This window comes from Streptomyces sp. NPDC096046 (assembly GCF_040303285.1).
Lineage (GTDB): Bacteria > Actinomycetota > Actinomycetes > Streptomycetales > Streptomycetaceae > Streptomyces.
On record NZ_JBEOSZ010000022.1, the window covers coordinates 38,729 to 135,999 of the forward strand.

Consider the following 97,271-nt stretch of genomic DNA (forward strand, 5'->3'; position numbering starts at 1 on the left):
GGGACGGGCACGGTGCCGTGGCTGCCGCACGGGTTCTGAATCCCTGGTGGTCTCAGGGGCGTTGGCAGGCCGGGCACCAGAAGAGGTTGCGGGCGGCGAGATCGGCGGTGCGGATCTCGCCGCCACAGATGTGGCAGGGCAGGTCGGCCCTGCGGTAGACGTACACCTCGCCGCCGTGGTCGTCCACGCGGGGCGGGCGGCCCATCGCCTCCGGAGTGTGCTCCGGGCGGACGGTGTCGATGCGGTTGTTGCGGACGCCTTCGCGCATGAGGTCGACGAGGTCGGTCCACATCGCGTGCCACTCGGCGGGGGTGATGTCCTTGCCGGGACGGTAGGGGTCGACGCGGTGCCGGAAGAGGACCTCCGCGCGGTAGACGTTTCCGACGCCGGCGATGACCTTCTGGTCCATGAGGAGGGCGGCGATCGTCGTACGGCTGCGGGAGATGCGGCGGAACGCGCTGTCCGGGTCGGCGTCGTCGCGGAGGGGGTCGGGGCCCAGCCGGTCGTGTATCGCCTGCTTCTCCGGGGGTGTGATGAGGGCGCACGTGGTGGGGCCCCGGAGGTCCACGTAGGCGGTGTCGTTCGCCAGGCGGAGGCGGACGGTGTCGGTGGGCGGCGGCGCGGGGGCCGGGCCGAAGGTGACCTTGCCGAAGAGACCGAGGTGGATGTGGATCCAGCTCGTGTCGCGGAAGCCGAGGAAGAGGTGTTTGCCGTGGGCTTCCGTGTGGGTGAGTTCCGTGCCGGTGAGGAGGGCGGTGGCGGCCGTGAACTTGCCCTGGGGGCTGGTTGCCCGGGGTTTCGTGCCGAGGAAGGCGGCGCCGTAGTCCTGCGCCAGGCGGTGGATCGTGTGGCCTTCCGGCACGGTTCTCCTTGCGGTCGTCGCCCTTGCCCCAGCCGTTCGGTGAACCCTGTCGGGCGGTTGGGCGGTTGGGCAGGCGGCGAGCCGCCCGCGGTGCGCAGGCCCCTCCCCCTCGGGGGTTCGCCTCCGCGTCCCGCGGGGTTGCGTCTGAGCCGCCCCGGCACTCGGGCTGCGACCGCGCTCGGGCAGCCCCACGCCGGATCGGGCAGCCGCTCCACGGGGCTGCCCGAGTCCGTCCGTCAGCGCACTGGCCCAGGGGACCTACTGCTGCGGGTGGTGCGGGGGGATCGGGGGCAGGTCGCCGGTCGTCTCGTAGGCCGACAGCATGTCGATGCGGCGGATATGACGTTCGTCACTGGAGAACGGGGTGCCGAGGAAGATCTCCACGAACTTCGTCGCCTCGTCCTGCGCGTGCATGCGCGCGCCCACCGCGACGACGTTCGCGTTGTTGTGCTGGCGGCCCAGGGCCGCCGTCTCCTCGCTCCAGGCGAGGGCCGCGCGGACGCCCTTGACCTTGTTCGCGGCGATCTGCTCACCGTTGCCCGAGCCGCCGATGACGACGCCGAGGGCGTCGGGGTCCGCGGCCGTGCGCTCCGCCGCCCGGAGGCAGAAGGGCGGGTAGTCGTCCTGGGCGTCGTAGATGTGCGGGCCGCAGTCGACGGGGTCGTGGCCCGCCTCCTTCAGCCACTCGACGAGGTGGTTCTTGAGTTCGTAGCCCGCATGGTCCGAGCCGAGGTACACGCGCATGGGACGAGTGTGACACGGGCGCTTCGGGGAAAGCGCGCGGGGTGGCGCTCCGGAAAACCGGCGGCCATGGTGAATCACGTTACTGAAACTCAGGACAACCTCAGGTAAAAATCTGGTATTCGAGGTTCTCATCATCCTTTGCCTTCGATTCACTGGACCAGTTCGTACATCGCTCGCACGAGCACCCCGTACACCGTGATGCCGCGAAACACCCCGTTCGTGCGGCTCGTGCGTTTCGTACGGAAGTACAGCTCCCCGGCGCAAAGGAAATCCGTTCCATGACCTCGCAGCCGACTCTGAACAAGACCGGAAACGACCCCGGAGGGCCTGGAGAACCCGGAGCCGAGGGCTCCGGGCTGCAGGCCGGGCTCAAGAACCGGCATCTTTCGATGATCGCCATCGGCGGTGTGATCGGCGCCGGACTCTTCGTGGGGTCCAGCTCCGGTATCGCCACCGCCGGGCCCGGCATCCTGCTGTCGTACGCCCTCGTCGGCACGCTCGTGGTGCTGGTGATGCGGATGCTCGGTGAGATGTCGGCCGCCAACCCGACCTCGGGTTCCTTCTCCGCGCACGCCGACCGGGCGCTCGGTCCGTGGGCCGGGTTCTCCATCGGCTGGCTGTACTGGTTCTTCTGGGTGGTCGTGCTCGCCGTGGAGGCGACCGCCGGTGCGGTGATCCTGGAAAGCTGGATACCGGCCGTGCCGCAGTGGGGCTGGGCCCTGATCGTGATGCTGGTGCTGACCGCCACCAACCTGGTCTCCGTCGGCTCCTACGGCGAGTTCGAGTTCTGGTTCGCCGGCATCAAGGTCGTCGCCATCGCCGCGTTCATCGTCATCGGCGGACTGGCCGTCTTCGGGCTGCTGCCCGGTGTGGACAGCGAGCAGGCCGGGCTGGGCAACCTCACCGGGCACGGCGGCTTCCTGCCCCACGGGGCCGGCGCCATCCTCACGGGTGTGCTGCTCGTCGTCTTCTCCTTCATGGGCAGTGAGATCGCCACCCTGGCCGCCGGTGAGTCCGAGAACCCTCGGCAGGCCGTCACCAAGGCCACCAACAGCATCATCTGGCGTGTAGCGGTGTTCTACCTCGGCTCGATCGCCGTGGTCGTGTGCCTGCTGCCGTGGGACAGCAAGTCCATCACCGAGGACGGCTCCTACGTGGCCGCGCTCGACTCCCTGGGGATCGCGCACGCCGGTCAGATCATGAACTTCATCGTGCTGACCTCGGTGCTGTCCTGCCTCAACTCCGGCCTCTACACGGCCTCCCGCATGGCCTTCTCCCTCGGCCGGCGCGGTGACGCGCCGAAGGCCTTCGCCCGCACGACCTCCAACGGCGTGCCGCGCACGGCGATCCTCGCGTCCGTCGCCTTCGGCTTCGTCGCGGTCTTCTTCAACTACAAGTTCCCGGACTCCGTCTTCCTGTTCCTGGTGAACTCCAGCGGCGCGGTCGCCCTGTTCGTGTGGCTGGTGATCTGCTTCTCCCAGCTGCGCATGCGGAAGATCATCAAAGCCGAGGCGCCCGAGAAGCTCGTCGTGAAGATGTGGCTGTACCCGTATCTGACGTGGGCGACCGCCGCGCTGATCGTGTTCGTCCTGGGCTACATGCTCACCGACACCGAGCACGACGGGCGCCGGACCATCCTGCTGTCGCTGCTCGTCGCGGCGGTGGTGCTGGTCATCGCCGTCGTCCGGCAGAAGGCCGGTGGCGGCCGGTCCGCCGCCGACGCCCCGCAGGTGCGGGACGCGGAGCGGAGCGAGGTCTCGGCCGGCTGATCCTCCGGCCGCCCACCGTTCGTCGTGAACGGGGCCCGTGGTGTGTGCTGCCGGGCGGCGGCACACACCACGGGCCCTCTTCCGTGTGCCTACAACACCGTGAAACTGTCCTTGACCTTCTCGTAGGTGTCGCGCGCCTCCTGCTCGATCCCCTCCTCGTACCAGGTGTTGACCTGGTACGACGTGCCGGTCACGTTGAAGCCGAGCAGACGGGCGTGCCAGTGGACGCCCTCCAGCGTGAACGTGTACTCCCAGACCACCGCCGGGTGGCCTCGGAACGTCGTCTCCTCCAGACGGATCTTGCGGTAGTCCTGGCCCTGGTGGGCGTTGCGCTCCGAGGTCTGCCAGGTCTCCAGCAGGTCACCCCGGGCCAGGGAGGACTTGCCCACGAGTTCCTGGGAGCCGTCCGGGGAGGTGTAGTGCACCTCCGCCCCCGTCTTCACGTCCCGCCGCCAGCCCGCGGGTGTCGCCCAGGCGAAACCGCCGGCCTCCCGGTGCGTGCCGGGCGGCAGGGTCCGCGGCCTGGTGGTGCCCTCGACGGTGGGCGAGGCGGTGGTGCCGCCGGTGGTGGCCGGTGCGGAGGCCGAGGAGCCCGCGCGGGGTGTGTCGTCATCGCCGGGTGAGTTGGGCGATGTCGCCGGCAGGATGCCCACGACGGTGCCGGCGGTGGCGAGGCTCACCGCCGCGGCGGTGAGCACAACGCGGCGACGGCCCGCGCCGGGGCGGGGTGTGGCCGGGACGGCCGGTCCGGGGAGTTCACCCGGCGGCATCGGCACGGGCGCCGGGTGGGGGCGGTGCTCGGTCTCCGCCTGTGCCCGGGTGAGGGAGACGCGGCCCGGGCGGTGGGTGGGACCGGGTCGGCTCTCGGAGTGGGCCGCCGCCGTCCGGGCCCTCGCGGATTCAGTGGGGGTGGTGGGTGCGGTGGGTGCGCAGTGGGGGTGCGGGTACGGGCCGGGGGCGGGGCGGCTGGGGTCCCCGGGGGTCGTGGGGCGGGGAGCGGGGAGGCGGCCGGGGGTGGGTGACTCCCGTGGGGATGCGGGGAGAGGTTGCGACCGCGGTGCCGGGCCCGGCTGTTGTCCCCCGAGGGTGGTGTGCGGACCGGGGGCGGGCTCCGGCTCCGGTATCGAGTCCCGCGGCCCCACCGCCACCGTGGGTGTCGCTGCCGGATACGCCACCGGTTCCAGCGCCGTCTCCAGCATTTCCAGGTCCGGGCGAACCGACGGTTCCTTGGCCAGCAGGGCGGTCAGGATGTCCAGCAACGGGCCTGCGTCGGTGGGGAGTTCGGGCTCCTCGTACAGGACCGCGTGCAGGGTCTCGAGCGTCGTGTCGCGGGAGAACGGGGAGCGGCCGCCCAGGGCCGCACAGAGGGTCGCGCCGAGGGACCAGATGTCGGACGGCGGGCCCTGTGGGCGGCCCGAGATGCGCTCGGGGGCCATGTAGTCGGGCGAGCCGACCAGCATGCCGACCATCGTGAGCGCCTTGGTGTCCTGGATCGCGGCGATGCCGAAGTCCGTGAGGACGACCCGCCGTCCGTGGCCGGAACCGTTGCCGTTGCCGCGTGTGGATCCGGCCGACCCGTCCGCGTGTTCCACGAGCACGTTGCCGGGCTTGATGTCACGGTGCAGTACGCCCCGTTCATGCACCTGCCGTAGTGCCGCGACCAGACCGAGGCCGATGCGGGCCGTCTCGCCGGGGCTCAGGGGGCCCGTTTCCGCGAGGATCCGTTCGAGGGAGCGGCCCGCCACCAACTCCATGACGATCCAGAGGCGTTCGCCCTCGTCCACCACGTCGTAGACGCGTACGACGTTGGGGTGGTCGATGCGGGCCGTGGCCCGGGCCTCGCGCAGGGTGCGTTCGCGGCGGGTCCTGCTGTCCTCCGCGTCGAGACCGTCGATCCGCATTTCCTTGACGGCGACCTGCCGGTCGAGTATTTCGTCGGCGGCTCGCCACACCCGCCCCATTCCCCCCTGGCCGATACTTTCGACCAACCGATAGCGTCCCGTCACCAATATCCCTGGAACACCGCCGCTGTTCGCATTTTCCGGCAATCCGCTGCACCCCCTCCACGACGCCGCGACCGACTCCAGTGAAACACAACGGTCACACTTCGCGCCGCACCAGGATAGTGCGGCGAAATCTTGTGGTACCTCTTTCATTGCTGCGAATTCGGGTGCAGCCCAGGGGGACGCAAGGGGGGACCGAACATGAGTTCTCGTCATACGACGGCGATCGCGGGATCGCTGGTCATGGCATCTTTCTCGGCGGTGATGATCCTTTCCGGCCCGGCCGGCGCGAAGGACGACGGACCGCCGAGCGGAAAAGGGGGAAAGGTGGTCGACGAGGCACCGGCCGGCGTGAGGCTCACCACGCTGCTGCCCGGGAGGATCTCGGTCGACAACGGGTCGGAAAAGACGGCGATTACCGCCACGGTGAAGAACGAGGGGAGCAAGGACAGCGGGAAGATCAGACTGCTGGTCGTCGGATTCGACGGACTGGTCGTCAAGGGCGTCGAGGGGTGTTCGGCGATACCGGAGAACGGACTTCCGGAGGGCTCGAACAGCGGATTCGCATGCCCGATCGACAATCTCGCGGCCGGTGAGTCGAAGTCGTACGCCGTGGATGCGACGTTCGACCTCGGCAAGACCGGGAAGATCTGTCTGCCCGTGCAGACGAGCGACGGGAAGAAGACCTTCTGGCAGCAGGGCCCGGTGCCGTTCGGCACGAGCAACCCGTCGCCCGACGCACCGGCCACGCCGCTGCTGCTCGGCACCGACAACGGACCGGCGGGCCCGGGCCGCAAGGAGCTGCCGAAGACGGGTCCGGCCCGTGATCTGCTGCCGCTGGGCGCGGCCGGTGCCTCGTTGCTCACGGCGGGCGTGGCCGGAATGTGGTGGTCGCAGCGGCGGCGGCCGGGGGTACAGGAGGGCTGATTCGGCCCCGGTCGGCCCGGTTGACGCCAAGAGGCCCGCCGGGGGGCGTCATGCCCCCGGCGGGCCTCGGCGCAACGCCTGCGGGTTCAGCGCTTGTTCGCGAACTTCCAGGCCGTCGGGAGCGCACCCATCGCCAGCGCCGCCTTCAGCGCGTCGCCGATCAGGAACGGCGTGAGGCCGGCCGCGATGGCGGCGGTGGCGGACATGCCGGTGGCGAGGGCCAGGTAGGGCACGCCGATGGCGTAGATGATCGCCTCGCCCACCAGCATCGCGCCCGCCATGCGCAGCATCGAGCGGTCGGCACCGCGACGGGCCAGGGCGCCGACGACGGTGGCGGCGAGGATCATGCCGAGGATGTAGCCGAAGGAGGGGGCGACTCCGGAGGAGGCACCGGCGAACCACGGCACACCGGCGATGCCCGCGAGGGCGTACAGCGCCAGCGCGAGGAAGCCGCGGCCGGCGCCGAGGGAGGTGCCGACGAGCAGCGCGGCGAAGGTCTGGCCGGTCACCGGCACCGGGGAGCCCGGGACGGGCACGGAGATCTGGGCGGCGAGGCCGGTGAGCGCGGCGCCGCCGAGCACGAGGGCCGCGTCCCGGACACGGGTGGGGGCACCGCCCCGCTCGAGCGCCCCCGAGAGCTTGGGGGAGGGGAGCAGGTCGGCGAGGACCTGCCCGGCGCGGGCGGGGGTGGCGGCAGCGGTGCTCATGGGGACTCCGCGGAGTGAGGGCCGGTGGGACACGGTGACGCTATCCCAGCGCCCTCGCCCCGATCACCGTCAGCGCTCGACAAAGGCGTGGACCGGCGGTTGGTCGACTTCGAACAAAGGGTGCGGGATACACCGAGGACGGGGTGACGCCGGTCACGGTGATGGGATGGTGTGTGCCACGCGGGCCGGGCCGAGGGGCGTCTGTAGGTTTCCACCAAAGCGCCGCCTCCGCCGTCCGGTCACCGACCGGGCACGCAGAGCGACGCGAGTGTCCGGATGGTGGGATGCCTCTCCGCCGGCGCGGGGAGGCATCCGAGACTGGCGGCGTTTTTGCCTCTGTACGCCCCTCACCCACAGGACGAGCCGCACCCATGCCCAGCAGCACCACCACGGAGACGCCGACCGGCGCGGACGGCGCCTCCCTCTCCCCCGGCCTGAAACAGCGCCATCTGTCGATGATCGCCCTCGGCGGGGTGATCGGAGCCGGTCTGTTCGTCGGCTCCGGCGCCGGTATCGCCGCGGCCGGTCCGTCGATCGTGGTCGCCTACGCCCTCTCCGGTGTCCTCGTGATGCTGGTGATGCGGATGCTCGGCGAGATGTCGGCCGCGTATCCGTCGTCGGGGTCGTTCTCGGCGCACGCGGAGCGGGCGATCGGCCCCTGGGCCGGGTTCACCGCCGGCTGGTCCTTCTGGGTGCTGCTGTGCACGGCCGTCGGCCTGGAGGGCATCGGCGCCGCGAAGATCGTCAGCGGCTGGCTGCCGGGCACTCCGGAGTGGGCGTGGGTGGCGCTGTTCATGGTCGTCTTCTGCGGCACGAACCTCGCGGCCGTGAAGAACTTCGGCGAGTTCGAGTTCTGGTTCGCCGCGCTGAAGGTCGGCGCGATCACCCTGTTCCTGGTGCTGGGCGTCCTGGCGATCGCCGGTGTCCTGCCCGGCACGGACTCGCCCGGCGCGAGCCACCTCACCGACTTCCTGCCCAACGGCGGGGAGGGCCTGGTGATCGGCCTGCTCGCGTCGGTCTTCGCCTACGGGGGCCTGGAGACGGTCACCATCGCGGCGGCCGAGTCGGAGAACCCCGTCAAGGGCGTGGCGAGCGCGGTCCGTACGGCGATGTGGCGCATCGCGCTGTTCTACATCGGTTCGATGGCCGTCATCGTCACCCTGGTGCCGTGGGACTCCGAGGCGGTCGTGGAGAGGGGCCCGTACGTCGCCGCCCTCGACGAGCTGGGCATCCCCGGCGCCGGCCAGCTGATGAACGTGGTCGTCCTGGTCGCCCTGCTGTCCGCGATGAACGCCAACATCTACGGCGCCTCCCGCATCGCCTACTCGCTGGTGGAGCGCGGCCAGGGCCCGAAGGGGCTGGGCCGGGTCTCGGACGGCGTGCCGCGGATCGCCGTGCTGGCGTCCTCCGTCTTCGGCTTCCTGTGCGTGCTGCTGAGCTACTGGCGGCCGGACGACGTCTTCCCCTGGCTGCTGAACATGATCGGCGCGGTCATCCTGGCCGTCTGGATCTTCATCGCCGTGTCACAGCTGCGGCTGCGCCGCCGCCTGGAGCGCGAGGCACCCGAGAAGCTGGCCGTGCGCATGTGGGCGTTTCCGTGGCTGACCTGGGCCGCCCTGGCCGGCATGGCGGCGATCTTCGTCCTGATGGCCCGTGAGCCGGACACACGGGTGCAGCTGTACTCGACGGGCGCGATGATCCTGGTCCTGGCGGCCATCGGATACACCTGGCAGAGGGCTCGCGCCCAGCGGTAGGAAACCGCCACCCCAGGCCCCCGCGACACGCGGGGGCCTTTTGTGTTCCCGGAGCATCCACCGGCCCCCTCCTGCTGCTAGCGTGTAGTTGCAAGTCAGTTGCAATAAAGGTCCGGAGGGGATCCCGCGCATGCCCGTCTACACGCTGCCTGAACTGCCCTACGACTACTCCGCGCTCGCCCCCGTGATCAGCCCCGAGATCATCGAGCTGCACCACGACAAGCACCACGCCGCCTATGTGAAGGGCGCCAACGACACGCTGGAGCAGCTGGCCGAGGCGCGGGACAAGGAGTCGTGGGGGTCGGTCAACGGGCTGGAGAAGAACCTGGCGTTCCATCTGTCCGGGCACATCCTGCACAGCATCTACTGGCAGAACATGACCGGTCCGAAGGACGGCGGTGGTGAGCCGCTGGCGCAGGACGGGGTGGGTGAGCTCGCCGACGCGATCACCGAGTCGTTCGGTTCCTTCGCCAAGTTCAAGGCGCAGTTGTCCAAGGCCTCCGCGACCACGCAGGGTTCCGGCTGGGGCGTGCTCGCCTACGAGCCGCTGAGCGGGCGGCTGATCGTGGAGCAGGTCTACGACCACCAGGGCAACGTCGGCCAGGGCGCCACCCCGATCCTCGTCTTCGACGCCTGGGAGCACGCCTTCTACCTGCAGTACCGCAACCAGAAGGTGGACTTCATCGAGGCGATGTGGCAGGTCGTCAACTGGCAGGACGTGGCACGGCGTTACGAAGCGGCCAGGTCCCGCGCGGATGTGCTGCTGCTGGCGCCCTGACGGCGGCCCGTCGCCGAGTCGTCCTGCCTCGTGATCGTCTTCTCACCCTTCACGCACGGCAGGCGGAATGAGGGAGACCCCCGCGAGGACGTGACTCGCGGGGGTTTCCCGTGCGCCGGGACCTCTGGTCGATCCGCGTCATGCACCCAGGGTGCTACGGCACCTCCCCCTCGCACGGCACATTGAGTGAGAGGAGTGCGGCGCGACCGTCGGGGTTCATGCGCAGTTCGCTGATCGCCGCGTTCCGCAACCGCGGGAGCACCCTGCGGTACTCGCTCAGCGGGATGGACAGCAGGGTGCACAGCACCAGCCGCAGCAGGGTGTTGTGGGCGACGACCATGACGCGTTCGCCCGGGTGGGCGGCGGCGACGTCCCGCAGGGCGCGCACTCCGCGGGCCGCGGCGGCCAGGGGGTCCTCGGCGCCGGGGAAGGAGTGCTCCACCGGGTCGGCCCGGTAGGCCGCGGCCCACTCCGGGTCCTCGGCCTCGAACTCGGCGAGCGTACGGCCTTCGAGCACACCGAAGTCGCATTCCCGCAGGTGGGGTTCGCTCTGTGCGGTGAGGCCGAGGGCGCGGCAGGCGGGTTCGGCGGTGGCGACGGCCCGGGACAGCGGGGACGTCCAGATCGCGTCGACGCGGTGGGCGGCGGCCCACCGGCCCAGGGCCTCGGCCTGGGCGCGGCCGGTGTCGGTGAGGTCGATGTCGCTGATGCCGGCGTAGCGGTTCTCGGCGTGCCAGACGGTCTGTCCGTGACGGACCAGCAGGAGGGTCGTACTCATGATGCGGAAGTATCCCGGCTCAGGCGACGGTGCGCGTGCGCGGCGACCGGGGCGGGCAGCCAGCCGCGCTCCCGCAGGGCGTCGACGAGACGCGCGTAGGGCTCGGCGAAGGCGGCCGTGCGGTCGGGGCGGGGTTCCAGGACGGTCCGGACCCGGACCATGCGCTCGGCGACGTCCGCGAGCGCATCGGAGCCCGACGCCCCGTACGCGGCCAGGGCCGCCATGCCCAGGGCCGGTTCCGTCTGCTCGGGGACGCGGGCCGGGCGGCCCAGGATGTCGGCGCGCAGCTGGTTCCAGTACGGGCTGCGGGCGCCGCCGCCCGTGAAGGTGTGCGGGCCGTCGAGGGGGGCGCCGAGGTGGTGGAGGTAGTCCAGGCACAGGCGTTCGACGAAGCCGACGCCCTGGAGCAACGCGGCCCACAGGTCGGCCCCGCCCGCCGGGTCACCGAGGACGAACGCGGTCGCCTCCGGCGCACGGAACGGGAACCGCTCCCCCGGTGACACCAGGGGGTAGGCAAGCGCGCCCGACGGTTCGAACGCCATGGCGGGCCCGTCCATCTCGGCCGGGTCGGCCTCGGGGAAGTGCGCCGCGAGCGCCCCGGCGCCGACGCTCGACGCCCCGCCGGGCAGCCAGGTGCCGTCCGGGGCGCGGTGGTTGTAGACCACGTCGGTGGGGTCGCGGACCGGGTCGCGGGCGGCGCCCTTCAGCACGAGCGTGGTGCCGAGCACGGAGTTCCAGGAACCGGGCCGCAGCGCGCCCGACGCGATCTGGGACGCGCAGCCGTCCGTCATCCCAGCGAACACCGGGGTGCCGGCGGGGATGCCGGTGGCGTCGGCGGCGGCCGGGCAGACCTCACCGAGGAGCGTGCCCGGGCGGACCACGCCGGGGAACACGCTGTCGGGTACGCCCAGTTCGGCCAGGACGGCCTCCGGCCAGCGGTCGCGCTCCAGGTCGTAGCCCGTCTTCAGGGCATGACTGGAATCGGCCGGGGGCGACTCGCCCGTGAGCCGGGAGACGATCAGGTCGGGCTGGTGCGTCAGGCGCAGCGAGGTGCCGCCGTACCGGGCCAGCAGCCACAGCGCCTTCGGCAGCGCCCAGGTGTCCTGGACCGCGAGCCCCGCCCGCCGGGCCCGCGCCCCCTCGCCCGTCGCCCGCCCGTCGTCGTACATCAGGGCGGGGCTCACGGGACGGCCCGAGTGGTCCGTCAGCAGGACCGTGCCGGACGTGCCGCACACCGCGAGGCCGCCGACCGGCGGGCGCGGGGGCGCGGTGGCGAGGGCCGCTCGGGACGCCGTGCACAGCGCCGCCCACCACCGCAGCGGGTCCTGCTCGTGCCGGACGCCGTCGCGCCGCCCGGTCAGCGGGGCGGAGCCGCTGCCGAGGACCGTGCCGTCGGCGGTGACGAGCAGCGCGCGGACGCTCTGTGTGCCCAGGTCGACGCCCAGCCAGCCCGCGCCCTCGTCCACCATCCGGAACCTCCCACACCGTCGCAGCCGGATCTGTGAACTTCTCACTGTGCCCCGATATTTTCCCGTGCGCGAGGGATTGACGCCCAACTTCGGCCGTTCCACCCTCTGTTGACGAGTCGACTCGACGTGTTGCCCCAGCTCCACGCGGAGGTATGGATGGACACGCACGTGCACGACCGCCGGCGCTTCCTCGCCCTCGCCGCCGCAGCGGCGGCGGCCCCGCTGCTCACGGCCTGCGGCGCCGGTTTCGGCGGGAACGACGACAAGAGCGACGGGTCCGCGGCGGACGACGTCACCGGTTCCTTCGACTGGAAGCGGGAGCAGGGCACCACCGTCAAGGCCCTGCTCAACAAGCACCCCTACACGGACGCCCTCATCGCCGACCTGAAGTCGTTCACGGCGAAGACCGGCATCGAGGTCGAGTACGACGTCTTCCCCGAGGACAACTACTTCGACAAGCTCACCGTGGACCTGTCCAGCGGGCGTGCCTCCTACGACGTCTTCATGCTCGGCGCGTACATGGTGTGGCAGTACGGACCGCCGGGCTGGCTGGAGGACCTCGGTCCCTGGATGCGCAACTCCTCGGCCACCGGCGCCGAATGGGACCAGGCGGACTTCTTCCCGAACCTGCTCCAGGCCGACCAGTGGTCGCTGAAGGCGGGCGCGCCGCTGGGCCGGGGCGGGCAGTACGCCCTGCCGTGGGGCTGGGAGACCAACGTCGTCGCCTACAACACCGAGGTGTTCGGGAAGCTGGGGCTGAAGCCGGCCGAGACCTTCGACGAACTGGCCGAACTCGCCGGCACCATCAAGCGGAAGGCGCCGGGCGCCGGTTTCGACGGGATGTACGGAATCGCCGTACGCGGGTCCAGGAGCTGGGCGACCATCCACCCGGGCTTCATGACCATGTACGCCCGCAACGGGCTGAAGGACTTCACGGTCGACGGCGGGAAGCTCACACCCGCGATGAACAGCCCCGAGGCGGTGGCCTTCACCGAGGACTGGGCGCGGATGGTGAAGCGGGGCGGGCCGCCGTCCTGGACCTCGTACACCTGGTACCAGTGCTCCAGCGACCTCGGAGCGAAGAAGGCCGGGATGCTCTTCGACGCCGACACGGCCGCCTACTTCCAGGCGGTGAAGGGCGCGAGCCCCGCCTCCGGGAAGATCGCCTTCCACCCCGGGCCGAAGGGACCGGACGGCTCGCTCGCCACCAACATGTGGGTCTGGTCGCTCGGCATGAACGCCAAGAGCGGGAAGAAGAGCGCGGGTTGGCTGTTCCTGCAGTGGGCGACGGGCAAGGAGCATCTGCGCAGGAGCGCGCTCACCCACCACCACATCGACCCGGTGCGCCGATCGGTCGCCGACGACGCCGCGTACAAGGACAAGATGCGGCACCTGCCGGGCTTCCTGGAGACCTTCGAGACGGTCGTCGACCAGACGAAGATCCAGTTCACCCCGCAGGCCCAGTTCTTCGACGCGACGACCAGCTGGGCCGCGGCCCTCCAGGAGATCTACGGCGGACAGGGCGCGAAGTCCGTACTGGACGGGCTGGCGGACGACCTCGCCGGCAAGGTGGGCTAGCCGTGCGGCTCGCGCTGCGCCCGTACCTCCTGATCGTCCCGGCCCTGCTGCTCACCTGCGGGATCCTCTATCCCTTCGGGCTCGGGCTGTACTACACGCTGTTCGACTTCTCGGCGAGCAGACCGCGGCCGGACATGGTGGGGTTCGAGAACTACCGAACCGTCTTCACGCAGGAGGCGTTCTGGAACTCCGCGTGGGTGACGGTGCTGTACGCCGTCGGGGCGGCGCTCGCGGAGACCGTGCTCGGGGTGGCCGTCGCCCTGCTGCTGCACCGCTCGACCCTGGTGGGCCGGGTGCTGGAGAAGATCCTCATCCTGCCGTTGATGATCGCCCCGGTGATCGCGGCGATCATCTGGAAGCTGATGCTCCAGCCGTCCGTCGGGGTCGTGAACCACCTGCTGCGGCCCTTCGGGCTGGGCGGGGTGCAGTGGACCGACACCCCTACGGGTGCCCTCCTGTCGTCGATCGCCGTGGACGTGTGGGTCTACACCCCGTTCGTGGCGATCCTCGCCCTCGCCGGTCTGCGGTCGCTGCCCACCTCCCCGTTCGAGGCGGCGGCCGTGGACGGCGCGGGGTGGTGGTACACCTTCCGGCGGCTGACCCTGCCGATGCTGTGGCCGTACGTGCTGGTCGCGGTGATCTTCCGGTTCATGGACTCGCTGAAGGTGTTCGACATCATCTACGCCCTGACCGAGGGCGGGCCGGGCGATTCGACGGTCGTCCTGCAGATCCGGGCGTACCTGGAGGCCATCCGCTTCCAGCGCTACTCCTTCGGGATCTCCTACACGATCGTGCTGTGGGCCGTGGTGTACCTGGCCGCGATGGCGCTGGTGAAGCACCTGGGGAAGATCCAGCGGAAGGCCGCGGAGGTCACCACATGAGGAAACGCGCCCTGGGGTGGCTCGGCGACGCCGCCCTCGTCCTCTACTTCGTCTTCGCGCTGTTCCCGGTCGCCTGGATGGTGATCCTGTCGCTGAAACCGGCTGACCAGCTCTTCTCCACCTACTTCTCCTTCTCCCCGACCCTCGACGGCTACCGGACGGTCCTCGGCGACAGCGGGGGCATCCCGTTCGTGCGGTTCTTCGTCAACAGCCTGGTGGTGTCGGTGGGGGCGGTGGTGCTGTCGCTGGTGGTGGGGCTGCCGGCCGCGTACGCCTCGGCGCGGTGGCGGTTCAAGGGGTCGGAGAACCTGATGTTCACCCTGCTGTCGTTCCGCTTCGCGCCCGAACTCACCGTGATCATCCCGCTGTTCGTGCTGTACCAGAAGCTCGGTCTGTTCGACACGTACGTCGGCATGGTGTGGGTGCTGCAACTGGTGACGCTGCCGCTGATCGTGTGGATCATGCGGTCGTACTTCGCCGACCTCACCCCCGAGTTGGAGCAGGCCGCCCTGCTGGACGGCTACACCCGCAAGCAGGCGTTCTTCAAGGTGGCGCTGCCGCTGGTCAAGCCGGGCGTCGCGGCCGTGTCGCTGCTGGCGTTCATCTTCGCCTGGAACAACTTCGTCTTCCCGCTGATCCTCACCTCCAACGAGGCCCAGACGGTGACCGTGGGCGCGCTGTCCTTCCTCGGCGGTGACCGGCCCAAGTACAACCTGACGGCCGCCGCCGCGCTCGTCTCCGTCGTGCCGCCGCTGCTGCTGGCGCTGACGATCCAGCGGTACCTGGTGCGGGGCCTGTCGTTCGGGGCGGTGAAGTCTTGACTGCTCTCCCTCGCAAATTAAGGAAGATTCCTGGCTCAGGCCGCCTCCTGGAGCAGCGCTCCAGGAGGTCTTACGCCCTCGGCACCAGCCGGGTTCAGACCAGCCCGGATGAGCATCACACGAGCGGAGTTCTTGTCTCTTGGAGAGACCGCTCCGCACGCCGTGCAGGTGTAGGTACGTTCCGACAGCGGAAGTGCGTGCTTGGTTCTCGCTCCGCACGACGCGCAGTCCATGGTGGTGTGCGCGGGGTGCACGAGACGGACGTCGCGCCCGTGCTTGCGGCCCATCTCGATCAGAGCCTGCTTCGTGGCGCCGATGGCACCGTCCGCCGCCTTGCGCGCCATGGTGGTCCTGGCGAGGAACTTCGGCCGGAAGTCCTCCACGGCGATGGCATCGTGATCGCGCACGACTTTCTTCGCCCATTTTCGCGCGGTGTCCTGTCGCTGCCGGGCGATTTTCTGGTACGCCTTCACCCGCAGCTTTTTCGCCTCGCGATAGCCCTTGGAAGCAGCCTGCCCCTTCTTCGGCTTGCGGCGGGCCATCATCCGGTCGTACCGGGTCAGCCTTTCCCTGCTCTTCTTCCCGTGCTCGGCGTGTGGGAGGTCATGAGCGTCGGACGTGGTGGTCGCGGTCTCCCTCACACCCCAGTCGACACCAAGCACCGCACCGGTCTCCGGCAGCTGCTCAACTACGGCGGGGACGACGAACGAGGCGTACCAGTGGCCGACGTTGTCCCGGTACACCCGCACACTGGACGGCTCGGCGGGCAGCTCCCGCGACCACACCACCGTCAGGACAATGTTCCCGGCCAAGTGCAGACGGCCGTCCTTCAGCCGGAAACCGCGCCGCGTGTAGTTCAGCGTCGGGTCTGCCTCGCGCTTCTTCTTGTACCTGGGCATCCCTGCCCGCTGCCTCATCGGCAGCCGGTCCTTGAAGTCCTTGAGCGCCTTGGCACGGGCCTTGCCAAAGTCGCGGATGAGCTGCTGCTGGGGCACGCTGGAGCCCTCGGCCAACCAGGGCGTGACAGCGCGGGCCTCGGTCAGCATTTTGTCCATCATCGCGGGGCCGCACTTCTCCCCGTCCTGGTGGGCCTTCTTGGACCGGGCAATGCACTCATTCCAGATCCACCGACACCGGTCCCACTCCGCCAACAGTGCAGTGCGGGCAGAGGACAACACACGGAGCCGGTAGGTATACCGGGCGTGCCCCGCCTCGTTGACTCCGCTGAGTGCCGTCATGGCACCAAGCTAGGACCCGGGATTCGCTCTTCTCTGCGAATGCCAGAACACCCACACGAACGAGTGAAGTCCCGCCCGCACGGCATCCTCCGGGAGGCCCGGTGAACTCCAACAAGACGGCCATCGCACTACGAGGAGTGCACAAGACGTACGGCACGGTCACCGCGCTTGACGGGCTCGACCTGGACATCTACGAGGGCGAGTTCTTCTGCCTGCTCGGCCCGTCGGGCGCGGGCAAGACCACGACCTTGAAAACCGTCGCCGGGCTCGAACAGCCCGACTCCGGCACGGTCGTGCTCGACGGCGAGGACATGCGGGGCGTCGAGCCCTACGACCGGGGTGTGGCGATGTGCTTCGAGAGCTACGCCCTCTACCCGCACCGCTCGGCCTACGACAATCTCGCCTCGCCGCTGCGCTCGCCCCGGTACCGGCTGCCCGCAGCCGAGGCCCGGCAGCGGATCGGCGCGACAGCCGAACTGCTGGGTATCTCGGGGCTGCTGGACCGGCCGGTGGGCCGGCTGTCCAACGGGCAGCGGCAGCGGGTCGCCCTCGGCCGGGTGCTGGTCCGCCCGGCGCGGGCCTTCCTGCTCGACGAGCCGCTCTCCCACCTCGACGCCAAACTCCGCCAGCAGATGCGGGCCGAGCTGAAGGCGATCGGGGCCGTGCAGCGCACCACCACCCTCTACGTCACCCACGACTCGGTCGAGGCGCTCGCCCTCGGCGACCGGATCGGGGTCGTCCGGGAGGGCCGGATGGTGCAGACCGGCACCCGGGAGGAGATCTGGTACCAGCCGTTCGACACCGAGGTCGCGCGGGCCTTCGGCCGGCCCCGGATCAATCTGCTGCCGGGGGTGGTGACGCGGAGCGGGGTGCGCTCGGACGGCGGGGCCGAGCTGCCGGTGCGCGCGCGGGCCGCGCCCGGCACGGACGTCCTGGTCGGTCTGCGGCCCCGGGACCTCGCCCTGCGCGGCGAGGGCCACGAACTGACCGGGACGGTGTACGTCACCGAGGTGCTCGGCCGGTCCGTGGAGGTCACCGTCCGGCTCGGGACCGGGAGGCAGCGGGTGTCGCTGGTGGCGGCCCGGGCGGACGCGGCGCGCCTTCGCCCGGACGATCCGGTACGGCTCGTGGTCCGGCCTGAGAACCTGCTGCTGTTCGAGGCCGACCGGCCGGAGCGACCGGGACGACGGATAGAGACGCAGCCATGAGCAGCAACAGCGGTGGTGGACAGCAGGGGCCCGCGGCACGGCAGGCCGCCATGGCCGAGCAGGTGCTGGCCGACGGCTCGGCGACGGCGGCGGAGCTCGCCGAGCGGTTCGGGGTGAGCCTGATGACCATCCACCGGGACCTCGACGAGCTCGAACGGCAGGGCATCGTCAGGAAGTTCCGGGGCGGGGTGACCGCGCAGCCCTCGGGGGTCTTCGAGTCGAACGTGCAGTACCGGCTGAAGAGCATGCGGGCCGAGAAGGCCGCCGTCGCCGAGCACGCGCTGCGGATGGTGGAGCCCGGGATGGCGATCCTGCTGGACGACTCCACGTCCGCCCTGGAGATGGCGAGACGGCTGCGCACGGCCGAGGTCACTCCGCTGACGGTCGTCACCAACTTCCTGGAGGCGATCAACCTCCTCTCCGACCAGCGGGGCATCCGTCTGATGGCGCTGGGCGGTGACTACGACCCGCTGCACTCCTCGTTCCTCGGGGTGTCGTGCGTGGAGGCGGTCGAGCAGCTCCGGGTGGACGTGTGCTTCGCGTCGACGTCGGCCGTGCACCGGGGTTACGCGTACCACCAGGAGCAGCACATCGTGTCCGTGAAGCGGGCGATGCTCGACGCGGCGGCACGCAACGTCCTGCTGATCGACCACACCAAGCTCGGCCGGGTCGCCCTGCACCGGGTCGTCCCGCTGGCCCGCTTCGACACGGTCCTCGTGGACGGCGGGGCGGCACCGGAGGCACTGCGGGATCTGGACGAGCACAAGGTCCGTTACGAGGTCTGCGCGATGCCCGTGAGCGAGCCATAGGGGGCCCGCCGGTGTCTCGGCGCCTGGAGGCGAACGAGCCGAGGAGAGGGAACGGCCATGACGGGACTGGAGTTACGTGAGCTGAGGAAGACCTACCGGTCCCGGGGGCGGCCCTCGGTGGAGGCCGTGCGCGGGATCGACCTGGACCTCCGGCCCGGGGAACTGCTCGGGCTGCTCGGTCCGTCCGGGTGCGGCAAGTCGACGATCCTGCGGATGATCGCCGGGCTGGAGTCCGTCACCGGCGGGGACATCCTGGTCGGTGGGGCGTCGGTCGTCGAACTGCCCGCACAGCGGCGGAACATCGGCGTGGCGTTCGAGAACTACGCGCTGTATCCGCCGCTGTCGGTCGCGGAGAACCTGGCGTTCGGCCTGAAGGCCCGCAAGAGGGCCGACCGCGGGGACGTCGGCGGCAAGGTGAAGGATATCGCCGAGCGGGTCGGTCTGACCGGGCTCCTCGACGCCCGCCCGGCCGGCCTGTCCAGCGGCCAGAAGCAGCGCGTGTCGCTGGCCCGGGCCCTGATCCGCGAGCCCGACGTGCTGCTCCTCGACGAACCCCTCTCCCACCTGGACGCGGCCCAGCGCGACACCACCCGCCGTGAACTGAAGCGTATCCAGAAGGACTTGGGCCACACCACGATCCTGGTCACCCACGACCAGGAGGAGGCCCTCTCCCTGGCCGACCGGATCGCCGTGATGCACGACGGCGTCATCCGGCAGCTCGGCACCCCGTACGAGATCTACGACAGTCCGGCCGACGTGTTCGTCGCGGACTTCGTCGGTGAACCCGCGATCACCCTGCTGCCCGGCATCGCCGACGGTGACGGGCGGGCCCGGCTCTCCGGCGCGGTGCGCCTCGCGCTGCCCGTGCCGGTGGAACGGGGCCGCGAGGTGGTGGTCGGCATCCGCCCCGAGGACGTCCGACTCACCGCCGAGGACGGCCTGCCCGCCCGGGTCGTCGCCCACGAACCGCTCCTGGAGTCGGGCCTGGCGACCCTCGCCCTGGACGGAGTCGAACGGCATCTGGTCGCCCTCACCGGCCCCGAGGTGCGGCTCGCCCACGACGAACGGGTCCGGGTCGCCGCCGACCCCGAGCACACCCATGTCTTCGACGCCGAGACAGGAGATGCCCTGCGATGACTGACGGAAACAGCGTGCGTGTCGTGGCCGCCGGAGATCACTTCGTCCTGCCGTCGCTGATCACACGGGCGGTGCGGCACGAGGTGGAGCGGGCGGACGTCAGGGAACTGGAACTCGGATGGCCGCTGGAGCCGTTCGGGCCGGTCGCCGAGGTGCGGGAGGCCAGTGACGCCGAGGACGTGATGATCGGGGCGCTGGCCGGGGCGGAGGTCCTGGTCACGCAGATGGGGCCGGTGACGGAGAAGGTCCTCGCCGCCTGCCCGGATCTGAGACTGGTCGTGGTCTGCCGGGGCGGTCCGGTCAACGTCAACCTGGAGGCGGCCGAGCGGCGTGACGTGCGGGTGTGTTTCGCGCCGGGCCGCAACGCCGCCGCCACCGCCGAGTTCACCGTCGGCCTGATGCTGGCCGCCCTGCGCCGCATCCCCCAGGCCCACGATCCGCTCGTCCGGCGGGGCAGCTGGGAGGGAGCGACGTACTACACGTACGAGCGCAGCGGACTGGAGCTGGAGGACCTGCCCGTCGGGCTGGTGGGGTACGGGGCCGTCGGCAGCCGGGTCGCGCGGGTGCTCTGCGCGTTCGGGGCGCGGGTGATGGTCTACGACCCGTATGTGCGCGGTGAGATCCACGGTCTGCGCCTGACCTCCCTCGACGACCTCCTGCACCGCTCGCGGGTGATCAGTCTGCACGCCCGGCTCACGCCCGGGACCCGGGGGCTGATCGGCGCCCGGGAGCTGGGACTGCTGCCGCCCGGCGCGGTGGTGGTGAACGTGGCGCGGGGCCCGCTGCTGGACGAGGGCGCGCTGTGCGACGCGCTGGAGAGCGGCCGGGTGTCGGCGGCGGCGCTCGACACCTACGAGCGGGAGCCGCTGCCGTCGGAGTCCCGGCTGCTGGGGCTCGCCGACCGTGTGGTGCTCACCCCGCACCTGGGCGGGGCCTCGCGGGCGGTGGCGGAGAAGGCGGCGCGGATCGCCGCCGAAGAGGTGGGCCGCTGGGTGCGCGGTGAGCCGCTCGCGCACTGTCTGACCTGAGGACCCGGAGGAGCGCCGCATGTACGTCGGTATCGATGTGGGCACGTCCATGGTCAAGGCGGCGGCCTTCGACGCCACGGGCCGTGAACTCGCCGTGGCCGCGCGCCCGGTGGGTCTCTCCCTGCACGGCGGGGTCGTCGAGCAGGACATGGAGGAGGTGTACGGGGCGGTCGTCGCGGTGCTCGGCGAGGTCACCGAGCGGGTCCCCGGCCCGGTCGAGCTGGCCGGGCTCACGGGGCAGGGCGACGGGGTGTGGCTGGTCGACGCGCAGGGGCGGCCGGTGCGGGCGGCGGCCTCCTGGATGGACGGGCGGGCGCACGAACTCGTCGACCGCTGGCTGGCCGACGGCACGTTCGAGACGGTGTTCCGGCGGACGGGCAGCGCGATGTTCCCGGGCTGCCCGGGCCCGCTGCTGGCCTGGCTGGACCGTCACGAACCGCGGGCGCTCGACACCGCGAAGGCCGCCCTGTACTGCAAGGACATGGTGTTCCAGCGTCTGACGGGAGCCGGTTCGACGACCGATGTGTCGGACGCGTCGATGCCGTTCCTCGACCCGCGGACCCGGGCCTACGACGACGGGGTCGTCGAGCTGCTCGGGCTGGCGCACCGCCGGGGACTGCTCGCCCCGGTCAGCGACCCGGTGGCCACGGCCGGGGCGCGGGGCGAGGGCCTGCCGCCCGGGACCCGGATCGCGAACGGCCCGTACGACCTGCCGGCCTGTGCGCTGGGGGCCGGGGTGACGTCCCCGGGGGACGGTCTGCTGATCGTCGGCACCTGTCTGGCCAGTCTGGTCGCCACGACCGGGCTCGACCTGACCGGGGAACCGGCGGGCCTGTACATCTCCACCGACCGGCCCGGGCACTGGCTGCGCGCCATGCCCGCCATGGTCGGCACGGCGGCGCTGGACTGGGTGCTGTCGACGACGGGGGTGCGGCACGACGAGGTGGACGGCCTGCTGGCGGCGACGCCTCCGGGTGCGAACGGTGTCGGCGTGCTGCCGTACTTCGCGCCCTCCGGTGAACGTGCTCCCTTCGTCGAGCCGCGTCTGCGTGCCGAACTCAGCGGTGTCTCCCTGGAGTCGACCCGCGGTGATCTGGTCCGTGCCACCTGTGAGGGCATCGGGTACGCCGCCCGGCACTGCCTGGAGGCGGCGGGCCTCACCGGGAACCTGGCCGTCTGCGGGGGCGGCACGCGCAGCTCCGCCTGGATACGGCTGCTGGCCGATGTGCTGGGCAGGCCGTTGCGGGTCGTCGAAGGCGAGGTGGGGGCGCGGGGCGCGGTCCTGGCGGCGGCCGAGCGCTACGGGGTGGCGCTGGACGCGGTGGCGTGGACGAGACCGACGACGGTCGTCGAGCCGGACCCGGGCCGGACCGCGTTCTACACGCGGGGTTACGAGCGGCACCTGGAGCGGCTGGCGCAGGCCCGGGCCCGGGCGCGTCGGTGAACCCGCTTGCGACGAAGGGGAGTCGCATGCGGCTCGCAGACCGAGCACCGGCGTGCTTCCGGTCGATCGGCCTGCCGCTGGAGCCCGCGCTCGCGGCCGCGGTCCGCCGCGACCGGCTCGGCCGACGCGAGTGCGTCGTGCGGTCCTGCGAGCCGACGAGCCTGCGGCGCATGACGGATCCGGGGGTGCCGCCGTGGCCGGCGCTGGGGGCGACGGGCGGCCCGTTCGACCTGCCGTCCACGACCTACCGGGACATGATGACCCCGGCGGGCCCAGCGGGCATCGCCCGGTACGCGGACCGGATCGGGCCGGACACGCCCTCGGTCGCCGGCCCGAGCCTCGTCGCGGACGCGCAGGCGGCGGGCCCGCGGATCGGGCCCCGCACCTTCCGCCACCTTCCGCGCGGACCACCAGTTCCTGCCCCGGGAGGGCGACACGGGGAGCGGACCGACCGGTTTCGGGGACGCGTTCGCCGCGTACGCGCTGTACTACCGCTTGGGGGTCGGCGCGGTGGTGGCCGACTTCCCTGACCTGGCGGTGATGGCAAGGAGGCGCTGATGTTCTTCAAGGACAAGCACTGCCCGACCTGTGGCGGCGGCGGCACTCAGGTGTTCGCGCCGCTCAAGCCCACCGAGCGCAAGGCCCTCGGGACCAACCGCACGGACCTGTGGCGCTGCACCGCCGCGGGCTGCCGGTGGTACCAGCCCTGGGACCACCGGGCAGGCGGGGGCCGGCTCCCGGAGGAGTTGATGAACCCGGAAGCCGACGCCTCGACGTGAGGCCTACAGGTTGGAGAAGTCCGGGCCCTTGGTGCGGGTGCGCTTGATCTCGTAGAAGCCGGGGACCGAGGCCACGGCGAGGGTGCCGTCCCAGAGGCGGCCGGCCTCCTCGCCCTGCGGGGCCGGGGTGACGACCGGGCCGAAGAAGGCGATCTGCTCGCCGTCGGAACCGGGCACGGCGATGACCGGGGTGCCGACGTCCTGGCCGACCTTGTCGATGCCCTCCTTGTGGGAGGCGCGCAGCTCGGCCTCGTACGGGGTGGAGTCCCAGTGCTCGAGGAGGGACTCTGGCAGGCCCAGGTCCTTCAGGGCGGCGGCGACCGTCTCCTTGCCGGGGCCCTCGTCCTGGTTGTGGATGCGGGTGCCGAGCGCGGTGTAGAAGTCGCCGAGGACCTCGGGGCCGTGCTCCTGCTGGGCGGCCATGACGACCCGGACGGGGCCCCACGCCTTGGTCTCCAGCAGCTCGCGGTACTCCTCGGGCAGCTCGTCCAGCTTGTCCTCGTTGAGGACGGCGAGGCTCATGACATGCCAGCGCACCTCGATGTCCCTGACCTTCTCCACCTCCAGCACCCAGCGGGAGGTCATCCAGGCCCAGGGGCACAGCGGGTCGAACCAGAAGTCGACGGGGGTCTTGTCCGACATGTCTCTCCTCACGAGGAAACCGTTTCCCCGGCAACGCCGGTACGCGCTGCCGTCATTCCCGGCTGCCCCGTGTCAGGTGCACGTGGCAGGATCGGTCCTGTTCAGCCCGTGCCCCACGACATCTGAGGAGTGCCGCCCGTGCCCGGTGAGAATCTGTCCCGCGACGAAGCCCGGGAGCGGGCCGCCCTGCTGAGCGTCGACGGGTACGAGGTGTCCCTCGACCTGCGGTCCGCGATCGGTGAGGTCCGGGGGGACGGGCCCCGCACCTTCCGCTCCGTCACGACGATCCGCTTCCGCTGCAACGAGCCCGGGGCGAGCAGCTTCGCCGACCTGATCGCGCCGAGTGTGACGGCCGTCTCACTCAACGGCCGTGATCTGGACCCCGGCGAGGTCTTCGACGGCTGCCGGATCGCACTGGAGGACCTGGCCGCGGACAACGAGCTGGTGGTCGACGCCCAGTGCGCCTACTCCCGGACCGGCGAGGGCCTGCACCGCTTCGTCGACCCGGAGGACGGCGAGGTGTACCTGTACACCCAGTACGAGCCGGCCGACTCCCGCCGGGTCTTCGCCACCTTCGAGCAGCCCGACCTGAAGGCCCCCTACCGCTTCGAGGTGCGGGCCCCCGAGGGCTGGACGGTGTGGAGCAACGGGGCCGGTGAGCAGGCCGACGGGGTGTGGCGGTTCGCCGAGACCAAGCCGATCTCGACGTACATCACCTGCGTGGTGGCGGGCCCGTACCACTACGTGACGGACTCCTACACGCGCACCCTCGCCGACGGCACGACGCTGGAGATCCCGCTCGGCGCCCTGTGCCGCAAGGGCCTCGCCCCCTACTTCGACGCCGACGACGTGTTCCTCGTCACCAAGCAGGGCCTGGACTTCTTCCACGACCACTTCGACTTTCCGTACCCGTTCGGGAAGTACGACCAGGCGTTCGTGCCCGAGTACAACCTGGGCGCGATGGAGAACCCGGGCCTGGTGACGTTCCGCGAGGAGTTCATCTTCCGCGGGAAGGTGACGCAGGCGTCCTACGAGGGCCGGGCCAACGTCATCCTGCACGAGATGGCGCACATGTGGTTCGGCGACCTGGTCACCATGGAGTGGTGGGACGACCTGTGGCTGAAGGAGTCCTTCGCGGACTTCATGGGCGAGTTCTCGCTCGTCGGCGCGACGCGCTTCAAGAACGGCTGGATCACCTTCGCCAACCGCCGCAAGGCCTGGGCCTACCGCGCCGACCAGCTGCCCTCGACGCACCCGATCACGGCCGACATCCGCGACCTCCAGGACGCCAAGCTCAACTTCGACGGCATCACCTACGCCAAGGGCGCGTCGGTGCTGAAGCAGCTCGTGGCGTACGTCGGCGAGGAGGCGTTCCTGGAGGGCGCCCGGCGCTACTTCAAGCGGCACGCGTACGGCAACACGCGCCTCGGGGATCTGCTGTCGGTGCTCGGGGAGACCAGCGGCCGGGACATGAGCGCCTGGTCGCGGTCCTGGCTCCAGACGGCCGGGGTGAACGCGCTGACGCCGCAGGTGCTGCTCGGCGCGGACGGCCGCGTCGAGGAGCTGGCGGTGGTGCAGGAGGCAGCCGAGTCACACCCCGAACTGCGCCCGCACCGGGTGGCGGTGGGCCTGTACCGGGTGACGGGCGACGGGGCCCTGGAGCGGTACGCGCGCGTGGAGACCGACGTCGACGGTCCCCGGACGGTCGTGGCGGACCTGGCCGGAGCCGACGCCCCGGACCTGGTCCTGGTCAACGACGACGACCTGACCTACTGCAAGATCCGCTTCGACGAGACCTCCCTGGCGACCCTGCGCGAGCACCTGGGAGCCGTCACCGACCCGCTGGCGCGCGCCCTGTGCTGGTCGGCGCTGTGGAACATGACGCGCGACGCGCTGCTCCCGGCGCGGGAGTTCGTGGACCTGGTGCTGCGGTTCGGCGGGCGCGAGTCCGAGATCGGCGTCGTGCAGATGCTGCACGCCTGGGCCGAGTCGGCGGTCACCCACTACACGGCGCCCGCCCGGCGCGAGTCGAGCGCCCGGCTGCTCGCCGAGGGGGCGCGGCGTGAGCTGTACGCGGCCGGGGCGGGCAGCGAGCACCAGCTGGCCTGGGCACGGTTCTTCGCCCGGACGGCCACCACCGAGGCCGACTTCGAGCTGCTGCGGGACCTGCTCGCGGGCACCGCGACGGTCGAGGGTCTCGACCTGGACCAGGAGCTGCGCTGGGTGTTCCTGGAGCCGCTGGCCGCGCACGGTGCCGTGGACGAGAAAGTGCTGGCCGAGGAACTGAGCCGGGACGACACCGCTTCGGGCAAGCGCCACCAGGTGCGCTGTCTGGCCGCCCGCCCGTCCGCGGCGGTCAAGGCCCAGGCGTGGGCGCGGGTCGTGGAGTCGGACGCGCTGTCCAACGCCATGGTCGAGGCGACCATCGCGGGCTTCTCCCAGGACTCGCAGCGCGAGCTGATCGCGCCGTACGCCGAGAAGTATTTCGCGGCGATCGAGCGGGTGTGGGCCGAGCGGTCGATCCAGATCGGCATGCACGTGGTGCAGGGCCTGTTCCCGTTCCTCCAGCAGTCCCGGCAGACGCTGGACGCCGCGGACGCCTGGCTGGCCGCCCACGAGGAGGCGGCCCCGGCGCTGCGCCGGCTGGTGCTGGAGTCCCGTGACGATCTGGCACGGGCGTTGCGTGGACAGGCGTGCGACGAGGCCTCTGACCAGTAGCTTTGGCCTGAGATCCGGGCGTTCGGCCTTCGTTACGAGATGAGTGCCCGTAAGCCGTAACCCCTGGTCCGCACCCGAACGGACCAGGGGTTTTCGGCAACCGAACACCCGTCCTTTAGGGCTGGGTTGTCCATATTCGTCGACGGCCCTGTAACAGCGGTTCAAGAGGGGTGGGGACGCGGGAATCTGCGGGACATGACCCACAACACCCCGCTCTCCCCCCGCCCCCTGCGCCACCTGTCCGGCGGCGGGCGCCCCCGCGTGATGACCACGGCCCAGCTCCGCTCGCACGGCGTCTCCACGGCCGAGACGAACGAGCAGTGCCGCGCTGGCGGCCCCTGGCAGCAGATCCTCCCCGGCGTCGTGCTGCTCCACCCGAGCCCGCCGACCAGCGAGGAGCGGCTGCACGCGGTGCTGATGTACGCGGCGCGGGAGCGCGGCACCGGGGTGCCGGCCCAGCCGGGCGCGAGCGGACCGCACGCCCCCGCCTACCCCGAGGTGATGATCACGGGCCTGGCCGCGCTGACGCTGCACGGCTTCTCCTCCACTCCCCCGCTGCCGTCCCTGGACACCATCGACATCCTGGTCCCGCGACTGCGGCGGCTGCGCTCGACGGGCTGCGTGCGCATCGTCCGCACGTCCACCCTGCCCGCACCCGAGCAGGTCACCGGGGTGCCGGTGGCGCCGGTCGCCCGAGCGCTGGCCGACGCGGTCGCCGAACTCGCGGACGCCGGCGTCGTCCGCCGGCTGCTCACGGAGGCGGTCCGCAGCGGACACTGCGACCCGACGGCCGTGGTCCGCGAGCTGAACCAGGCCCGGCTGCTGAGCCGCCCCCATGTGGTGGACGCGGTGGAGTCCCTGCTCGCCGAGGGCCGGGCCCGCGCGGAGGACCGCCTGTACCGCATGGTCCACGAGTACGGCCTGCCCGACCCGGTCTGGAACGTCGACCTGCGCCTGCCCGGCGGCCCCTGCCTCGGCGGCCTCGACGCGTACTGGCCCGACCAGGCGGTGGCGGTGGAACTCGACACCCGGGCGCCCCGTCAGGACGACGACGCCCTGTGGTCCGAGTACGCCCGCAAGCGCGAGCACCTGGAGCGGCTCGGCATCACGGTCGTCCACATCACACCGCGCAAGCTCCGCGACTCCCCGGACCAGCAGGCGACGGTGGTCCGCACGGCCCTGATGGCCTCGGCCGACCGCGAACCGGCCGCGTGTGTCGTGGTGCTGCCCCGGTAGTGACGAACCGGGGCAGCACCAGCAGGGGAGAGGAGGGGCCGCCGGGACGCATCGGCGGCCCCTCCTCGCGGTGTGGACTCGCTCCTCGCCGCCCAGGCCCGCGGCGACGGGCACGTCGTAGCGGCTCGTGGAGGGTGAGGGAGCGGCGACCGTCGCCGGTGGTGACGGACCTCAACCGCCTCTCCGGCGCCCCGTGGAACAGGAGGCGAGCGCAGCACCACGGCCGGTGGTGTCGGTCGTGCGAGCCCGGGACTCCACCCCCGGGACATTCACCCCTTCTTGAGCACCAGCTCGGTGTTGCGGTCGTCCGGGTCGCCGCCGAGGGTCGTTTTCGCGCCGGGGGCGTTGAGGGACAGCTCGCGGTAGAGCGCCGCGAGGCCGGTCTGGGAGAGGTCGGAGAAGTCGGTGCGGTGCGGGGCCGAGGACTCCACCAGCGTGGTGAACAGGGAGATCGTGCCGTCCTTGTTGTCGGTCAGCTCGATGATCCGGGCGAGCTGCGGGAAGTCGACGTGGGAGGCGGTGGAGATCTCCCAGAAGGAACGGCCACCGGGCGCGGAGTGCGGGGTGATGACGTTCTTGTGGATGTGGCCGTTCACCCAGGCGAGCACCCGGGGGTGGCTGCCGAGCAGGGCGAGGACCTCCTGGCCGTTGTGACGGCGCTCGTTGGGCCTGGCCGGATCACGGCGGAGGTTCGTCATCGTCTTGCTGGTGTGATGGCTGAAGATCACCGCGTAGGAGTCCTTGTTGTCCCGCAGTGTCCTGTCGAGCCATCTCATCTGGGCCGTGCCGATGGACCCCTGGTAGTGGCCGGCGGCGTCGGTGGTGTCCAGGCTGATGCCGATGACGTCCTCGGAGATCCGGAAGGCGTAGTACTGCGTGCCCGCGTCCAGGTTGGCGAAGGAGTAGCCGTGGCCGGCCGGGCCGACACCGCGGTGGGCCGGGTCCAGGTGCGCTGCGAGGTACTCGGCCGGCGTGAAGGGAGCGCGCCGCTCGTCGGGAGTGACCGAACGCATCGAGCGGGCGTGGGAGGTGAGGAAGTCGTGGTAGCGGACGCCCTCGGGGTCCCGGGCCTTCTTGATCTGCGCCTGGAGCCGCCGCGCCTCGGCCGCGGTCACGTTCATCAGCTTCTTGCCGCCGACGGCGAGTTCGGTGAGGTACGAGTCACCGTGCGAGGCATAACAGCCCATGGGCAGGGAGTCGTGATTGCCGACCGTGGAATACCAGGGCAGGTTGAGGCCGGGGCTGCGCACTTCCCGGATGGCGGCCTTCAGGAAACCGTCGAGGTGCGGGAAGCCGGCCTGCTTGTCGGTGTCGCGGACCGCGGCGTCCGGCTGCCAGTACTGCCTGAGGCCGCTGTTCTGGACGCCCTCATAGCGGCGCGGGTCGCCGGTGTTGGGCGTGATGCGCCCGCCGCTCATGATCTTCATGAACCATTCCAGCTCGGACTTGGCGTTGTTGTCCGTGTTGTCGCCGGTGGTCATGGCGAAGTGCAGCGGAGCGCCGGTGACGGGGGCGCCGCGCAGGGCGTTGATCCGCTCCACGAGGGCGATCGCGCCCTGCACGGTCAGCGCCTCGTGCGGCCGCCAGGCGTGGATATCGGCCGAGCGCAGGTACTCCAGGCGCAGCGGGTGCTGGGCGTCGATGATGTGCAGGTCGGTGAGCTGCACGAAGGCGGCGAGCGCGGTACGGCGGCCCGCCCGGCCGGGCTTGGGCGCGGCCAGCTCGGAGCGGACGACCCGCTTCCAGCCGGGTCCGTCGCCCAGGCGCCGGTAGCCGGAGCTGCCGCGCGGGGCGGCGACGGACGCCACGGTGGTGCCCTTGGTGTACGGGGCCAGTGGCGCGGCGGGTGCCCGGCGCGAGGAGGCCGCCACGGCGGCGTCGGTGCTCTCCTCGACCGTGGCCGCCTCGCTGTCACTGGGCCGCAGGGCGTAACCGACGCCCCCGGACAGGGCGACCGCGCCGGTGGCGGCGAGGACGGAACGACGGTGGATGCCCTGGCCGGAGCCGGCGACTGAGCGTGTGCGCGACATGCGCTTCTCTCCCCGAGTGCGAACGCGTCGGCAATGGTCGCGGGGCGTCGGCGACCCGAACACCCCGCTCGTACTGGATCGTTGGCAGCGGGAATGACCTGCGCGTAAACGCGGCGGCAACGCGCGGCGCCGATCACCGAACGTGTATCTTGGACTACCCTGCGCGTCGTCGCCTGCTCCGGGACCGGCCCGTGTCCGGTCACGCGGCGTTCATCTTCCGGGGCAGGGCACCTACTCCGGGACCTTGGCCAGCCGTCCGGTGACCGGGCGCTCGCGCCACATGCGCAGGGCTATGTCGACCATCGGCACCCGGACGAGACCGGGCACGGCGTCCAGGTCCTGCCAGGCGGCGAGGTCGGTGGAGCCGTTCACCTCGTTGCGCAGTGCGCCGCCGATGATCCGGCCCTCGTAGACGAACCGGACGCCGTGATGGTCGACCGGGGGCCGCAGGCCCTCGCGGAAGACGCGGTGGGAGGAGTCCACGCCGAGCAGTCCGGTCACCTCGATGTGGTACCCGGTCTCCTCCTCCACCTCCCGCACGACGGTGTCGTAGGGATCCTCGCCGTGCTCCATGCCGCCGCCCGGCAGGACCCACTCGGGGTGCCGTCCTGGGCGGGTGAGCGGGCGAGCAGGATCCGCCCGCCCCGGACGCATACGGCGTAGGCCGCCACCCTCAACTTCTGTCGCACGAGGGGACGTTAACCGATTTCTCCGCCACCTTCAGGACTGATGCCCACAAAACGAATCGCGGGTTTTCCCCATACCTCTACTTCGTTTCGGTCAACCCTCCCCAAAGAACTTCCCCTTGCGTAAGGCTGTGCGATCGTCCGGGCTTGCCGTTCGGACCGTTGGCGACCGCGACCGATCGGTCCCGGTCGCTTCCCGCTCGTTCCTTTACCTACAAGGGATGCCGATGACCCCTCCCACCCCGCGCGATCACATATCGGGCCCGAGACGCGTGGCCCGCATCGCCGTGGCCGCCGGTATCGTCGCCGCGCTCTCCGCGGCCGGGCCGATCCCCCTGGCCTTCTCCGCCGACGGTCCCGGCACGGACGCCCCGGCCGACCCCACCGTCAAGTCCGCGCACGCCAAGCTCGGTTCGGACGACGCGGACCTGCTCGCGGAGGCCAAGGCCGACGGCGACAAGACCGTCACGATGATGATCGCCACCGCACCCGGGAAGACCGAGCAGGTCGCCGGGCAGCTGGACGCGGTCAAGGGCGGCTCGGTGGGCCGGGCCGACGACAAGCTGGGCTACGTCCGCGCCACCGTCCCGACGGCCAAGGCGGACTCGGCGATCGCCGCCGCCGCCAAGCTCTCCTCCGTGCACGGCATCGACCTGCGCGAGGAGATCCCGCTGGACGACCCGACGCCGAGCGCGGACACCGCCAAGGGCGCCAAGGCCGCGAAGGGGAAGTACCGGGCGCCGGGGAAGAAGACCCCGGCCGAGAACCCGTACAACCCGTCCTTCGAGACGGGCGCGGTCGACTTCGTCGAGGACCACCCGAAGGCGGACGGCCGCGGCGTCACCATCGGCATCCTCGACTCCGGCGTGGACCTCGGCCACCCGGCGCTGCAGAAGACGACGACCGGTGAGCGGAAGATCGTCGACTGGGTGACGGCGACCGACCCGATCATCGACAACGACAACACCTGGCGCCCGATGGTCACGGCCGTGTCCGGCCCGGCCTTCACCTACCAGGGCCAGTCGTACAAGGCGCCGGCGGGCTCGTACGCCGTCAGCCTCTTCAAGGAGTCGTACACCACCGGCGGTGACGCCAAGGGCGACGCCAACCGCGACGGCGACACCACCGACGCCTGGGGCGTGCTGTACGACGCGGTGTCCGGCACGGTCCGGGTCGACCTGAACAACAACAACGACTTCGCCGACGACACCCCGATGAAGCCGTACAAGGACGGCCACCGGATCGGGTACTTCGGCACCGACGACCCGGCCACCGACGTCGCCGAGCGGCAGCCGTTCGTCGTGGAGATCCGCAAGGACGTCCCGATGGACCCGCTGGGCGGCTCCTGGGTCGGCAAGAAGTCCGACTTCGTCAACATCGGCGTCATCGAGTCCGAGCACGGCACGCACGTCGCCGGCATCACCGCCGCCAACGGCCTGTTCGGCGGGAGGATGGACGGTGCCGCCCCCGGCGCCAAGCTGGTCTCCTCGCGCGCCTGCACCTGGTCCGGCGGCTGCACCAACGTGGCACTCACCGAGGGCATGATCGACCTCGTCACCAAGCGCGGTGTCGACATCGTCAACATGTCCATCGGCGGTCTGCCGGCGCTGAACGACGGCAACAACGCGCGCGCCGAGCTGTACACGCGCCTCATCGACACCTACGGCGTCCAGCTGGTGATCTCCGCGGGCAACTCCGGCCCCGGCGCCAACACCATCGGCGACCCCTCCCTGGCCGACAAGGTCATCTCGGTCGGCGCGTCCGTCTCCAAGGAGACCTGGGCCGCCAACTACGGCTCGGTCGTGAAGAAGAAGTACGCGATGATGCCGTTCTCCTCACGCGGCCCGCGTGAGGACGGCGGCTTCACGCCGACCCTGGTCGCCCCGGGTGCCGCGATCAACACCATCCAGACCTGGATGCCGGGCCAGCCGGTCGCCGAGGCGGGCTACTCCCTGCCGGCCGGCTACGGCATGCTCCAGGGCACCTCGATGGCCTCCCCGCAGGCCGCGGGCGCCTCGGCGCTGCTGATCTCGGCCGCCAAGCAGAAGAAGATCGACCTCACGCCGGCGACCCTGCGCACGGCCCTCACCTCGACCGCCGACCACATCAAGGGTGTGCAGGCGTACGAGGAGGGCGCGGGCCTCATGAACATCGAGGACGCCTGGGACGCCATCCGCGACGACGCCACCGCGCACTCCTACACGGTCAAGGCGCCGGTCGACACCGCGATCGACCAGTTCCTGAAGACCCCGGGCTTCGGCACGGGCCTCTACGACCGCGAGGGCGGCCTGAAGGCCGGGCAGAAGAAGACGTACGAGATCACCCTGACCCGTACGTCCGGCGCCGACAAGGCCATCCGGCACGAGCTGCACTTCGAGAACAACGCGGGCCGCACGTTCCGGATCGTCGGCTCGGACGAGGTGAGGCTGCCGCTGAACAAGCCGGTGACCGTCAAGGTCCAGGCCTCGCCGAAGTCCGCGGGCATCAAGAGCGCGATCCTGGAGGTCGACGACCCGAAGACCGAGGGCATCGACCGCCAGGTCCTCAGCACGGTCGTGGTCTCCGCTCCGCTGAAGTACACGTACTCCGCGAAGAGCTCGGTGCAGCGCAACAGCACCCAGCACTACTTCGTCACCGTCCCCGAGGGCGCGAAGACCCTCGAGGTCGCGATGAGCGGGCTGAAGGACAAGAGCCAGACCCGGTTCATCTCCATCCACCCCTACGGCGTCCCGTCCGACTCGACGTCGACGATCAACTGCTACCCGAACTACGACAACCCGGCCAACACCTGCCGCCCGGACCTGCGTTCCTACGCCGACCCGCAGGCCGGTGTCTGGGAGATCGAGGTCGAGTCGCGCCGTACGTCGCCGCTGCTGGACAACCCGTACAAGCTGGACGTCGCCGTCCTCGGCGCCGCCTTCGACCCGGAGACCGTGACCGTGGCCGAGGCGAAGGTCGGCAGCCCGGCCGCCGCCTCCTGGAAGGTGAAGAACGGCTTCGCCGCGCTCGACGGCAAGCTGGTCGGCGGCCCGCTCGGCTCGGCCAAGGTGGCCCGCCCCTCGATCAAGCAGGGCGAGACGCAGACCACGACGGTCGAGGTGCCCGCGGGCGCCAAGTCGCTGGACGTCGCCATCGGCGGTGTCTCGGACAACGCCGCGGACCTGGACCTCGCCGTGTACGACGCGTCGGGCACGCAGGTCGGCAGCTCCGCCGACGGCGACTCGGAGGAGTCGGTCTCCATCCCCTCCCCCGCCGCCGGGAAGTACTCGATCGAGGTCGTCGGCTACTCGGTGCCGGCCGGCACCACGGAGTACGACTACCAGGACGTCTTCTTCTCCGCCTCCCTCGGCAGCGTCACCGTCGACGGGTCGGCTCCGGTGAAGCTCGGCACGGGCGACTCCGCGACGGTCTCGGGCAGCGTCACCGCCGCGGCGGCCGCTCCCGAGGGGCGTGAGTTCTTCGGCCAGGTCCAGCTGGTCAACGCGCGCGGCACGGTCGCGGGCGTGGGCAGCGTGAAGATCGAGAAGGTTCTGCCGTAGCGGTTCACGGCGACCGAGTGAGGGCGGGCGTCCGCGGTGCGGGCGCCCGCCCTTCGTCGTGCGGGTGCGATCGGACCAGGGGTGCCCGCGACGTCGTGTCGTCCGCCCGGAGTCCCGAGCGCAGGCCGCGCTCTGGTGCCCCACCGCGTCGCCCCGCATCCGGTGCCCCCTGCTCGATCGGAGGCGGGAGCTTGAGGAGCGTGCTCCCGTGCCGCGCGGCAGGGCCGCCTCGTGGGCCGGCACGACGGGATCGTTGCGTGCCGGGCGGACGCCCGCGTACTGGTTGGACCCGGGCGTCCGCCCGGTGCTGCCGGTGGGCACACCCCCGGCTCGCGCACTCGAGGCCACCCACCCATCAGCCGTGCGAACAACCCCGCGGGTCGATACGACCTAGGGGCAGGGCAGGGTGCGTGACCGGGGCAGGCCGGCGGTGATCCACGCCCGGTCGCGGGCGATCTCCTTCTCCCCCGTCACCCACAGGTCCGGCTGGGCCTGTCCCTGCGGGATCCCGACCAGGACGCGGTCGCCCGCGCGCAGCCGGGGCGCGACATCGCCGTCCAAGGGGAAGGAGACCCGGCTCTGCCCCTGGGCGGGCTTGTAGTACCGGTCCACCTCGACGGTGACGCGGTCCTGGCCGGTCCCCGGGACAGTGGCCACCTCGGCGACCGTGCCCTCGATCACGAGCCGGGCGCAGGCGAGATACCCGGCGTGACCGAGCGTGGTCTCCTCACCGGCCTGCGGCCGGCCGGCGCTCTCGGCGGCGGCCGCCCCCGAGTCCTGTTCGCCCCCGGCCCCACCGCTCTGGACCACGAGCCAGCCCATCCCGATCACGACGGTGGCCCCGGCCGCGGCGACGAGTGTCTTCAGCGCCACGGTGAGCGGTTTCGGCCGGGCGCGACGCCGCGAGGACAACGACGTGACCGTCGCCCCACCGCCCACACCCGGCGCGGCACCGACACCGCCCCCCGCGCCCGGCTCGGCCGCCGCGGGCGCCCCGCCGGGCCCGGACCCGGCAGCCACCGCCGGCACCGGCGAGCTGCCGTCCGCGTCCCCGCCCCCACGCTCCGAAGACGCCCCCCTCGGTGACGAGCCGGCGACGGCCCCCGGGCCGGCCGTGTCCGCGGCAGGCGGGGCGTCACCGGCCGGTCCCGCCGTCGCCGCTCGCGCAGGCAGGGCGTCACCGGCCGGACCCGCTGTCGCCGCTCGCGCGGCCGGGCCCCCGGCCTCCGCCCCGGCTTCCTCCGTCTCGCCGGTCCGCGCCAGCATGTCCCCGAGCAGTTCCAGCTGGCGCCGCAGCTGTGCCACGTCCGCCGCGGCCGCGTCATGGGCGGCCCGGTAGGCCGCGTCCTCGCGGGCCGCCGGCGGCACGGGGGCCCCGGCGAGCACGGCCATCAGCGCGTCCATGCCGTCGTACTCGGCACCGCCGTCACGTTCCGCGCGACGCCGGTCGTCATTGTTCCGGGCGGTCACGTCACACCACCTCGTCCTCGTGCAGGCGGGCGCGCAACGCCCGTACCGCCGTGTGCAGCCGGCTCTTGACCGTGCCCTCCGGGACGCCGAGCTGCTCGGCGATGGACCGGACCGGCAGGTCGGCGTAGAAGCGCAGGACGACGACCTGCCGCTGGGCATCGGGCAGCTCGTCCAGGCCCTGGGCGACGGCGACGGACAGCACGCTGCTGTCCTCGCCGGAGGGATGCTCCGCCGGCTGGCGCAGCGCCGCCAGCCGCTCCCCGAGCCGCTCCTGGCGGCGCTTGGCCCGGTGCCAGTCCATGGCGAGGTTGGAGGCGACGACCGCCGCCCACGCCGAGACGTCCCGCGGCGCCTCCCGGCCGCTCGCGGCCCGCTCCAGCAACCGCAGGCGGACCTGCTGCACCCCGTCCGGCAGGTCCGCCTGCGGTACTCCGCCGAGTGCCAGCACCGCCCGCACCCGACGCTCCTGCGCCGCGTCCAGCGGATCCGCCCCGCTCCGCGGATCGTCGCCGGTCGCGGCATGCGCCTCCCGGCCGCGCCGTGCCCTTCCGCGCAACAGCACAAGCCACCCCCTCACCGTGTTTCCCCTACGACGCCGGCGCGGTCCGGAACGTTCGGCCGCCGTCACGGCGAGTTCCGCCGGAGCCGCAGAGGCGTACATCACACTTCCGTGTGGCCGGGGCCGGCATGGGCAGGCGAGCTTGCGGCGCACGACCCCGGACGGACGAATTCCTCCAGCTCAGCGGGGTCGACACCGCAGGTCCGCAACCATGGGGCAGGACACGCCGTCCCACTCTTCGGGCAGACCGGGGAAAGAAGTGGACAGGCGGGCCGTGGTCGGCCGCATGATGGAAAAGCCTCGGCCAAGCAACGAGTACGTGAAGAGACGCACGAGAGGGAGTCACCGTGAGGGTCGGAATCGTCGGAGCCACCGGACAGGTGGGCACGGTCATGCGCAGGATCCTCACGGAGCGGAACTTCCCGGTCACCGAGCTGCGCCTGTTCGCCTCGGCCCGCTCGGCGGGCTCGGAGCTGGACGGCGTGACGGTGGAGGACGCGTCGACCGCCGACTACACCGGCCTGGACATCGTGCTGTTCTCCGCGGGCGGTGCCACCTCCAAGGCACTGGCCGAAAAGGTCGCCTCCCAGGGCGCCGTGGTGATCGACAACTCCTCCGCGTGGCGCAAGCACCCCGAGGTGCCGCTGGTCGTCTCCGAGGTCAACCCCCACGCGATCGCGAACCGCCCCAAGGGCATCATCGCCAACCCGAACTGCACGACGATGGCCGCGATGCCGGTCCTGCGTCCGCTGCACGACGAGGCGGGCCTGGAAGCCCTGGTCGTCGCCACCTACCAGGCGGTCTCGGGCTCCGGCCTCGCGGGCGTCGCCGAGCTGCACGGCCAGACGCAGAAGGTCGTCGCCGACGCCGACAAGCTCACCCACGACGGTGAGGCGGTCGACTTCCCCGAGCCGGGCGTCTACAAGCGCCCCATCGCCTTCAACGTGCTGCCGCTCGCGGGCAACATCGTCGACGACGGCCTGAACGAGACCGACGAGGAGCAGAAGCTCCGCAACGAGTCCCGCAAGATCCTGGAGATCCCCGAGCTGAAGGTCTCCGGCACCTGCGTGCGCGTCCCGGTCTTCTCCGGCCACTCCCTCCAGGTCAACGCCCGCTTCGCCCGCCCGATCTCCCCGGAGCGCGCGACGGAGCTCCTGGCGGATGCCCCGGGCGTCGTCGTCACGGACATCCCCACTCCCCTCCAGGCCGCAGGCAAGGACCCGTCCTACGTCGGCCGCATCCGCCGCGACGAGACGGTGGACAACGGCCTGGCCCTCTTCGTCTCCAACGACAACCTCCGCAAGGGCGCGGCCCTGAACGCGATCCAGATCGCGGAGCTGGTGGCGGCGGAGCTGAAGGGCTGACCCCTCTCCCCCGCGCAGTCCCTGCGCACCTCGTAGAGGAAGCAGCCGTACTCGACGGCCCGGATGTGGACCAGTGCCACGGCCGGGTCGTCGAACGCTTCCCGGAGGGCCTGCCGGAACGCGCCGGGTTCCCGGACCAGCCGTCCGCCCAGGATGTGGCCCTCGGCCGAGTAGCGGCGGACGGTGCGGTGGGAGCCGGTGAAGGGGAGGGCCCCACCGGCCGGGCCCGCGCACTCCTCGGCGTGGACGAAGACCGGGCCCTGTTCGTCGTAGGCGCCCGGAGCGGCGCCGGTTTCGGCGGCCCAGCGGCGCAGGGGGGCGTACGAGACCAGCGCGACGCGTTCACCCGGCTCGCTGTGGCGCAGACAGCAGCGGAGGGGGGCGCCGCCCTCGGTGTCGGTGAAGGAGGTCGTGGGACGGCCCGCGTCGTCCGTCGTGCGCAGCTCCTTCAGGGCCCGGGGGTCGATGGGGCGCGCGGTGTACGTGGTCGTCGTCATGCTCATCAGGCTCGCGCGCGCGAGGCCTTGCTACCGGCGGAATCCGGACGTCGCGTTCGCCCGGCCTCCCGCCGCCCGAGGGGTATCCCTAGGAGACGCCCGGGTCGTCGCCTGACGTCGAGTCGCCGTGGAAAGATGGCGCAACCCACCCATAACGAGGAGATGACCGCGTGCCTGGCACAAACCTGACCCGCGAAGAGGCGCAGCAGCGGGCGCAGCTGCTCGCCGTTGACTCGTACGAGATCGAACTCGATCTCTCCGGCGCGCAGGAGGGCGGCACCTACCGGTCCGTGACCACGGTGCGCTTCGACGTGACGGCCGAGAACGGCGCGGAGTCGTTCATCGACCTGGTGGCGCCGGCGGTGCACGAGGTGACCCTGAACGGGGACTCCCTCGACCCGGCCGAGGTTTTCGCGGACTCCCGGATCGCGCTGCCCGGGCTGCTGCACGGGCGCAACATCCTCCGGGTCGTCGCCGACTGCGCCTACACCAACACCGGTGAGGGTCTGCACCGGTTCGTGGACCCGGTCGACGACCAGGCCTACCTCTATACCCAGTTCGAGGTCCCGGACGCCCGCCGGGTGTTCGCCAGCTTCGAGCAGCCGGATCTGAAGGCGACTTTCCGGTTCACCGTGAAGGCGCCCGAGGGCTGGACCGTCATCTCCAACTCGCCGACGCCCGAACCCCAGGACAACGTCTGGGCGTTCGAGCCGACCCCACGCATCTCGACGTACATCACGGCGCTGATCGTCGGCCCGTACCACTCGGTGCACAGCGTGTACGAGAAGGACGGCCAGTCCGTCCCGCTCGGCATCTACTGCCGGCCCTCCCTCGCCGAGTACCTCGACTCGGACGCCATCTTCGAGGTGACCCGGCAGGGCTTCGAGTGGTTCCAGGAGAAGTTCGACTACGCGTACCCGTTCGAGAAGTACGACCAGCTGTTCGTGCCGGAGTTCAACGCGGGCGCGATGGAGAACGCGGGCGCGGTGACCATCCGCGACCAGTACGTGTTCCGGTCGAAGGTGACGGACGCGGCGTACGAGGTGCGCGCCGAGACCATCCTGCACGAGCTGGCCCACATGTGGTTCGGCGATCTCGTGACCATGGAGTGGTGGAACGACCTGTGGCTGAACGAGTCGTTCGCCACGTACACCTCCATCGCCTGCCAGGCGGCGCACCCCGAGTCGCGCTGGCCGCAGTCCTGGACCACGTTCGCCAACTCCATGAAGACGTGGGCGTACCGGCAGGACCAGCTGCCGTCGACGCACCCGATCATGGCCGAGATCAACGACCTGGACGACGTGCTCGTCAATTTCGACGGCATCACGTACGCGAAGGGGGCTTCCGTCCTGAAGCAGCTCGTCGCGTACGTCGGCGAGGACGAGTTCTTCCGCGGCGTGCAGGCGTACTTCAAGGCGCACGCATACGGCAACACGCGCCTGTCCGACCTGCTGGGCGCCCTGGAGACGACGTCCGGCCGGGATCTGAAGGCCTGGTCGAAGGCGTGGCTGGAGACGGCGGGCATCAACGTCCTGCGTCCCGAGATCGAGACGGACGGGGACGGCGTCGTCACCTCCTTCTCGATCCGCCAGGAGGCCCCGGCCCTGCCCGCCGGCGCCAAGGGCGAGCCCACGCTGCGCCCGCACCGGATCGCCGTCGGCCTGTACGAACTGGACGAGAGCAGCGGCAAGCTGGTCCGCGCGGAGCGCGTCGAGCTGGACGTGGACGGCGAGTCGACGCCCGTGCCGCAGCTCGTCGGCAAGCGCCGCCCGGCCGTGATCCTGCTCAACGACGACGACCTGTCGTACGCGAAGGTCCGCCTGGACGAGCAGTCCCTGGCCTTCGTCACGGAGCACCTCGGCGACTTCGAGTCCTCCCTGCCGCGGGCCCTGTGCTGGGCGTCGGCCTGGGACATGACGCGGGACGCCGAGCTCGCGGCCCGCGACTACCTGTCGCTGGTGCTGTCCGGCATCGGCAAGGAGTCGGACATCGGCGTGGTGCAGTCGCTGCACCGCCAGGTGAAGCTGGCGATCGACCTGTACGCCGACCCGGCCGCCCGCGAGACGCTGCTGGCCCGCTGGACCGACGCGACGCTGGCCCACCTGAGGGCGGCGGCACCGGGCAGCGACCACCAGCTGGCGTGGGCGCGCGCGTTCGCGGCGACGGCCCGCACGCCCGAGCAGCTGGATGTGCTGGACGCGCTGCTGGACGGCTCGCAGACCGTCGAGGGCCTGGTCGTCGACACGGAGCTGCGCTGGGCGTTCGTGCAGCGCCTCGCAGCGGTCGGCCGGTTCGACGAGGCGGAGATCGCGGGCGAGTACGAGCGGGACCGTACGGCCGCCGGTGAGCGCCACGCGGCCACGGCCCGGGCGGCCCGCCCGACGCCGGAGGCCAAGGCGGAGGCGTGGGCGTCGGTCATCGACTCCGACAAGCTGCCGAACGCCGTGCAGGAGGCGGTCATCGGCGGCTTCGTCCAGACCGACCAGCGTGAGGTGCTCGCCCCGTACGCGGACCGGTACTTCGAGGTGGTCAAGGACATCTGGAAGTCCCGCTCCCACGAGATGGCCCAGCAGATCGCCGTCGGCCTCTACCCGGCGGTCCAGGTGTCCCGGGAGACCCTGGACAAGACGGACGCCTGGCTGGCGTCCGCCGAGCCGAACGCGGCGCTGCGCCGTCTGGTCTCGGAGTCCCGCGCGGGCGTCGAGCGCGCCCTGCGGGCCCAGCGGGCGGACGCGGCGGCCGGGGAGTAACCCCGGACGCTGCGCCGTCTGGTCTCGGAGTCCCGCGCGGGCGTCGAGCGCGCCCTGCGGGCCCAGCGGGCGGACGCGGCGGCCGGGGAGTAGCCCCGGCGGCTCGACACCCGAGGGAAGGGGTGTCAGGCAGACGGGGCGTCCGCAGAAGAGGCGTCCGGCAGAAGGGGCGTCCGGCGTGTGCCGGGCGCCCCTTCGCCTGCCCTCCGCGCCTCTCGGACGGGCGGGGCCGCTGCTACCGCCGCAGGGCTCCGCCCCGCACGTCCCCCGGCTCCGTGCGGGCTTTCCCCCCCGCTGACGCCGATGGTGTGCGACGGCCGGGTGACGAACTGCCCGGCCACCGTCGCCCCGAACGCCAGCCCCATGCCGACCACCTGCACGGGCGTCAGCGCCTGCCCGAGCGCCGCCCAGCCGACGACGGCCGCGGTGAGCGGGGAGAGCGGCACGAGGAAGGAGACCTGGGTGGCGGTCATACGGCCGATGCCCCGGAACCACAGCCAGTACGCGACCGCCGTGTTCGCCACGGCCAGGTAGAGGTAACCGCCGACCGCCGGGCCGTCGAGCGCCGGTGGGGCGCCCTCGACCAGGAAGGCGAGCGGCGCGATGAGCAGGCCTCCCGCGGTCAGCTGCCAGCCGGCGAGCGCCAGCGGGCCGACGCCCTCGGGGCGCCCCCACCGCTGGGTGAGCACGGTGCCGGCCGACATCGACGCCGTCGAGGCGACGGCCGCCAGCAGACCGAGCGCGTCCAGCGCCCCGGCCGCCCGCAGGACGACGAGGCTGACGCCGAACGCTGCCACGGCCCCGGTCAGCAGGGTGCGCGCCGAGGGCCGCTGTCCGAGCAGCAGCACGGAGAGGCCTGCCACGAACAGCGGACCGGCCGAGCCGACGACCGCCGCCAGGCCGCCGGGCAGCCGGTACGCGGAGAGGAACAGCAGCGGGAAGAAGGCGCCGATGTTCAGCGCGCCGAGCACCGCGGCCTTCCACCACCAGGCACCGCGCGGCAGCACCCGGGCGAGGGCGAGCAGCAGCAGGCCGGCGGGCAGGGCGCGCACCAGGGCGGTGAACAGGGGGCGGTCGGGCGGGAGGAACTCGGTGGTGACGGCGTAGGTCGTGCCCCAGGAGACGGGGGCGAGGGCGGTGAGGGTGATGAGAGCGGCGCGGGAGGTGGCCATGGCGGGCACCCTTCGAGTAGGTCGGCAGTAAGTAGCTTAACGCTAAGCAACTTTTAATCAAGCTACTTTCTGGCGGGTGACCGACTGGCGGCCGATACGCGGGGCATGGCCGATACTCGGGGCATGAGCGAACGCCCCGAGCAGCGCAAGGACCCCGTCGACGCGATCATCGGGCAGTGGGCGACCGTCCGGCCGGACCTGGACACCGCCGCGATGGAGGTCTTCGGCCGGATCAACCGCCTCTCGCACGCGATCGGCGAGCGGGTGGGAAAGGTGTACGCGACGTTCGGGATCTCCCGCGGGGAGTTCGACGTGCTGGCGACCCTGCGCCGCTCCGGCGAGCCCTACACGCTCTCACCCCGGCAGCTCTCCGCGACGCTGATGCTCACCACCGGCGGCATGACGGGGCGGCTGGACAAGCTGGAGCGGGCGGGGCTGCTGCGCCGCTCCCCCGACCCGCACGACCGGCGCGGGCTGCACGTCACCCTCACCGACGAGGGCCTCGCACTGGTCGACGAGGCGGTCGGGGCGGGACTGGCGGTCCAGACGGAGGCGCTGTCCGCCCTGGGCCCGCAGCGGGCCGGGCAGCTGGCCGATCTGCTGCGGGACCTCCTGGCGGGGACGGACAGGCCCTGACACGCCGAGGGCGCCGCCGCGGTCATCGCGGCGGCGCCCTCGGCGCGGAACGCTGATCAGGCCTTGACTTCGCTCGTCGCGTCGGCCTTCGTGGTGATGTTGGAGCTGGTCGGGTCCTTCTTCTTGTGCGACTTGTCGCCGATCATCACCAGACCGTGGATGACCAGGTAGAGCACGATGGGGGCCGCGACGAAGAGGCCCAGCGTCTCGATGACGCTCAGGCCCGGGCCGGGGTCGTCACCGTCGTCGCGGGTGAGCGCGCTCGCGGGGGACGACATGAGCAGCATCATCAGCGTCGTACCGGCTGCCAGGGCGCCGGCGCGCAGGGCGTTCTTCTTGTCCACGGTGTCAAAGTATCCAACGCCGACCGGGGACGCGCGCCCGGGGTGCCGTAAGACGCCCACGCCTCATGATCCGCCCTCCCTGAGCACCTCCATCAGCGCGTGCAGCCGCGGCGAGGCCGCCAGGTCCTCCAGTGTCACCGGTCGCCCCTGCGCGTCCGCGATGGGCAGACGCCAGTTCGGGTACTGGTCCCACGTCCCGGGGAGGTTCTGCGGGCGCCGGTCGCCCACGCCGTCCGGGAGCCAGACACCGACCATGCGGGCCGGGGTGCGCAGCAGGAAGCGGTGGACGGCCTGGATCTCGGCCTCCTCCGAGGAGGTGTCGCTGCCACCGCCCGTGCCGTGCAGCAGGCCGAGCCGGGAGAGCAGGGTCAGCCACTCCCCCGCGTCGGCGGCGGCCTCGGCGCGCTCCTCCTCCAGCGGGCGGGTCAGCAGGCCCAGGCTGTCCCGGAGCTCGACGTGCTCGCCGGTGAGGCGGGCCGCCGTGGAGGGCAGGTCGTGGGTGGTGGCCGTGGCCAGGCAGTCGGCGCGCCAGCTGTCGGGGGGCAGGGGACGACCGTCGCCCTCCCAGTCGCGCTCGAACCACAGCACGGACGTGCCGAGTACCCCGCGTTCGCGCAGCGCCTCGCGCACACCGGGCTCGACGGTGCCGAGGTCCTCGCCGATCACCGGCGCCCCGGCCCGGGAGGCCTCCAGCACCAGCACGGCGAGCATGGCCTCGGCGTCGTAGCGGACGTAGGTGCCCTCGGTGGGCGGGTGGCCCTGCGGGACCCACCAGAGGCGGAACAGGCCCATGACGTGGTCGATGCGCAGCGCCCCGGCGTAGCGGAACAGGGCACGCAGCAGCTCGCGGAAGGGGGCGTAACCGGACTCGGCCAGGCGGTCGGGACGCCAGGGCGGCAGGCCCCAGTCCTGGCCGCGGGCGTTGAAGGCGTCCGGTGGGGCGCCCACCGACATGCCGGCGGCGAAGTACTCCTGCTGCGCCCAGGCGTCGGCCCCGCCGGGGTGGACACCCACCGCGAGGTCGTGCACGATCCCGACGGGCATCCCCGCCTCGCGCCCGGCGCGCTGCGCGGCGGTCAGCTGGGTGTCGGTGAGCCAGGCGAGCCGGGACCAGAAGTCGACCCGGTCCATGAGGCCGTTGCGCGCCCGGACGGTCTCGGCCGACCGCGGATCGCGCAGGCCGGTCGGCCAGCGGTGCCAGTCGGAGCCGTGCACCTCGGCGAGCGCGCACCAGGTGGCGTGGTCCTCCAGGGCCTGGCCCTGCTCGGCGAGGAAGTCGCAGTAGGCGGCGCGCCGGCCGGGACCGAGGGGGACCTCGCCGAGCAGCTCCAGCGCCTCCCGCTTGAGCTCCCACACGGCGTCCCGGTCGATCAACGCGCCCTGGTGCAGCACCGCTTCGCGCAGCCGTCCGGCTCGCTCCAGGAGGCTGCGCAGGCGTTCGGGGTCCTCGACGTACGCCGCCTCGGGGATGTCCTCGACGCGCAGGTGCACGGGATCGGGGAAGCGGCGCGAGGACGGGCGGTACGGGGAGGGGTCGGTGGGGGCGCCGGGAACGGCCGCGTGCAGCGGGTTGACCTGGACGAACCCGGCGCCGAGCGATCGCCCGGCCCAGCCGGCCAGCTCGGCGAGGTCACCGAGGTCGCCCATGCCCCAGGAGCGGCGGGACAGCAGGGAGTAGAGCTGGACGAGCAGTCCGTGGGAGCGCCCGGCGGGGCTGGGCAGGCGGGACGGGGCGACGATCAGGTGGGCGGTGGCGATGCGGCCGTCGGGGGTGGTGGCGGTCAGCCGGTGGACGCCGGGCGGGAGACCGTCGGTCGAGGCGCGGGTCTCGCCCTGCTCGGTGTGGATCCGCAGCCCCGTTCCCTCGGGCAGCGCGGCCAGGGCGGCCGGGGGGCTGCCGCTCCAGCCGACCACGGTCGGCGGCAGCAGCCGTTCACCCGCGTCCCGCTCGCGGGCCGCGAGCGCGGCGCTCACGGCGCCGGGTGTGCTCGCGTCCACGCCGAGGGCGGCCAGGGTCAAGGTGAGAGCCGTGGCCGAGGCCGCGACCACGCGGTCCGGGGACGGGCTGTAGGACGTGGCGACGCCGTGCAGGACGGCGAGGCGGGACAGATCCTCGGAGGGCGGGTCGGCCGGCCGGGGTGCGGTCATCTACATCCTCGAGTAGTCCGGGACGAAGGCCGGGGGCTCGCTGGTCAGGGGGGCGGCTTCGGCGAGCGGCGGCTCACTGGTGAGGGGCTCGGCGTCGGGCAGCGGGGGCTCGCTGGTCAGCGGCAGTTCGGTGTGGGTGCTCTCGGAGCTGAAGACGCAGTAGCGGGGACCGGCGTAGTGGGGGTCGTCGAGGTCGGCGGACGGGTCCGCCACGGGTTTGGACGGGGCCGGGAGCGGAAGGAAAGTCATCGCAGCCACGGGGGCCTCCTTGGCGAGTAAGGCTTTCGACGGGTCATCGCAGCCCTACCCAGTCGGCGCGAACGCAGACGCCCCAGAGCGAACATCGTGCTCCTGCTCACATTCCGCTCCCCTCCACCCCCTCCAGATTCCGGCATTCGCGCCACAACGGCCACTCTCGTTGACACCTACTCCGGACGGTGGTGGGCTCGTTCTCCCGGTCGAACACATCTGGAGGGGCCTGTGGGACTGCGGCGTGGAACGCGGATCGCCGTCCTCGCGGTCGCCGTCGTCACCGGGAGCCTTGTCGCCCCGCCCGCCGCGACGGCGGCTCCGCCGGCCCCGGGCGCGACCGCGACGGCGACCCCCGACACCGCAGGACCGGACCTCTCCGTCTGGCCGCGCCCGCAGTCGCTGCGCGCGAACGGCGCCCCGGTCGCGGTACCGCACGACGTCGCCCTGATCACCGGCGCCCGGACGGATCACCACTCCGTGGAGGCCCTGCGCGCGCTGCTGCGGAAGGCGGGAGCCCGCCGGATCACGGACACGGCCGGACCGGGGGCGCTGGTCGTCCGGGCGTGGACCGAACCCGTCCGCCGGGGTGACCGCCATGCCCTGCCCTCCGGGGGATACGAACTGTCCGTGGGCCGGGACGGCGTCTCCCTCACCGGCACCGGCGAGGACGGCCTGTTCCACGCCGTGCAGACGCTGCGGCAGCTCGTCCGGCCCGACCACACGATCGCGGCGGTCGTGGTGCGTGACTGGCCCGGCACCGCCGTCCGCGGCATCACCGAGGGTTTCTACGGCACCCCGTGGACACACCGGCAGCGGCTGGCACAGCTCGACTTCATGGGGCGCACCAAGCAGAACCGCTACCTGTACGCCCCCGGTGACGACCTCTACCGGCAGGCCCGCTGGCGTGAGCCCTACCCGGCCGGGCAGCGGGCCCGGTTCCGGGACCTGGCCGAGCGGGCCCGGCGCAACCACGTCTCGCTCGGCTGGGCGGTGGCACCGGGCCAGGCGATGTGCTTCGCCTCCGACGCCGACGTGCGGGCGCTGACGCGCAAGCTGGACGCGATGTGGGAGCTGGGCTTCCGGGCGTTCCAGCTCCAGTTCCAGGACGTCAGCTACAGCGAGTGGCACTGCGGGGCGGACTCCGACCGGTTCGGCTCCGGCCCCGAGGCGGCGGCGCGGGCGCAGGCCCGGGTGGCGAACGCGGTGGCCCGGCACCTGGCGGCGCGGCACCCCGGCGCCGCCGCCCTGTCCCTGATGCCGACCGAGTACTACGAGGAGGGCACGACCGACTACCGGCGGGCACTGGCGAGCGACCTCACCGCGGGCGTCGAGGTGGCGTGGACGGGGGTCGGGGTGGTGCCCCGCACCATCACGGGCGGCGAACTGGCCGACGCGCGCGAGGCGTTCCGGCATCCGCTGGTCACGATGGACAACTACCCGGTCAACGACTACGACCCCGGCCGTCTCTTCCTCGGCCCGTACCGGGGCCGGGAGCCGGCCGTGGCGACCGGCTCGGCCGCTCTGCTCGCCAACGCCATGCAGCAGCCGGAGGCGTCCCGCATCCCGCTGTTCACCGCCGCCGACTACGCCTGGAACCCGCGCGCCTACCGTTCCGGGGAGTCCTGGCGCGCCGCGATCACCGACCTGGCGGGCGGGGACCGGCGCCGCGAGCGGGCCCTGGCGGCGCTCGCCGGGAACGACGCGTCGTCGGTGCTCGGCGAGGAGGAGTCGGCGTATCTGCGCCCGCTGGCCGAGGCGTACTGGAGGTCCCGCACGGCCGGCGGCACCGGCGCCGACGACGCCGCCGCGCGGCGGCTGCGCGAGGCCTTCACCGTGCTGCGCGAGCTGCCCCGGCGGCTGTCCGGAACCGGCCTGGGCTCCGAGGTCGCCCCCTGGGCGGAGCAACTGGCCACCTACGGCGAGGCGGGCACGGCCGCGCTCGGCATGCTGGAGGCGCAGCGCGCCGGGGACACGGCGGCGGCCTGGACGGCGTACCGCAGGCTCGGCGTCCTGCGGGCCCGGCTGGAGTCGGCGCCGGTCGAGGTCGGCACGGAGGTGCTGGACCCCTTCCTGCGACGGGCGCAGAAGTCGTACGCGGCCTGGTCGGGCATCCAGCACGAACCGCCCCGCAACCCCGGCGACGGCCGCACCCTGCGCTTCCCGCGGCCCCGGGCCCTGACCGCCGTGACGGCCCTGACCGAGCCGGGCACCGAGGGCGGCGTCGAGGTGCACGTGCCGGGGCAGGGCTGGCGCGAGGCGGGCCGGCTGGACCGGTCCGGGGCGACCGAGGTGCGGCTCTCGGCGCGGGCCGACGCCCTGCGGGTCACCGGCCCCGCCCCCTCCCGCGTGCACCACCTCATCCCCTGGTTCACCGACGCCCCCGCCACCTCCCTCGGCCTGCCCCGCGACCGCGCGGACGTCGAGACCGGCCGTACGGAGCGGCTGACGGCCCGGCTGAGCTCACTGCGCCCCGCCGACGCCCGCGGCAGAATCACCGCCGAGGCACCCGAGGGCGTCCGGGTGCGGGTGCCGAGGACGGAGCTGACCGTGCGGCGCGGCACCACGGTGGTGGTTCCCGTCGAGGTGACCGTGGAGCGCGGCACCCCGATGCGCTCGTACGACATCCGGCTGGGGTTCGCGGGAGCGGACCGCACGCTCACCGTCCGCGCCGTCCCGCCCACCGGCGGCCCCGACCTGGCCCGCAGCGGCACCGCCCGGTCCTCGGCGGACGAGACGCCCGACTTCCCCGCATCGGCGGCCAACGACGGCGACGCGGACACCCGCTGGTCCTCCCCCGTCGACGACGGCGCCTGGTGGCAGGTCGAGCTGGCCCGCCCGGTTCGGCTCGGCCGGGTCGCGCTGCACTGGCAGGACGCCCACCCCTCGGCGTACCGCGTCCAGGTCTCCCCGGACGGCCGCCGCTGGCGGGACGCGGCCACGGTCCGGGACAGCCGGGGCGGCCGGGAGGACGTCCGCATGGACGAGAAGGACGTGCGCTTCGTACGGGTGCAAGGCGACCAGCGGGCCACCCCGTACGGCTATTCGCTGTGGTCGGTGGAGGCGTACGCCGTCGCGGAGTGAGCCGTTCGCCGGGCATGGCGAAAACTTCCTCACGGCTCACTATTCACTCAGTACATGTACTCAGTACATAATGATCGGCATGAGCACCCGCCACATCCTGCTGGGCCTGCTCGCCTCGGGTCCGAGCCACGGCTACGACCTCAAGCGACGCCACGACGAACGCTTCCCGCAGGCCCGCCCGCTGGCCTACGGACAGGTCTACACGACCCTCCAGCGCCTCGTGCGGGACGGTCTCGCCGAGGTCGACGGCACCGACTCGGACGGCGGCCCGGAACGCACGACGTACCGGACGACGGACCAGGGGGCGCGCGAACTGGGCCGGTGGGCCGGGGAGATCGCCCCGCCCGCGCCCTTCGTGGCGAACGAGATCTTCGCCAAGGTCGTGGTCGCGATCCTCTCGGGCGGCGACCCGGCCGGGTACCTGAGCACCCAGCGCGCCGCGCACAAGGAGCGGATGCGGGAGCTCACGGCGGTGAAGGCCGCCGAGGGGGCGGACCTCGCGACCGTGCTCTCGGCGGACTATGCCCTCAACCACCTCGACGCCGACCTCCGCTGGATGAGCACCACAGCGGCCCGGCTCACCACTCTGACCGCGGAGGTCGACGCAGTATGAGCAGACCCGTGCCCCTTCTCACGGCCGGGGGTCTCACCAAGGCGCACGGCCGGACGCCCGCCCTGCGCGGCGCGTCGGTCGCACTGCACGCCGGCGAGATCCTCGCCGTGACCGGCGCGAGCGGCAGCGGGAAGTCGACGCTGCTGCACTGCCTGTCCGGCATCGTCCGCCCGGACGCGGGCTCGGTGACCTACGACGGCCGGCGGCTGGAGGACCTGCCCGAGAAGCGGCTGAGCGAGCTGCGGCGCACCGAGTTCGGCGTGGTGTTCCAGTTCGGGCAGCTCATCCCCGAGCTGACGGTGCTGGACAACGTCGCCCTGCCCCTGCTGCTGGCCGGAACCACCCGGGCCGACGCCCGGACCCGGGCCGGTGAGTGGCTGGAGCGGTTCGGAGTGCGGGGACAGGAGGACCTGCGGCCGGGCGGGCTGAGCGGCGGACAGGCGCAACGGGCGGCCCTGGCCCGGGCCCTGGTCACCGGCCCGAGGGTGGTCTTCGCCGACGAGCCGACGGGGGCGCTGGACTCCCTCGCGAGCGAGCAGGTCATGACGGCCCTCGTGCACACGGCCCGCGAGTCGGGCACGGCCGTCCTGCTGATCACGCACGACGCCCAGGTGGCGGCGTACGCGGACCGCGAGGTCCAGCTGCGGGACGGCGCCGTGGCGACGCTGGGGGCGACGGCGTGATGGCGCTGCGAGCCGATCTGCGCCTCGCCTGGGAACTGACCCGCGGCTCCGACCGCGGGGAGTGGTGGCGCATAACCCTCACGGCGACGGGGGCGGCGCTCGCGACCGGGTTCGCGCTGGCCGCCGTCGCCCTGGCATCGCTGCGCGGCAGCTATGACGTGCCCGTCGCCGCCGGGCTGCTGAACGAGCCGGGCACGCGGTCCGGTGTGATCGCCGGCCTCATGCTCCTGCTCGTCCCGGTCCTCGGGTTCCTCGGCCAGTGCGCCCGGATCGGGGCGGTGCACCGCGACCGGCGGCTGGCCGGGCTGCGGCTGGCCGGGGCGACACCCTGGCAGGTGCGGCGGATCGCCGCGCTGGAGACCGGGCCGGCCTGTCTGGCGGGCTCGGCGGTCGCCACCGTCGTCTCGGTGCTGCTCCTGCTGCGCCACTGGAACCGGCCGACCGTCCTGGCCTGGGCGGGGATCGCCCTGGTCGCGGTCGGCGTACCGCTGCTGGGGGCGGCGGCGGGCGCGCTGGCGCTGCGCCGGGTGGTGGCCTCGCCCCTCGGCTGGGTCCGCCGGATCGGACCGCGCACCGGACGCGGGCCGGGGCTGCTGTTCCTGGCCGGGGTCGTCCTGATCGGGGTGGTGACGCTGTTCGCCGTACTCGGCACGTCCTCGCCCGCCGCCAACCGGCCGCACGCCGGGCCGCCGCTGACGATGGTGGGCGTGAGCCTCGCGGTCGGTGCGGGCGCCGTGTGGCTCTCCGGGGCCATGGCCAGGGTGACCGGCCGGATCCTGGCGGCCCGGGCCCGGTCGGCGGCGCCCCTGATCGCGGCGGAGCGGCTGCGCGACGACCCGTGGGCCGCCGCCCGCACGCACGCGGCGGTGCTGCTGGTGACGGTCGCCGGGGGCGGCTTCATGGGCGTACGCGCGGTGCTCCTCGACAGGGTGCACGGCACCCGGCGGCTCGCCGCGAGCCCGGACTACTACGTGACCGGTCTCGATCTCACCGGCGCCGCCATCGCGGTCGCCTTCGCGATCACTCTGTCCGGCCTCGCCGTCGGCACCGCCGAGTCCCTGGCCACCCGCCGCCGCGGACTGGCCGCGCAGGCCGCCGCCGGGGTGCCGCGCGCGGTGCTCGGCCGGGCCCCGCTGCTGGAGACCGCACTGCCGCTGGCGCCGGCGGTGCTGCTCGCGGGCCTGGGCGGGACGGCCATCGCCGCCTGGTACGCGCTGCTCGGCCACAGCCCGTTCCCCTGGGCGGCGGCTCTGGTGCCCCTCGCCGTCTACGCCGCCTGCCTGCTCGCCGCTGCGACCTCGCTGCCCCTGCTGCGCCGATCGGTGCACCCGGGGGAACTGCGGTACGCGTAGGCGCTTCCCCCATGACGGGCCGGCCCGGGGGAACGGGGGTTCCCCGGGCCGACCGACAGGCCGCACGCGGCAATACGAAGGCCCGGATCGTCGTCAGGCGGAAATGCCGTCGATCCGGGCCATGGCGTCCTCCGCGCCGTACGGCTGCAAGTACGGAAGCCAGCGCGGATCCCTGTGGCCGGTCCCGATGATGCGCCAGGCCAGGCCGGACGGCGGGGCGGGTTTGTGGCGCAGCCGCCAGCCGATCTCGAAGAGGTGGCGGTCGGCCTTCACGTGGTTGCAGCGGCGGCAGGACGCCACCACGTTGTCCCAGACGTGCTTGCCCCCGCGGCTGCGCGGGATGACGTGGTCGACGCTGGTTGCGACGCCACCGCAGTACATGCACCGGCCCCCGTCGCGGGCGAACAGCGCCCGGCGGGTCAGTGGAACGGGCCCCCGATAGGGAACCCGGACGAATCGCTTGAGCCGGACCACGCTGGGTGCGGGGACTGTGACGGTCGCGCTGTGCAGGTAGGCGCCGGACTCCTCAAGGCATACGGCCTTGTTCTCGAGGACGAGGACGAGTGCGCGGCGGAGCGGTACGACGCCCAGAGGCTCGTACGACGCGTTGAGTACCAGGACATGCGGCACGGATGCCTCCTTGGACGCCGGCGGCGCGTGGCTCGCGCCGGGACGATTCGTAGCCAGTCTCCCCTCATGCCTGGTGGAAGCGCCACCATGTCCCCGTAACGGGCTGGGAGTGTTTTCGACCACATCCCATTCATCCCCAGGATCATGGCCTGTTCAAGCCAGGGTGAGCACGGTCTCTCCTTCACACATCCAGCGGAAGCACACACAATGCCCCGTTAGTGTGGTGGTTCTGCCCCTTCGGTGACCCAGCCGTGACCTTGGCCCCCCAGAACCACCGTGCCGGGGCAGACCGCTGCACCTGGAGGTACCTGCCGTGTCCCTGTCCCTCGTGGACTCCGTCCTGCCGGCCGCCGACCCGTCACCGTCGCCGACCCCCTCGGAGACCCAGTCCCCGAGAGTGCCTTCGCTCCAGGACGCCCAGGAGAGCGCGACGAACGCCGCCGGCTGGGTCGAGCAGAACTGGTCGACGTGGCTCGCGATCGGGCTCAGGGTCCTGCTCATCGTGGCGATAGCGGTGATCCTGCGGGTCGTCGTACGGCGGTCGATCACCAAGCTGATCGACCGCATGAACCGGAACCACCAGACCGGGGAGAGCAGTGCGATCGGCGGGCTGCTCGTCAACGTCGAGCGCCGTCGGCAGCGCTCGCAGGCCATCGGCTCGGTGCTGCGCTCGGTGGCGTCGTTCCTGATCGTCGGCACCGCCGCGCTGATGATCCTGGGCACCTTCCAGATCAACCTCGCCCCGCTGCTGGCCTCCGCGGGTGTCGCCGGTGTGGCGATCGGTTTCGGCGCCCGCAACCTGGTCACCGACTTCCTCTCCGGTGTCTTCATGATCCTGGAGGACCAGTACGGCGTCGGAGACACGATCGACGCGGGCGTCGCCTCCGGCGAGGTGATCGAGGTGGGCCTGCGCGTGACCAAGCTGCGCGGTGACGGCGGCGAGATCTGGTACGTCCGCAACGGCGAGGTCAAGCGGATCGGGAACCTCTCCCAGGGCTGGGCCACGGCCAACGTCGATGTCACCGTCCACTCCGGCGAGGACCTGGACAAGGTCAAGGCCACCCTGGACGAGGTGGCCGAGAAGATGGGCGCCGAGGAGCCCTGGAACGAGATGCTGTGGGGCCCGATCGAGATCCTCGGCCTGGACAGCGTCCTGCTGGATTCCATGGTCGTGCGCGTCACGGCCAAGACCATGCCCGGCAAGTCCCTCACCGTGGAGCGCGAACTGCGCTGGCGCATCAAGCGGGCGTTCGACGCGGCGGACATCCGGATCGTCGGCGGCGCCACGGCCACGGTCGAGGAGCAGCCCGCGGACCCGACGGCGGGGATGGCCGCCCCCTCGGTGTACGCGAACGCGGCGTCCCCGCAGTCGGCCGCGGCCTCCCCGCTCACCCCGCCCGCCCCGACGAGCACCACGAAGTAGCCGTCACGGCCCGCGGGAGAGGGCGGCATCCGGCACAGCCGGGTGCCGCCCTCCTCGCGTGTTCGGCCGCATGCCCGATACGCGGCGCTCTGTGTCCGTACGGCGACGAGCGGTCCCCTCTTGACGCCCGCCCGGCGTCACGCCTACCTTTCTCCCACTGACAGGAAACTTTCCTAATAGTGATCGCGGGGCGACGGCCGCCGGGTCGGCTTCCCCGCCTGATCATGAGAAGCCGCCGAAGGGCAGGTGCGGACCCGTATGGCAGGAACCGCCGGCACGCCGGGCACTCCGCGCGTCCTGCGCGCCATGAACGACCGGGCCGCCCTGGACCTGCTGCTGGAGCACGGACCGCTGTCCCGCACCCGGATCGGCAAGCTCACCGGCCTGTCCAAGCCGACCGCCTCCCAGCTCCTGGCCCGTCTGGAGGCGGCGGGGCTCGTCCTGGCCACCGGCACCACCGAAGGCCGCCCCGGACCGAGCGCCCAGCTCTACGAGGTCAACCCGGCGGCCGGTTACGCCGCCGGACTCGACGTCACCCCCCAGCGGGTCCTCGCCGCGGTCGCCGACATCACCGGCCGCACGATCGGCCGCCACGAGCTGCCCACCCGCGGCAGGCGCACCGGCACCCCGGTCGTCCAGCAGGTCACCGACGCCCTGGACGGCGCGGTGAAGGCGGCGGGTCTCGCCCGGGACGACGTCCACCGCCTGGTCATCGGCACGCCCGGCGCCTTCGACCCCACCACCGGCCGGCTGCGCTACGCCTCCCACCTCCCCGGCTGGCACTCACCCACCCTGCTGGACGAGCTCGCCGCCGCCCTGCCGATGCCGTTCGAGTACGAGAACGACGTCAATCTGGTCGCGCTCGCCGAGCAGCGCCTCGGCGCGGCCCGGGGCCACGCGGACTTCGTGCTGCTGTGGAACCAGGAGGGCCTGGGCGCCGCCCTGGTCCTCGGCGGCCGGCTGCACCGCGGCTGGACCGGCGGCGCCGGGGAGGTCGGCTTCCTGCCGGTGCCGGGCACCCCCCTGGTCCGCCGGGTCACCGAGGCCAACGGCGGCGGCTACCAGGAACTGGCCGGTTCCCAGGCCGTCCCGCGCCTGGCCCGCGAGCTCGGCATCGCGGACGTCCCGCCGGGCCCGTACGCCGAGGCCGCCGCCGAACTGGTGGCCAGGGCGGCCCAGGCCGGCGACGACGCCCACCGGCACCTCCTCCGGACCTACGCGACCCGGCTGGCCACCGGTCTGGCCTCGCTGGTCTCGGTCCTCGACCCCGAACTCGTCGTGCTGAGCGGCGCGTCCCTCACCTCGGGCGGCGAGCCGCTGCGCGCCCTCGTCCAGGCCGAACTGGAAGAGCTGGCCGCGTCCCGCCCGCGTCTGGTCGTGGGCGACGTCCGTGAACACCCCGTGCTGCGCGGCGCGCTGGAGAGCGCGCTCTCCACCACACGCGACGCGGTCTTCGACACCTCCCGCTGACCCGTCCCTCCCCCGGCATTCCCTTCTTCCCCCACGTCTCAGGGAGCTCTGCGATGAAACTCACCGTGGTCGGCGGAGGCTCGACCTATACGCCCGAACTCGTGGACGGCCTCGCCCGCCTGAGGGACACCCTGCCCGTCGAGGACCTGGTCCTGATGGACCCCGCCCAGGACCGTCTCGACCTGGTGGGCGGCCTGGCCCGCCGCATCTTCGCCCGGCAGGACCACGCGGGCCGCATCACCACCACGACCGATCTCGACGAGGCGGTGGACGGCGCGGACGCGGTCCTCCTCCAACTCCGCGTGGGTGGCCAAGCGGCCCGTGAGCAGGACGAGACCTGGCCCCTGGAATGCGGCTGCGTGGGTCAGGAGACCACCGGCGCCGGCGGTCTCGCCAAGGCCCTGCGCACGGTCCCCGTCGTCCTGGACATCGCGGAGCGCGTACGCCGCGCCAACCCGCGGGCGTGGATCATCGACTTCACGAATCCGGTCGGCATCGTGACCCGCGCCCTGCTCCAGGCGGGCCACAAGGCGGTGGGCCTGTGCAACGTGGCGATCGGCCTGCAGCGCAAGTTCGCGGCCCTGCTCTCCCTTGAGCCGTCCGAACTCCACCTGGACCACGTGGGCCTCAACCACCTCACCTGGGAGACGGCGGTACGCCTCGGCGGCCCGGAGGGCGAGGACGTCCTGCCGGAACTGCTGGGCGAACACGGCGACACGATCGCGGCCGACCTCCGCCTGCCCCGCCCCCTGCTGGACACCCTGGGCGTGGTCCCCTCCTACTACCTGCGCTACTACTACGCGCACGACGAGGTCGTGGGGGAACTGCGGACGAAACCGTCCCGGGCGGCCGAAGTGGCCGAGATGGAACGCCGGTTGCTCGCGCTGTACGCCGACCCGGCCCTGGACGAGAAGCCGGAGCTGCTCGCCGGGCGGGGCGGTGCCTTCTACTCGGAGGCGGCGGCGGACCTGGCCGCGGCCCTGCTGGGCGGCGGCGGCTCGCCCTGCCAGGTGGTGAACATCCACAACCGGGGCACGCTGCCGTTCCTCCCCGACGACGCGGTGATCGAGGTCCAGGCGGCCGTGGGGGTCAAGGGCGCGTCTCCCCTGCCCGTGCGGCCCGTGGACCCGCTCTACGCGGGCCTGATGGCCGACGTCACGGCCTACGAGGAGCTGGCCCTGCAGGCCGCCCTGCACGGCGGCAGGGACCGCGTCTTCCGCGCCCTCCTCTCGCACCCCCTCGTCGGCCAGTACGCGTACGCCGAGACGCTCACCGACCGGCTGATCGCACACAACCGGGAGCACCTCGCGTGGGCCTGACGACACGTGTCCTCGCCATCGACGCGGGCAACAGCAAGACGGACGTCGCGATCGTGACGGCGGACGGGGATGTCCTCGCCACGGCACGCGGAGGCGGCTTCCGTCCGCCGGCCGTGGGCGTGGACGCGGCGATGGACGCCCTCGCCGAGACGGTGGCGCAGACCCTCGGCACCGCGGGTCTCACCTCGGTCACCCATGTCTCGGCATGCCTGGCGAACGCCGACTTCCCCATCGAGGAGGAGCGGTTGGCGGCGGCGCTGCGGGCACGCGCGTGGGGCACGACCGTGACGGTCCGCAACGACACCTTCGCGATCCTGCGGGCCGGTGTCACCGAACCCCGGGGTGTGGCGGTCGTCTGCGGCGCGGGCATCAACTGCGTGGGCATGCGCCCCGACGGCCGCACGGCCCGCTTCCCGGCACTCGGCAGGGTCTCGGGCGACTGGGGCGGCGGCTGGGACCTGTCCGAGGAAGCCCTCTGGCACGCCTCCCGGGCGGAGGACGGCCGCGGCGCCCCCACCGCCCTGTGCCACACCCTCCCCGCCCACTTCGGCCTGCCCTCCGTGTACGCCCTCGTCGAGGCGCTGCACCTGGAGCACATCCCGATGCTCCGGCGCCACGAGCTGGCCCCGGTCCTCTTCGCCACGGCCGCCGGCGGTGACGCCATCGCCGGGACGATCGTGGAGCGCCAGGCCGAGGAGGTGGTCGCCATGGCAGTGGTCGCCCTGACCCGCCTGGACCTGCTGTCCGAGCAGACCCCGGTCCTTCTGGGCGGCGGCGTCCTGGCGGCCCGTCATGCCCAACTCAACAACCACATCGAGCACATGCTGGCCGAACGCGCACCGAAGGCCGTCCCGCGGGTGGTCACGGCCAGCCCGGTCCTGGGGGCGGCGCTGCTGGGCCTGGACCACGTCGGAGCGGGAAAGGCGGCGCAGGAGCGTCTGCGCAGGCATTACAACGCCTAGGCCCCTTGGCCGACCGCGACGCGCCCGCACCCGCGTACGGCGAGGAGGGGCCGTGGGGGGGGTGTCCGCCCGCGGCGGTTGGCGCGTCAACGGCAGTCAGTCGGTATGAGGGTCCATCGCGCCGTTCCGAGGACGGGCAACCCCCGGCGCGGCCCGGGCCCATCACCCGGCGCCAAGCGAAGACGCGCACCCCCACTCCTCGCCAGGCGAAGACGCACCCCACCCGGCGCCACAGGCACAGCACACCCCGAGCCGGCGTCAGGCGAAGACGCGCACCCGCACCCGGCGCCAAGCCCAAAGGCACGCCCCCACCCGGCCCCACAGGCACAGCACACTCCGACCCGGCGTCACCCGCAGACGACGCGCACCCGCCCCACCGGGAACCGATCCACCTCCCCATACGTGTTCCTGGGCAAGGGGCGGCGCCGGGGGGTGGTGTCCACGCTGCGATCCGATCAAGATCCAGACAAGGCCGGTGCGGATGTCGGCCCCGGCAGCGATACTTGCGGCGACGGATGACCACGGGGGAGGTCACAGTGACGTACACGCCGAAGAGCAGCCCGCCACCACCGGGCCCGGGCCTGCCCGTCCTGCCCGTCCTGCCGACGGTACCGGCGCAGACGGCACCCCCGGCCCGGCCCCCCGGCAGCGCCCCGGCACCGCCCGAACCCCCGGCGGGCCCCCGCCGCACCGCCTTCGCCGAGGGCCTCGACCGGCTCCGCTCCGCCGCCACCACCGAACCCGGCCGCCTCCGCGTCATCGGCGCCCTCCTGGCCCTCCTCGTCATCGCCTTCGGCGCGGTCGCCGCCTGGCAGATGACCGGCCGCGCGGCCGCCGCCGACGACGTCCTCACCCGCAGCCAGCCCCTCAGTTCGGACGCCGCCGACATCTACCGCTCCCTCGCGGACGCCAACACCGCCGCCTCCAGCGGTTTCCTCGCCGGGGGCCAGGAGTCGGCCACCACCCGCGAACGCTACGAGCGGGACATCCGCACGGCCGCCGAGAAGCTCGTCAACGCCGCCGCCAACGCCGACCCGCACTCCCCGTCCACGGCGACGATCGCCGAGCTCAACCGGCTCCTCCCGGAGTACAAGGGCCTGGTGGAGCGCGCCCGTACGTACAACCGCCAGGGCTTCCCCGTCGGCGGCGCCTACCTGCGCTACGCCAACGAGAAGATGCAGCAGCAGATGCTCCCGGCTGCGGAGGACCTGTACAAGAAGGAGAACCAGCGCCTGCGCGCGGACTACGCGGGCGCCACCCCGTACCCCTGGGCGGCCATCGCCCTCGGCGTCGCCGCCCTGGCCGCCCTCGCCTGGGCCCAGCACCGCAACTACCGGCGGACGAACAGGGTCCTGAACCACGGCCTGGTGGCCGCCACGGCCACGGCCACGGCCGTCCTTCTCTGGCTGGTCGTGGGCCACACCGTCGCCCGCGCGGGCCTCAACGACTCCTACGACCACGGCGTCCGTTCCCTGAACGTCCTGCACGACGCGCGCATCGCCTCCCTGAAGGCCCGGGGCAACGAGAACCTGACTCTGGTGGCGCGCGGCGCGGAGACGAAGAAGGTCGGCGAAACGACCTACGACGCCTACGACTACGACTTCGGCTCGGACATCAAGGCCCTCGCCGCACACCTGGCGGCGGCGGAGAAGCTCGCCGACGACGTCTCGGGCGAGCGCCCCGTCACCGCCGCCGTGGGCAACATGACGGAGTGGAAGAAGCGCCACGCCGCGGCCCGCGAGCAGGACGAGAACGGCAACTACCAGCAGGCGCTGGACAGCGTCATCGGCGCCAAGGGCGCGACGGGCGAGTGCTTCGACAGCGTCGACGAGAACCTGCGCACGGCAATCGCCCACGAGGAGACGGAGTTCAAGCGCGCGGCGGGCGACGGCCGCGGCGCGCTGACGGGCCTGCCGGCCGGCGCGGCCGTGCTCGCGGTGCTGGGCGCGGCGGGCGCGGTCCTGGGCATCGGCCGCAGGCTGTCGGAGTACCGGTGAACGGGCCAGGGGCGAAGGGAGGAACGACCGTGCGAGACGCACTCAAGGGCTGGGGCGGAGTGACCGCGATGGCAGTCGTCTGCGCCCTGGTGGCGCTGGTGGCCCTCTGCCTGCCGCTCACCACGGCCCCCGCGGCCACCCAGCACACCGCCGCGGCCACGCGCACCGTCGGCACGGCGGCGGAAGAGGACTGCGAGGCCCCCGAGCAGCAGACGCTCTCCCCCTCCTCCGCCGACGGCGACACCATCCGGGTGATCAAGAACCGCGAGGGCGAGAAGCGCAAACTGATCGTCGGCGTCGACCAGAACAGCTACCGCTGGGGCTACCGCAACCCCAACAGTGGCAAGACCGCGGAGCTCGAGGGCTTCGACATCGACCTGGTGCACCGGATCGCCGAGGACATCCTCGGCGACCCGAACGCCGTGCAGTTCAAGGCGATCCCCACCGACCAGCGCATCCCGGCCATCAAGGACGGCCGCGTGGACATGGTCGTCCGCACGATGACGATCAACTGCGCCCGCATCGCCGACGTGGCCTTCTCCGCCCCTTACTTCAAGACGGGCCAGCAGGTCCTGGCCCCGAAGTCCTCGCCCGTCAAGGGCTACGACGGCACGCTCGCGGACCGCCGCGTCTGCACGGCCGCCGGCTCGACGGCGTACGCGAAACTCCAGGCGGACCAGAAGGCCGGCGGCCTCCCGGCCAGCACCGACATCTCCACCACCGTGCCGAACCAACTCGACTGCCTGGTGCGGCTCCAGCTGGGCGAGGTCGACGCGGTGGTCACCGACGGTGCCCTCGCGGCGAGTCAGGCGGCACAGGATCCGACGGTCCAGCTCAAGGGTGACGCCTTCACTGCCGAGTATTACGGCGTGGCGATGAAGAAGGACGCGGACGACCTGGTACGCCGGGTCAACCGAATCCTGGTGGACTACCGCGAGGACACCGCGAACGGCTGGCAGGCGTCGTACGACCAATGGCTGTCGGCGACCCTGGGCAAGGATGCGAAGAAGTCGCAACCACCGGCACCGCAGTACCTCCGCACCACCTGACCCCCGCCGAACCCGCGAGCACCCACGAGCACCCACGAGCACCCGCACCAGACGACGACAGACGACACGCGACACACAACCGCAGCGAGAGGTGATCGATGGGCGTCACGGGATCCACCGGGCCGGTGATGGACCGGGACGAGGTGGACCGTGCGCTGGCGCGGCTCGGCGCGGAGCACGAGGCGATCGAGACCTCGCTCCTGGCCCTGCAGGACCACGCGGGCCGCAGACTCCTGGAGGGCGCCCGGCTCACCGGCGTCACCCAGGAGCGCTGGACGTCCACGGAGGCGTCCATCACGCTGCTGTGGACGTATTTCGACGCGTACACCGACGCGCTGCGCACCGCACGCGACATCCGGGCCCGCCGCCGCTGGTCCAGCCGCGAGGACCTGGTGGAGCTGACGGAGCTGCTGAACGGCGACTCGGTCACCGTCGCGGGCAGCGCCACGGCGACGGCCAACGCCCCGACCCTGCACGGCGGTCCGAACAGGCTCAGCGAGCGCTACTCGCTCTCCGCCCTCGTCGACCGGATGAACGAGCTGTACGCGACGAGCCTGGACATGGTCGTCGCCGCGGACGCGGTCTGGTCGGCGCTGCCCGCCCGGATCGATCTGCTCGCGGCGGAACTCCAGCGCACCCGCCGGCTCGCGCACTCGGTCGGCGTGCGCCCCGGCGAGCACCCGGCCGGTGACGACCTGGAGCGCATCACGCGGATACTGACGAAGCTGCGCGAGCAGGTGGTCTCGGATCCGCTGGCCTTCTGGCTGGCCGCGGAGGGCAGTTCGGCGCCGGGCGGCGGCAGGCCGGACCTGACGGTGTACGACCGTGAGGCACGTGCCCTGGAGGACGTACGCCGCGAGATCGACGCCGTGCTGACGGTGCGCCAGGACGCCGAGAAGCGGATCGTGCGGCTGCGGGACATCCTCAGCCGCGCGGACCGCACGCTCGCGGAGGCGCGCACGGCACGCGGCGAGGTCCTGGCGAAGATCGCGGCGACGGAGGTGCCGGTCGTCAGCGGCCCGCCGACCGTGCTGCAGGAGCAGCTGGCGGCTGCCGCGGAGTACCGCAGGCAGGCGCAGTGGCACCGGCTGTCCCCGCTGCTGGAGTCGCTGGAGCAGAAGGCGGAGGACGAACTGTTGCGCGCCCGCGAGTCGTTGACGGCCGTCACCGCCCCACTGGCGGTCCGCGCCGAGCTGCGCGGCCGGCTCGACGCGTACAAGGCGAAGGTCGCCCGGCACGGTTTCGCGGAGGATACCCTGCTGGTGGAGCGGTACGAGAAGGCGCGCCGCATGCTGTGGAGCGCCCCCTGCGACCTGCGCGCCGCCGAGCAGGCGGTGCTGCGCTACCAGCACGCGGCCGCCGAGTTGCTGGGCGGCGGCCCGCGGGTGCCGGGGCAGGGTGTGCCCGAGGACGACCGGAGGGGGCCGGGCGCATGAGTGACGAGGGGGAGTCCATGAGTCAGCCGTCGCAGGAGCCACCCGGCGCGTCCGGACGCGCCTGCCAGCGCCCCGCCTGCGGCGGCACCTACGAGGACGTGGGCGGCGGGGAACTGTACTGCGACACCTGCGGTCTCGCCCCGGTCGTCGCGGCGGGGGGTCCCCCTTCCGGGAACGGCATGGTCGGTTCGCCTCCCACCGGCGTCACGGCCGGCGGCAGGGGCGGCTCCCGCGGGTCCGCCGGCAGCGGTGGTTCCCGCTCCGGCAGCCGCAGTTCGCGGACCTCCTCCCAGTCGTCGAGGTCCCGCCGTTCGGTGTCGGGACGCCTCTCGCGGTCCCTGTCGGGTACGTCGACGGGCCGCTCGATGTCGGTGCGCAGTTCCGGCTCGACCGCGGGCTCCGCATCCCGGGGGCGGCTGGGCGCCGGGCTGGTGCAGGTGCCGCCGATCCCGCGGCCCGACCCGCGCGAGATGGTCCTGGACAACCCCGAGGTGCCCGAGCGGAAGCGGTTCTGCTCACGCTCCGACTGCGGAGCGCCGGTGGGCCGGGCGCGCGGCGACCGGCCGGGCCGTACGGAGGGCTTCTGCACCAAGTGCGGTCATCCGTACTCGTTCGTGCCGAAGCTGAAGGCCGGGGACGTGGTGCACGGCCAGTACGAGGTGGTCGGCTGTCTGGCGCACGGCGGCCTGGGCTGGATCTACCTCGCCGTCGACCGGGCTGTCTCGGACCGCTGGGTGGTCCTCAAGGGCCTGCTGGACACGGGCGACCAGGACGCCATGGCGGCGGCGATCTCCGAGCGTCGTTTCCTCGCGGAGATCGAGCACGCAAACATCGTGCGGATCTACAACTTCGTGGAGCACCTGGACCAGCGCACGGGCTCGCTCGACGGCTACATCGTCATGGAGTACGTCGGCGGCAAGTCCCTCAAGGAGATCGCCAACGCCCGCCGCACCGCGCAGGGCAGACGGGACCCGCTGCCGGTGGAACAGGCCTGCGCGTACGGCATCGAGGCGCTGGAGGCGCTCGGGCACCTGCACAGCCGTAACCTGCTGTACTGCGACTTCAAGGTCGACAACGCGATCCAGACCGAGGACCAGCTCAAGCTGATCGACATGGGCGCGGTGCGCAGGATGGACGACGAGGAGTCGGCCATCTACGGCACGGTCGGCTACCAGGCCCCGGAGGTGGCCGAGGCGGGCCCGTCGGTGGCGAGCGACCTCTACACGGTCGCCCGCACCCTCGCCGTCATGACGTTCGACTTCCAGGGCTACACCAACGTCTACGCCGACTCCCTGCCCGACCCGGACCACATCGAGGTGTTCCGGCAGTACGAGTCGTTCTACCGGCTCCTGGTCCGTGCCACGGATCCCGACCCGGCCCGCCGCTTCGCCTCCGCGCAGGAGATGACCGAGCAGCTGACGGGCGTCCTGCGGGAGGTCGTCTCCCTCCAGACGGGTCGTGCCCGCCCGGCCCTGTCCACGCTCTTCGGGCCGGAACTGCGGGTGCCGGACACGGAGTTGTTCCCGAGGCTGGACGCAGAGGTGTCCCGTCTCGGAGCCCGGGCGGTGCGGACCCGGGCGTCCGCCGCTCCTGCCGCCCTGCCCCACCCGCAGCGGTCCGAGGGCCCGCACGGCCTCGTCAAGCCCGTCGACACCCCCGCCGCCGCCTTCGCCCTGCCCGTCGCCCGGGTCGACCCGGGGGACCCCAACGCCGGTTTCCTCGCGGGCCTGATGACCTCGGCGCCCGCCGAACTGCTCGGTGCCCTGGCGGCGGCTCCGGCCCCGTCGATCGAGACGCGTCTGAGGCAGGTCCGGGCCTGGCTGGAGACCGGCGAGCCGGCCACAGCGCTCCAGGCGCTGGTCGCGCTGGAGGGTGAACGGCCCGACGACTGGCGGGTGGTCTGGTACCGCGGTGTGGCCGCGCTGGTGACGGGCGACGACGAGGGCGCCGCGCTCGCCTTCGACGCGATCTACGACGCCTTCCCGGGGGAGATCGCGCCGAAGCTGGCGCTGGGCCTGTGCGCGGAGGTGCTGGGGCAGCTCGACAACGCCGCCGAGTACTACCGGCTGGTGTGGTCGACCGATCCGAGCTATGTGAGCGCCGCGTTCGGCCTGGCCCGCGTGCAGTTGGCGACCGGGGACCGGCACGGTGCCGTGCGTACGCTGGAGTCGGTCCCGGAGTCCTCCATCCACTACACGGCCGCCCGGGTGGCGGCCGTGCGGGCGCGGCTGCGGCAGCGCACGGCGAGCGCCTCCGACGCGGCGTTCCTCGGGGATCTGACGGCGGCCGCCGCGCAGGTCGAGGCGCTGGAGGCGTACGGTCTCGATCCGGCGCGCCGGGAGCGGTTGTCGGCCGAAGTCCTCGGTTGCGCGCTGGACTGGGTACTCTCCGGGGGCCAGGGTTCCGCCCCTCCCGCCGCCGGGGGACGGACGCTGCTCGGCAGCGGCCTGGACGAGCGGGGCCTGCGTTTCGGTCTGGAACGCTCGTACCGCATGCTGGCCCGGCTGGCGCGGGGCGGCGAGGAGAGAATCGACCTGGTGGAACGTGCCAATCGTTACCGCCCCCGGACGTGGGTGTAGTTGATGTCGCAGATGCCCCGGTTGTCCGCCTGCCCGAGCTGCGAGGAACCCCTCGAGTCGGGTGACCGTTTCTGCGGCGCGTGCGGATACGACCTGTCCGCCGTGCCGGCACGGCCTCAGGACAACCCGACCATCACCATGAACGGCTCGGTGCCCGCCCAGGGCGCTCCGGCCGGTGCGTACCCCGAGCCCCCGTCGGCGCCGTCCGCCGGCGCGGCCTGGCCCGCCCCCGGGCCGGACGGCACGGGTGCCCCGCAACCGGCGCACCTGCCGACCGACCTGCCGGGCACCGATTCGGGCGGCTCCGCACTGCCGCCCCAGGCGCCCCCGCCCCCGAGCGCCCCGCCGGCCCCGGCCGCGGGCGTGCGGTTCGACCGGCCGCCGCAGCCCGACGGGCCCGCCCCGTCGCCGGAGATCTACCAGACACAGCCCGACGAGTACCTCCTCCAGGCACCGGACCCACGGGTGTCCGCCGAGCCGGCGGCCCAGGCCGCGGGCACCGGCGGCAAGGTCTGCGTCGCCTGCCGGGCCGGCCGCGTGGACGACGACGGCTACTGCGAGAACTGCGGCCACGCCCAGCCGCGCGAACGGGACCACATGGAGCAGGAGTCCGGCCCGGTGGCCGCGGTCAGCGACCGCGGCCTGCGCCACCACCGCAACGAGGACGCGTTCGCCATCGGCACCACCGCGCTGCCCGACGGCACCCCCGCCTGCGTCGCGATCGTCTGCGACGGCGTCTCCTCGGCGACCCGCCCCGACGACGCCTCCGCGGCGGCCTCCAAGGCGGCGGGCGAGACGCTGCTGGCGGCCCTGCCGCGCGGCGCGCACCCGCAGCAGGCGATGCACGACGCGATCCTCGCCGCCTCGCGCGCCGTCAACTCGCTCGCCGCGGAGCCCGCCACGGCCCTTGAGCAGGCCCCTCACCAGAACGCCCCCGCCTGCACCATCGTCGGCGCCGTGGTGACGTCGGGCCTGCTGATCGTCGGCTGGGTCGGCGACAGCCGCGCCTACTGGGTCCCGGTCGACCGCAGCGCTCCCCCGGCCCGGCTCACCGAGGACGACTCGTGGGCCGCGCAGATGGTCGCCGCGGGCCTGATGAACGAGGCCGAGGCCTACGCCGACGAGCGCGCCCACGCGATCACCGGCTGGCTCGGCGCGGACGCCTACGAGCTGGAACCGCACACCGCCGCGTTCAAACCGGACCGGCCCGGCGTGGTGGTGGTCTGCACGGACGGCCTGTGGAACTACGCGGAGGCCGCCGACGACATGGCCCGGGTCGTCCCGCTCGACGCCGCCGTGCACCCGTTGCACAGCGCCCGGGTTCTCCTCGGCCACGCCCTGGACGGCGGGGGCCACGACAACGTAACAGTGGCGCTCGTGCCGTTCCCCGCCGTGCCCCAGGGGGCAGGATCGGCCTGAGGCCGGGTACGGGGACGCACGCCTCGGCGGACCGGAGGGGACCGGTCCGCCTACCGTCATCACCCCGCCGCGGCGGGGGCTTTGAAGGGGGATCGAAGCAGCATGGCCAATTTCTCGAAGTCGAACGTGCCTCAGTTCTCGGTGGACGTGTACCAGAACGAGTACCTGCCGGAGGGCGCCGGCGAGGTCAACGCCATCGTCACGGTGACGGCGACCGGCGGCGGCACGATCGGCAGCGCGGTCGCCGCGCCCCACCTCTACTCGCCCGGCCAGGGCCCGTCCGCCGCCGTGGCGGTCATGGTCGACTGCTCCGGGTCGATGGACTACCCGCCGACCAAGATGCGCAACGCCCGCGACGCCACGGCCGCCGCGATCGACACCCTGCGCGACGGTGTGCACTTCGCGGTGATCGGCGGGACCCACGTGGCCAAGGAGGTCTACCCGGGCGGCGGGCGCGTCGCGGTCGCCGACGCCACCACCCGCGAGCAGGCCAAGAAGGCGCTGCGCTCGCTCAGCGCCGGCGGCGGCACCGCCATCGGCACCTGGCTGAGACTGGCCGACCGCCTGCTGTCCTCCGCGGACGTCGCGATCCGGCACGGCATCCTGCTCACCGACGGCCGCAACGAGCACGAGTCGCCCGAGGATCTGAAGGCCGCGCTCGACGCGTGCGCCGGGCGGTTCACATGTGACGCACGCGGTGTGGGCACGGACTGGGAAGTGAAAGAAGTCACAGCGATCGCCTCCGCCCTGCTCGGCACCGCCGACATCGTCGCCGATCCGGCCGCGCTCGCCGCCGACTTCACGCGGATGATGGAAACGGCGATGGGCAAGGAGGTCGCGGACGTCTCCCTGCGGCTGTGGACCCCCGTCGGCACGACCGTGAGGTTCGTCAAGCAGGTCGCGCCGACGGTCGAGGAACTGACCGGCCGGCGCACCGAGGCGGGCCCGCGCGCCGGCGACTACCCCCTCGGTTCCTGGGGCGACGAGTCCCGCGATTACCACGTCTGCGTGGAGGTCCCGGCCGCGAACATCGGGCAGGAGATGCTGGCGGCCCGGATCTCGCTGGTCATTCCGCAGCCCGACGGCAGCGCCCAGAAGCTCGGTGCGCAGGGCCTGGTGCGGGCGGTGTGGACGGAGGACGTGGTCGCCTCGACGTCGATCAACCCTCAGGTCGCCCACTACACCGGACAGGCCGAACTGGCGCAAGTCATCCAACAGGGGCTGGATCTTCGCAAGTCGGGCGATATGGATGGAGCAACAGCCAAACTGGGCCGGGCCGTTCAGCTCGCGAGTGCCTCCGGGAACGCCGATACTGCGAAACTGCTTGCGAAGGTGGTGGACGTGGTCGATGCCGCGACCGGTACTGTGCGACTGAAGGCGAAGGTCGCGGAGGCCGACGAGATGACGCTCGAGACCCGTTCCACCAAGACCGTCCGCGTGAAGAAGTGACCTGAAGAGATCGAAGGAGGGACGCGCCGACATGCCGACCTGCCCGAACGGACACCAGTCGGGTTCCGACGACTGGTGCGAGGTCTGCGGTCACCGCATGGCGGGTGCCGTGCCTCCGCCTCCTCCCCCGCCGCCGCCCGGCGGTTACGGCTTCCCGCCCCCCGCCGGCCCGGGCGGCCCCCAGGGCCCCGGTGGCCGGCCCGGCGGACGCCCGCCGCACCTGTCCGCCGTACCGAACGCCGAGCCGGAGCTCTGCCCGCAGTGCCGTACGCCGCGTGAGGGCGGCGCCCCGTTCTGCGAGGAGTGCCGGTGGAACTTCCTGACGAACACGGCGACGTCGTACACACCCGCGGCCCCGCCGCCCGGTCCGGGTGGGCCCTTCCACCCGCCGGGCCGGCAGGGCCCGCCCGGGCCGTCGTACGGCGGCGGTGACTCCTACGAGTACCAGGGCTCCCGCCCCTCGCAGATGAACCGTCCGGCCGAGCCGATCCCGCCCTTCGGCGACCCGTCCGGTCGCCCCGACCAGGGCGGCCCCGGCGGCTACCCGGGCCCCGGCGGTCCTGGCGGCCACGGAGGCCCTGGCGGCCCCGGTGGGCCCGGTGGACCGGGCGGTCACGGTGGGCCCGGCCGTCACGGCGGCCCTCCCGGCCCGCCCGGATTCGGTGCCGACCCCTCCCGGCCGGTCCCGCCCGGGCCCGGTGGCCCCGGCGGTCCGGGTGGCCCCGGCGGTCCCGGTGGCGCTCCGCAGGCCTACCATCAGTCCGGTCCGCCGGCCCCGCCCGGATTCCCGCAGGAGACGCAGCGGCCTCCGCAGCAGGGCGGTCCGTCCTTCGGCGGCGGTGAGGACGACTGGGTGATCTCCCCGCCGTCGTCCGGTCCCGGCGGCCCCGGTCAGGGCGGCTACGGCTACCCGCAGCCCGGCGCGACCCAGGCCCCTCCCGGCCCCGGCGGTCCCGACCAGGGCGGCTACGGCTACCCGCAGCCCGGCGCGACCCAGGCGCCTCCCGGCCCAGGCGGCTTCCCGCAGCAGCCCCAGCCGCCGCGGGGACCCGCGACGTGGACGGCGACGATCGGCCCGGACCGCGACTACTTCATGGCGATGATGCAGCGCTCCGGCCCCGAGGCCGCGGGCCTGAACCTGCCCGCGTACTCGCCGGAGCAGCAGCGCCGGCTCACCGGCAACCAGCTCACGATCGGCCGCCGGCGGCACTCCACCGGCGACACCCCCGACATCGACCTGTCGGTGCCGCCGGAGGACCCGGGCGTCTCGCACCAGCACGCGGTGCTGGTCCAGCAGCCGGACGGCAGCTGGGCGGTCGTCGACCAGAACTCCACGAACGGCACGACGGTCAACGGCTCGGAGGAACCGATCCAGCCGTTCGTCCCGGTACCGCTCCAGGACGGCGACCGGGTGCACGTGGGCGCCTGGACGACGATCACGATCCGCCGCGGCTGAGCCCCGTCACGACGGGAGGGGCCAGGCGTACGGCCCCTCCGGGTCGTCCAGCCAGGCCCACTCCCGCTCGCCCCGGACCGTGATGCCGTAGCGCTCGCGCTGCGGCCGGCCCTCCTGCTCCCACAGCGCGTGCGCCTCCTGTGGATCGAGGCTGCCGCGGGTCAGGGCCAGCAGGAAGCGGAACAGGTCGTCCTCCCGGGCCCGGCGCGGCACCCCGCCCAGCTGGGCCGACTCGCCCCCGGGCCGGCCGGTCCCGCGCAGCGGCACGAAGTAGGCGGGGGTGTGCAGGAATCGTCCCTCGGCATCGCCGGCGCCGGTCACCGTCAGCACGATCAGGCCGGTGGCCAGCGGCATCAGGATCCGGCCTCCCGGGCGGCTCTGGGCCACCCAGGCGCACGGGACGGTGCTCAGGGCGCAGGTGGCGATGATCCGGTCGAACGGCGCGCGCTCCGGCACACCCCGGGCGCCGTCGCCGGTGACGACGACCGGGTGGTACCCGGCCGCGGCCAGGTGCCTGCGGGCCGACTCGGTGATCTCCGGGTCGAGATCGACGGTGGTGACCTTGTCGTCGCCCAGCCGGTGAGCCAGCAGCGCCGCGTTGTAGCCGGTGCCCGCGCCGATCTCCAGGACCGTGTGGCCGTCCGCGACGTCCAGCGCGGCCAGCATGTCCGCCATCAGGGACGGCTGGCTGCTGGAGGACAGCAGCTCGCCTTCGCGCAGCCGGGTGGCCAGCGGGGTGTCCTCGTAGGCGCCCCGCAGCCACCGCTCCCGCGCCCCCCGGTCGGCGCTCTCGCCCCAGCGACGTTCGTAGCCGCCGGCGACACCGACGTAGTAGTACGGCACGAAGAGGTGCCGCGGGACCGCCGCGAAGGCGGCCCGCCAGCCCGGATCGGCGGCCCAGACCCCGCTCGCCTCGATCCGCCGCACCAGTGCCGCCCGCGCGACGGCGGCGAGACCGTCGAGTTCGCTGCCGGGTCCGTAGCCGCCCATGTCTCCACAGTAGGGGCAAGGACCTAGGTCTTGAGTCCTATGCCGGGGCGTCTGAGACCATGGATCGCGTGAATGAGATTCGGCGCGGCACGCTTCAGGAGCAGACCTTCTACGAGCAGGTCGGCGGGGAGGAGACCTTCCGTCGGCTCGTCCACCGCTTCTACGAGGGAGTCGCCGAGGACCCGCTGCTGCGGCCCATGTACCCCGAGGAGGACCTGGGCCCGGCCGAGGAGCGCCTCGTGCTGTTCCTCATCCAGTACTGGGGCGGCCCCACGACGTACAGCGAGAACCGCGGCCACCCCCGGCTGCGGATGCGGCACGCGCCCTTCGCGGTCGACCGGGCGGCGCACGACGCGTGGCTGAAGCACATGCGCGTCGCCGTCGAGGAGCTGGGTCTGTCCGAGGAGCACGAGCACACGCTGTGGAACTACCTGACGTACGCGGCGGCCTCGATGGTCAACACCGCGGGCTGACGCCCGCCCGGGGGCCGGTCAGCGGACGCTGACGTCCAGCGCCCCGAGCCCGGCACGCCGTACGGCGACGGACCCGTACGGTGTGCGCAGCCTCAGCCACGCGCCCGAGGAGAACAGAGCCGGCGGCTCTCCGGGCCGCAGGAACCCGAGGGACTGCGCCGCGTGCACGGCCCGGACGGGGAGCCGGGTGTCCCCGACCGTACGGGACCAGATGTCCCGCCCGATCCGGTCCAGCTCGTCCCGGGTCCGCCGCTCGGCGGGCAACTCCCCCGTCCGCGCACGGAACTCGGCGACGACGGCGGCCACCAGGGCCCCCAGGGCGTCCGGAGCGGGCAGCCCCGGCTCGGCCCGCCAGCCCCCGCGGGGCGGCAGCACACCGGCCCACGGCGGCCCGGTCACGGCCCCCGGCACGACGACGGTGCCGGCGCTCTCGTCCACCGTCTCCAGCAACTCACCGGCCGAGACGGTCACGTCCAGCGTGACCTCCAGCCCCTCCTCGTACGGCTTCCCCAGCCGTACCGCCCGCACGGCCAGCACCTCGAAGGAGGGGGGCCGCCCGAAGACGGCCAGCGCGGTGCCGGCCGCCTGGAGCCGCACCGCGGCTCCACGGTCGTAGTGGAGCAGGCGGGAGAGGAAGGCCGCGAGATCCGCCGCCTCCCCCTCGTCGGCGAGGTGGAGCACCGTCATGCGGCGACGGCCTCCTCCTCGGCGTCCTCCATGTACTCGCGCAGGAACTCCCGTTCCTGCGCGGTGATCCGGCGCGGGCGCTGCGCCTGGAAGTCGAACGGCACGATCACCGTCGAGGCCCGTACATAGACCTGGTCGCCGTCCTTCACCTCGTAGGTGAGGGTGAACGACGCGGCCCGGATCTCGGTGACCCACAGCTCGATGTCCACCGGGTGGTGCCGGTGGACGAGCTGCCGCTTGTAGTCGATCTCATGGCGTGCCACCACGGACCCCTGCTTGAAGTCCTTCTCCGGGCGGAACAGGAAGTCGATACGGGCTTCCTCCAGGTAGCGGAGGAACACCACGTTGTTGACGTGGCCGTACGCGTCCATGTCCGCCCAGCGCAGCGGGCAGCGGTAGATGTGCCGCAAGATCGATCAGCCCCGGGTCAGCTTCTTGTAGGTGGCGCGGTGCGGACGAGCGGCGTCCGGGCCGAGCCGCTCGATCTTGTTCTTCTCGTACGACTCGAAGTTGCCCTCGAACCAGAACCACTTGGACTCGCCCTCGTAGGCGAGGATGTGCGTGGCGACCCGGTCCAGGAACCAACGGTCGTGGGAGACGACCACGGCCGCACCCGGGAACTCCAGCAGCGCGTTCTCCAGGCTGCTGAGGGTCTCGACGTCGAGGTCGTTCGTCGGCTCGTCGAGGAGCAGCAGGTTGCCGCCCTGCTTGAGGGTGAGCGCGAGGTTCAGCCGGTTGCGCTCACCGCCGGAGAGCACGCCGGCCGGCTTCTGCTGGTCCGGTCCCTTGAACCCGAAGGCCGAGACGTAGGCACGCGACGGCATCTCGACCTGGCCCACGTTGATGTAGTCCAGCTCGTCGGAGACGACCGCCCACAGCGACTTCTTCGCGTCGATGTTCTCGCGGCTCTGGTCGACGTAGGAGATCTTGACGGTGTCGCCGACCTTGATGGAGCCGGAGTCCGGCTCCTCGATGCCCTGGATCATCTTGAACAGGGTCGTCTTGCCGGCACCGTTCGGCCCGATGATGCCGACGATCCCGTTCCGCGGCAGCGTGAAGCTGAGGTCGTCGATGAGCAGCTTGTCGCCGAAGCCCTTGCTGAGGTTGCTGACCTCGACGACGATGCTGCCCAGGCGCGGGCCCGGCGGGATCTGGATCTCCTCGAAGTCCAGTTTCCGCATCTTGTCGGCCTCGGCGGCCATCTCCTCGTAGCGGGCCAGACGCGCCTTGGACTTGGCCTGACGCCCCTTGGCGTTGGACCGCACCCACTCCAGCTCTTCCTTGAGCCGCTTCTGCCGCTTGGCGTCCTTCTGGCCCTCGACCTTGAGGCGGGCGGCCTTGGTCTCCAGGTACTTGGAGTAGTTGCCCTCGTAGGGGTAGAGGCGACCGCGGTCGACCTCGCAGATCCACTGGGCGACGTTGTCGAGGAAGTACCGGTCGTGGGTGACCGCGACGACGGTGCCCGGGTACTTGGCCAGGTGCTGCTCCAGCCAGTTCACCGACTCGGCGTCGAGGTGGTTGGTGGGCTCGTCGAGCAGCAGCAGGTCGGGCTGCTCCAGCAGCAGCTTGCACAGCGCGACGCGGCGGCGCTCACCTCCGGACAGGTTGGTGACGGGCCAGTCGCCGGGCGGGCAGCCCAGCGCGTCCATGGCCTGCTCCAGCTGGGCGTCCAGGTCCCACGCGTTGGCGTGGTCCAGGTCCTCCTGGAGCTTGCCCATCTCGTCCATGAGCTCGTCGGTGTAGTCGGTCGCCATCTGCTCGGCGATCTCGTTGAACCGGTCGAGCTTGCCCTTGATCCCGGCGACGCCCTCCTGGACGTTCTCCAGGACGGTCTTGTCCTCGGTCAGCGGCGGCTCCTGCTGCAGGATGCCGACGGTGTAACCGGGAGTGAGGAAGGCATCACCGTTGGACGGCTGCTCGAGGCCGGCCATGATCTTGAGGATCGTCGACTTGCCGGCGCCGTTCGGGCCGACGACGCCGATCTTCGCCCCCGGCAGGAAGCTGGTCGTCACGTCGTCGAGGATCACCTTGTCGCCGTGCGCTTTGCGCGCCTTGCGCATGGTGTAAATGAACTCAGCCAAGAGAAACCGTCCGGCAGCTTGAAACTGGCAGTGGGCAGATACACCCCATCTTGCCGTACCGCCACCCCTGGGTGGAAACGCGTATGAGCGGGGGGCTGTGACCTGGGGGTTCGTGGTTGACGGCCGAGACTCGTTTGTCACTGTCGGTCGCCGTTGGTCGGCCTCGGGCACCCTCGCACGGCCCAGGGATGATCACTTGACGGCATCTTGCGCAGGCCGCCGGGGTAGGTCGTCACGACCTGGAGGGAAGAGGCGAACGAGGTCGTCGCCCCGCGCATCGGCCCGCCCCTTCTGCCCGTGGTGCAGTGGCCGGACGCCGGAACCGAGGCAGACCCCCGTGGCCTGCACCGAGCACCACCCTCCTCGCGACGGCAGTGTCATGTTCCGCGGCGGCGTATCGATGAGACCCACCGCCTCCTCGCCGTCGTCACGGTCCGCCTGGACGAGGAGGTCGTGCTCTTCTTCGGCTGATCACCGAGATGCAGCCGCCGCCGTCAGCTGACCGAGCTGTCCGTCGACCGGCCGTTCGCCGTCGTCACTCCCCCGCCGCCTCCCTGCGACGCAGCACGATCAGGGTGGTTCCACCGATCAGGACCAGACCGATCGCGACGCCCGCGATCAGGGGGGTGATGCCGGAGCTTCCCGTTTCGGCGAGGTTGGTGTCGGAGGCCGTGCCGCCCACGGTCATCGGGCTCGGTTCACTGAGGGTCTGGGTGCTGGTGCTGGTGCCGGTGTCGCTGCCGCGGGTCCGGCAGTCCAGCGTGCCGGTGAAGCGCTTCTCGAAGCCGCCGGGGCCGTGGATGGTGAAGTCGTAGGCCTGGTCCTCCTGGAGGGGGACCGTCACCGTGCGGGACTCGCCCGCGGCGACGGTGTGTTCCAGACCGGCCAGCTCGAACGTGAACGGCTCGTCGCCCTTGTTGGACGCGATGATGTCGACCCCGCCCCCGGCGCAGTCCTTCGCCGCCGTCAGCGCCGGGGCCGGCCCCTGCTTCGCCCAGGTGGCCCCGGCCGTCGCGGACACCGTCGACTCGCTGGAGCCGGCCAGGATCTGCGTCTGGCTGCGGCTCTCGGAGGTGAAGGCACGGCCGACCGGCACGGTGGTCGACGCCTGCACGGTCAGTTCCGCCGTGCCCGCCGCCGCGTCCTCGGGCACCTCGAAGAACACCTGCCCGCCGTCGGACGTCGTGGTGACGGCCTTGCCCTGCTTGTCGACGATCCGTATCCCGCTGGTCGCGGCGTCCGCGGGCGGGGTGACCGTCGCGCTGCCGGCGTTGGTGCGCACCGTCACCGGACCGAGCCGCTCGCCCGGCCGACCGGAGACCGCGGACGGCTCGACGGTGAGCGAGGCGCGGGGCTCGGGCAGACTGCGGGCGCTCTTCTCCAGGTAGTCCGCGAGCTGTTCGGCCTGCGGGTCGAGGGCGTCGACGGCCACGTCGTCCGAGTAGCGCCAGATCGCCACCTGCGTACCGGCCGCGGCGTCCTGCTCCGTCATCGCACCGCGCACGCCCGCCTTTCGCGCCAGCGCCGCGAGGTCGTTCACCTGCGGGTAGGAGTTCTGCAGGATCCAACGGATCTTGCCGGCGTCCTTGTTGACGCCCAGGGACGTGCCGCTCCACGGCGTCTCGTGGTATTTGGCGTCCCGCTGGGTCGGGTTGTGGAGGTCGACGCAGTACGTCTGGAGCATGCCGCCGCCGTCGACGGACATCTCGAACAGGCCCGCCGGGATCTCCTGGTCGCCGGTGCCGGCGTGTATGACGGCCGCGCCGTACGTCTTGAGACCGCCTATCGTCGCGGCCGCTCCGCCCTGACTCTGCGTCGTCTCGTCGGCGGCCGCCCGGCCGGCACCGGCCAGCCCGCCGGCGGCGACGAGCCCGGACACCACCGTCGCGGTGGCGAGGCGAGCAGCCCCTCGCCTTCGCAGGAACAGCTCAGAGAACGAAGCAAGCACCAAATTCCCTTTCGAGCAGGACCCGTTACGTGGGGGGACGGTCCCACCTGCAGAATCAGAAGCCTCACCGGACGCAAGAGCCCCGAGAGCCATGTCCGGCATCCTAGGGACGCGGGGGGCACCGCCCGCCGATCAGACGGTCGGACGAGTGATCCGACTCGGAATCGTTATCGCCAAGTCCGCAGGTGGGCAGGGCTTATCGACAAATCCACCCCTTACTGTTCGGTGCAGTCTCGTCGATAAGCCGCAGTTCAGGCAGTCGCCGTCGACGACGGACTGTCACGCCAATACGACTGCTCCCGCCTCGTGTTGAGACTGTTTGCCCGCCGGGTCCACGGAATCCGGCGCTGGTGTCTCCCAGTTGGGCTCCGGCTGCGTCGCCGAGGGCCCGGTCTCGCTCTTGGCGACACGCCTGAAGGCCGAGGTGCCCCAGGCCAGATCGTGGCCGATCGCCACCGCGTCGATGTCCGCCGACGTCCAGTTCTGCCCCTCGCGCACGTCGGTGCGCACCTTCAGCCTGCCCTGCACGATCACGGGCTCTCCGACCGTCAGCGACGCGGCCGTGTTGGTGGCCAGTTGCCGGTTGGCCCACACCGTGAAGAAGTTGGTGTGCCCGTCCGTCCAGGTGTTCTTCTCGCGGTCCCAGTAGCGCGCGGTCACCGCCAGCCGGAACCTCGCCGACGGGCCGGACGCCATCTCCCGGTACACCGGCTGCGTCGCCACCCTGCCGACCGCGCACACCATCGTCTCGTTCATGCGAACCCCTCCCTCGCCCGGACCACGGCACCCGCACCGGGCCGACACGCGTACGGGCCCGTCCCGTACGGCTGTGTCTGCCAGACTGCCGCCGCCGGGCCGAACCCGCTGAGCGCTGTGGACCACCCCCGCCCTGTGGACAACGCCGCCACCCACAGGGATGACACCGGATGGCCCCCAAGCCGGGACGACGGCACCCGCGCGGCCCGTCACTGCCGCCCCGACCCGGAGTCACCGCCCACCCGGCGCCTCACCATTCCCCCACCCCCTCACCGTCACGGCCTCACCGCCCCGCGTCCACCACCCTCCCGTACTGCTCGCGAACCTCCCGGTACCGCAGCAGCTCCGCCGCCACCGGGTCCAGGACCCGGGCCCTCCCGCAACCGGCCGCCGCCTCCCGCAACCGGCGTTCGGCCTCCAGGCCGTAGCGCCGGGCCGGGCCACGGGCCGCCAGCCGGCAGCTCCACTCGATGAGCGGGCCGCCGACGATGCCGATCACCATCAGCAGCACCGGCACCCCCAGGTTCGGCGACATGACCCCGACGATCTGCCCCAGCAGCCACAGCCCGCCCAGGAACTGCAGGATCGTCATGGACGCCTGGGTCAGTACGGCCACCGGCCACCACCCCGGCCGCGGTGGCCGCCCCGTCGGCACGCCCGCCCGCACGGTCAGTTCGTCCAGCGCCTCGGGCAGCCCCTGCGAGCCGCGGACGGCCGCCTCGCGCACCGCCTGCGCCCAGGGCGCGGGAAGCCCTGCCGAGGCCCGGTCGGTGACGGTCCGCACCGCCTGCTCGACCCGCTGACGGGCGGTGGCCTCCTCGTCGGCCTGCGTGCGCGACGGGAGCCGGCCCGTGGTGGGCTCGCCGCGGTCCTGGTACCAGCGCCACAGCCGCAGCCAGGGGGTGCCGCAGGCGCGGTTGGCGTTGCGCAGCCAGGCGCGTTCGGCCGCCTCGCCCGCCGCCGTGGCGCCCACCGCGTCCGCGAGCCGGTCGGAGAACTCCTCCCTGGCCTGTTCGCTGAGCCCGGTCCGCCGCTGGGTGGCGTAGACGGGCCACAGTCGCGCCGCCGCCATGTCGACGTCGGCCGAGATACGCCGGGCGGGCGCTCCCCGCTCGGACACGAACTGGCCGAGCGCCTCCCGCAGCTCTCCGACGCCGTCCCCGGTGAGGGCGGACAGCGCCAGCACGGTCGTGCCCGGTTCGCCGTATTCGCCGAGGGCGATACCGTCCTCGTCGAGGAGCCGCCGCAGATCGTCGAGGACCTGCTCGGCGGCTTCGCCGGGCAGCCGGTCGACCTGGTTGAGAACCACGAACATGACCTCCGCGTGCGCCGCCATCGGCCGCAGATAGCGCTCGTGGAGGACGGCGTCGGCGTACTTCTCCGGGTCGACGACCCAGATGACCGCGTCGACGAGCGCCAGGATGCGGTCCACGTGCTCGCGGTGCTGTACGGCCGCGGAGTCGTGGTCGGGCAGGTCGATCAGGACGAGTCCGCGCAGCGGCGACTCGCCGTCCCCGGTCGGCAGCGGTCGGCGGCGCAGCCGGGGCGGGATCCCGAGCCGTTCGATGAGGCCGGCGGCCCCGTCGCTCCAACTGCACGCGAGGGGGGCGGCGGTGGTGGGACGGCGTACGCCGGTCTCCGAGATGGTGACCCCGGCGAGCGTGTTGAACAGCTGCGACTTGCCGCTGCCGGTGGCGCCCGCGATGGCGACGACGGTGTGCTGCCCGGAGAGCCTGCCGCGCGCCGACGCCTCGTCGAGCACGCGGCCGGCCTCCGAGAGGGTCCGGCTGTCGAGGCGGGTGCGGGAGAGCCCGACGAGTTCCCGCAGGGCCTCCAGCCGGGAGCGCAGGGGCCCCTCGTACACCAGCGGGGTCACCGTCGGAGGGACGGCGGAGCGGTGGTCCGTCATGGGGAACCGGTCTCCTTCGGCTGTCTCGTTGACCCGGCGCGCGATGAGCCCGTCGTCCCAGGCCTCCGCCGCGTCGGTACGCGCCGCGCGCTCGCCGCCCGAGGCGCCCCGGGAGGGGCTCTTGGCGGACCTCGTCCTGCCTGCCTCGTCGTCCGGCTGATCGGCGTGGTCCGTGGGGTCGTGGTCAGTGACGGCGGTCACCGGTCACCTCTCCTTCTGCAGTACGGACAGCGCGGCGATGAGTTCGGCCTGGGGCTCGGCGTGGACGTCGAGCCCGTCGAGCGGGGCGAGCCGGCGCTCGCGTTCGGCGTACAGGACCCGGTCCACGTGCTCGGTGAGCAGCCGCCCGGCGCGGTCGCGCAGCCGCAGCGCCCCGTGGGCGCCGATCCGCTCGGCGAGCCCTTCCCCGGCCGTCCGGCCCCGGCGGCCGCCCAGCAGGGAGGTGGCGACCAGGGCGGCCACCAGTTCGGGGTCGGGTGCGAGGTTGCGGTCGAGTTCGCGCACCTCGTCCTCGGCGTGCTCCTCCAGTTCGCGGCGCCAGCGGCGTACAGCGAGGCCGATGCGGTGATCGGCGCTGTCCGCGCCGGTGTCGCGTGCGGCGAGTTCCGGCGCGGCGGAGGCCGGTTCGCGGCGCCAGGCGTCGTCCACGCGCTCGTCGGCGGCGGTCACGGCGCACAGCAGCAGCGCGCTGAGGCTCTCGCCGAGCGCGTCGAGGAGTTCGGCCGCGGTGCAGTCCAGGGGGAAGGCGCGCCAGCGCTTGAGCGCGTCCCCGGCGAGGACCGCGCCGCTGTGCAACCGGCCCCGCACGCGCGCGTGCTCGCTGCCGTACGCCCCTTCCACGGCGGCGGTGAGCCGCAGGGCGGCGGCGTGCTGCGCGGCGGCGGCACCGGCGAGCTCGGGCATCCGGGACTTGAGGGAGTCGAGGACGCCGTACGCCGTGCGGGCGAGGACGTGCTGCCGGGACGCGGGATCCTGGGTCTGGTGGACCAGCCAGGTGCGCAACTGGGCGACGGCGGAGGCCGGCAGGAGCCCGCCGCCCCAGGCGGACTCGGGCAGTTCGGGCACGGTGAAGCGCGGCACCTCGCCGAGTCCGGCCTTGGTGAGCAGGGCCCCGTACTGCCGTGACACCTCGTGGACGACCTGGTGGGGCACGCGGTCGAGGACCGTCACGAGGGTGACGTCGTATTCCTTGGCGGTGCGCAGCATGTGCCAGGGGACGGCGTCGGCGTAGCGGGCGGCGGTGGTGACCATGACCCAGATGTCGGCGGCGCAGATGAGTTCGGCCGCCAGGACGCGGTTGTCGGCGACCAGGGAGTCGATGTCGGGTGCGTCGAGGAGGGCGAGGCCGGGCGGCAGGCTCTCGGCGGTCTCGACGCGCAGCACGCGCGCGGGGTTCTCGCCGGGGAGCAGCAGGTCGTCCGTGGAGTCCGACTGGGGGACCCACACGCGGGTCAGGTCGGGCAGCACCCTCATCCCGCTGAACCAGTGATGGTCCTCCGGATGGCAGACCAGTACGGGGGTGCGTGTCGTCGGCCGCAGCACGCCCGCCTCGCTGACCCGCCGTCCTACGAGGGAGTTCACGAGCGTCGACTTCCCGGCTCCGGTCGACCCGCCCACGACGGCCAGAAGCGGCGCTTCGGGCTCCCGCAGGCGGGGCACCAAGTAGTCGTCGAGCTGCGCGAGGAGTTCGTCGCGGTTGGCACGCGCGCGTGGGGCCCCCGCCAGGGGCAGCGGGAAGCGTGCGGCGGCGACACGGTCGCGCAGGGCGGAGAGTGCGTCGAGCAGCTGAGGCCGTACGTCCAAGGTCACCACATGTGAAGAATGCCCAATTTTAGGGGAATTCTGAAGCATATGAGCATGTCTGCGCGCCGATAGAACACAAGGGACGGAAGGGACGACTGGGACACAGGCGCACCGCAGGCATAACGAGTGCACAACACCCGATGCCTCTGACGCCAAAAGCGATGCACGATTCGTACCTGCCTGCGATTATCAGGACCGCTTCACTGAACCTCCACATCGAGCCACGGAGGGGAAGCAACAGGGACAAGGACGCGGGAGCCCTATCCTTGTCCCCGGCAACGTCACGGATCAGCCCACACCCGGGCACCACGACAGAGGCCACCACACCCGGCCCCCGTAGCTCAGTGGATAGAGCAGGCGCCTTCTAAGCGCTTGGCCGCAGGTTCGAGTCCTGCCGGGGGCGCAAGTCTCCGCCCTCCCTTTGGGGAGGGCTTTTTGCTGGTCAGGGCACATGCCAGGCGGTACGGCGAAGCCCCGGACTCCCCCTTGATGATCAAGGGCGGGCTCCGGGGCTGTCCGGCTGTTACCGGGTTTTTGCGGGTGGCCGTGTCGAATACGTGTCGAAGTTTCTGCGGGCCGCGAGGTCAGTCGGCGGACGGCCGCTCGGGGAGATCTCCGGCAGCTTCGAGCCGCCTCTTCAGGTCGGGCAGCTGGCCCTCGACGCAACGGGCGTAGGTCGCCAGGAGCACGGCAACGCTGTTCCCGGCCCACTCGGCCACCTGGGCGGGCGGGATCCCGTCATTCAGCCACTTCGTCAGGCGCGTGTTCCGGTTGTCGTAGACGCGCCGTCCGGTGGGCGACTCGAAGACGTGCGGGGGCAGTACGGCCTTACGGGCGTTGCGCCACGCCCGACGGATGACGGAACCGGCGAGGATGCCGCCGGACTCGCCTTGGAACAGCAGGTCACCCGGCTTGAGCTGTTCGTCCTCGATGTGCTGCCGCAGGATGCGCGTCAGGGCAGGATGCCCCGGGACAGTGCGCGTCTCGCCCTCCGCACGGCCTTTCAGGTCACGTTGCTCGTGGATCTCCCCCGTGTCTGTCCACTGCTTTCCGACCTCTGGGGTTGCGGTGTGGAACAGCAGCTCGCACCACTGGTCGGCGGCGTCGGGCTCGGGCAGGGCCACGTCCTCCACCCGCATCGCTACGGCTTCCTCGGGCCGTGGACCGCAGTAGTAGAGCGTGGCGAAGAAGGCGTGAAGTCGCTCGCCGCCGCGCGGCCGGCGCCGTATCCAGTCGAGGATCGCTGCTGCCTGCTCCGGGTTCAGCAGTGACCGTTTGTCCACGGCGTTCGTGGTCTTTACGGCGGCCGTGGACTCCTTGCCCTTGGGAAGCGGGTTGGTCCGCAGGATGCGCCGCCGGACCGCGTACTTCATGGCGACGTTGAGGATCCGGCGGTTGCGCTTGCGGGACCAGGCCGCCGCCTGCTTGCCGTCGAGCCGCGTGTCGATGGCGCGCAGGACCTGGTCGACCTTCTCCGGGTCCTCCCAGGCCGAGACGGGCAGGGAGTTCCGCTCGACCCATCGGAGGATGGCCACCACGTCTCGGGGTGCGTCGGGGCGTCGGTTGGTGTTGAACGCCCACTCACGCAGAGCGGTGCGCACAGCCGCGGGCGCGAACTGGGTGGGCTTGGCCCGCAGCAGCGCGATGGTGGTCGCCGTAAGGGTCTTGGCCATGTTCTTGCGGCTGTTGCCGCCGAGCTGAGGCCACCCGGCATCCACGTACTCGACGGTGAACTTGTACCAGCTCATGGCAGCCGACTTGGAGCGGTGGGAGACCGGGAGTCCGGTGGCGATGACGAACGCCTCGCCCTTGCCGGTGGCCCGGATGAGTTCGGAGCGGAAGCCTTCGGCGAGCGCGACGGTGTCGAAGGGCTCACGCCAGCGCTTCCCCGCGACGACCCAGCGCACGGTGTACGTGGTCTTCCGGGCGCCCTTGTAGGTGAGGATCTTGTAGACCTTCACGTCGTACGTCGTCTCCATCAGGCGGCGTCCTCGCGGTCGTCGAGCCAGTGGTCGAGGTCGCTCCGTCGGATCCGAAGGTCGCCGTTCGGGAGCTTGATGCAGCGCGGTGCGCGACGCTTGGCCCGCCAGTCGTAGAAGGTCGAGCGCGAGACGCCCAGTTCCTCGCAGACGTCCGCGAGGGTGAGCATGGTGCGCGTTCTGGTGGCCGTGGTCATGTACTGCTCCCTTCGCTGAGCAAGGCTTCGCGGGCGGTTTCGCGGTTGAGCTGGAGGTCGCGAGCGATGGTGGCCGCGAGGGCGGATTCGCCGGGGGTGTGGCCGTGTCCGGCGTACTGCCAGTCGGCCAGGACCAGGACGGTGTCCGGCTCACGGTCGTCCAGGCCGAGGGCGGCGTGTTCCTGGGCGGCGCGGTAGTCGGCACGGGCCTGGCGGAGGGCGCCGAGGGTGGTGGAGTAGCGGCGGGACTTGGAGGAGAAGTGGCCGCGGAAGCCGAGCATGTGAGCCCAGGCCCACAGGCGCCGGTCCGGGTAGAGCGGGTCGAGCTGCTTGCAGGCTTCGATGAGGCGGCGGGTGTGGTCTGGGACGCCGTGGCGGTCGAGCTCGGAGAGTTCGCCGATGCGGCGGTCCAGGGACCCGGTGGTCTCGGCGGCCTTGGTGGCGTACTTGGCCACGTAGGACGCGACAGCCTGTTCGGTGATCTGCGCGCCGTCGTCGAAGGCCTTCACTGGCCGGACGTCGAGTTGCGTGCCCCAGCGGAAGGTACGGGCCGGTTGGTCCTCGGCGGCCGGGAGGGAGACCGACGTGTAGGAGTGCGCGGCAGCTGCACGGATCGAGTCGGCGAGGAGGTCGACCGTCGCCCAGTCGGGCGGCGGGGTATCGGGTCCGTCGGGGCCGTCTATGCGGATCACGGCGTGGAAGTGCACGGCGCCGCGTTTCTGGAACTCGGCGACCTTGCCGTACGACAGGCGGGCGCACTCCTTCAGCTCCCGCTGGGTGATGCCGGCGCGGGCGGCGATCTCGCGGCGGAGCCGGTTGGTGAAGCGCTGCCAGAGCTGCCCGGCGTGGTTGTTGAACAGCACGGCGCCCGCGTAGTCGTACGTCGCCGCATCGAGGGCCGTGCCGAGGGCGGGATCGTCGGCGGCGTGGTGGGTGCCGCAGCCGCAGACTCCTCGGTCGGGACGGTTGTGGACCGGGCCGAACGACGGCGCGGTGAGGGTGGCGAAGACCCGGGGGTGGTCGCGGACGGTGGCGGGGATGTCGCGTCGGTTGTCCCCGGCCAGGCCCGCACGGATCAGGTGGTAGGTGTCGCCCGCGTAGGTCCAGGCGCAGGAGGGGCAGCGGGAGGCGCGGCGGTTGCCGCAGGCGACTCGGAGACGGCCGCCCGGCTCGTTCGCGGTGGTGTAGTGGTGCAGGGTCTCGCCGGTGGTCTTGTCCTTCTGGATCGTCCAGCCGGTGAGGTGGATGGGGTCGGCGCAGCCGCCGGTGCGGCGGATCTGCTCGTGCCAGCGGTCATAGTCAGAGGCCGAAGCCACCCTCAGCAGGTCGCCGAGGGTGGTCGGGTCGAGCAGGTCAGGCACGCGCAGCCTCCCGGACGCGGCGGGCGGGAACGGTGCCCTGGCCGTGGCAGGCGGGGCAGTTGGCGGTGAGCGTGGGCAGGTGGCCGTGCCGGTCGCGGCTGCCGGTGGTGATGGCGGCGGTGGCGAAACCGTCGCAGTTCGGGCAGATGCGGGGCGTCGGTGTGGCGGTGGGGTGCGGCATGCTGGGGGTCCTTCCGGTTCATTGGGTCGGACAGGGACGGCGCCCGGAGCGGACGGACTTGGCGGTTGAGGCCGCTCCGGGGGCCGGTCAGCGGCGCTTCGTCTCCGAGGCGAGGAGCGAGCGCAGGACGACGGCGCAGACGGCGACCGAGGCGCCGGTGATGGCGACGGCCAGGAGCATGGAGACAAGGACGGCGCCGACGACCAGGACCACGGCGGTGCCGCCGCCGACGAGGGCCAGCGCGGTGCCGGGGGTGAGCTGCACTGTCGGTCGGGACGGGGCCGGGGCGACCGGGGCGGGCGGCGGGGTCTGAGCGGCCGGGACGATGCGGGTCGGCTCGACCACGGCGGGCGGTGTGACGTGGCCGGTCGGCGTGGGCATGGTCGGGATCTTCGGGCGGAACATCAGCGGTTCTCCTCGGCTACTTGATGAAGGTGTCGATGGCGGGGGCCAGGACGCTGTCGGCGAGGAGGAAGCCGCCGAGCAGCAGGACGGCGATGAGCCAGGCGGGCGGGCGGATGAGCTTGACGCCGAGGTAGCCGACGACGAGCAACGCGAGCCAGAGCGGTACTTCCATGGCGGAGGGCCTCCTAGCGGACGCGGCAGCGGTGGGTGCGGGCGGCGAGCTGGGCGGCGGACTGGCTGGAGTAGTCGGAGGACCAGCCGCAGCGGTCGGCGGTGCACACGGCGGCGTACTTGGTGCGGCCGTGGCGGTCGCGGTGGGTGCCGATCTGCACCGGGCCGATGCGCATCACGGAGTGGAAGTGGTCGCGGGCGGGCATGTCAGTCGGTCTCCTTGCGGGTCGGGGCCGGGTCGGGGAAGGCGGCGCGGATACCGGCGGCGGTGGCCGGGTCGGCGGTGCGGCGGGCGGCTTCCTCGGCGAGCAGGTGGGCGAGGAGGGGCCGGTTCGCGGCGGCCATCTCGCGGGCGGCGTCGAGGTGGTCGGCGGCGGTCAGGTCGGCCGGGTCGCTGGTCATGGCGTTTCTCCGGTCGGTGTCAGGCGAGTTGGGCGGCGATGGCGTCGGCGAGCTGGGGCGGGACGCCGAGGCGGGCGCGCAGGGTGTCGGTGTCGATCGGTGTACCGGTGCGGGCGTGGTGGTCGTCGGCGACCTTGCGGGCGTGGTCGACCAGCGCGGCCGGGACCGGTACAGCCGGAGCAGCGGCGACCGGGGCAGGCTCCGCTGCGGGAAGGGCCGGGGTGTCGTCGACCGCCGGAATCGGCTCGGGCGCCGGTTCGGTCTCGGCAACCGGCTCAGGGTCCGGCTCGGAGACCGGGGCCGCGGGTGCCGGCGGATCCGGCACCGGGTCTGTGGCGGAGTGGGCGAGGAGCGTGCCGCCCATGAACGCCAGGGCGGGCCAGGCGGCGACGAGGATGCGCAGCCAGGCCGGGACGTCGGTCAGGTCGAGGAGTCCGGCGGTGGCGACGTTGGCGCCCAGCGAGGCCACCAGGGCGATGACGAACCAGCACCAGGCCAGCCCGGACGGGCCATCGACACGGAGTCGGCGCCAGGCAGCGACCAGGAGCAGGTCCACCGAGATCGGGTAGGCCCAGGCTTTCCAGCCGTCCTGTCCGGCAGCGGCGGCCAGGTCGTGCAGGTGGGCGAAGGACAGCGCCCCGGCGATGACGGCCTGGACCAGGACGGCATCTATGCGGAGAGCGGGGCGGGCCATCACGGCTCCTTCCTGTGATGAGGCATGGCGGGGGTAGGGACCTGGCGCGAGGCGGTCGCGCCGACCGGTGAAGCAGGGGAAGGTCAGGCGGTGGCGGGGGCTGTCTTGGACAGCGGCACCCGGGCCGAGGGCAGCGCGGCGACCGCGGGCCGGTAGGCGGCCAGGGCGGGCACGTCGGGGGTGCGGTCGGCGTACTTGTTACAGGTGTTCACGGCCTGGCGCAGCGAGGTGTGCGGGGCGCGGATGCGGTGCCAGCCACCGGTCGAGTCACCGGCGATCGCGATGCCGCGTGTCTCGGCGGGGATCTGGATGGCGGCCAGGACGGCGTCCGGGGAGATATCGCCGAAGGCCATGTTCGCGCTCGTTTCGTCGTTGACGCGGTGCGCGGTGCGGCCGGTGAGTTGGGCGCGGAGCATGGTGATGCCCTTGCCGAGTTCGGAGCCGAAGCGCTGTCCGCAGACCTCCAGGTAGATGCCGGCCGCACGGCCGAGCTGGGCGAGACGGACCAGCGCGGTGATGATCCGGTCCCGGCGCTTCTCCTCATCCTTGCTGGCGAACAGGGCGAGTTCGGCGACCTCGTCGACCAGGACCACGACCGGGACGGGTCGGATGTCGTCGGGCAGATCCCAGATGTCAGCGGCGATCTCCGCATCCGGCACGGCGACACTGATGCGCTGCTCAGCCCGGATCAGCTGGTAGACCTCCTCCATGTGAGACACCAGAGCTTCGAGCAGTGCCAGCGCGGAGTCCGGGTTGTCGGCCAGAGCGGAGAACCGGCGGGCCAGCGGGAACAGCTCAACGCCTTGCTTGCAGTCGATGCCGACCAGGGCGACGTCCATCGGGGCGAGCCCGGCGACCAGGTTGCGCTGGTAGACGGACTTGCCGGACTCCGTGGCCCCGAGGGTCAGACCGTGCGGGACGGCGGGGTAGTCGCGGTAGTGCACCGAGCCGTCCTCCCGCAGCGCAACCGGAACCCGCATCGGACGCGTGTCGACCTTGGCGGGCATCTGGACCTGCTTGAGCACGTCGTAGCCGGTCATCCGCACCTCAACCACACCGGAACGGACCTCGCGGGAGGTCACGCCGAACATCCCGAAGGAGTGCCGCAGCCGGTCCGTCGAGGCCGCCACGTCGAAGGCGTCCTGGCCCGGTCGGAGCTTGAGCCGCAGGACCAGGCCGGTCCGGGTGGGCCGCAGTCGCAGGATGCGCGGCACACGGGACTCCGGCACCGGACGGTTGGCTACCCGGGCCAGGGCCAGCCGCCAGCGTGAGGGCGGGACCGTCAGGCCGCAGGCGTCCATGACCGAGGTGTACCGGACCAGGACCCGCACCGTGGCGACGAGGACCCCGAAGGTCAACCAGTACCAGGCGGGGCGCCGCCACCGCAGGAGACCCGCAGCGGCGACGACCACAACCACAGCGACCATGAACCAGGTCATGATCAGGCCGCCTCTGATGCCGAACCGGTGGCGGCCAGCGAAGTGACGGCGACCGCACGGAACGCGATGCCGTGCCGCATCTGGCCGTTGAACTCGTTCTCCCACGGCCGGGCGATCAGCCCCGTCAGAGCGACCGGGGTGCCCATGGCCAGGTCACTGGAGATACCGGGCTCCGGGACGGTGATGGACAGGATCTCTACTTCGTCGTTGGCCGCGAACATCACGTCCACGGTCATCAGCTTGACGCCGTCGGCGTCGATAGCGATCTCGCCGGTACGACGGTCACGCACCTTGGGCTGCGGGGCCTTGGCGACCATCACGGTCGCGCCGGACGTCTCAACGGGGATCTGACGCATGATGGAACTCCTTTGCGAGGGGCGGGAGCGGCGTACTTGCTTGGCGGTGGGTCGCCGCTCTCGTGCATTGACAGATGGGTGCAGCAAAGCTGCGGGAGTGCGCCCCAACTGGTGCGCACCAGCAGGTTGCATCTGGTGCGCACCAGATGTCAACCGCTGTCGCTGCTTCGGCTTCTCAACTCGCCTTACTGCGACGGTTCTAGAGAACCGCCTCCGCCAACGCCCCGGTAGCCAACAGGGGTTAACACCTGACGCGTTAACCCCTGCCGACCTGCGGTGATCTAAGGCATGCTGCAATGAGGATCTCTGTAAGCCAGGCAGGGCGGCGCCACATGACGAACGGACTCAAGACAGCAAGGAGCGCACGGGAGTGGTCGCAAGAGCGGCTCGTTCGGGAGATCGAGCGCTATGCGCGACAACACATGCTCGACGTCGCATCAACAGCCAGCCTGCGCGTGTACGTCTCGGAGTGGGAGAACGGCCGGCGCTCCATCTCAGCCCGCTACGCGAAGATACTGCGAGCGCTGCTGGGCATCACGGACGACGAACTGGCGGGCAGGACAGAGTTGCTGGTGCCGGCCGCCACGACCGACGGATACGACGAGCTCATGGGACGTATCGACGCGGCTCGCAGCATCAGCGTGACCATGGTGAGCACGTTCATGGACCAAACGGAACTGCTCAGGACCGTAGACCGGCAGATGGGTGCAGCAAGTCTCGTCGACCAGATGACGGCCCACCTTGCGACGCTGGAGGACGCTCTCACCTTCGCCGTGCTGCCCGCGACACGGCGTCCAGTCGCACGCGCCTTGGCTGGAGCAGCGACACTGGCCGCCTGGCAAGCACTTGACGTCGGAGCCATCGAGCGAGCCTGGCGACACTACGAGTTGGGCAAGCGAGCTGCTCAAGAGGCCGAAGAGCCGATGTACCTGGCACACGCCACAGCCGAGCAGGCCTACGTACTCTGCGATGCCGGACGCGCACCCATGGCGGTCCAGCTGATACGCGAGGCCCAGCGACTCGGCGGAAAGGTCATGTCCCCACGCCTTACAGCCTGGCTGTACGCCGCGGAAGCCGAGATATGCGCCCGAGCGGGTATGCCCGACGACTGCAAGCGCGCGCTAGAGAGCGCGGCGCGCTCTCTGCCCTCGGGTGACGAAGCCCGTGACCCCGACATGCTGAGCATCTTTCTCAACGGCGGGCACCTCGCCAGATGGCGGGGTAACGCGCTGGCCCTGATCGGGGACGAAGAAGCGGTAGAAAGCCTCTACACGGCCCTGGACACCGCCGACTCGACGTTCATCCGGGCCTCCGCAGGTCTGCGTTGCGACCTGGCCCAGGCACACATAGCCCGCGGCGAGTACGACCAGGCGCACAAGCACCTCCGTCAGGCCCGCTTGATAGCGAACCGCACCGGGTCCGTACGCCAACGGCGTCGAGTCGAACAGCTCACACAGCGTCTGTAAGAGGAGCTTTAGCACCGCGTGCGGAGAGGACATGGAGCAGGGCGACGAGCGTGCCGGAGCCCATGAGTTCACCCCGCGCCATGAGGCCAGGAATGTCGGCGAGCGGCACCCAGGCGATGTGCCCGGCCTCCTCCAGATCGGACGGCTCACCAACGAGCTTGGCGCCCTTGCCCACGAAGATGTCGTGCGGTGAGTCGACCATGCCCACCATGGGTTGATACGTGACCACGTGCTCCAAGGAGTCCGGTCGCCAACCAGTCTCCTCCTCGACCTCGCGCAGCGCCGTCTCCAAGGAGTCCTCCCCCTCGTCGACGATGCCGCCCGGGAGCTCCCACCCGAACGAGTCGGGCACGAAGCGGTAGCGCCACATCATCAGGACACGGTCCTGGTCGTCGATGACGGCCGCGATGGCCACGTGATGAAGTTTCACGACGTGGTGCTCGAAGCGGTCGACCCCTGGCGGTTCGACGTCGACGAGGCTGAGCTTCACCCAGCGGTTGTCATACAGAGTCCGCTCGCCATGGATCTGCCACGGTTCGACATTCGCCGGCGCCTGGGTAGTCACAGACCGATCCGGCACCCGGTAGGAGCTGCGACCGTGTACCTCGATCGCACTCTCCGCAACTAGCTTGGCGAGCACCTGCCGTAGCGCGGTCCGGCCGATGGCCAGCTCTTCAGACAAGGTCCGCTCAGACGGGAGCTTGGAACCCGGCGGGTACTGTCCCGTCGCGATCCACTCGCGAATCGTGCGGTAGACCCGCTCCGACTTGGGTCCCATCCGGTTAGCACGCTCCCTGTCGTCCTCTTGTGTCGGCCGGCACAAGCGTAGCCCGGAGCCCACTCTCATGAGTAGGCACTGACGACGTGGGCGATCAGCAGCCAAGCCGAGGCAAGCGGCGTCGAGGCAAGGCGGCGTCAAGCATCTACCGGGACGGGACATGCACCCGATCACTGTCGCGGTAAGACTTTCCCTACTTCATCAAGCCCCGGCTGCGCTCCGCTCCGCCGGGCGCGCTTCCCGGCTCTGGCTGCGCCCGCTCTCCTGCCTTCGGCCCGCTCGGCGCTGCCGCCGCCGACGCGCGCCCACATGTGGATAGGGCCGGAAGCCATGAGTCGATCACCGCTTAGCGTGGCCCACGGTCAAGACAATGCCTCCGGCGGGGGATCGGCCGGCACCGGGATGGAGGGGCGCCGTTCCCGACTGCGGGTCCGTAGTGGCGTGCGCGGGGAGCTCCCATCCCGACCACCGTCGACCCAGGCAGAGCCGAGCAGACGTGGCCCATGGCGCCAGGTCGTTCGTACAGTGGCGCGCTCCACCTGGACGCCATGGGCCACGCCCGCTCCACGGTGTGTGGGTCGACGGCGGACGGGATGGGAGCAGGGAAGTGGTGGGGTAGGTAGTAATTCGGCTCTATGCCCGTACGTGTCCTGTCTCTGACAGGAGAATCATGTACCAGTGTTCGGGCCATCTCGCAATGTTTCGAGAACCTTCCGGCCGAGCCCAGACAAGGCATAACCGCGAGAGCTGTCGAGGAAAGTCATTCCGTTGGTGGCGTCCTCGGCCACGCCCAAATAAATCAGCTGCCGAAGAATGGCATAGGCGCCATCGGTCAAACCTGGATCTTTCTGGACTATATCCGATAGTCGCATGCCGTATTTGATAGCGTCGTCAGGTCGATCCGGGAGTGGTGTCGCTTCTTCCAAGACGGCCATCATCCTGATATGGGGCGCATCGAGGCCCGTAATCGCCTTGGCGATTAGCCCGCATATGTCAAGAGTTGCCGGGCTGTCATCTGTAATAGCCGCTGCTAACGCACGGGCGAGGGCATTCCTCTTCTGCTCCAGTGAGATATCCTGGGCCGCAAGTATTACCCGACTCGCGAGCTCCAATATTCCATCATCGGATATCAGGCGATCCACAACCGCGTCTTCGTTCACGCCGAGCGTTCGCGCAACATTCCTTAACACCTCACCGCTTCGGTGCAATCTGCGTTGGCGGACGTGTTCGATCAGCATCCCGGCGGCCGAACTTAGTACTGGGGCAGAGGAAGCCCCCATGACCCCACCAACGGGTCCGCCAACGGCGATTCCTGCACCAGTGGCGATTGCGGCGGCAATCGTGTCTACGGCACCCTTTTCCGCAATGCGCCTGGGTTCAGAAGTCACTACGAGCCACCATTATCCGCGCTTCGGCGCCCTGACTGGAGAGCGCGACTGATGCCCTGCATCGACTTATCGATTCCTTTTAGGGATGTGCGGATCTCCTTGACCTGGGACTCCATAGAAAGCGATGACGTGACCCACGTTTCACTCTGCATAAGATCGACGTCTAGATCAAATGTATCTGTATACTCTTGCTTCCCGTCCGCCGACTCGCATGAGATCGTGACTGTGACACGCCCTGGGGTTGGTTCCGAGTTGATGAAATGGTCCCCCTGGGGCTCTCCTACGTAATAGACGTTGCGGAGTTCAGTCCCTGGTGTCAACGTGGGAATTACCCTCGAATAGCGGCTCTTCAGGAAGGGTACAACGCTCTCTCGGGCCATGTCGGGAGGAGGGTCAGGAATCGCAGGATCGAAACTAACCCGTACGTTCTTCGCTACTGACGGCCCGTAATTTCGGATTACGAGATACAAGGTGCCACGGGACGGCAGCGCGTCGCGGAACTCCGCCGCCACCATTGGTCGACTCCTGCTGATGCTGTCACGTCGAGTCTGGAGCAATGTGCGAACACCATTCACGGCAGCGAACCATGCTGCACCAGCACCTGCTGCTCCGGCTGCTGCCGCCAACCATGCCGGACCGTTGGACATTACCGCCCCCACATTTCTCTGCCAGGACGGCGACCCTACCCACAGCGCCAAGTCCGCACCACAGGTACTCAAAATTTCCAACGAGCGACATCCAGTCGACTCACCTCGCATGGAGCCTGAGGCGGCTGCGACCACCACTCGACTGGTTGGTGCACATGCTTGCCGGGCATCCATCCCTGCAGGGTGATGGTGCCGTCACCTGCGCACGGTCGGCCGATGACTGACTGAGTCCTGGGCCGTCCCTGGGCCGTGCGAGGCCGACCAACGCTGACAGACGGCACCCACAGGTGACCGCCCCCACCCTGCTCTGGCCTGGGCTCCCCGAGTTGATCTGCGACACTGGGAGGGCTATGCCTGCACCCGGAGAACTGGCATGGAGGGGCTGCTTTGCTGCACAGCAGCGAAGTACAGCAACCACCGCGACCGTAGCCAGTCATCACTGACCGCAGGCACCCGGGCCACCAGCCCGACAGACCTCAGCGACCGCCCCGCCCGTAGTTCGCATCGAGGGGGCACGCCGGCAGGCCGCCTTCACTCGGTCAGTGAACCTCCCCAGTGCTGTTACGTCGACCTTTTCGTTGGGGTGAACACCCAAGTGGACAAGTGTCCCTTGTGGCGGTCGAGGGACTCATCCATGGTGAAAGATAGGTATTCGTATCGGAAATGCTCTGACTCGTAACGCCGATCAGCTTGCTCTAGCGCGTCTACAAATTCTTCTGCGCTCGGCCGTTCATCGAATTTCTGCATTGCCGTACGAACAATGACCCCCAGGAGGTAGCTTGGGAATCTGTCCGCCTCTTCTTCGCTCGAATGATTCTTCACGTTCGCCTTGAATAGCTCGCGCCAGATAACGGTGAACGGAGATATCTCCTGGATGTCACTACGGGCTGTCCAGGCCCCCGGAGGGATGTGCCAGGCGAGGCGCTTGTTGGACAGGCAGGGTTTGGACCTACCGGCTACGGATATGCATCCGCGGAGCCGTATAGCACCGCCTTTTGCCTCTCTGAGCAGTCGAGGAACCACGGACCAGTAGTCGAGCAAAAAGGTGACACGATCGTATGGGTCGATGCGAACTGATGTGTCAGATGCAGAGCTATCCGCTCCGAACCCCCTCGCCTCGAAGGCGCGCGGAGAAATGCTGTAGGCGGGCTTCTCGGTTCCTGCGATTGCCAACCCAGGCGTGTACACAGTGATCGCGGTTCTGCCGGGATTTTCAACAACAAGCTGAGCCAGCTCTATGTTCTCACTACCTGATTCACCCAGGTCGGTGGTATTCAGTTCCCATTTGCCAGATCGGTTGACCATGATCTTCGAATTAGGCTCCCAAACGGCCACATTAAGGTAGACCTTGGGGCGCCCGCCGTCGAGTCGGTGCTTGGCGATCTGCCAGCCGAGGGCACCCAGGGCCACGGCGAAGCTAAGCAATGACACCGCGAGGGCCAGTACGGCAACCGGTACTCCGAGGACAGCGGCTGATGCCGAAGCGGAGATCAACATCCGGTCATGGTACTGACAAGTGGTGACATAGGGGCCGGGTTCAGCAGGGAGGCGGAGGATGCCGTCCGCCGACTCCAGGACGCCCTTGCCGCGATCACCGTCAAGACGGTTGACCTTGGCAGCGTTCGCCCACCTCGGTGACCGCCCCGCCCAGTTCGCATCGAGGGGCAACCTGACATCCACGACTGACATCAACGACACCGGACGGGGATGTACGTCAGCGTCTCTGTCCGGCTGTAGCCGACGACCGCAGTCGGACCGGGCTCGGATCGAACTCCTAAAGCGGGTGTCGCAGGCACGACCAGGGACTAGAGGACCTGACGTCGGCCGGCTAAATCTGCGCGCATCACGTCGCGCAGGCACTGTTGGCTATCCTTCACCGCTCGCCCAGCCGTCGCGTATGCGTCAGTGTCGATTAGATCTCCGCGCCCCACGCAATCGCGTAAGTCGCGCATGGCGATCATTGATGCCCATACTTGCTCCACCACCGGTGCCGGAGCACTGATCACAAGCTGTGCCCTCACGGAGTACAGAGCGTCGGCCCCGAAGGCATCGTGGGCCGCTTCCAGGAGAGCATCTCGCCCTGGCCTTTTCACCCGTGCAGCAAGCTGGTGTAGGCGCTCGCCAGCTCCGTGAAGTGTTGACAAGTACTCGCCGTACAACTGACGGCGGACATTTCGATCTTGCGCGGCCAACTGTTGTTGCCACTGCCCGCGTTGCGCCAAGAGCGTGCCACCTGCGCCGATGACGGCCCCTAACAACGCCGAAGCCGGAGACATCCAATCCACCTGACGACTGTGGCAGGTGCCAGCTTGGACGTCCATAATGCAAACAGACGGGGAGCTGCCGCGGCCGTACGCCTCGTCACCCGAGAGCGGAGGCTCGCGCCAGATCCTGCGGGGAACCACGGGGAAAACGGGCAACCAGATCAGTGATCAACAGGACGCCGAAGTCGCTCCACCGCAGGTCAGTCCTGCAACGCCCTGAAGATCACCTTAGCTCCCCAGGCTAAGGTCACGGGCGATCTGGTGCCAATGGTTCAGCGCTCATCCCGTGTGGCCTTCGTCCACTCGATCAACTGTTTCACGAGGTCGATGACCCGCCTTTGTCGTCCCTCGGGCAGGAAGATCCAGAACAGCCAGGCCGGAGCGAGGAGCACGACAGCAATGATCAATGGGAGAATGCGCAGAGCCGTGAGGAGATGCTTGGGGCTGACAAGTTCCAGGAACTGCTGCATATTGAGGGCCTCTCAGGACTTCGCCGCACTCAACCCCTTTGAAGCTGTTGGGGTCAGTCACAGCAAAGAATCTTGGTCACAACGCGCTGCCTAAAGCAGCAACGTGCTCCCAAGTCCCTGGTGGAGATCCACTCGGGTGTGCGTCCCGGGAGCCGCAGTCGATCAACAATCAGATCTGCGGCGTACGTATCTCGTAAGTGCGAGACATGTCAGAACCCCCGTCGCGCCCGACTGCCCGTCAGTCAGGCTGGGCTCATTATGGCTTGACGGTTGACGCGATCGCAATAGTGGACGTTGCGTAATCACGCAAGCGCAGATGGCCATGTTTCACTCGCATGAGTGAAGCGGGTCGGAGCGCAGCGAGGACCTCACGGAGACCTCCTGGCTACAGGGGTAGATCGCTCAATTCAGTCATACATGCTGGTTGCGGTACAGCGGCGGAGTGCGTCAACCGTCCACGGCCAGCAGCGCCCCTCAGCGACCGTGGGCAACCTGCATGACCGCCACCAGACGATCCCTGCGAGCTACGGATCAGAAGGCTTCTGACATCTACAACTGACATCAACGACGCCAGACCCGGGCGCACATCAGCGCCTCTGCCCGGCCGTCCCACCAATCCACGGCCGCAGCTGACGCAGGTAGGGACCGAACTCCTAGAGGTGGTCATAGAGATCAGCCCTACCGTGGGCGTGCCAAGTGCACGCCGGACGAGAGCGGGGAGCCCCGGACCGTGTCCGAGGCTCCCCGCATCTACAGCTCAGCCCCCTCAGGGGCGACCAGGCGCCACCGGCCTGCGTCCGCGGCTGGTCGCGACGCGCAGCACGTCCCGTAACGCGCTGGTCAGTTGGGCGGCGAGAAGGTTCAACTGCTCCAGATCGTCGGTCTCGTCGTCGAGTACCTGATGTGCATGCTCCAGCAGTTGAGACGCCATCCCGAGTTGATACGCCTCGATGTGGTCCGCAAGTCGGGAAACATAGCCGCCTTGGTCATCAGTGCTCAGGTAGCACGGCTTGCCGTCCGGCCCCGCCCAGGGGAGAAGCCTCAGTTCGTCTCGTGTCGTCATCCCTGCGCTCCCCCGTCGGTGGCCTCGATGGTGGGCACCGACGCGCCGCTGGATGCCGAGTTCCTCGCTGTGTCATCCCCGCCCCGAGACGGGTCGGGTACCGCGTGGCACAGACAGGCGCAAGCCTCGTAGATCAAAGGAAGGTCGACCGGCGCCGAATTCGGGGTGGACTCTGAGCAGGCACGGTGCGTGCCGATCTGACAAACAGCCGAGCGATACGAGGTGAGCGAGCCGTCCGGGCCGAGAGTCTGTCGCCGCGTGGGCATCAGTGAGCCCCCAGGAGTGCCGGCCAAGCGTCAGTTGGCAGGTAGGGAGCAATGTCGACCATCGAGGGCCGCCGGGCAGCGCGCTCTTGCACCAGTACATACGGGCGGACCAGTGCAGTGTCTTCACCCCTGAGCGGGTGATGGTGACTCGGCATGTCGACGGCCTGCCCCAGGACGAGCGTCGGCTCGTCAACGGACGCCGAGGAAGCTGGAACGATCGGCGGCTGGAAGCGCCTTAACGAGCGGCGATGCCTGCCTCTGGGGAAGTACCGCGCTCTGGTGAGAGTCACCGCACGGCGGATACGGTTGAGCACGCTGGTCAGCTCCTATCGCTGATTGCTCGGTCCCCCGACATCGCCCGTCGTGGGGACCGCTTTGCGTACGGCCGCCCAGAGGGTGCGGCCGTTCATGCTGGTGGCGAGGAGCCCGAACCGATCGGCCTCGGCCACCACCTCCAGGACCTCCCGCCATAAGTCGGCGGAGAGCGATTCCGGCACCTCCGCCTGGACCGACGCGAACCGGTCGTGCTCCTCGACGCGCGAGGGAAGCCCGAGGTCGGACAGTCGGGCAGCGATGGCCGCCGCGAGTACTCCCGAAGCGGGCACAGGACAGCCTCCGTCACCGGTGATCACTTTGCGTGAAGCTAGTTAACTAGATTAGAGCTAGTGGACTAGATTTTCCATATGTCTGAGCAGCCGCCCTACCTCCGCATCGCCGACGAACTCCGGCGACGGATCGCGGAGCACGTATGGGAGCCCGGTGACCGCCTGCCGTCCCGTGCCCAGATCGGCCAGGAGTGCGGCGTGGGCGAGAACGTGGTCCGCCGGGCGCAGGAACTGCTGATCTCCCAGGGCGTGCTGGAAGGCCGCGCCGGCTCAGGGACCTACGTCGCCGAGCCCCGGCAGCGAGTCCGGGTCGTCAGGTCATCAGCTCGGGAGCAGCCCAGCGGATCGCCCTTCCGGGCGGACATGAAGGCCCTCGGCAGGCAAGGGGATTGGGAGAGCCGGACCGAGGCCAAGGTGCCGGCCCCGGCGGACATCGCTGCGCGGCTCGGCCTCGGCGAGGGCGACCTGTGCGTCCGGACCACGTATGAATTCCTTGCCGACGGCAGGCCGGTGCAGTTGTCGACGAGTTGGGAGCCGTACGACCTCACCGCCGGCACACTCGTCGTCCTTCCCGAGGGCGGGCCGCACGCCGGTACGGGTGTCGTCAACCGCATGGCCGCGATCGGTGTCACCGTCAGCCACGCCGTCGAGCAGCCGGAGCCGAGGCAGGCGACCGCCGAGGAGGCGTCGCTTCTCGGTATCCAGAAGGCCGCACTCGTGACGCACATCCGGCGGACGTACTACAGCGACGATGGGCGCCCCGTGGAGACGGCGGACATCGTGGTGCCCGCCGCTCACTGCGAGATCGTCTACGAGATCCCGATCAACCGCTAGCTCCCCTCACAGGGCGACTCAGGCTTTGCGCGCCAAGTAGGGTCCCCAGCCATGACCACTTCTCCTGATCACATCGACAGCAGAGAAGACCTGGCAGCCTTCGTTCGCTCCTTGCGTCGCGGTCATGCCGAGGACGGAAGGCCGTGGGAGAACGCGGACCTTCCGAGCTTTTTGGACGCTCTGGCCGCCTGGATGGATGACGCGGACGGCTGGTACCGCAACACCGGCCGGGAGTTGCCACCTGGCGGCGACTGGGCGTTCTTCGCCCGAGCCCTGCAAGCAGCGACGACGTACGAGTAGCCCGAGCCGCGTCGAATGCGTGTCGAAGTCCGGATGATGACGCGTGCTGCCCGGTAAGAGGAGCAGGTCAGCCAGGGTGTGGCACGCTACCCACCTAGCGCCTTCTAAGCGCTTGGCCGCAGGTTCGAGTCCTGCCGGGGGCGCATACAGCCTCTCACCTGCGGAAACGCGTGAGAGGCTTTTTCGTGTCCGGATGCACATCGCCCTTGAGCAGGCACCTTTGCCTGTCCGCAACCGCGGGGAACGGTGTAGCACCAGGTAGCACACCTTCGCTATCGTGGACAGCATGACAGCGCAGCCGGAGATCACTCAGCGCGACCTGCGCACCCGTTCCAAAGAGATCATGGACGCCGTCCAGGGAGGACAGGCCTTCACCGTCACCCGCGACGGGCATCGTGTCGGCGAGCTGGTCCCGCTCCGCCGCCGTCGCCGTTTCGTTCCCCGTGCCGAGTTCGCGGCCATGTCACGTACCGCCCCCGACATCTCGCTCGACGCCTTCCGTGACGACCAGGACGCCGTCGTCGATCAGGACTGGGACGACCCGTATGCCCGTTGAGTACGAGCAAGGCCTGCTCGACACCAACATCATGATCCTGCGCAAGTGGATCGACGCCGACGAGCTACCTGCCGAGATGGCCATCAGCGCCATCACCCTCGCGGAACTCTCCGCAGGCCCCCACCAGGTGCGCGGCGGCGAGCAGAGCGACTACGACGAACACGCCGAGCGGGCCCGCCGCATGGACGTCCTGCAGCGCGCCGAGAACGAATTCGACCCCATCCCCTTCGACGTGGAGGCGGCCCGCATCTACGGCAGAATCTGCGCCGCCGTCGTCTCCGCGGGCCGCAAGCCCCGTCGCCGTGTGGCCGACCTGATGATCGCCGCCGTCGCGGCCGCCGAGGAACTCCCCCTGTTCACCACCAACCCCGACGACTTCAAGGGCCTCGACCAACTGATCACCATCGTGCCCGTCACCCGGCCCGAGATGTTGCACGACCGGTAGTACCCCGTCCGCCCCGCCCTGCGCCGGAAGCCAAGGTCGTTCCGCTCCCGGTCGCGGACACCACCGCCCGTCACCACCTCACGTCACGCGAGACCTCGATCTGCACGGAGACGACGCCCGGAGCCTCGGTGCCGGCACGGCGCCCATACGGTTTCCCGATGACGCCGATCAAGAAGTTCCAAGTCACCTTCGACTGCGCAGAACCCGAGCGTCTCGCTCGTTTCTGGTGCGAGGTGCTGGGATACGTCGTACCGCCGCCACCCGGACTCGTGGGGGAAGAGCGCCTCGCCGCACTTGAGGCGGAATGCGCACGACTGGTCCCGCTCGGTGCGGTGCACGTGCGCACGCTGTACGACGGCAATGATTCGTGCATCCCGATGCTGGACATCGAGGGCAACGAGTTCTGCATCGACTGAGAGACCGCGAACGTGTCTTCGCCCTGTCCCCATGAGCCAGGGCGAAGGCACGAGGGTCGGTCATCAGCCAGAGGTCCCCCAGAAATAACAGCAAGCGCTCTGACGGTTTTCGGTCGCGAGCGACCAGCGAAGACGCAGGTGAGCACATCGCTCAACCCCTGACACCGTCTAAGGGGTCCTTTCACTATGCCCGTCCGGGTCGCGCGGCCTGGCACCGCACCTCGCCGCGTTGCCGAAACGCCCTAGTAGCTCCGCTACGAGGGCTT

The 97,271-nt window shown here is 71.2% G+C and carries 83 protein-coding genes, 2 tRNA genes and 2 pseudogenes; 43 read left to right on the top strand and 44 right to left on the bottom strand.

The genetic code is table 11. The annotated features are described in order from the left end of the window. Positions 1 to 52: 52 nt before the first annotated feature. Both ABTX62_RS20305 and ABTX62_RS20310 read right to left on the bottom strand, forming a co-directional pair. A complete protein-coding gene (locus tag ABTX62_RS20305; RefSeq protein ID WP_352117455.1) occupies positions 53 to 862 on the bottom strand; it encodes an Fpg/Nei family DNA glycosylase in 810 nt (269 codons plus the stop codon). A gap of 258 nt (positions 863 to 1,120) precedes the next feature. After that, a complete protein-coding gene (locus ABTX62_RS20310) occupies positions 1,121 to 1,606 on the bottom strand; it encodes a ribose-5-phosphate isomerase (RefSeq protein ID WP_352117456.1) in 486 nt (161 codons plus the stop codon). 278 nt (positions 1,607 to 1,884) lie between these two features. Between ABTX62_RS20310 and ABTX62_RS20315 the strand changes: the two genes are divergently transcribed. Continuing rightward, on the top strand, positions 1,885 to 3,375 hold the full coding sequence (locus tag ABTX62_RS20315; RefSeq protein WP_352117457.1) for an amino acid permease: 1,491 nt from the start codon (positions 1,885 to 1,887) through the stop codon (positions 3,373 to 3,375). An 89-nt stretch (positions 3,376 to 3,464) separates the two neighbouring features. Here the strand turns inward: ABTX62_RS20315 and ABTX62_RS20320 are convergent, their stop codons facing one another. Beyond that, the gene (locus ABTX62_RS20320; RefSeq protein WP_502997985.1) at positions 3,465 to 5,336 is read right to left on the bottom strand and encodes a serine/threonine-protein kinase; all 1,872 of its coding nucleotides are present in this window, start codon (positions 5,334 to 5,336) and stop codon (positions 3,465 to 3,467) included. A gap of 243 nt (positions 5,337 to 5,579) precedes the next feature. Between ABTX62_RS20320 and ABTX62_RS20325 the strand changes: the two genes are divergently transcribed. Further along, positions 5,580 to 6,305, top strand: a complete 726-nt coding sequence (locus tag ABTX62_RS20325) for a hypothetical protein (RefSeq protein WP_352117459.1) — start codon at positions 5,580 to 5,582, stop codon at positions 6,303 to 6,305. An 86-nt stretch (positions 6,306 to 6,391) separates the two neighbouring features. On the opposite strand, the gene ABTX62_RS20330 is transcribed toward ABTX62_RS20325, so the two are convergent. Beyond that, positions 6,392 to 7,012: a biotin transporter BioY gene (locus ABTX62_RS20330; RefSeq protein ID WP_352117460.1), complete on the bottom strand. Its 621-nt coding sequence runs from the start codon at positions 7,010 to 7,012 to the stop codon at positions 6,392 to 6,394. Positions 7,013 to 7,383: 371 nt separating this feature from the next. Here ABTX62_RS20330 and ABTX62_RS20335 point away from each other — a divergent pair, with 371 nt between their 5' ends. Both ABTX62_RS20335 and ABTX62_RS20340 read left to right on the top strand, forming a co-directional pair. Next, positions 7,384 to 8,766, top strand: coding sequence for an amino acid permease (locus tag ABTX62_RS20335; protein WP_352117461.1), 1,383 nt, complete (start codon positions 7,384 to 7,386; stop codon positions 8,764 to 8,766). A gap of 130 nt (positions 8,767 to 8,896) precedes the next feature. Further along, a complete protein-coding gene (locus tag ABTX62_RS20340) occupies positions 8,897 to 9,544 on the top strand; it encodes a superoxide dismutase (protein WP_352117462.1) in 648 nt (215 codons plus the stop codon). A gap of 154 nt (positions 9,545 to 9,698) precedes the next feature. Here ABTX62_RS20340 and ABTX62_RS20345 read toward each other — a convergent pair whose 3' ends face one another. Together ABTX62_RS20345 and ABTX62_RS20350 are read right to left on the bottom strand one after the other, a co-directional pair. Further along, positions 9,699 to 10,322 carry a histidine phosphatase family protein gene (locus ABTX62_RS20345; protein ID WP_352117463.1) on the bottom strand — a complete coding sequence of 208 codons (624 nt, stop codon included), beginning with the start codon at positions 10,320 to 10,322 and terminating at the stop codon, positions 9,699 to 9,701. Further along, complete coding sequence (locus ABTX62_RS20350) at positions 10,319 to 11,791, bottom strand: FGGY-family carbohydrate kinase (protein ID WP_352117464.1); 1,473 nt, start codon at positions 11,789 to 11,791, stop codon at positions 10,319 to 10,321. Before ABTX62_RS20350 ends, ABTX62_RS20345 begins: the two co-directional genes overlap by 4 nt. A 156-nt stretch (positions 11,792 to 11,947) precedes the next feature. Here ABTX62_RS20350 and ABTX62_RS20355 point away from each other — a divergent pair, with 156 nt between their 5' ends. The 3 genes from ABTX62_RS20355 to ABTX62_RS20365 are packed head-to-tail and all read left to right on the top strand — an operon-like array spanning position 11,948 to position 15,071. Beyond that, entirely contained in the window at positions 11,948 to 13,369 is a 1,422-nt protein-coding gene (locus ABTX62_RS20355) for an ABC transporter substrate-binding protein (RefSeq protein ID WP_352117465.1), read from the top strand. A 2-nt stretch (positions 13,370 to 13,371) separates the two neighbouring features. Then, the gene (locus tag ABTX62_RS20360) at positions 13,372 to 14,250 is read left to right on the top strand and encodes a carbohydrate ABC transporter permease (RefSeq protein ID WP_352117466.1); all 879 of its coding nucleotides are present in this window, start codon (positions 13,372 to 13,374) and stop codon (positions 14,248 to 14,250) included. Continuing rightward, entirely contained in the window at positions 14,247 to 15,071 is an 825-nt protein-coding gene (locus tag ABTX62_RS20365; RefSeq protein ID WP_352117467.1) for a carbohydrate ABC transporter permease, read from the top strand. The genes ABTX62_RS20360 and ABTX62_RS20365 overlap by 4 nt, the downstream gene beginning before the upstream one ends. Positions 15,072 to 15,106: 35 nt before the next feature. On the opposite strand, the gene ABTX62_RS20370 is transcribed toward ABTX62_RS20365, so the two are convergent. Beyond that, the gene (locus tag ABTX62_RS20370; protein ID WP_352117468.1) at positions 15,107 to 16,309 is read right to left on the bottom strand and encodes an RNA-guided endonuclease InsQ/TnpB family protein; all 1,203 of its coding nucleotides are present in this window, start codon (positions 16,307 to 16,309) and stop codon (positions 15,107 to 15,109) included. A 101-nt stretch (positions 16,310 to 16,410) separates the two neighbouring features. Between ABTX62_RS20370 and ABTX62_RS20375 the strand changes: the two genes are divergently transcribed. The 6 genes from ABTX62_RS20375 to ABTX62_RS20400 all read left to right on the top strand — a co-directional run bounded on the left by ABTX62_RS20375 (position 16,411) and on the right by ABTX62_RS20400 (position 22,714). Then, complete coding sequence (locus ABTX62_RS20375) at positions 16,411 to 17,517, top strand: ABC transporter ATP-binding protein (RefSeq protein ID WP_352117469.1); 1,107 nt, start codon at positions 16,411 to 16,413, stop codon at positions 17,515 to 17,517. After that, positions 17,514 to 18,326, top strand: a complete 813-nt coding sequence (locus tag ABTX62_RS20380; RefSeq protein WP_352117470.1) for a DeoR/GlpR family DNA-binding transcription regulator — start codon at positions 17,514 to 17,516, stop codon at positions 18,324 to 18,326. The genes ABTX62_RS20375 and ABTX62_RS20380 overlap by 4 nt, the downstream gene beginning before the upstream one ends. 57 nt (positions 18,327 to 18,383) lie before the next feature. Continuing rightward, a complete protein-coding gene (locus tag ABTX62_RS20385; RefSeq protein WP_352117471.1) occupies positions 18,384 to 19,463 on the top strand; it encodes an ABC transporter ATP-binding protein in 1,080 nt (359 codons plus the stop codon). Further along, on the top strand, positions 19,460 to 20,491 hold the full coding sequence (locus ABTX62_RS20390; RefSeq protein ID WP_352117472.1) for a 2-hydroxyacid dehydrogenase: 1,032 nt from the start codon (positions 19,460 to 19,462) through the stop codon (positions 20,489 to 20,491). The genes ABTX62_RS20385 and ABTX62_RS20390 overlap by 4 nt, the downstream gene beginning before the upstream one ends. 19 nt (positions 20,492 to 20,510) lie before the next feature. After that, positions 20,511 to 21,935 carry an FGGY family carbohydrate kinase gene (locus ABTX62_RS20395; protein ID WP_352117473.1) on the top strand — a complete coding sequence of 475 codons (1,425 nt, stop codon included), beginning with the start codon at positions 20,511 to 20,513 and terminating at the stop codon, positions 21,933 to 21,935. 557 nt (positions 21,936 to 22,492) lie between these two features. Further along, positions 22,493 to 22,714 (top strand): hypothetical protein, encoded by a 222-nt coding sequence (locus ABTX62_RS20400; RefSeq protein WP_352117474.1) that lies wholly within the window; start codon positions 22,493 to 22,495, stop codon positions 22,712 to 22,714. A 3-nt stretch (positions 22,715 to 22,717) separates the two neighbouring features. Here ABTX62_RS20400 and ABTX62_RS20405 read toward each other — a convergent pair whose 3' ends face one another. Further along, positions 22,718 to 23,356 (bottom strand): mycothiol-dependent nitroreductase Rv2466c family protein, encoded by a 639-nt coding sequence (locus tag ABTX62_RS20405; protein WP_352117475.1) that lies wholly within the window; start codon positions 23,354 to 23,356, stop codon positions 22,718 to 22,720. A gap of 138 nt (positions 23,357 to 23,494) precedes the next feature. On the opposite strand from ABTX62_RS20405, the gene pepN (ABTX62_RS20410) reads away from it, so the two are divergent. Together pepN (ABTX62_RS20410) and ABTX62_RS20415 are read left to right on the top strand one after the other, a co-directional pair. Continuing rightward, complete coding sequence (gene pepN, locus ABTX62_RS20410; protein ID WP_352117476.1) at positions 23,495 to 26,074, top strand: aminopeptidase N; 2,580 nt, start codon at positions 23,495 to 23,497, stop codon at positions 26,072 to 26,074. A gap of 195 nt (positions 26,075 to 26,269) precedes the next feature. Further along, positions 26,270 to 27,310, top strand: a complete 1,041-nt coding sequence (locus ABTX62_RS20415) for a hypothetical protein (RefSeq protein ID WP_352117477.1) — start codon at positions 26,270 to 26,272, stop codon at positions 27,308 to 27,310. Positions 27,311 to 27,579: 269 nt separating this feature from the next. Here the strand turns inward: ABTX62_RS20415 and ABTX62_RS20420 are convergent, their stop codons facing one another. Both ABTX62_RS20420 and ABTX62_RS20425 read right to left on the bottom strand, forming a co-directional pair. Further along, positions 27,580 to 29,340: a TIGR03767 family metallophosphoesterase gene (locus ABTX62_RS20420; RefSeq protein WP_352117478.1), complete on the bottom strand. Its 1,761-nt coding sequence runs from the start codon at positions 29,338 to 29,340 to the stop codon at positions 27,580 to 27,582. Between the two features lie 231 nt (positions 29,341 to 29,571). Further along, positions 29,572 to 30,011 (bottom strand): annotated as a pseudogene (locus tag ABTX62_RS20425) (NUDIX hydrolase). Positions 30,012 to 30,253: 242 nt separating this feature from the next. Here ABTX62_RS20425 and ABTX62_RS20430 point away from each other — a divergent pair. Continuing rightward, positions 30,254 to 33,565, top strand: a complete 3,312-nt coding sequence (locus tag ABTX62_RS20430; protein ID WP_352117479.1) for a S8 family serine peptidase — start codon at positions 30,254 to 30,256, stop codon at positions 33,563 to 33,565. Between the two features lie 390 nt (positions 33,566 to 33,955). On the opposite strand, the gene ABTX62_RS20435 is transcribed toward ABTX62_RS20430, so the two are convergent. Beyond that, positions 33,956 to 35,035, bottom strand: a complete 1,080-nt coding sequence (locus ABTX62_RS20435; RefSeq protein WP_352117480.1) for a hypothetical protein — start codon at positions 35,033 to 35,035, stop codon at positions 33,956 to 33,958. Position 35,036: 1 nt separating this feature from the next. After that, positions 35,037 to 35,594: a sigma-70 family RNA polymerase sigma factor gene (locus ABTX62_RS20440; protein ID WP_352117531.1), complete on the bottom strand. Its 558-nt coding sequence runs from the start codon at positions 35,592 to 35,594 to the stop codon at positions 35,037 to 35,039. Positions 35,595 to 35,941: 347 nt separating this feature from the next. On the opposite strand from ABTX62_RS20440, the gene ABTX62_RS20445 reads away from it, so the two are divergent. Then, positions 35,942 to 36,958: an aspartate-semialdehyde dehydrogenase gene (locus ABTX62_RS20445; protein ID WP_352117481.1), complete on the top strand. Its 1,017-nt coding sequence runs from the start codon at positions 35,942 to 35,944 to the stop codon at positions 36,956 to 36,958. A 20-nt stretch (positions 36,959 to 36,978) separates the two neighbouring features. Here the strand turns inward: ABTX62_RS20445 and ABTX62_RS20450 are convergent. Then, positions 36,979 to 37,455: pseudogene (locus tag ABTX62_RS20450) on the bottom strand (DUF1203 domain-containing protein); the annotation flags it as partial. A gap of 170 nt (positions 37,456 to 37,625) precedes the next feature. Between ABTX62_RS20450 and pepN (ABTX62_RS20455) the strand changes: the two are divergent. Further along, on the top strand, positions 37,626 to 40,205 hold the full coding sequence (gene pepN, locus ABTX62_RS20455; RefSeq protein ID WP_352117482.1) for an aminopeptidase N: 2,580 nt from the start codon (positions 37,626 to 37,628) through the stop codon (positions 40,203 to 40,205). Positions 40,206 to 40,330: 125 nt separating this feature from the next. On the opposite strand, the gene ABTX62_RS20460 is transcribed toward pepN (ABTX62_RS20455), so the two are convergent. Then, entirely contained in the window at positions 40,331 to 41,377 is a 1,047-nt protein-coding gene (locus ABTX62_RS20460) for an EamA family transporter (RefSeq protein ID WP_352117483.1), read from the bottom strand. Between the two features lie 123 nt (positions 41,378 to 41,500). On the opposite strand from ABTX62_RS20460, the gene ABTX62_RS20465 reads away from it, so the two are divergent. Further along, positions 41,501 to 42,013: a MarR family winged helix-turn-helix transcriptional regulator gene (locus ABTX62_RS20465; RefSeq protein ID WP_352117484.1), complete on the top strand. Its 513-nt coding sequence runs from the start codon at positions 41,501 to 41,503 to the stop codon at positions 42,011 to 42,013. A 56-nt stretch (positions 42,014 to 42,069) separates the two neighbouring features. On the opposite strand, the gene ABTX62_RS20470 is transcribed toward ABTX62_RS20465, so the two are convergent. From ABTX62_RS20470 to ABTX62_RS20480, 3 genes are all read right to left on the bottom strand, one after another. Then, positions 42,070 to 42,357 (bottom strand): hypothetical protein, encoded by a 288-nt coding sequence (locus tag ABTX62_RS20470; RefSeq protein WP_352117485.1) that lies wholly within the window; start codon positions 42,355 to 42,357, stop codon positions 42,070 to 42,072. A 63-nt stretch (positions 42,358 to 42,420) separates the two neighbouring features. Next, positions 42,421 to 44,505, bottom strand: a complete 2,085-nt coding sequence (malQ, locus tag ABTX62_RS20475) for a 4-alpha-glucanotransferase (protein ID WP_352117486.1) — start codon at positions 44,503 to 44,505, stop codon at positions 42,421 to 42,423. After that, on the bottom strand, positions 44,506 to 44,763 hold the full coding sequence (locus ABTX62_RS20480; RefSeq protein ID WP_352117487.1) for a hypothetical protein: 258 nt from the start codon (positions 44,761 to 44,763) through the stop codon (positions 44,506 to 44,508). It abuts the gene before it with no gap. Positions 44,764 to 44,985: 222 nt separating this feature from the next. Here ABTX62_RS20480 and ABTX62_RS20485 point away from each other — a divergent pair, with 222 nt between their 5' ends. The 4 genes from ABTX62_RS20485 (at position 44,986) to ABTX62_RS20500 (ending at position 50,486) form a co-directional block, all read left to right on the top strand. Continuing rightward, positions 44,986 to 47,838, top strand: a complete 2,853-nt coding sequence (locus ABTX62_RS20485; RefSeq protein WP_352117488.1) for a beta-N-acetylglucosaminidase domain-containing protein — start codon at positions 44,986 to 44,988, stop codon at positions 47,836 to 47,838. A 79-nt stretch (positions 47,839 to 47,917) separates the two neighbouring features. After that, positions 47,918 to 48,451 carry a PadR family transcriptional regulator gene (locus ABTX62_RS20490; protein WP_352117489.1) on the top strand — a complete coding sequence of 178 codons (534 nt, stop codon included), beginning with the start codon at positions 47,918 to 47,920 and terminating at the stop codon, positions 48,449 to 48,451. Then, positions 48,448 to 49,134 carry an ABC transporter ATP-binding protein gene (locus ABTX62_RS20495; RefSeq protein ID WP_352117490.1) on the top strand — a complete coding sequence of 229 codons (687 nt, stop codon included), beginning with the start codon at positions 48,448 to 48,450 and terminating at the stop codon, positions 49,132 to 49,134. Before ABTX62_RS20490 ends, ABTX62_RS20495 begins: the two co-directional genes overlap by 4 nt. Then, complete coding sequence (locus tag ABTX62_RS20500) at positions 49,134 to 50,486, top strand: FtsX-like permease family protein (RefSeq protein ID WP_352117491.1); 1,353 nt, start codon at positions 49,134 to 49,136, stop codon at positions 50,484 to 50,486. Before ABTX62_RS20495 ends, ABTX62_RS20500 begins: the two co-directional genes overlap by 1 nt. Before the next feature lie 93 nt (positions 50,487 to 50,579). On the opposite strand, the gene ABTX62_RS20505 is transcribed toward ABTX62_RS20500, so the two are convergent. After that, positions 50,580 to 51,116 (bottom strand): HNH endonuclease, encoded by a 537-nt coding sequence (locus ABTX62_RS20505; RefSeq protein ID WP_033314199.1) that lies wholly within the window; start codon positions 51,114 to 51,116, stop codon positions 50,580 to 50,582. A gap of 313 nt (positions 51,117 to 51,429) precedes the next feature. Here ABTX62_RS20505 and ABTX62_RS20510 point away from each other — a divergent pair, with 313 nt between their 5' ends. From ABTX62_RS20510 to ABTX62_RS20560, 11 genes are all read left to right on the top strand, one after another. Further along, positions 51,430 to 52,539, top strand: coding sequence for a mechanosensitive ion channel family protein (locus ABTX62_RS20510; RefSeq protein ID WP_352117492.1), 1,110 nt, complete (start codon positions 51,430 to 51,432; stop codon positions 52,537 to 52,539). Between the two features lie 258 nt (positions 52,540 to 52,797). Beyond that, positions 52,798 to 54,009, top strand: a complete 1,212-nt coding sequence (locus ABTX62_RS20515; RefSeq protein ID WP_352117493.1) for an ROK family transcriptional regulator — start codon at positions 52,798 to 52,800, stop codon at positions 54,007 to 54,009. 53 nt (positions 54,010 to 54,062) lie between these two features. Beyond that, a complete protein-coding gene (locus tag ABTX62_RS20520; RefSeq protein ID WP_352117494.1) occupies positions 54,063 to 55,328 on the top strand; it encodes a 6-phospho-beta-glucosidase in 1,266 nt (421 codons plus the stop codon). Then, positions 55,319 to 56,290, top strand: coding sequence for an N-acetylglucosamine kinase (locus tag ABTX62_RS20525; RefSeq protein ID WP_352117495.1), 972 nt, complete (start codon positions 55,319 to 55,321; stop codon positions 56,288 to 56,290). Before ABTX62_RS20520 ends, ABTX62_RS20525 begins: the two co-directional genes overlap by 10 nt. Positions 56,291 to 56,826: 536 nt before the next feature. Continuing rightward, positions 56,827 to 58,287: a GlnX family signal transduction membrane protein gene (locus ABTX62_RS20530; RefSeq protein ID WP_352117496.1), complete on the top strand. Its 1,461-nt coding sequence runs from the start codon at positions 56,827 to 56,829 to the stop codon at positions 58,285 to 58,287. Between the two features lie 68 nt (positions 58,288 to 58,355). Beyond that, positions 58,356 to 59,336, top strand: coding sequence for a glutamate ABC transporter substrate-binding protein (locus ABTX62_RS20535; protein ID WP_352117532.1), 981 nt, complete (start codon positions 58,356 to 58,358; stop codon positions 59,334 to 59,336). A gap of 98 nt (positions 59,337 to 59,434) precedes the next feature. Further along, positions 59,435 to 60,772 (top strand): coiled-coil domain-containing protein, encoded by a 1,338-nt coding sequence (locus ABTX62_RS20540; protein ID WP_283971352.1) that lies wholly within the window; start codon positions 59,435 to 59,437, stop codon positions 60,770 to 60,772. Positions 60,773 to 60,789: 17 nt separating this feature from the next. Further along, positions 60,790 to 63,351, top strand: a complete 2,562-nt coding sequence (locus tag ABTX62_RS20545) for a serine/threonine-protein kinase (protein WP_352117533.1) — start codon at positions 60,790 to 60,792, stop codon at positions 63,349 to 63,351. 3 nt (positions 63,352 to 63,354) lie between these two features. Then, the gene (locus ABTX62_RS20550; RefSeq protein WP_352117497.1) at positions 63,355 to 64,770 is read left to right on the top strand and encodes a protein phosphatase 2C domain-containing protein; all 1,416 of its coding nucleotides are present in this window, start codon (positions 63,355 to 63,357) and stop codon (positions 64,768 to 64,770) included. A 102-nt stretch (positions 64,771 to 64,872) separates the two neighbouring features. Beyond that, complete coding sequence (locus ABTX62_RS20555) at positions 64,873 to 66,219, top strand: vWA domain-containing protein (protein WP_352117498.1); 1,347 nt, start codon at positions 64,873 to 64,875, stop codon at positions 66,217 to 66,219. Between the two features lie 31 nt (positions 66,220 to 66,250). Continuing rightward, entirely contained in the window at positions 66,251 to 67,675 is a 1,425-nt protein-coding gene (locus ABTX62_RS20560) for an FHA domain-containing protein (protein WP_352117499.1), read from the top strand. Between the two features lie 6 nt (positions 67,676 to 67,681). Here ABTX62_RS20560 and ABTX62_RS20565 read toward each other — a convergent pair whose 3' ends face one another. Continuing rightward, a complete protein-coding gene (locus ABTX62_RS20565) occupies positions 67,682 to 68,665 on the bottom strand; it encodes a methyltransferase domain-containing protein (protein WP_352117500.1) in 984 nt (327 codons plus the stop codon). A gap of 59 nt (positions 68,666 to 68,724) precedes the next feature. Here ABTX62_RS20565 and ABTX62_RS20570 point away from each other — a divergent pair, with 59 nt between their 5' ends. Next, on the top strand, positions 68,725 to 69,138 hold the full coding sequence (locus ABTX62_RS20570; protein ID WP_053671759.1) for a globin: 414 nt from the start codon (positions 68,725 to 68,727) through the stop codon (positions 69,136 to 69,138). 18 nt (positions 69,139 to 69,156) lie between these two features. On the opposite strand, the gene ABTX62_RS20575 is transcribed toward ABTX62_RS20570, so the two are convergent. From ABTX62_RS20575 to ABTX62_RS20605, 7 genes are all read right to left on the bottom strand, one after another. Beyond that, entirely contained in the window at positions 69,157 to 69,825 is a 669-nt protein-coding gene (locus ABTX62_RS20575; RefSeq protein ID WP_352117501.1) for a DUF8010 domain-containing protein, read from the bottom strand. Next, complete coding sequence (locus tag ABTX62_RS20580; RefSeq protein WP_352117502.1) at positions 69,822 to 70,235, bottom strand: acyl-CoA thioesterase; 414 nt, start codon at positions 70,233 to 70,235, stop codon at positions 69,822 to 69,824. The genes ABTX62_RS20575 and ABTX62_RS20580 overlap by 4 nt, the downstream gene beginning before the upstream one ends. Positions 70,236 to 70,241: 6 nt before the next feature. Further along, the gene (ettA, locus tag ABTX62_RS20585; RefSeq protein WP_352117503.1) at positions 70,242 to 71,906 is read right to left on the bottom strand and encodes an energy-dependent translational throttle protein EttA; all 1,665 of its coding nucleotides are present in this window, start codon (positions 71,904 to 71,906) and stop codon (positions 70,242 to 70,244) included. Between the two features lie 535 nt (positions 71,907 to 72,441). Continuing rightward, positions 72,442 to 73,854 (bottom strand): Cys-Gln thioester bond-forming surface protein, encoded by a 1,413-nt coding sequence (locus ABTX62_RS20590; RefSeq protein ID WP_352117504.1) that lies wholly within the window; start codon positions 73,852 to 73,854, stop codon positions 72,442 to 72,444. A 279-nt stretch (positions 73,855 to 74,133) separates the two neighbouring features. Continuing rightward, positions 74,134 to 74,610: a single-stranded DNA-binding protein gene (locus ABTX62_RS20595; protein WP_352117505.1), complete on the bottom strand. Its 477-nt coding sequence runs from the start codon at positions 74,608 to 74,610 to the stop codon at positions 74,134 to 74,136. Positions 74,611 to 74,893: 283 nt separating this feature from the next. Then, complete coding sequence (locus ABTX62_RS20600; protein ID WP_352117506.1) at positions 74,894 to 76,720, bottom strand: GTP-binding protein; 1,827 nt, start codon at positions 76,718 to 76,720, stop codon at positions 74,894 to 74,896. A 3-nt stretch (positions 76,721 to 76,723) separates the two neighbouring features. Further along, complete coding sequence (locus ABTX62_RS20605; protein WP_352117507.1) at positions 76,724 to 78,331, bottom strand: dynamin family protein; 1,608 nt, start codon at positions 78,329 to 78,331, stop codon at positions 76,724 to 76,726. Between the two features lie 321 nt (positions 78,332 to 78,652). Between ABTX62_RS20605 and ABTX62_RS20610 the strand changes: the two genes are divergently transcribed. After that, positions 78,653 to 78,725: transfer RNA gene (locus ABTX62_RS20610), tRNA-Arg, on the top strand. A 181-nt stretch (positions 78,726 to 78,906) separates the two neighbouring features. On the opposite strand, the gene ABTX62_RS20615 is transcribed toward ABTX62_RS20610, so the two are convergent. The 11 genes from ABTX62_RS20615 to ABTX62_RS20665 all read right to left on the bottom strand — a co-directional run bounded on the left by ABTX62_RS20615 (position 78,907) and on the right by ABTX62_RS20665 (position 85,507). Continuing rightward, the gene (locus ABTX62_RS20615) at positions 78,907 to 80,301 is read right to left on the bottom strand and encodes a tyrosine-type recombinase/integrase (RefSeq protein ID WP_352117508.1); all 1,395 of its coding nucleotides are present in this window, start codon (positions 80,299 to 80,301) and stop codon (positions 78,907 to 78,909) included. Next, positions 80,301 to 80,498 (bottom strand): helix-turn-helix transcriptional regulator, encoded by a 198-nt coding sequence (locus ABTX62_RS20620; protein ID WP_352117509.1) that lies wholly within the window; start codon positions 80,496 to 80,498, stop codon positions 80,301 to 80,303. The genes ABTX62_RS20615 and ABTX62_RS20620 overlap by 1 nt, the downstream gene beginning before the upstream one ends. Beyond that, positions 80,495 to 81,859, bottom strand: a complete 1,365-nt coding sequence (repSA, locus tag ABTX62_RS20625; RefSeq protein WP_352117510.1) for a replication initiator protein RepSA — start codon at positions 81,857 to 81,859, stop codon at positions 80,495 to 80,497. The genes ABTX62_RS20620 and repSA overlap by 4 nt, the downstream gene beginning before the upstream one ends. Then, positions 81,852 to 82,040: a hypothetical protein gene (locus ABTX62_RS20630; protein WP_352117511.1), complete on the bottom strand. Its 189-nt coding sequence runs from the start codon at positions 82,038 to 82,040 to the stop codon at positions 81,852 to 81,854. The genes repSA and ABTX62_RS20630 overlap by 8 nt, the downstream gene beginning before the upstream one ends. A gap of 87 nt (positions 82,041 to 82,127) precedes the next feature. Beyond that, entirely contained in the window at positions 82,128 to 82,445 is a 318-nt protein-coding gene (locus ABTX62_RS20635; protein WP_352117512.1) for a SpdD-like protein, read from the bottom strand. Positions 82,446 to 82,461: 16 nt separating this feature from the next. Continuing rightward, entirely contained in the window at positions 82,462 to 82,617 is a 156-nt protein-coding gene (locus ABTX62_RS20640) for a hypothetical protein (protein WP_104779910.1), read from the bottom strand. A gap of 13 nt (positions 82,618 to 82,630) precedes the next feature. Continuing rightward, positions 82,631 to 82,822 (bottom strand): mobile element transfer protein, encoded by a 192-nt coding sequence (locus tag ABTX62_RS20645; protein WP_352117513.1) that lies wholly within the window; start codon positions 82,820 to 82,822, stop codon positions 82,631 to 82,633. Between the two features lies 1 nt (position 82,823). Beyond that, complete coding sequence (locus ABTX62_RS20650; RefSeq protein WP_352117514.1) at positions 82,824 to 83,018, bottom strand: hypothetical protein; 195 nt, start codon at positions 83,016 to 83,018, stop codon at positions 82,824 to 82,826. Between the two features lie 19 nt (positions 83,019 to 83,037). After that, positions 83,038 to 83,712 (bottom strand): DUF2637 domain-containing protein, encoded by a 675-nt coding sequence (locus ABTX62_RS20655; RefSeq protein ID WP_352117515.1) that lies wholly within the window; start codon positions 83,710 to 83,712, stop codon positions 83,038 to 83,040. An 83-nt stretch (positions 83,713 to 83,795) separates the two neighbouring features. Further along, positions 83,796 to 85,151: an FtsK/SpoIIIE domain-containing protein gene (locus ABTX62_RS20660; RefSeq protein ID WP_352117516.1), complete on the bottom strand. Its 1,356-nt coding sequence runs from the start codon at positions 85,149 to 85,151 to the stop codon at positions 83,796 to 83,798. Between the two features lie 2 nt (positions 85,152 to 85,153). Continuing rightward, a complete protein-coding gene (locus tag ABTX62_RS20665) occupies positions 85,154 to 85,507 on the bottom strand; it encodes an SCO3933 family regulatory protein (protein WP_352117517.1) in 354 nt (117 codons plus the stop codon). A gap of 332 nt (positions 85,508 to 85,839) precedes the next feature. Between ABTX62_RS20665 and ABTX62_RS20670 the strand changes: the two genes are divergently transcribed. Then, complete coding sequence (locus ABTX62_RS20670) at positions 85,840 to 86,973, top strand: NsdA family TPR-like regulatory protein (RefSeq protein ID WP_352117518.1); 1,134 nt, start codon at positions 85,840 to 85,842, stop codon at positions 86,971 to 86,973. Here ABTX62_RS20670 and ABTX62_RS20675 read toward each other — a convergent pair. From ABTX62_RS20675 to ABTX62_RS20700, 7 genes are all read right to left on the bottom strand, one after another. Further along, on the bottom strand, positions 86,957 to 87,751 hold the full coding sequence (locus ABTX62_RS20675) for an NUDIX domain-containing protein (RefSeq protein WP_352117519.1): 795 nt from the start codon (positions 87,749 to 87,751) through the stop codon (positions 86,957 to 86,959). The two genes, ABTX62_RS20670 and ABTX62_RS20675, sit on opposite strands and share 17 nt — an antisense overlap. 668 nt (positions 87,752 to 88,419) lie before the next feature. Next, positions 88,420 to 89,139 (bottom strand): hypothetical protein, encoded by a 720-nt coding sequence (locus tag ABTX62_RS20680; RefSeq protein ID WP_352117520.1) that lies wholly within the window; start codon positions 89,137 to 89,139, stop codon positions 88,420 to 88,422. Further along, on the bottom strand, positions 89,139 to 89,960 hold the full coding sequence (locus tag ABTX62_RS37935) for a DUF8453 domain-containing protein (RefSeq protein WP_502997984.1): 822 nt from the start codon (positions 89,958 to 89,960) through the stop codon (positions 89,139 to 89,141). Before ABTX62_RS37935 ends, ABTX62_RS20680 begins: the two co-directional genes overlap by 1 nt. Before the next feature lie 387 nt (positions 89,961 to 90,347). Continuing rightward, entirely contained in the window at positions 90,348 to 91,475 is a 1,128-nt protein-coding gene (locus ABTX62_RS20685) for a hypothetical protein (protein ID WP_352117521.1), read from the bottom strand. 847 nt (positions 91,476 to 92,322) lie between these two features. Next, positions 92,323 to 92,520, bottom strand: a complete 198-nt coding sequence (locus ABTX62_RS20690; RefSeq protein ID WP_352117522.1) for a hypothetical protein — start codon at positions 92,518 to 92,520, stop codon at positions 92,323 to 92,325. Positions 92,521 to 93,286: 766 nt separating this feature from the next. Next, positions 93,287 to 93,583 carry a hypothetical protein gene (locus ABTX62_RS20695; RefSeq protein ID WP_352117523.1) on the bottom strand — a complete coding sequence of 99 codons (297 nt, stop codon included), beginning with the start codon at positions 93,581 to 93,583 and terminating at the stop codon, positions 93,287 to 93,289. A 592-nt stretch (positions 93,584 to 94,175) separates the two neighbouring features. Then, complete coding sequence (locus ABTX62_RS20700) at positions 94,176 to 94,454, bottom strand: hypothetical protein (protein ID WP_352117524.1); 279 nt, start codon at positions 94,452 to 94,454, stop codon at positions 94,176 to 94,178. A 78-nt stretch (positions 94,455 to 94,532) separates the two neighbouring features. Here ABTX62_RS20700 and ABTX62_RS20705 point away from each other — a divergent pair, with 78 nt between their 5' ends. The 6 genes from ABTX62_RS20705 to ABTX62_RS20730 all read left to right on the top strand — a co-directional run bounded on the left by ABTX62_RS20705 (position 94,533) and on the right by ABTX62_RS20730 (position 97,005). Next, positions 94,533 to 95,288, top strand: coding sequence for a GntR family transcriptional regulator (locus ABTX62_RS20705; RefSeq protein ID WP_352117525.1), 756 nt, complete (start codon positions 94,533 to 94,535; stop codon positions 95,286 to 95,288). Between the two features lie 51 nt (positions 95,289 to 95,339). Further along, positions 95,340 to 95,588 (top strand): DUF7660 family protein, encoded by a 249-nt coding sequence (locus tag ABTX62_RS20710; RefSeq protein WP_352117526.1) that lies wholly within the window; start codon positions 95,340 to 95,342, stop codon positions 95,586 to 95,588. A gap of 70 nt (positions 95,589 to 95,658) precedes the next feature. Continuing rightward, a tRNA-Arg gene (locus ABTX62_RS20715) sits at positions 95,659 to 95,731 on the top strand. Positions 95,732 to 95,874: 143 nt separating this feature from the next. Then, the gene (locus ABTX62_RS20720; RefSeq protein ID WP_352117527.1) at positions 95,875 to 96,144 is read left to right on the top strand and encodes a type II toxin-antitoxin system prevent-host-death family antitoxin; all 270 of its coding nucleotides are present in this window, start codon (positions 95,875 to 95,877) and stop codon (positions 96,142 to 96,144) included. Continuing rightward, complete coding sequence (locus ABTX62_RS20725) at positions 96,134 to 96,589, top strand: type II toxin-antitoxin system VapC family toxin (protein WP_352117528.1); 456 nt, start codon at positions 96,134 to 96,136, stop codon at positions 96,587 to 96,589. Before ABTX62_RS20720 ends, ABTX62_RS20725 begins: the two co-directional genes overlap by 11 nt. A 158-nt stretch (positions 96,590 to 96,747) precedes the next feature. Continuing rightward, entirely contained in the window at positions 96,748 to 97,005 is a 258-nt protein-coding gene (locus ABTX62_RS20730; protein WP_352117529.1) for a VOC family protein, read from the top strand. The last annotated feature ends 266 nt before the right edge of the window (positions 97,006 to 97,271 follow it).

Coding starts and splice junctions, on each gene's coding strand:
- ABTX62_RS20520 (WP_352117494.1), top strand. CDS start 54,063: ATGAAACTCACCGTGGTCGGCGGAGGCTCGACCTATACGCCCGAACTC.
- ABTX62_RS20500 (WP_352117491.1), top strand. CDS start 49,134: ATGGCGCTGCGAGCCGATCTGCGCCTCGCCTGGGAACTGACCCGCGGC.
- ABTX62_RS20725 (WP_352117528.1), top strand. CDS start 96,134: ATGCCCGTTGAGTACGAGCAAGGCCTGCTCGACACCAACATCATGATC.
- ABTX62_RS20340 (WP_352117462.1), top strand. CDS start 8,897: ATGCCCGTCTACACGCTGCCTGAACTGCCCTACGACTACTCCGCGCTC.
- ABTX62_RS20390 (WP_352117472.1), top strand. CDS start 19,460: ATGACTGACGGAAACAGCGTGCGTGTCGTGGCCGCCGGAGATCACTTC.
- malQ (WP_352117486.1), bottom strand. CDS start 44,505: ATGACCGCACCCCGGCCGGCCGACCCGCCCTCCGAGGATCTGTCCCGC.
- ABTX62_RS20535 (WP_352117532.1), top strand. CDS start 58,356: ATGGCAGTCGTCTGCGCCCTGGTGGCGCTGGTGGCCCTCTGCCTGCCG.
- ABTX62_RS20595 (WP_352117505.1), bottom strand. CDS start 74,610: ATGAACGAGACGATGGTGTGCGCGGTCGGCAGGGTGGCGACGCAGCCG.
- ABTX62_RS20620 (WP_352117509.1), bottom strand. CDS start 80,498: ATGACCACGGCCACCAGAACGCGCACCATGCTCACCCTCGCGGACGTC.
- ABTX62_RS20560 (WP_352117499.1), top strand. CDS start 66,251: ATGCCGACCTGCCCGAACGGACACCAGTCGGGTTCCGACGACTGGTGC.
- ABTX62_RS20670 (WP_352117518.1), top strand. CDS start 85,840: ATGACGAACGGACTCAAGACAGCAAGGAGCGCACGGGAGTGGTCGCAA.
- ABTX62_RS20690 (WP_352117522.1), bottom strand. CDS start 92,520: ATGCAGCAGTTCCTGGAACTTGTCAGCCCCAAGCATCTCCTCACGGCT.
- ABTX62_RS20405 (WP_352117475.1), bottom strand. CDS start 23,356: ATGTCGGACAAGACCCCCGTCGACTTCTGGTTCGACCCGCTGTGCCCC.
- ABTX62_RS20420 (WP_352117478.1), bottom strand. CDS start 29,340: ATGTCGCGCACACGCTCAGTCGCCGGCTCCGGCCAGGGCATCCACCGT.
- ABTX62_RS20555 (WP_352117498.1), top strand. CDS start 64,873: ATGGCCAATTTCTCGAAGTCGAACGTGCCTCAGTTCTCGGTGGACGTG.
- ABTX62_RS20635 (WP_352117512.1), bottom strand. CDS start 82,445: ATGTTCCGCCCGAAGATCCCGACCATGCCCACGCCGACCGGCCACGTC.
- ABTX62_RS20650 (WP_352117514.1), bottom strand. CDS start 83,018: ATGACCAGCGACCCGGCCGACCTGACCGCCGCCGACCACCTCGACGCC.
- ABTX62_RS20550 (WP_352117497.1), top strand. CDS start 63,355: ATGTCGCAGATGCCCCGGTTGTCCGCCTGCCCGAGCTGCGAGGAACCC.
- ABTX62_RS20655 (WP_352117515.1), bottom strand. CDS start 83,712: ATGGCCCGCCCCGCTCTCCGCATAGATGCCGTCCTGGTCCAGGCCGTC.
- ABTX62_RS20395 (WP_352117473.1), top strand. CDS start 20,511: ATGTACGTCGGTATCGATGTGGGCACGTCCATGGTCAAGGCGGCGGCC.
- ABTX62_RS20345 (WP_352117463.1), bottom strand. CDS start 10,322: ATGAGTACGACCCTCCTGCTGGTCCGTCACGGACAGACCGTCTGGCAC.
- ABTX62_RS20615 (WP_352117508.1), bottom strand. CDS start 80,301: ATGGAGACGACGTACGACGTGAAGGTCTACAAGATCCTCACCTACAAG.
- ABTX62_RS20415 (WP_352117477.1), top strand. CDS start 26,270: ATGACCCACAACACCCCGCTCTCCCCCCGCCCCCTGCGCCACCTGTCC.
- ABTX62_RS20335 (WP_352117461.1), top strand. CDS start 7,384: ATGCCCAGCAGCACCACCACGGAGACGCCGACCGGCGCGGACGGCGCC.
- ABTX62_RS20325 (WP_352117459.1), top strand. CDS start 5,580: ATGAGTTCTCGTCATACGACGGCGATCGCGGGATCGCTGGTCATGGCA.
- ABTX62_RS20460 (WP_352117483.1), bottom strand. CDS start 41,377: ATGGCCACCTCCCGCGCCGCTCTCATCACCCTCACCGCCCTCGCCCCC.
- ABTX62_RS20315 (WP_352117457.1), top strand. CDS start 1,885: ATGACCTCGCAGCCGACTCTGAACAAGACCGGAAACGACCCCGGAGGG.
- ABTX62_RS20540 (WP_283971352.1), top strand. CDS start 59,435: ATGGGCGTCACGGGATCCACCGGGCCGGTGATGGACCGGGACGAGGTG.
- ABTX62_RS20575 (WP_352117501.1), bottom strand. CDS start 69,825: ATGACGGTGCTCCACCTCGCCGACGAGGGGGAGGCGGCGGATCTCGCG.
- ABTX62_RS20675 (WP_352117519.1), bottom strand. CDS start 87,751: ATGGGACCCAAGTCGGAGCGGGTCTACCGCACGATTCGCGAGTGGATC.
- ABTX62_RS20490 (WP_352117489.1), top strand. CDS start 47,918: ATGAGCACCCGCCACATCCTGCTGGGCCTGCTCGCCTCGGGTCCGAGC.
- ABTX62_RS20570 (WP_053671759.1), top strand. CDS start 68,725: ATGGATCGCGTGAATGAGATTCGGCGCGGCACGCTTCAGGAGCAGACC.
- ABTX62_RS20380 (WP_352117470.1), top strand. CDS start 17,514: ATGAGCAGCAACAGCGGTGGTGGACAGCAGGGGCCCGCGGCACGGCAG.
- ABTX62_RS20350 (WP_352117464.1), bottom strand. CDS start 11,791: ATGGTGGACGAGGGCGCGGGCTGGCTGGGCGTCGACCTGGGCACACAG.
- ABTX62_RS20330 (WP_352117460.1), bottom strand. CDS start 7,012: ATGAGCACCGCTGCCGCCACCCCCGCCCGCGCCGGGCAGGTCCTCGCC.
- ABTX62_RS20645 (WP_352117513.1), bottom strand. CDS start 82,822: ATGCCCGCCCGCGACCACTTCCACTCCGTGATGCGCATCGGCCCGGTG.
- ABTX62_RS20310 (WP_352117456.1), bottom strand. CDS start 1,606: ATGCGCGTGTACCTCGGCTCGGACCATGCGGGCTACGAACTCAAGAAC.
- ABTX62_RS20515 (WP_352117493.1), top strand. CDS start 52,798: ATGGCAGGAACCGCCGGCACGCCGGGCACTCCGCGCGTCCTGCGCGCC.
- ABTX62_RS20495 (WP_352117490.1), top strand. CDS start 48,448: ATGAGCAGACCCGTGCCCCTTCTCACGGCCGGGGGTCTCACCAAGGCG.
- ABTX62_RS20565 (WP_352117500.1), bottom strand. CDS start 68,665: ATGGGCGGCTACGGACCCGGCAGCGAACTCGACGGTCTCGCCGCCGTC.
- ABTX62_RS20660 (WP_352117516.1), bottom strand. CDS start 85,151: ATGACCTGGTTCATGGTCGCTGTGGTTGTGGTCGTCGCCGCTGCGGGT.
- ABTX62_RS20640 (WP_104779910.1), bottom strand. CDS start 82,617: ATGGAAGTACCGCTCTGGCTCGCGTTGCTCGTCGTCGGCTACCTCGGC.
- ABTX62_RS20430 (WP_352117479.1), top strand. CDS start 30,254: ATGACCCCTCCCACCCCGCGCGATCACATATCGGGCCCGAGACGCGTG.
- ABTX62_RS20355 (WP_352117465.1), top strand. CDS start 11,948: ATGGACACGCACGTGCACGACCGCCGGCGCTTCCTCGCCCTCGCCGCC.
- ABTX62_RS20385 (WP_352117471.1), top strand. CDS start 18,384: ATGACGGGACTGGAGTTACGTGAGCTGAGGAAGACCTACCGGTCCCGG.
- ABTX62_RS20370 (WP_352117468.1), bottom strand. CDS start 16,309: ATGACGGCACTCAGCGGAGTCAACGAGGCGGGGCACGCCCGGTATACC.
- ABTX62_RS20665 (WP_352117517.1), bottom strand. CDS start 85,507: ATGCGTCAGATCCCCGTTGAGACGTCCGGCGCGACCGTGATGGTCGCC.
- ABTX62_RS20400 (WP_352117474.1), top strand. CDS start 22,493: ATGTTCTTCAAGGACAAGCACTGCCCGACCTGTGGCGGCGGCGGCACT.
- ABTX62_RS20685 (WP_352117521.1), bottom strand. CDS start 91,475: ATGTCAGTCGTGGATGTCAGGTTGCCCCTCGATGCGAACTGGGCGGGG.
- ABTX62_RS20710 (WP_352117526.1), top strand. CDS start 95,340: ATGACCACTTCTCCTGATCACATCGACAGCAGAGAAGACCTGGCAGCC.
- ABTX62_RS20365 (WP_352117467.1), top strand. CDS start 14,247: ATGAGGAAACGCGCCCTGGGGTGGCTCGGCGACGCCGCCCTCGTCCTC.
- ABTX62_RS20630 (WP_352117511.1), bottom strand. CDS start 82,040: ATGCCGCACCCCACCGCCACACCGACGCCCCGCATCTGCCCGAACTGC.
- ABTX62_RS20730 (WP_352117529.1), top strand. CDS start 96,748: ATGACGCCGATCAAGAAGTTCCAAGTCACCTTCGACTGCGCAGAACCC.
- ABTX62_RS20545 (WP_352117533.1), top strand. CDS start 60,790: ATGAGTCAGCCGTCGCAGGAGCCACCCGGCGCGTCCGGACGCGCCTGC.
- ABTX62_RS20465 (WP_352117484.1), top strand. CDS start 41,501: ATGAGCGAACGCCCCGAGCAGCGCAAGGACCCCGTCGACGCGATCATC.
- ABTX62_RS20695 (WP_352117523.1), bottom strand. CDS start 93,583: ATGACGACACGAGACGAACTGAGGCTTCTCCCCTGGGCGGGGCCGGAC.
- ABTX62_RS37935 (WP_502997984.1), bottom strand. CDS start 89,960: ATGGATGCCCGGCAAGCATGTGCACCAACCAGTCGAGTGGTGGTCGCA.
- ABTX62_RS20705 (WP_352117525.1), top strand. CDS start 94,533: ATGTCTGAGCAGCCGCCCTACCTCCGCATCGCCGACGAACTCCGGCGA.
- ABTX62_RS20720 (WP_352117527.1), top strand. CDS start 95,875: ATGACAGCGCAGCCGGAGATCACTCAGCGCGACCTGCGCACCCGTTCC.
- ABTX62_RS20320 (WP_502997985.1), bottom strand. CDS start 5,336: ATGGGGCGGGTGTGGCGAGCCGCCGACGAAATACTCGACCGGCAGGTC.